The sequence below is a fragment of the Kordiimonas lipolytica genome, assembly GCF_001550065.1.
On the sequence record NZ_LRUB01000012.1, the window covers coordinates 1 to 115,343 of the forward strand.

The 115,343-nt window shown below is 57.1% G+C and carries 100 protein-coding genes, 2 pseudogenes and 1 other annotated feature (1 of these 103 running past the window's edge); of the genes and pseudogenes, 36 read left to right on the forward strand and 66 right to left on the reverse strand.

Annotation, left to right across the window (positions count from 1 at the left end; translation table 11 throughout):
• From KORM41_RS06130 to KORM41_RS06145, 4 genes and pseudogenes are all read left to right on the forward strand, one after another.
• Positions 1-1,028 (forward strand): annotated as a pseudogene (locus tag KORM41_RS06130) (IS3 family transposase); the annotation flags it as partial.
• Positions 81-197, forward strand: a sequence feature (AL1L pseudoknot). Its footprint overlaps the pseudogene before it by 117 nt.
• Positions 1,029-1,326: 298 nt before the next feature.
• Complete coding sequence (locus KORM41_RS22170) at positions 1,327-1,473, forward strand: hypothetical protein (protein ID WP_231727169.1); 147 nt, start codon at positions 1,327-1,329, stop codon at positions 1,471-1,473.
• A complete protein-coding gene (locus KORM41_RS06140) occupies positions 1,463-2,632 on the forward strand; it encodes a UvrD-helicase domain-containing protein (protein ID WP_197420993.1) in 1,170 nt (389 codons plus the stop codon). The genes KORM41_RS22170 and KORM41_RS06140 overlap by 11 nt, the downstream gene beginning before the upstream one ends.
• A complete protein-coding gene (locus tag KORM41_RS06145; RefSeq protein ID WP_231727170.1) occupies positions 2,629-2,880 on the forward strand; it encodes a hypothetical protein in 252 nt (83 codons plus the stop codon). The genes KORM41_RS06140 and KORM41_RS06145 overlap by 4 nt, the downstream gene beginning before the upstream one ends.
• Positions 2,881-3,065: 185 nt before the next feature.
• On the opposite strand, the gene KORM41_RS06150 is transcribed toward KORM41_RS06145, so the two are convergent.
• From KORM41_RS06150 to KORM41_RS06160, 4 genes and pseudogenes are all read right to left on the reverse strand, one after another.
• Positions 3,066-3,356, reverse strand: a complete 291-nt coding sequence (locus tag KORM41_RS06150; RefSeq protein WP_068146155.1) for a DUF2312 domain-containing protein — start codon at positions 3,354-3,356, stop codon at positions 3,066-3,068.
• 181 nt (positions 3,357-3,537) lie between these two features.
• Positions 3,538-3,672 (reverse strand): annotated as a pseudogene (locus KORM41_RS21530) (GapR family DNA-binding domain-containing protein); the annotation flags it as partial.
• A 113-nt stretch (positions 3,673-3,785) separates the two neighbouring features.
• Positions 3,786-4,103, reverse strand: coding sequence for a DUF1244 domain-containing protein (locus tag KORM41_RS06155; RefSeq protein WP_068146159.1), 318 nt, complete (start codon positions 4,101-4,103; stop codon positions 3,786-3,788).
• A gap of 11 nt (positions 4,104-4,114) precedes the next feature.
• Entirely contained in the window at positions 4,115-4,885 is a 771-nt protein-coding gene (locus tag KORM41_RS06160) for an N-formylglutamate amidohydrolase (protein WP_197420996.1), read from the reverse strand.
• Between the two features lie 184 nt (positions 4,886-5,069).
• Between KORM41_RS06160 and pyk the strand changes: the two genes are divergently transcribed.
• On the forward strand, positions 5,070-6,521 hold the full coding sequence (pyk, locus tag KORM41_RS06165; protein ID WP_068146162.1) for a pyruvate kinase: 1,452 nt from the start codon (positions 5,070-5,072) through the stop codon (positions 6,519-6,521).
• Positions 6,522-6,657: 136 nt separating this feature from the next.
• On the opposite strand, the gene KORM41_RS06170 is transcribed toward pyk, so the two are convergent.
• Positions 6,658-7,263 (reverse strand): HAD family hydrolase, encoded by a 606-nt coding sequence (locus KORM41_RS06170; RefSeq protein WP_068146165.1) that lies wholly within the window; start codon positions 7,261-7,263, stop codon positions 6,658-6,660.
• A gap of 96 nt (positions 7,264-7,359) precedes the next feature.
• Positions 7,360-7,485, reverse strand: coding sequence for a type B 50S ribosomal protein L36 (gene ykgO / locus KORM41_RS06175; RefSeq protein WP_020401326.1), 126 nt, complete (start codon positions 7,483-7,485; stop codon positions 7,360-7,362).
• A gap of 450 nt (positions 7,486-7,935) precedes the next feature.
• Here ykgO and KORM41_RS06180 point away from each other — a divergent pair, with 450 nt between their 5' ends.
• Both KORM41_RS06180 and KORM41_RS06185 read left to right on the forward strand, forming a co-directional pair.
• Complete coding sequence (locus tag KORM41_RS06180) at positions 7,936-9,060, forward strand: M14 family metallopeptidase (protein ID WP_068146170.1); 1,125 nt, start codon at positions 7,936-7,938, stop codon at positions 9,058-9,060.
• A 71-nt stretch (positions 9,061-9,131) separates the two neighbouring features.
• On the forward strand, positions 9,132-9,626 hold the full coding sequence (locus KORM41_RS06185; RefSeq protein ID WP_068146173.1) for a cupin domain-containing protein: 495 nt from the start codon (positions 9,132-9,134) through the stop codon (positions 9,624-9,626).
• A 63-nt stretch (positions 9,627-9,689) separates the two neighbouring features.
• Here KORM41_RS06185 and KORM41_RS06190 read toward each other — a convergent pair whose 3' ends face one another.
• The 4 genes from KORM41_RS06190 to KORM41_RS06205 all read right to left on the reverse strand — a co-directional run bounded on the left by KORM41_RS06190 (position 9,690) and on the right by KORM41_RS06205 (position 13,276).
• Positions 9,690-11,285, reverse strand: coding sequence for an Ig-like domain-containing protein (locus KORM41_RS06190; protein WP_068146176.1), 1,596 nt, complete (start codon positions 11,283-11,285; stop codon positions 9,690-9,692).
• A 271-nt stretch (positions 11,286-11,556) separates the two neighbouring features.
• Positions 11,557-12,087: an adenine phosphoribosyltransferase gene (locus KORM41_RS06195; RefSeq protein ID WP_068146178.1), complete on the reverse strand. Its 531-nt coding sequence runs from the start codon at positions 12,085-12,087 to the stop codon at positions 11,557-11,559.
• Between the two features lie 22 nt (positions 12,088-12,109).
• The gene (locus KORM41_RS06200; RefSeq protein WP_068146181.1) at positions 12,110-12,775 is read right to left on the reverse strand and encodes an aquaporin; all 666 of its coding nucleotides are present in this window, start codon (positions 12,773-12,775) and stop codon (positions 12,110-12,112) included.
• A 12-nt stretch (positions 12,776-12,787) separates the two neighbouring features.
• Entirely contained in the window at positions 12,788-13,276 is a 489-nt protein-coding gene (locus tag KORM41_RS06205) for an arsenate reductase ArsC (protein ID WP_068146183.1), read from the reverse strand.
• A 194-nt stretch (positions 13,277-13,470) separates the two neighbouring features.
• Here KORM41_RS06205 and KORM41_RS06210 point away from each other — a divergent pair, with 194 nt between their 5' ends.
• Genes KORM41_RS06210 through KORM41_RS06220 form a run of 3 tightly spaced genes read left to right on the forward strand, consistent with a single transcriptional unit; the run spans position 13,471 to position 15,677 of the window.
• Complete coding sequence (locus KORM41_RS06210) at positions 13,471-14,094, forward strand: DedA family protein (protein WP_068146184.1); 624 nt, start codon at positions 13,471-13,473, stop codon at positions 14,092-14,094.
• The gene (locus KORM41_RS06215) at positions 14,084-15,214 is read left to right on the forward strand and encodes an ATP-grasp domain-containing protein (RefSeq protein ID WP_068146187.1); all 1,131 of its coding nucleotides are present in this window, start codon (positions 14,084-14,086) and stop codon (positions 15,212-15,214) included. The genes KORM41_RS06210 and KORM41_RS06215 overlap by 11 nt, the downstream gene beginning before the upstream one ends.
• A 19-nt stretch (positions 15,215-15,233) precedes the next feature.
• Complete coding sequence (locus KORM41_RS06220; protein ID WP_068146189.1) at positions 15,234-15,677, forward strand: DoxX family protein; 444 nt, start codon at positions 15,234-15,236, stop codon at positions 15,675-15,677.
• A gap of 79 nt (positions 15,678-15,756) precedes the next feature.
• On the opposite strand, the gene KORM41_RS06225 is transcribed toward KORM41_RS06220, so the two are convergent.
• From KORM41_RS06225 to KORM41_RS06260, 8 genes are all read right to left on the reverse strand, one after another.
• Positions 15,757-16,743 carry a DUF2336 domain-containing protein gene (locus tag KORM41_RS06225; RefSeq protein WP_068146192.1) on the reverse strand — a complete coding sequence of 329 codons (987 nt, stop codon included), beginning with the start codon at positions 16,741-16,743 and terminating at the stop codon, positions 15,757-15,759.
• 186 nt (positions 16,744-16,929) lie between these two features.
• Positions 16,930-17,946, reverse strand: a complete 1,017-nt coding sequence (locus KORM41_RS06230) for a DUF2336 domain-containing protein (protein WP_068146194.1) — start codon at positions 17,944-17,946, stop codon at positions 16,930-16,932.
• Between the two features lie 687 nt (positions 17,947-18,633).
• The gene (locus KORM41_RS06235) at positions 18,634-21,144 is read right to left on the reverse strand and encodes an ABC transporter permease (protein ID WP_068146197.1); all 2,511 of its coding nucleotides are present in this window, start codon (positions 21,142-21,144) and stop codon (positions 18,634-18,636) included.
• A gap of 57 nt (positions 21,145-21,201) precedes the next feature.
• Positions 21,202-23,634, reverse strand: a complete 2,433-nt coding sequence (locus KORM41_RS06240) for an ABC transporter permease (RefSeq protein WP_068146199.1) — start codon at positions 23,632-23,634, stop codon at positions 21,202-21,204.
• Between the two features lie 56 nt (positions 23,635-23,690).
• Complete coding sequence (locus tag KORM41_RS06245; RefSeq protein WP_068146202.1) at positions 23,691-26,114, reverse strand: FtsX-like permease family protein; 2,424 nt, start codon at positions 26,112-26,114, stop codon at positions 23,691-23,693.
• A 106-nt stretch (positions 26,115-26,220) separates the two neighbouring features.
• Positions 26,221-28,710: an ABC transporter permease gene (locus tag KORM41_RS06250; RefSeq protein WP_068146205.1), complete on the reverse strand. Its 2,490-nt coding sequence runs from the start codon at positions 28,708-28,710 to the stop codon at positions 26,221-26,223.
• Positions 28,711-28,757: 47 nt separating this feature from the next.
• Positions 28,758-29,441, reverse strand: coding sequence for an ABC transporter ATP-binding protein (locus tag KORM41_RS06255; protein WP_068146209.1), 684 nt, complete (start codon positions 29,439-29,441; stop codon positions 28,758-28,760).
• A 116-nt stretch (positions 29,442-29,557) separates the two neighbouring features.
• On the reverse strand, positions 29,558-30,931 hold the full coding sequence (locus tag KORM41_RS06260) for an efflux RND transporter periplasmic adaptor subunit (RefSeq protein WP_231727171.1): 1,374 nt from the start codon (positions 30,929-30,931) through the stop codon (positions 29,558-29,560).
• A 234-nt stretch (positions 30,932-31,165) separates the two neighbouring features.
• Between KORM41_RS06260 and KORM41_RS06270 the strand changes: the two genes are divergently transcribed.
• Positions 31,166-32,587, forward strand: coding sequence for a sigma-54-dependent transcriptional regulator (locus KORM41_RS06270; protein ID WP_197420998.1), 1,422 nt, complete (start codon positions 31,166-31,168; stop codon positions 32,585-32,587).
• Positions 32,577-33,929 carry a sensor histidine kinase gene (locus tag KORM41_RS06275; RefSeq protein WP_068146218.1) on the forward strand — a complete coding sequence of 451 codons (1,353 nt, stop codon included), beginning with the start codon at positions 32,577-32,579 and terminating at the stop codon, positions 33,927-33,929. Before KORM41_RS06270 ends, KORM41_RS06275 begins: the two co-directional genes overlap by 11 nt.
• Positions 33,930-33,948: 19 nt before the next feature.
• On the opposite strand, the gene KORM41_RS06280 is transcribed toward KORM41_RS06275, so the two are convergent.
• Both KORM41_RS06280 and KORM41_RS06285 read right to left on the reverse strand, forming a co-directional pair.
• Positions 33,949-34,872: an MBL fold metallo-hydrolase gene (locus KORM41_RS06280; RefSeq protein ID WP_068146221.1), complete on the reverse strand. Its 924-nt coding sequence runs from the start codon at positions 34,870-34,872 to the stop codon at positions 33,949-33,951.
• A 113-nt stretch (positions 34,873-34,985) separates the two neighbouring features.
• Positions 34,986-35,411: an Lrp/AsnC family transcriptional regulator gene (locus KORM41_RS06285; protein ID WP_068146225.1), complete on the reverse strand. Its 426-nt coding sequence runs from the start codon at positions 35,409-35,411 to the stop codon at positions 34,986-34,988.
• A gap of 175 nt (positions 35,412-35,586) precedes the next feature.
• Between KORM41_RS06285 and KORM41_RS06290 the strand changes: the two genes are divergently transcribed.
• The 6 genes from KORM41_RS06290 (at position 35,587) to KORM41_RS06315 (ending at position 42,909) form a co-directional block, all read left to right on the forward strand.
• On the forward strand, positions 35,587-36,672 hold the full coding sequence (locus KORM41_RS06290; protein WP_231727174.1) for a saccharopine dehydrogenase: 1,086 nt from the start codon (positions 35,587-35,589) through the stop codon (positions 36,670-36,672).
• A gap of 1 nt (position 36,673) precedes the next feature.
• A complete protein-coding gene (locus tag KORM41_RS06295) occupies positions 36,674-37,840 on the forward strand; it encodes a saccharopine dehydrogenase family protein (RefSeq protein WP_082719798.1) in 1,167 nt (388 codons plus the stop codon).
• Between the two features lie 2 nt (positions 37,841-37,842).
• Entirely contained in the window at positions 37,843-39,513 is a 1,671-nt protein-coding gene (locus KORM41_RS06300) for a thiamine pyrophosphate-binding protein (protein ID WP_068146231.1), read from the forward strand.
• Positions 39,514-39,536: 23 nt separating this feature from the next.
• On the forward strand, positions 39,537-41,048 hold the full coding sequence (gene amaB / locus KORM41_RS06305) for an L-piperidine-6-carboxylate dehydrogenase (protein ID WP_068146234.1): 1,512 nt from the start codon (positions 39,537-39,539) through the stop codon (positions 41,046-41,048).
• A 222-nt stretch (positions 41,049-41,270) separates the two neighbouring features.
• A complete protein-coding gene (locus KORM41_RS06310) occupies positions 41,271-41,555 on the forward strand; it encodes a hypothetical protein (RefSeq protein ID WP_068146238.1) in 285 nt (94 codons plus the stop codon).
• A gap of 88 nt (positions 41,556-41,643) precedes the next feature.
• The gene (locus tag KORM41_RS06315; protein ID WP_082719799.1) at positions 41,644-42,909 is read left to right on the forward strand and encodes a cation:proton antiporter; all 1,266 of its coding nucleotides are present in this window, start codon (positions 41,644-41,646) and stop codon (positions 42,907-42,909) included.
• Between the two features lie 51 nt (positions 42,910-42,960).
• Here the strand turns inward: KORM41_RS06315 and rpsU are convergent, their stop codons facing one another.
• Positions 42,961-43,179 carry a 30S ribosomal protein S21 gene (rpsU, locus tag KORM41_RS06320; RefSeq protein ID WP_068146241.1) on the reverse strand — a complete coding sequence of 73 codons (219 nt, stop codon included), beginning with the start codon at positions 43,177-43,179 and terminating at the stop codon, positions 42,961-42,963.
• Between the two features lie 283 nt (positions 43,180-43,462).
• Between rpsU and KORM41_RS06325 the strand changes: the two genes are divergently transcribed.
• The 6 genes from KORM41_RS06325 (at position 43,463) to KORM41_RS06350 (ending at position 47,093) form a co-directional block, all read left to right on the forward strand.
• Positions 43,463-44,128, forward strand: a complete 666-nt coding sequence (locus tag KORM41_RS06325; RefSeq protein ID WP_068146245.1) for a COQ9 family protein — start codon at positions 43,463-43,465, stop codon at positions 44,126-44,128.
• Entirely contained in the window at positions 44,128-45,072 is a 945-nt protein-coding gene (locus KORM41_RS06330) for a tyrosine recombinase XerC (protein WP_068146247.1), read from the forward strand. Before KORM41_RS06325 ends, KORM41_RS06330 begins: the two co-directional genes overlap by 1 nt.
• A gap of 36 nt (positions 45,073-45,108) precedes the next feature.
• Entirely contained in the window at positions 45,109-45,414 is a 306-nt protein-coding gene (locus KORM41_RS06335; RefSeq protein ID WP_068146252.1) for a hypothetical protein, read from the forward strand.
• A 65-nt stretch (positions 45,415-45,479) separates the two neighbouring features.
• On the forward strand, positions 45,480-46,061 hold the full coding sequence (locus KORM41_RS06340) for a bifunctional transcriptional activator/DNA repair enzyme AdaA (protein ID WP_068146255.1): 582 nt from the start codon (positions 45,480-45,482) through the stop codon (positions 46,059-46,061).
• Positions 46,036-46,533 carry a methylated-DNA--[protein]-cysteine S-methyltransferase gene (locus KORM41_RS06345; protein ID WP_068146260.1) on the forward strand — a complete coding sequence of 166 codons (498 nt, stop codon included), beginning with the start codon at positions 46,036-46,038 and terminating at the stop codon, positions 46,531-46,533. Before KORM41_RS06340 ends, KORM41_RS06345 begins: the two co-directional genes overlap by 26 nt.
• Positions 46,534-46,619: 86 nt before the next feature.
• Complete coding sequence (locus KORM41_RS06350) at positions 46,620-47,093, forward strand: DUF1203 domain-containing protein (protein ID WP_068146262.1); 474 nt, start codon at positions 46,620-46,622, stop codon at positions 47,091-47,093.
• Here the strand turns inward: KORM41_RS06350 and KORM41_RS06355 are convergent.
• The 8 genes from KORM41_RS06355 to mdh all read right to left on the reverse strand — a co-directional run bounded on the left by KORM41_RS06355 (position 47,090) and on the right by mdh (position 57,367).
• Positions 47,090-47,647 (reverse strand): response regulator, encoded by a 558-nt coding sequence (locus tag KORM41_RS06355; protein ID WP_068146265.1) that lies wholly within the window; start codon positions 47,645-47,647, stop codon positions 47,090-47,092. The two genes, KORM41_RS06350 and KORM41_RS06355, sit on opposite strands and share 4 nt — an antisense overlap.
• Before the next feature lie 227 nt (positions 47,648-47,874).
• Positions 47,875-48,387, reverse strand: a complete 513-nt coding sequence (locus KORM41_RS06360) for a response regulator (RefSeq protein WP_068146268.1) — start codon at positions 48,385-48,387, stop codon at positions 47,875-47,877.
• 212 nt (positions 48,388-48,599) lie between these two features.
• A complete protein-coding gene (gene lpdA, locus KORM41_RS06365) occupies positions 48,600-50,006 on the reverse strand; it encodes a dihydrolipoyl dehydrogenase (protein WP_068146272.1) in 1,407 nt (468 codons plus the stop codon).
• A gap of 74 nt (positions 50,007-50,080) precedes the next feature.
• Positions 50,081-51,343: a 2-oxoglutarate dehydrogenase complex dihydrolipoyllysine-residue succinyltransferase gene (gene odhB / locus KORM41_RS06370; protein ID WP_068146275.1), complete on the reverse strand. Its 1,263-nt coding sequence runs from the start codon at positions 51,341-51,343 to the stop codon at positions 50,081-50,083.
• 21 nt (positions 51,344-51,364) lie between these two features.
• Positions 51,365-54,271: a 2-oxoglutarate dehydrogenase E1 component gene (locus tag KORM41_RS06375; protein ID WP_068146279.1), complete on the reverse strand. Its 2,907-nt coding sequence runs from the start codon at positions 54,269-54,271 to the stop codon at positions 51,365-51,367.
• Positions 54,272-54,318: 47 nt separating this feature from the next.
• Positions 54,319-55,194, reverse strand: a complete 876-nt coding sequence (sucD, locus tag KORM41_RS06380) for a succinate--CoA ligase subunit alpha (RefSeq protein ID WP_068146282.1) — start codon at positions 55,192-55,194, stop codon at positions 54,319-54,321.
• On the reverse strand, positions 55,194-56,363 hold the full coding sequence (gene sucC, locus KORM41_RS06385) for an ADP-forming succinate--CoA ligase subunit beta (protein WP_068146286.1): 1,170 nt from the start codon (positions 56,361-56,363) through the stop codon (positions 55,194-55,196). Before sucC ends, sucD begins: the two co-directional genes overlap by 1 nt.
• Before the next feature lie 38 nt (positions 56,364-56,401).
• Positions 56,402-57,367 carry a malate dehydrogenase gene (gene mdh / locus KORM41_RS06390; protein WP_068146288.1) on the reverse strand — a complete coding sequence of 322 codons (966 nt, stop codon included), beginning with the start codon at positions 57,365-57,367 and terminating at the stop codon, positions 56,402-56,404.
• Positions 57,368-57,737: 370 nt separating this feature from the next.
• On the opposite strand from mdh, the gene KORM41_RS06395 reads away from it, so the two are divergent.
• Positions 57,738-58,451 carry a 2OG-Fe(II) oxygenase gene (locus KORM41_RS06395; protein ID WP_068146291.1) on the forward strand — a complete coding sequence of 238 codons (714 nt, stop codon included), beginning with the start codon at positions 57,738-57,740 and terminating at the stop codon, positions 58,449-58,451.
• 18 nt (positions 58,452-58,469) lie between these two features.
• Here the strand turns inward: KORM41_RS06395 and zapE are convergent, their stop codons facing one another.
• Together zapE and KORM41_RS06405 are read right to left on the reverse strand one after the other, a co-directional pair.
• Entirely contained in the window at positions 58,470-59,666 is a 1,197-nt protein-coding gene (gene zapE, locus KORM41_RS06400) for a cell division protein ZapE (RefSeq protein WP_197421000.1), read from the reverse strand.
• Positions 59,667-59,812: 146 nt separating this feature from the next.
• On the reverse strand, positions 59,813-61,351 hold the full coding sequence (locus KORM41_RS06405) for a hypothetical protein (RefSeq protein ID WP_156431922.1): 1,539 nt from the start codon (positions 61,349-61,351) through the stop codon (positions 59,813-59,815).
• A gap of 360 nt (positions 61,352-61,711) precedes the next feature.
• On the opposite strand from KORM41_RS06405, the gene KORM41_RS06410 reads away from it, so the two are divergent.
• Positions 61,712-62,509: a tyrosine-protein phosphatase gene (locus KORM41_RS06410; RefSeq protein ID WP_068146295.1), complete on the forward strand. Its 798-nt coding sequence runs from the start codon at positions 61,712-61,714 to the stop codon at positions 62,507-62,509.
• Here KORM41_RS06410 and KORM41_RS06415 read toward each other — a convergent pair.
• The 5 genes from KORM41_RS06415 to KORM41_RS06435 form a co-directional block, all read right to left on the reverse strand.
• On the reverse strand, positions 62,492-63,886 hold the full coding sequence (locus KORM41_RS06415; protein ID WP_156431923.1) for a substrate-binding periplasmic protein: 1,395 nt from the start codon (positions 63,884-63,886) through the stop codon (positions 62,492-62,494). The genes KORM41_RS06410 and KORM41_RS06415 overlap by 18 nt on opposite strands.
• A 55-nt stretch (positions 63,887-63,941) precedes the next feature.
• A complete protein-coding gene (locus KORM41_RS06420) occupies positions 63,942-64,664 on the reverse strand; it encodes a type 2 periplasmic-binding domain-containing protein (RefSeq protein WP_068146302.1) in 723 nt (240 codons plus the stop codon).
• Positions 64,661-65,368, reverse strand: a complete 708-nt coding sequence (locus KORM41_RS06425; protein ID WP_068146305.1) for a substrate-binding periplasmic protein — start codon at positions 65,366-65,368, stop codon at positions 64,661-64,663. The genes KORM41_RS06420 and KORM41_RS06425 overlap by 4 nt, the downstream gene beginning before the upstream one ends.
• A 157-nt stretch (positions 65,369-65,525) precedes the next feature.
• Positions 65,526-66,101: a hypothetical protein gene (locus KORM41_RS06430; protein WP_068146307.1), complete on the reverse strand. Its 576-nt coding sequence runs from the start codon at positions 66,099-66,101 to the stop codon at positions 65,526-65,528.
• 169 nt (positions 66,102-66,270) lie between these two features.
• On the reverse strand, positions 66,271-67,749 hold the full coding sequence (locus tag KORM41_RS06435; RefSeq protein WP_068146311.1) for a hypothetical protein: 1,479 nt from the start codon (positions 67,747-67,749) through the stop codon (positions 66,271-66,273).
• Positions 67,750-67,871: 122 nt separating this feature from the next.
• Here KORM41_RS06435 and KORM41_RS06440 point away from each other — a divergent pair, with 122 nt between their 5' ends.
• A complete protein-coding gene (locus tag KORM41_RS06440; protein ID WP_068146315.1) occupies positions 67,872-68,924 on the forward strand; it encodes a hypothetical protein in 1,053 nt (350 codons plus the stop codon).
• Positions 68,925-68,969: 45 nt separating this feature from the next.
• Here KORM41_RS06440 and KORM41_RS06445 read toward each other — a convergent pair whose 3' ends face one another.
• From KORM41_RS06445 to sdhC, 5 genes are all read right to left on the reverse strand, one after another.
• Positions 68,970-69,395 carry a GFA family protein gene (locus KORM41_RS06445; RefSeq protein WP_068146317.1) on the reverse strand — a complete coding sequence of 142 codons (426 nt, stop codon included), beginning with the start codon at positions 69,393-69,395 and terminating at the stop codon, positions 68,970-68,972.
• A gap of 89 nt (positions 69,396-69,484) precedes the next feature.
• Entirely contained in the window at positions 69,485-70,261 is a 777-nt protein-coding gene (locus KORM41_RS06450) for a succinate dehydrogenase iron-sulfur subunit (RefSeq protein WP_068146319.1), read from the reverse strand.
• A gap of 17 nt (positions 70,262-70,278) precedes the next feature.
• The gene (gene sdhA, locus KORM41_RS06455) at positions 70,279-72,066 is read right to left on the reverse strand and encodes a succinate dehydrogenase flavoprotein subunit (protein ID WP_068146325.1); all 1,788 of its coding nucleotides are present in this window, start codon (positions 72,064-72,066) and stop codon (positions 70,279-70,281) included.
• 3 nt (positions 72,067-72,069) lie between these two features.
• The gene (gene sdhD, locus KORM41_RS06460; protein WP_068146328.1) at positions 72,070-72,453 is read right to left on the reverse strand and encodes a succinate dehydrogenase, hydrophobic membrane anchor protein; all 384 of its coding nucleotides are present in this window, start codon (positions 72,451-72,453) and stop codon (positions 72,070-72,072) included.
• A 3-nt stretch (positions 72,454-72,456) separates the two neighbouring features.
• Complete coding sequence (sdhC, locus tag KORM41_RS06465) at positions 72,457-72,852, reverse strand: succinate dehydrogenase, cytochrome b556 subunit (RefSeq protein ID WP_068146331.1); 396 nt, start codon at positions 72,850-72,852, stop codon at positions 72,457-72,459.
• 352 nt (positions 72,853-73,204) lie between these two features.
• Here sdhC and KORM41_RS06470 point away from each other — a divergent pair, with 352 nt between their 5' ends.
• Together KORM41_RS06470 and KORM41_RS06475 are read left to right on the forward strand one after the other, a co-directional pair.
• Positions 73,205-75,157 (forward strand): S9 family peptidase, encoded by a 1,953-nt coding sequence (locus KORM41_RS06470; RefSeq protein WP_068146335.1) that lies wholly within the window; start codon positions 73,205-73,207, stop codon positions 75,155-75,157.
• A 98-nt stretch (positions 75,158-75,255) separates the two neighbouring features.
• The gene (locus KORM41_RS06475; RefSeq protein ID WP_068146338.1) at positions 75,256-77,157 is read left to right on the forward strand and encodes an alpha/beta hydrolase family protein; all 1,902 of its coding nucleotides are present in this window, start codon (positions 75,256-75,258) and stop codon (positions 77,155-77,157) included.
• Between the two features lie 127 nt (positions 77,158-77,284).
• Here KORM41_RS06475 and KORM41_RS06480 read toward each other — a convergent pair whose 3' ends face one another.
• Entirely contained in the window at positions 77,285-78,148 is an 864-nt protein-coding gene (locus tag KORM41_RS06480) for an HpcH/HpaI aldolase/citrate lyase family protein (RefSeq protein ID WP_068146341.1), read from the reverse strand.
• Positions 78,149-78,210: 62 nt separating this feature from the next.
• Positions 78,211-80,037 carry a M2 family metallopeptidase gene (locus tag KORM41_RS06485; protein ID WP_068146689.1) on the reverse strand — a complete coding sequence of 609 codons (1,827 nt, stop codon included), beginning with the start codon at positions 80,035-80,037 and terminating at the stop codon, positions 78,211-78,213.
• Between the two features lie 216 nt (positions 80,038-80,253).
• Here KORM41_RS06485 and KORM41_RS06490 point away from each other — a divergent pair, with 216 nt between their 5' ends.
• Complete coding sequence (locus KORM41_RS06490; RefSeq protein WP_068146343.1) at positions 80,254-81,495, forward strand: sensor histidine kinase; 1,242 nt, start codon at positions 80,254-80,256, stop codon at positions 81,493-81,495.
• Between the two features lie 68 nt (positions 81,496-81,563).
• Here the strand turns inward: KORM41_RS06490 and KORM41_RS06495 are convergent, their stop codons facing one another.
• The 14 genes from KORM41_RS06495 to KORM41_RS06560 form a co-directional block, all read right to left on the reverse strand.
• On the reverse strand, positions 81,564-82,583 hold the full coding sequence (locus KORM41_RS06495) for an aspartate-semialdehyde dehydrogenase (protein ID WP_068146348.1): 1,020 nt from the start codon (positions 82,581-82,583) through the stop codon (positions 81,564-81,566).
• 114 nt (positions 82,584-82,697) lie between these two features.
• Positions 82,698-83,783, reverse strand: coding sequence for a 3-isopropylmalate dehydrogenase (gene leuB / locus KORM41_RS06500; protein WP_068146351.1), 1,086 nt, complete (start codon positions 83,781-83,783; stop codon positions 82,698-82,700).
• A 20-nt stretch (positions 83,784-83,803) separates the two neighbouring features.
• Entirely contained in the window at positions 83,804-84,409 is a 606-nt protein-coding gene (gene leuD / locus KORM41_RS06505; RefSeq protein ID WP_068146354.1) for a 3-isopropylmalate dehydratase small subunit, read from the reverse strand.
• Between the two features lie 15 nt (positions 84,410-84,424).
• The gene (leuC, locus tag KORM41_RS06510) at positions 84,425-85,837 is read right to left on the reverse strand and encodes a 3-isopropylmalate dehydratase large subunit (protein WP_068146356.1); all 1,413 of its coding nucleotides are present in this window, start codon (positions 85,835-85,837) and stop codon (positions 84,425-84,427) included.
• A 191-nt stretch (positions 85,838-86,028) separates the two neighbouring features.
• Entirely contained in the window at positions 86,029-86,412 is a 384-nt protein-coding gene (rplS, locus tag KORM41_RS06515) for a 50S ribosomal protein L19 (RefSeq protein WP_068146362.1), read from the reverse strand.
• A 6-nt stretch (positions 86,413-86,418) separates the two neighbouring features.
• The gene (gene trmD / locus KORM41_RS06520; RefSeq protein WP_068146365.1) at positions 86,419-87,138 is read right to left on the reverse strand and encodes a tRNA (guanosine(37)-N1)-methyltransferase TrmD; all 720 of its coding nucleotides are present in this window, start codon (positions 87,136-87,138) and stop codon (positions 86,419-86,421) included.
• Positions 87,138-87,740, reverse strand: a complete 603-nt coding sequence (gene rimM / locus KORM41_RS06525) for a ribosome maturation factor RimM (protein WP_068146367.1) — start codon at positions 87,738-87,740, stop codon at positions 87,138-87,140. Before rimM ends, trmD begins: the two co-directional genes overlap by 1 nt.
• Positions 87,741-87,829: 89 nt before the next feature.
• Positions 87,830-89,251, reverse strand: coding sequence for a serine hydrolase (locus KORM41_RS06530; protein ID WP_068146369.1), 1,422 nt, complete (start codon positions 89,249-89,251; stop codon positions 87,830-87,832).
• Positions 89,252-89,403: 152 nt separating this feature from the next.
• On the reverse strand, positions 89,404-89,853 hold the full coding sequence (gene rpsP, locus KORM41_RS22475) for a 30S ribosomal protein S16 (protein ID WP_068146371.1): 450 nt from the start codon (positions 89,851-89,853) through the stop codon (positions 89,404-89,406).
• 69 nt (positions 89,854-89,922) lie between these two features.
• Positions 89,923-91,311, reverse strand: a complete 1,389-nt coding sequence (gene ffh, locus KORM41_RS06540) for a signal recognition particle protein (RefSeq protein WP_068146693.1) — start codon at positions 91,309-91,311, stop codon at positions 89,923-89,925.
• 205 nt (positions 91,312-91,516) lie between these two features.
• A complete protein-coding gene (locus KORM41_RS06545) occupies positions 91,517-93,277 on the reverse strand; it encodes an ATP-binding protein (RefSeq protein WP_068146373.1) in 1,761 nt (586 codons plus the stop codon).
• Positions 93,278-93,343: 66 nt separating this feature from the next.
• Positions 93,344-95,131 (reverse strand): ATP-binding protein, encoded by a 1,788-nt coding sequence (locus KORM41_RS06550; protein ID WP_068146377.1) that lies wholly within the window; start codon positions 95,129-95,131, stop codon positions 93,344-93,346.
• Positions 95,128-96,951: an ATP-binding protein gene (locus tag KORM41_RS06555; protein ID WP_068146380.1), complete on the reverse strand. Its 1,824-nt coding sequence runs from the start codon at positions 96,949-96,951 to the stop codon at positions 95,128-95,130. Before KORM41_RS06555 ends, KORM41_RS06550 begins: the two co-directional genes overlap by 4 nt.
• A 159-nt stretch (positions 96,952-97,110) precedes the next feature.
• A complete protein-coding gene (locus tag KORM41_RS06560; protein ID WP_068146383.1) occupies positions 97,111-98,922 on the reverse strand; it encodes a DUF885 domain-containing protein in 1,812 nt (603 codons plus the stop codon).
• Positions 98,923-99,081: 159 nt separating this feature from the next.
• Here KORM41_RS06560 and KORM41_RS06565 point away from each other — a divergent pair, with 159 nt between their 5' ends.
• The gene (locus tag KORM41_RS06565) at positions 99,082-100,581 is read left to right on the forward strand and encodes an SLC13 family permease (RefSeq protein ID WP_068146388.1); all 1,500 of its coding nucleotides are present in this window, start codon (positions 99,082-99,084) and stop codon (positions 100,579-100,581) included.
• Here the strand turns inward: KORM41_RS06565 and KORM41_RS06570 are convergent.
• Complete coding sequence (locus tag KORM41_RS06570) at positions 100,578-101,405, reverse strand: hypothetical protein (RefSeq protein WP_068146392.1); 828 nt, start codon at positions 101,403-101,405, stop codon at positions 100,578-100,580. The two genes, KORM41_RS06565 and KORM41_RS06570, sit on opposite strands and share 4 nt — an antisense overlap.
• A 122-nt stretch (positions 101,406-101,527) precedes the next feature.
• On the opposite strand from KORM41_RS06570, the gene dapF reads away from it, so the two are divergent.
• The 4 genes from dapF to KORM41_RS06590 all read left to right on the forward strand — a co-directional run bounded on the left by dapF (position 101,528) and on the right by KORM41_RS06590 (position 105,405).
• Positions 101,528-102,313, forward strand: coding sequence for a diaminopimelate epimerase (dapF, locus tag KORM41_RS06575; protein ID WP_082719822.1), 786 nt, complete (start codon positions 101,528-101,530; stop codon positions 102,311-102,313).
• Positions 102,310-103,611 (forward strand): tRNA (N(6)-L-threonylcarbamoyladenosine(37)-C(2))-methylthiotransferase MtaB, encoded by a 1,302-nt coding sequence (mtaB, locus tag KORM41_RS06580; RefSeq protein WP_082719801.1) that lies wholly within the window; start codon positions 102,310-102,312, stop codon positions 103,609-103,611. The genes dapF and mtaB overlap by 4 nt, the downstream gene beginning before the upstream one ends.
• 93 nt (positions 103,612-103,704) lie before the next feature.
• Positions 103,705-104,862: a signal recognition particle-docking protein FtsY gene (gene ftsY / locus KORM41_RS06585; protein ID WP_082719802.1), complete on the forward strand. Its 1,158-nt coding sequence runs from the start codon at positions 103,705-103,707 to the stop codon at positions 104,860-104,862.
• Between the two features lie 9 nt (positions 104,863-104,871).
• A complete protein-coding gene (locus tag KORM41_RS06590; RefSeq protein WP_068146398.1) occupies positions 104,872-105,405 on the forward strand; it encodes a hypothetical protein in 534 nt (177 codons plus the stop codon).
• Here the strand turns inward: KORM41_RS06590 and KORM41_RS06595 are convergent.
• Entirely contained in the window at positions 105,402-105,953 is a 552-nt protein-coding gene (locus KORM41_RS06595; RefSeq protein WP_068146401.1) for a cytochrome b, read from the reverse strand. The genes KORM41_RS06590 and KORM41_RS06595 overlap by 4 nt on opposite strands.
• Positions 105,954-105,971: 18 nt before the next feature.
• The gene (locus KORM41_RS06600; RefSeq protein ID WP_068146405.1) at positions 105,972-108,047 is read right to left on the reverse strand and encodes a TonB-dependent receptor domain-containing protein; all 2,076 of its coding nucleotides are present in this window, start codon (positions 108,045-108,047) and stop codon (positions 105,972-105,974) included.
• Positions 108,048-108,356: 309 nt separating this feature from the next.
• Here KORM41_RS06600 and KORM41_RS06605 point away from each other — a divergent pair, with 309 nt between their 5' ends.
• On the forward strand, positions 108,357-109,442 hold the full coding sequence (locus tag KORM41_RS06605) for a DUF6607 family protein (RefSeq protein WP_068146704.1): 1,086 nt from the start codon (positions 108,357-108,359) through the stop codon (positions 109,440-109,442).
• A 67-nt stretch (positions 109,443-109,509) separates the two neighbouring features.
• On the opposite strand, the gene KORM41_RS06610 is transcribed toward KORM41_RS06605, so the two are convergent.
• From KORM41_RS06610 to KORM41_RS06635, 6 genes are all read right to left on the reverse strand, one after another.
• Positions 109,510-110,244 (reverse strand): substrate-binding periplasmic protein, encoded by a 735-nt coding sequence (locus KORM41_RS06610; protein WP_197421001.1) that lies wholly within the window; start codon positions 110,242-110,244, stop codon positions 109,510-109,512.
• A 53-nt stretch (positions 110,245-110,297) separates the two neighbouring features.
• Positions 110,298-111,710, reverse strand: coding sequence for a pyridoxal phosphate-dependent decarboxylase family protein (locus KORM41_RS06615; RefSeq protein WP_068146411.1), 1,413 nt, complete (start codon positions 111,708-111,710; stop codon positions 110,298-110,300).
• Positions 111,711-111,838: 128 nt separating this feature from the next.
• A complete protein-coding gene (locus tag KORM41_RS06620; protein WP_068146414.1) occupies positions 111,839-112,213 on the reverse strand; it encodes an STAS/SEC14 domain-containing protein in 375 nt (124 codons plus the stop codon).
• A 62-nt stretch (positions 112,214-112,275) separates the two neighbouring features.
• Entirely contained in the window at positions 112,276-113,643 is a 1,368-nt protein-coding gene (locus KORM41_RS06625) for a S41 family peptidase (RefSeq protein WP_068146417.1), read from the reverse strand.
• A gap of 98 nt (positions 113,644-113,741) precedes the next feature.
• Positions 113,742-114,422, reverse strand: a complete 681-nt coding sequence (locus KORM41_RS06630; RefSeq protein WP_156431925.1) for a hypothetical protein — start codon at positions 114,420-114,422, stop codon at positions 113,742-113,744.
• Between the two features lie 117 nt (positions 114,423-114,539).
• Positions 114,540-115,343 carry the 3' portion of an alpha/beta fold hydrolase gene (locus KORM41_RS06635; RefSeq protein ID WP_068146421.1) on the reverse strand. The gene runs 201 nt beyond the window's last position, so the window shows 804 of its 1,005 coding nt (coding positions 202-1,005); the start codon falls outside the window, past its right edge; its stop codon occupies positions 114,540-114,542.

Below are 115,343 nucleotides of genomic sequence, written 5' to 3' on the forward strand. Positions count from 1 at the left end.
GAGGTTGCCGACAAGCTGAAGGCCCTTGAACGGGAGAACCGGGAACTGAGGCAAGCCAACGAGATCTTGCGCAAGGCATCGGCTTATTTTGCCCAGGCGGAGCTCGACCGCCCACTGAGACGTTGATCAGTTTTATCGACGAGCACCGGGACCTGTATGGGGTCGAGCCGATCTGTCGTTTGCTGCAGATCGCCCCATCCACATACCACCACCATCTGGCCTGTCGCCGTGACCCGTCACTTCTGTCTGCACGGGCACAGCGCGATATGGCACTGAAGCCGGAGATTGCCCGTGTCTTTGAGGAGAACTTTCTGGTCTACGGTGTCCGCAAAATATGGCGTCAACTCGGCCGTGAAGGCTTTCATGTGGCCCGCTGCACAGTCGAGCGTCTGATGCGCGAGATGGGGCTACAAGGCGCCATTCGAGGCAAGCCTGTTCGCACCACCTTTAGCGACAAGTCAGCCCCTTGTCCACTTGACCAAGTGAACCGCGAGTTCCATGCCCCGGCACCCAACATGTTGTGGGTGTCTGACTTCACTTATGTCGCCACATGGCAGGGCTTTGTTTATGTAGCTTTTGTCATTGATGTGTTTGCCAGGCGCATCGTTGGCTGGCGGGTCAGCAGGACGGCACATACGGGCTTTGTGCTGGACGCACTTGAACAGGCTCTGCATGACCGCAGGCCAGCAAGAAAAGGCGGGCTTATCCATCACAGTGACCGGGGCAGCCAGTATGTCTCGATCCGATACACCGAACGCTTGGCAGAAGATGGTATCGAACCATCGGTTGGCAGCGTCGGGGACAGTTACGACAACGCACTCGCCGAGACGATCAACGGGCTCTACAAGGCCGAAGTCATCCATCGGCGAGGGCCGTGGCGGTCATTTGAGATGGTTGAATTTGCGACGCTTGAATGGGTCGACTGGTTCAATCATCGACGCCTGCTGGAGCCAATCGGCAACATTCCACCTGCCGAGGCTGAGAGAAATTACTACGCCATGCTGGACGAACGCCCCATGGCCGCTTAACTTAAACCAACCTGCCTCCGACAATCCCGGGGCGGTTCACAACATTGCAAAGATCATTGGAACCCAAACGATCGTAATTAGAGACAATGATGGCGACTATCAAGCGAACGTAATAAACTGGTTCTCTGCCTATGAAGATGCAGCTCATCTGCAAGTTTCATCAGCTCAAGACGACACTTGGAATTCGCTTGAACCAGCTTTGATAGAAACAAATGGAGAGACCATACAAACTCTCGAACGTTTCGCTCAGGTGGCACTATCCGCACAAAAAAAAGCTGAATACGACGACCTAGATGATTTGGAGGGCAAAAAAGTCTTCCTGAAGGACCTTTTCAAGGACGACGGCGGCAAGAAAGTAGACTCTGCGATTAGGGTCTTCGATAGCGACCAAAACAGTATTACTTATCCCGACTATATTCGAAAGGCTCTCGAACTTGCCGAGTAGATTTGTTATAGCGAGCGCTGGCGCGGGCAAAACTACCACTCTGGTAGGGGATGCTTTGGAGGCTGCTGAAGCGAATAGAACTGTTTTGATCCTGACATACACTCGCAACAACCAAGTTGAAGTAATCAAGAAAATACGTGAAGTCAAAGGCCACATCCCCGATAAAATCCGAGTGAAAGGCTGGTTCTCTTTCCTTCTAGAGGAAATCATTCGTCCCTATCAGCGCTGCTTTTTTGATCAGCGAATTTCAAATGTGCAGTTTGATGTAAGCGATCCCCACAAACGAGATCGCTATTCCATACCAGGGCGAGCTGAGATCATCGGAGGGCGTGTTAATTCGCGCCACTATTTAGTTAATGGAAAAGCCCACACAACATACATATCCAAACTTGCTGTTAAAATCTGCCAGAAACGCAAACAAGGGCGAGGAAGAGCTGCTACATATGATCCAATCCAGAGATTATCAGCAATCTATGACCTAATTATTATTGATGAGGTCCAAGACTTGGTCGGGTGGGACTTCAGCCTAATTGAACTTATCTTATCCTCGTGTCCTGTAGAATTGCTCTGCGTGGGAGACTTCAGGCAAACCATCTACCAAACCTCGCATGCAACAAAAAACCCACGGGCCAGCTTGCAGAAAAAGCAGTGGTTCCTTGACAAAAACTTCGAGTGTATTGATGAAAATCACAGCTATCGCTGTATCCAAATGATATGCAATTTGGCCGATTTAGTTCATGCAAATGAAGCCTATAAGCCAACGGTATCTAGAGCAGCGCCCGTGCCGGACGGACTAGATGATCATGTTGGCGCTTTCTCTGTAAGAGAAGAAGATTTTCCGGCATACATGGATCGTTACAACCCAATTATTTTACGTTGGGACGTAAGGGCCCGGCCAGACTTATGCTCTGGTCACGTGTGCCAAAATTTTGGAGAATCAAAAGGCTCGACGTACGATCGTGTACTCATTTTGCCTACAACTTCCATTCGACAATTTCTACTCGGTAACTTTGGTCCAATCAGGAGTTCCGAAAAAGCACTCAATAAGCTCTATGTTGCAATTACTAGAGCTCGATATAGTGTTGCTTTTCTTACAAACGACGCCTCTAGGCTAGATAACCTCCCAATCTGGCATCCTGCTGAAAATGGAGATTTATGATGCAAGCGAGAATCGTCCTGGTAAACAGGCAGCGCGGTATGTATGCAGCAGAAATGACCGGCACTGAATACGTCATCTTTGAACTGATGGACAGTGAAGCACCGGAACTTGGCGATATAGTATCTCACCCTGATTTCTACTCCATGGGGAGTGAGACCTTTCACAACATCAGCCAAGGCTATCGCTTTGATGTGTACGTGCAAAATGTTTGCGGAGCGTCCCAAGTGAAACAGCAGTGCTTTTTATAGCTTGTCGGAATGTCCGCTTTGGGTCGAAAACAGAATTTCTTGTAGAAATCTCAATCCGACCCTATCTCGCCAAAACCTAACAGAGAAAAGCCCAGCCGTCATAAGCCAAAAAATAAGGACCGCCAACCGCGGCCCCGTTGAAAACTCACTACATGTCGTAACACATTTCCGCACGCTTTCTAGTTTCAAGCGTCTTCTTCAGCCATAACCTCTGCTGTAGACCTGACCTGCTCGCCACCTTCAATCGCATGGAGATAGACATCAAGTAGGGCTTCTTGTTCCTGCCGGTCCGCCTGATCCATCTTTCGAACTCGGATCACCTGCCTAAGAATCTTTACATCGAAGCCAACGGATTTTGCTGACGCATAAATTTCTTTGATATCTTCAGCAATGCCCTTCTTCTCTTCCTCCAACCGCTCAATACGCTCGACAAAAGAACGAAGCTGCTCACCTGCTACACCACCTGCTTGAACCATTATTACACACCTTCATATCGATTATTTTGTTGAACAGCATCAGCTGCTTTTACCTCCTCAACTTCACTCATTAAAATAAGTGAAGTTTCGCAGGCCACATTTTTTGACACAATGACTGACACAGTTGTGTCACCTTAAGTAATTGAAAAACCTCAAATGATACAATTTTAACTGTATATTAGAACCCAACGGCCTTTGCGCCCGCGTAGACTTCCTTGATGTCTTCCGCGATGCCTTTTTTCTCTTCTTCAAGGCGCTCAATACGCTCAATGAATGACCGCAGCTGTTCGCCTGCTACTCCGCCAGCCTGTACCATGTGGCTCAACTCCCTGATCTTTAATTTCGGCCCCCATGCGGACCTTGGATTCGGCGCGCACTTTAGCCTTGAGCGCTCTGCCGTTCAATCGTGATTCTGCCTGCGCGCGTGAATTATTCCTTGGCTTGCGCCAGCTTGTTCTTGGCGACGCTGATATCCATGCGGCGCATTTGCTCGTCTGTCGCCGGGGTCTGGAACTGTTCTTTATAGTCCGCGTACGGCATGCCGTAGATGCGCTCCTGCGCGTCTTCCATGGAAACCTCGACGCCCAGCTCGCCAGCTTCTTCCACGTACCATTTGTAAAAACAATTGCGGCAGAAGCCGCCATAGCCCATCAGGTCGATATTCTGCACATCCGTGCGGGCCTGAAGGTGCTTCAAGAGGCGGCGAAATACGGCTGCTTCAATCTCGGTTGTCTTCTCATCTGTCATGTCTTTTCTCCTTACGGATAATATTTTCGTTGTGTCAGGTCTTCACGGTCCATGCATTCATCGAGCAAATCCGCCATCAAGGCCGCCCATTCGTCCACCATCGACGCTTTGCCCAACAGGTCCTGCCGGATCTCAATGGTGGTCTGCGGCAGGCCGTGATCAGCGCCGTGGCGCTGCATGGTATAGTAAAGGTGGCGGCCCGTGTAGGGCTGGTTGTCGCCCACCACCAGGTCGGTCTCGCGCTCCATCAGGCCGATCAGGGCCTGCGCCAGCCGTGGGTCCTTGTTCCACAGGAAGCCCGCGTGCCAGGGGCGCTTTTCCCCGCCCATCTCCGGCGTAAAGCTGTGCATGCCCACCACCAGGGGCACGATGCCCTCATCAAGATGCGCTTCCACAAGATCAGAACAGGCCTCATGAAACGGCGTGTAATAATCCCGCTTGCGGGCTTCAATCGCGCTTGCTGGCAGGTCCTGGTTCGCGGGCACCATGATGCCGTCGCTCACGCGCGGCACCAGGGTGTCGCTGTCCGGCTCGCGGTTGCAGTCGATCAGAAGACGCGACACTGGCGCCAGAACGGCGGCCCCACCCATCAGCTCACACATCTTGCGCGTCACGGCTTCGGCCCCCAGATCATAGGCCACATGCTGGGTAAAGATATCATCCGAAAGACCAAGGTTATCAAAGCCTTCGGGCACAAAATTGCTGGCGTGATCGCACAGGATAATCAGCCCCGTCCGGGCCTCCGGGTTCAGGATTTCTGGCTGGACAGGGGAAGTCGTCATGAGATACACCAACTTTCGCATATGAATTTTCGGGGACAGCCCGACAAAAGGCTGGACCTTGACCTTGCGATCAAGCAGCATGTGCGCCGAAAAGTAACGATCTGAACATACAAGTCAACAAACACCGAGCATGGGCAAGCACCGCCCCAAGCTTCACGCCCGATGCTCACGCCCGGGAGGCAAAATGAGTTCCGAACAGATTTCCATCCGCCGACGACGCAAAACCCGCATTGTCGCCACCTTGGGGCCCGCCAGCAGCAGCCATGAACGCATCAAGCAATTGTTCCTGGCAGGCGTTGACGTATTCCGCCTGAACATGAGCCACGGCGAACACAAAGACAAGGAAGCGCTGGTACACACCATTCGCGCCGTTGAGCGTGAACTGAACCACCCCATCGCTATCCTCGCTGACCTGCAAGGCCCAAAGCTGCGCATCGGTATGTTCGAAGACGGCAAGATCACACTGAAGGAAGGCCAGCCCTTCAAGTTGGACCTGTTGGATCAGCCCGGCACCAGCGAGCGGGTTTACCTGCCGCACAAAGAAATTTTCGCAGCCCTCAAGGTTGGCACCAATATCCTGCTGGACGACGGCAAGATCCGCCTTGAAGTGGAAGCCGTGGAAGAAAACCGCGCCCGCACCCGCGTGATCGTGGGTGGCGTGCTGTCTGACCGCAAGGGTGTGAACGTGCCAAACGCTGTGCTGCCGCTGGCGGCACTGACGGAAAAAGACCGCCGCGACCTCACCTTCGCACTGCAGTGCGGCGTGGACTGGGTCGCGCTTTCCTTCGTGCAGCGCGCCGCAGATGTGGCCGAAGCCAAAAAGCTTGTAGGCCGGAAAGCGGCCGTGATGGCCAAGATCGAAAAACCCGCCGCCGTTGAAGCACTGGATGAGATTATCGAGCTGGCGGACGGCGTGATGGTGGCACGCGGCGATCTGGGCGTTGAGGAACCGGTGGAAAATGTGCCGGGCATCCAGAAGCAGATCGTGCGTAAAGCGCGCCAGGCGGGCAAGCCCGTTGTGGTGGCAACACAGATGCTGGAAAGCATGATCAAGTCACCCGTGCCGACGCGCGCGGAAGTGTCCGACGTGGCGACCGCTGTACTGGACGGCGCAGACGCCGTGATGCTGTCCGCCGAATCCGCCGTGGGCGATTTCCCCATTGAAGCTGTGCAGGTGATGGACCGCGTGGCGTCGCGGGTGGAGCACGAACCAGCCTACAGCATGCACGGCGCGGATGAGCGCTCCGGCGCGAACGCCACCACGGAAGACGCCATCACGGCGGCCGCCCGGCAGGTAGCGCGCACGGTAAACGCTAAAGCCATCGTGACCTTCACATCATCAGGCGCCACGGCGCTTCGGGCCGCACGGGAACGCCCGGACGCACCGATCCTGACCCTCACGCCAAAGCTGGCGGTTGCCCGCCGCCTCGCCATCGTGTGGGGCCTGCATACGGTAAAAACCAAGGATGTGGGCGCGTTCGAGGAAATGGTCGGCAAGGCCAAGCGCATGGCTTTGCGCGCAGGGCTTGTGACACCGGGCGACCGCATCGTGGTGACCGCAGGCGTGCCCTTTGGCACACCGGGGGCCACCAACGTGCTGCATATCGCCTGGATCAGCGGCAACGAGCTGGGCTAAGTAAAAATCGTCACTCGCCGACTGGATCGGCGAGTCTAGCCTTCACTTCATGATTGGATTCGCCGTTCAAGCCGGCGAATGACGACCAATGAGCACAAAAGACAAGAAGCCGGGGCATGTTCCCGGCTTTTTTTATTTAGAGGTAGCCTCTCGCCTTCAGGTCGGCCTCAAGCACATCCGGCGCGGTGAAATGGTGGCCCAGCATGCCCAAGTCTTCGGCGGCGCGGACATTGTCTATCCGGTCATCGATATAGACCGTGGCATCGGGCTTTAGGCCATAGCGGCTGATCGCCACCTCAAAAATGCGCGGGTCAGGCTTCACCAGGTTCTCTTCTCCTGACACCACCACCCCCTTGAACAGCTTCGTGAAGTCATTCTGCGCACAGAATGGCGGCCATTTCTCGTGCGAGAAGTTCGTCAGGCCATAGCAAGCTATGCCAGCAGCCGCCAGCCGCTCCAGGATATCAACAGTGCCATGGATCAGGTCACCGATCGTCTCATCCCAGCGCTCGTCGAACGCGCGGATCAGGTCTGCATGCTCGGGGTGTTTTTCGCTAAGGATTCGCACACCTTCCGCGAATGGACGGCCGCGATCATGCTCTGTGTGCCACTCCAGCGTCACCACATCCCGCAAAAACGCATCAAGCGCATCCGATTCGGGGATCAGCTTCTGGTACAAGAGACGCGGGTCCCAGTGGACAAACACATTGCCAATATCAAACAGAACGGCTTTAGAAGACACGGATATAACCCCCAAATGAGAAAGCCGCGCGACTCAGGGAGCGCACGGCTAAATCAATCGAACTGGATCAAACCAGACCGGGCTTAAGCGAGACGCTTAGCCCTGGCGTGCTTTAAAGCGACGCTGGGTCTTGTTGATCACGTAGATACGGCCTTTGCGGCGAATCACGCGGCAATCGCGGTGACGGCTTTTCAAAGACTTCAAGCTATTACGAATTTTCATCGTTCGTCTCACTACAAACCGGCTAAAACCCTTTTCCCTGCCCGGCCAGCCGGCGCTTGGCACACAGGGCGGGAACGACGAATCCGTCATTCCGCTGATCCATTGGCGGCGGAACATAATGATGAGCCCCCCACCTGTCAATAGCTTAGACTCGGGAAATGCAGGCTTTTTGCGCATTCCGCCAGATAAACCGGCACAAAAAATAGAGGCGCCCCCCATGCCCGGTGGGACGCCTCCAAATTTTCCCTAATAGATATCAGGGATAGTCCGCTCACGCCTGTGCGTCAGTAAAGGGATAATACCAAAACGGGATCATCTTGTCATTGAAATTAAAAGGCAGCAGCCCTGCCCTTCCTGCCACACCGCAGGAATCGCCATTGACCGCCCCCCATTCACCCTGTAGGCAATCCACTGAAGGGCATTCCAAAGAAGAATAAGGGAGCATCCCCCATGTTGATTTCCAGCCAGTTTGATAGCGGCAATATCGAGGTCGTCAAAGCCGATGATGCCTCGGACATCCGCCTCAACATCCGCAAGGACAACCAGTCTGATTTTTACCAGTGGTTCCACTTCCGCGTATCCGGCGTGGAAGATACACCCTGCAAATTCACCATCGAGAACGCTGGCGGCGCGGCTTATGTCGATGGCTGGAAGGACTATAAAGTCTGTGCATCCTATGACCGCGAAAGCTGGTTCCGCATCGATACCATGTTTGATGGCGAAACGCTGACGTGGGCCTTCACGCCAGACCAGGACTTCGTCTATTTCGCCTATTTCGCGCCCTACTCCATGGAGCGCCACGCAGACCTGATCTCGGAAGCCGCCCAGTCACCGCTGGTGCGCACCAGCGTGCTCGGCCACACGCTTGACGGCCAGGACATGGACCTGATCGAGCTTGGCTACGGCCCAGAAGGCCGCAAGAAGATTTGGCTGCAGGCCCGCCAGCACCCGGGCGAAAGCATGGCCGAATGGTGGATGGAAGGTGCGCTTGATTATTTGCTGGATATGGACAACCCGGTTGCCCGGAAGCTGCTGGACAAGGCGCATTTCTATATCGTGCCGAACATGAACCCGGATGGGTCTGTACGTGGGCACCTGCGCACCAATGCCGCCGGCGCCAACCTGAACCGCGAATGGAACATCGCCACAATGGACAGGAGCCCCGAAGTTTACCTGGTGCGCGAGAAGATGGCTGAGGTCGGCTGTGACTTCCATATGGACGTGCACGGTGACGAAGGCCTGCCTTACAATTTCATCGCCGGATTTGAAGGCATTCCAAGCCTGAAGAAAAAGCAAACGGAACTGATTGAGAAATATCAGAATATCCTTGAGAAGCTGTCGCCGGACTTCCAGCAGGAACACGGCTATGACGAGGATGAGCCAGGCAAGGCCGACCTGTCCATGTGCACCAACTATGTGGCGGAAACCCATGGCTGCCTGGCCATGACGCTTGAGATGCCGTTCAAGGACAATGCAGATATGCCAGACCCTGACTATGGCTGGTCGCCGGAGCGCTGCCGCCACCTGGCGCGCGCCTGCATGGACACGCTGCACCGCATGATCGACGATTTGTAATCGCAGCTCAGTTACCTACATTATGAAGGGCGGGGATCATCCCGCCCTTTTTCTTTCCGGGGGACGAGATCATGACCAAGAAAATTGATGTAGCCAAGCTGCCGGAACTGATTGGTACGCTCTATCCGCCGCCATATGACGGACCTGTGCGGGCACGGGCAAAGAAGAAGCTGGGCGACGCCGCAGGTCTGACGCAATTTGGCGTGAACTTGATGCGACTTGCGCCTGGCGTCTGGTCAGCCCAGCGCCACTGGCACAGCCGCGAAGATGAGTTCATCTATGTACTTGAAGGCGAAGTGACGCTGATTACAGATGCGGGTGAGGAGCTTTTATGCGCTGGCGACGCCGCTGGTTTCAAGGCGGGTGACCGCGACGGCCACCATCTGGTGAACAAGTCAGATAGCGATGCGCTGGTCCTTGAAGTGGGCACACGCACGAACGATGATATCTGCCACTATCCAGAAGCGGACCTTGTGGCCATCAGCAAGGGCGAAAGCTTCAGCTACACCCGCAAGGACGGCACGGAATATACGAACATCCGTCGCCGCACACCTGAGGACGATTAAACCACATACCGATAAAAAAAGGCCCCACCGTGCGGCAGGGCCTTTCCCGGGAAAGCCGACTGTTTATTCGAACAGGTCGGTTGAATATTGGTAAGTCTCGTCCGCCTTGGCACCCAGGATCGCCAGTGTCAGGCCGTCCGGTACGTCGCCGCCCTGGGCGTAGTCGATATCCTCATCGCCATCGAGCAGGAACAGCTGGCCCTCGCCCGGCCCGAGGTCGCGGTTATGGTTGTTACCGGCCTTGATGGACACGGCCAGAAGCTCATAGTCGTCATAGCCGTAGTTTTCCATGAAGCTTCCAAGGTCGACATTGTCGAGATCGGTTTCACCCGACCAGCCGTCGATCTTCACTTTGAGGACGTCGCCGGTGCCATCATCCAGATAGAGCACCACGTTGGAGATATCATGGTCAGCCGTGCCTTTCTTGTTAGAGAAGGTTCCGAAGTGATCAGCGTCATCTTCCGGGCCTGTGTCACCACCACCGATGCCTTCGATGGTCAGCGTAACGGTTGCCGTATCAAACCCGCCATGGCCGTCAGACACCTGATAGGTGAAGCTGTCGGACGCGGTTTCGCCGTCATTCAGGCTATCGAACGCGCCGTTCGGGTCGTAGCTGTAGGTACCGTCCGCATTCAGCGTCAGGAGCGCGCCGGAGTCCAAGAGGACTTGCTGGCCCACCGCTGCGCTGTCGCCGTTCACCGCAGACACTGTAAGCACGTCTGAGAGGTCAGGGTCGCTGTCGTTCGCGAGCACATTGCCGCTGGTGACGGTGGCTTCGTCGGTCGCGCCCGCATCATCCAGCGCATCAGGGGTGTCGTTCACGCCCGTGACGGTCACGGTCAGCGTTGCACTGTCTGACCCACCATTGCCGTCACTCACGCCATAGGTCACATCAGCCGTGAAGGTCTCACCTTCGGCCATCCAGTCGGCATCAGTGGCGTCTACGCTATAGCTGCCGTCCGCGTTTACGGTCACGGTTACGCCCGGCGCAAGCTCAATCGGCGTGCCCACGGTGCCAGCGTCGCCGTTCACGTCAGTAACCGTCAGGCCATCAGGAATGCCGTTGCCGTCAGCGTCGCCCGCGTCCTTGTCCACGTCGTTGGCGAACACATTGCCGGAAGCGGTTTCGTCCTCAAGCACGTCAGCCGCGTCATCGATGGCGTCAACCGGATACGGCGCGTCGCCATAGAGCTTGTCAGAGTCCTCGCGGCCACCGTCAGCGGAAGAAACAGACGTCTGGCGCACGGCCATATGCTCAAGCGCGATGTCGTCTATGGTCAACGGCCGGTCTGCCGACAGCACGAAGCTCACGGTCTGATAATCGTCTGTGCTCATGCCCGGCGTGCCGAACTCCACACCCACTTCATAGGGGCTGTCCGGAACGCCGCTTGTGGTCACACCGCCGCCCAGGTTCGACACACTGCCGTTCTGAACGATCTGCGTGATCTCGCTTCCTGCGAAATTGAGGCTGCCAAGCAAGCTGTCGTCAGCCACATCGAAAAACAGACCTCGGATGTCGGCAATCTGGCCGTCTGTGTCCTGATCGTTCGACAAGGTGAACAGCAGTGTGCCATCGCCCTGCTCGACAATTGTGATGGTGATCGGCGCCATGCCGTCATCACCGGTTTGGGTATCAAGAATAAAAGTCAGTGTACGCATTGTGCATCTCCAAATGATCCTGCGTGCCATCCAGAGGTGCCTGTTTCTGCAGTCGTTGTTGGTGCCTGGTCACGATGCGGGAAAAGTTCCGATGGCTTTCACACCACCATCCGCATCAAGCGTGCCAATAGATAAAATTTTATCTATCTGACTGATTCCGTAACGGAAAGGGCCCAGCACATGGCCGGGCCTGAAATGGGTTCAAACCAAATTCATCTTTTTTTGCGACAAACAAATCGCAAATTGCGCCACCATGTTGTTGCTTTTTGCGTCACTCGCCTTCGAAGGACACCAGGCTGACGACCTTGTCACACCGGGATCTGAGCTTTTCAGCACCGCCCAGGGCCGGCAGGTCAACCACAAACCCGGCACCCACCACATCGCCACCCAGATGGTCGATCAGGTTCATGGCGGCATCTGCTGTGCCGCCTGTGGCGATCAGGTCATCTATCAGCAACACCCTGTCACCCGCGCCGAAAGCGTCCAGGTGCATCTCAAGCGTGGCTTCGCCATACTCAAGCTGATAGCTTTCCTCAATCGTCTGGTGCGGTAGCTTGCCGGCCTTGCGGATCGGCACGAAGCCGGCACCCAGCCTGCATGCAAGCGCACCACCAAGCACGAAACCGCGTGCTTCAACACCCGCCACAACCTGCACCCGGTCATTCCTGAAATGGCCGAACAATAGGTCAATTGTGTGCTTGAGCGCTGCTGGATTACCAAAGAGTGTGGTGATATCCCGAAACATGATCCCTTCGGATGGGAAATCCGGAATGGTCCGGATATAGGACTTCAAGTCCTTCATAGGAGCCTCGTATCAAAGTGGATTAGGCGCCCACTTTATTCGGTTCCAGCACCTTGAACAAGAAAAGAGCGATGAAGGCACCAACAATCTGCGCCGCGATGAAACCGAGCACGTCTGTGGGCGCTATGCCGGAAAACGTGTTGGTGAAAGACCGTGCGATTGTCACGGCCGGGTTCGCAAAACTGGTGGATGCAGTAAACCAGTAGCCAGCGGTGATATAAAGGCCAACGGCATAAGGCACGATTTCAGGCCGGTAGCGCACCGTGCCCAGGATAGCCGCCAGAAGGCCAAAGGTTGCCACGCCTTCGCTGATCCACTGCCCGGCGCCAGTGCGTGTGTTAAGCGACGTCTGCACAAGCGCCTGGTCGAACATGGCATGTGCCAGCATCACGCCAGCCACCCCGGCCACCATCTGCGTTGCGATATAGGCGGCGGCCTCTGCCCGCCCCAATTGCCCCTTGGCGAAGAAAACCAGCGTGACAGCAGGGTTGAAGTGCGCGCCGGAAAACGGCCCGAAGACCATGATCAGAACCACGAGCATGGCGCCTGTGGCCGCCGTGTTGCCCCAAAGCGCAACAGCCGTATTGCCCGCCGCCAGCGTCTCGCCCATGATGCCTGAGCCGACAACAGTTGCGAGCAGCATCACCGTGCCGACAAATTCGGCCACCAGTTTCTGTGTCATGGTCATAAATGAAGTTCCCTAGGCTGCACGCTCGGCAATCGCCCGCAGCGCAGCTTTCAGAGCGCCCGCGTCCATATTTTCGACATCCAGGGCCACCAGCTGTTCGATAAAGGGATCGATCATGTCATAGACGTCTGAGAAGGCCTGAAGCTTTTCATCGTCCGTGCCTTCCACATAGGCGGGATCAGGGAATCCCCAATGCACCTGCACGGGCGCGCCCGGCCAGATGGGGCAGGTTTCCCCCGCCGCGCTGTCGCACACAGTGATCACGATATCCATCTTGGGCGCGTCCGTGCCCGCGAATTCGTCCCAGCTTTTGGAGCGGAAACCACTGGTGTCATACCCTTTGGCCGACAACAGCTTGATGGCAAACGGGTTTACCTTGCCTGTTGGCTTGCTGCCTGCGCTGAAAGCCTGGAAACGCCCCTTCCCGCGCCTGCCTATGATTGCTTCACTCAGCACAGACCGCGCGGAATTGCCGGTACACAGAACCAGAACATTCACCATCACCAAACCCTCAAGCCATTTAACGATTGCGTCATGGGCGCGTGTAAGGGCTTCCCGCCCGCACGCAACGCGCCTATTTTCGGCTGATACACTATGCTGGATGGCATTTTGATGACAATGATGAAATACGCGCCATCGCAATCCGGCTTGACAGCCTGCACCCATCGACTGACTAATCCAAGTAAGGGGAAACCATGACAATCACGCCTGACACACTTTTGGCCTTGGCGGAGGAGCTGGCAAACCAGCCCCTGTTGCTCGCCTGTGTGCTGGCGCTCGCCACCCTTGTCACCGAAGACGGCACGTTGATTGCCGGCAGCCTGATGGTTGGCGCAGGCATGGCCACCGCCCCGTTTGTCATTGCCGCTGTTGCCTTCGGCATTGCTGCAGGCGACGTGGGGCTATACGGCATCGGTGCTGCGGCACAAAAAAGCCGGTGGCTCAGGAAACGGCTGCCGCTCAGGAAAGCGCGAGAATTCAGACGATGGCTGGAGGGCCGGAGCACGCCCGTGCTGTTCGCCTCCCGCTTCCTGCCAGGCACCCGGCTGCCCACATACCTGACCTTCGGCTTCCTGCGCATGCCGCTTTTGCATTTCACGCTGGTGATGTCTGTCGCCGCCATGGTTTGGGTGACACTGATGGTCTTCTTTGTCAGCGAGGTTCAAAAAGCAGTCGCTCATCTGGGTGGCTGGGCAGGCATTACTGCCGGCATCCTGGTGGCTGTGGGTCTGATCATGCTGTCCCACCGCCTGGTACGAAAGAGCCGCTATGGCGACCGCCTGGAAGGGCCACAATCCGGAGCAGAGAATGCAAACTGAACACAGAGCCCCGCAAATCGGCAAACCACACGCAGGCATGCCGCCGCTAGACCCCAGCGCAGCCCGGACAAGCTGGTTCGAATTTGCGCCCGCGCACTTGTTTTATACCCCCATCGCGCTTTATTGCGGGTGGCTGTCGCTGAGGCACATGGGGCTGACCCTGCCAACCGGCAGCAACCCGGCGCTGCCCTATTCGGGCCTGGTTGGCGAAAGCAAGTTTGAGGTTCTGAACCACGCGTGGGACACCGCGCAGGACTGGATATCACCTTATGTGCGCGTCCTTCGGTGGGGCGGCGAAAATGCCGTTGCCCGCACGCTGGAAGAGGCTGAAGCGGCTTTAAGTGACGCGAGCATCACCTACCCTTTCGTCGCCAAACCGGATATCGGCATGCGCGGCGCAGGCGTGCAGCTGGTGCATTCGCCCCATGAGCTAAAGGCCTACATTGAATGTTTCCCCGCGGGCGCCAACCTGTTGTTACAGGCGCTGGTGGATATGGAAGGCGAAGCAGGCGTCTTTTATGTGCGCCATCCGGACGAGGACAAGGGCCGGATCATCAGCCTGACACTGAAGTATTTCCCACGGGTAACAGGGGACGGACAGTCAACCCTTAGGCAGCTTATCCTGGCGGACGCGCGGGCCGGCAAACTGGCGCACCTTTATCTGGATCGTCACCGCAGCCGCCTGAATGACGTCATCCCGGAAGGCGAAAGCATCCGCCTGGCATTTGCCGGCAACCACTGCCGCGGCACCATCTTCCGGAACGGTAATGACGAGATTACAAAAGCCATGACTGACCGATTCGATGCCATCGCCCGCTCCATGGATGGATTCTTTGTCGGGCGGTTTGACGTCCGCTTCGCAGACTTTGAGGCTTTTCAGGCAGGCGAAGGGTTTCGCATCATCGAGATCAACGGCGCGGGTGGGGAGGCCACCCATATCTGGGATTCGCGCACCACGCTTCGGCAAGCCTACGCCACGCTGATGCAGCAGTTCGGGCACCTTTATGCCATTGGCGCCAAAAACCGGCGCAACGGCCACAAGCCCACGCGCCTCAAGGATATCATCCGTGCCTGGTGGCGCGAGAAGCGCCTGACAAAACACTATCCCATCACGCATTAGGGACAATTGGGAGGGACCAATGGACTTTATCAAGAAGCATATTGAATGGATTCCGGTGATCGCCATCGTCGTGATCCTGGGGGGCAGCCTGCCGTTCAAGTTCGGGGGATCGGCTGAAACGGCCCATATCTTCGATGTGGTCGGTCAGTTCCTGGGGCTGGAGTTCTTTAGAACCACGGGCGGCTATATCATTGGCGCAGTCGAGCTCGTTGCCTGCATCCTCTTGCTGCTGCCCAAGGCGCGCGCCTTTGGTGCGCTGCTGACCGCCGGCACAATGGCTGGTGCCATTATCTTCCACCTTTTCAGCCCACTGGGCGTGACTGTTAAATGGATGGAAAATGGCGAGATGCAGGAAGATGGCAGCCTCTTTTATATGGCATGCGTTGCCTTCATCTGTTCGCTTATCATCATGTGGCGGCGGAAAGATCAGCTTCTGGCGCTTATTGGCCAGAAGAACACCTAAGCGCACAAAAACAAGGGAGGCAGGACACACCCATGTCCATACCTCCCTCGCGCCGCACCACGGCTTTAACCGGGTTAGATTAGTGAATGGCCGCCCTGGCTTCGCCACTACGGACGAACTTCAGGTCGTTCCGCTTCAGGTATCTGAAGATGCGCTGTGCCGCTTCCTGGCTGAACCCAGCAGCATGCACCAACTCAAGCATGCGCCTCAGGTCACCAGATTCAAACGTGCGGCGCACGTCGCCCAGGGTCACACCGGCTTCAACGGCAAGGGCACTGCCCAGAAACTGGAAACTGCCCAGCTCCGCCATCTTCATTACCAGCGCCTCATCCAGCCGCCCTTCAGCGCGCAGGTCAATAACATACCCATGCACTTGGGCGGGGCCCGCCTTGGAAATCTTTTTCCACAGCACCTGCTCCTGGCTTTGCTGCGTTAAGGCTGCGGCTTCCATGGCGGAAACCGCGTAATTATTCATCAACAGCTTGCGGCATTCGTCGGACACCATATCGACAATGCGCTCAACAACCGAAAGCGGCAGATCGCTCCTGCGGCCAAGCGCGTCGATGACATTCTGGTAATCGGAAAACCGATCAACCGTCTTGTTGCAGCTGCGCTCCGAAAAGCGGATGGCCACATTCTTGACCGCAACTGTGGCAGGGCGCACAGGCGCAGAACTGACGAGCGCGAAAGTCGCATGCTCACCCAGGTCCTCGCGCTTGGCGATGCGCATCAGGGCGTGTTCTTCAAGATGCGGGATCAGGCTGGCCCACTGGGCATCCGTGAATGCTGTGGTTACCTCAACAAACGGGCCTGAAACGCTTTCGACATCTGTGGCAATTCGGGCCGCCAGATCATACGGCAGGCGACTGCAGTACCGGAGCTCGAAAGCCAGCGTCTCGCGCACTTCCAGGCAGATATCCTGCGCAAGCGCACGAGCAACATTTTCAACCGTCGCCAACTCGTCGTCAGGGCGGTTGTCGGAATTAAGGAATCGGGACGCGCGCTTGGCGAGAACCACCTTTGCGCCAGGGTCGGCTTTTGCCAGATTTTCAGGGTCCAAACTCATGAATTGGCTCCATCTGGGAATCGCTGCTTCTCAGCCATTCCAGTTCGGCACCCGGAAATATTCTGCCTGATGCCTGTAAACAATATATTAACGTCGGCCATATTTAGCTCGACGCACTCTCAACTAACAGTCCCCTGACGTTGGCCCGACTACCTGTGGTGGGGCCGCCCTGCAGGGGGTTCAGGGTTATGCCGCCGCACCGCCGGCCTTTTCAGCCAGTGGAACGACATTATCTTCTTCTTGTATTGTCTCGGCCACCTGGCTGTTAAAGCGCTTCGCCAATTTCAGGAAGCGCGGCGCCATGGTTTTGCTGACATTCGCCATTTGCATCAACCGCACGAATGCGGCCGGATCCTCAAGCGTCAGGATTTCACGGATACGCCCAACCGGCAGCCCGGCTTCAAGCGCCAGCGCGCTTTCCATGAAGGCCGACGAACCGCGATCAGCGATTTCCACCACCAGAAGGTGGGTAAGCCTGCGATCATTCCTGAGATCTGTAACAAAAGCATGGATCTGCGGGGCGCTTGCGTTCTTGAGCTGCTCCCACAGGGCATCGATCTTGTTGTCTTCCGCAATCTGGCCGGCCACATCAGAATCGATGGCATACTGGGACACCAGCGTGTCGCGGCAGTGCGTGGACACCTTGTTGACAATGCGCTCCACAACGCTGAGCGGCAGATCGTGGCGGGCGCTCAGGTGGTCCATCATGCGAACATTCTCGCCAAAACGGTCCACAACCTTGTCCGTCGCCTTTTCCGGCAGTTCGGTGCGGTCGTTGCGCACCAGCGTGGTCACGCTGCGTTCTTTGCCGTAGGTTGCCACAGCCGTGGATACCGTCTCTGGCAGGTCTGACCGGCGAGCAAGCGTAATCAGCGCATGTTCTTCAAGCGCCGGGATCAGCCGCATCCATTCCTTGTCAGTAAATACGTTGGTTTCGCCCAAAAACGGGCCGGATACCATTTCCACATCGCGGGCAATCTTGTCCGCCAGATCGTGTGCCAAGACCTTGCACTTCCTGAGCTCGAACGCCAACACTTCCCGAACCTGCGGGGAAACGTCCTGCGCCAGCACGCGCGCTACATTTTCAACAGTCGCGCGCTCTTCCTCCGCCTGCTCCTTGACCAGAAACTGGCCAACGCGCTTGGCGAGAACGATTTTCTCGAGCTGCACTGCATCTACTAATGTCACGGCATTAAAGTCCATTTCTTGGCTCCAATCCTGCCTGATCCTTAAACCGGGCCTGATTAAAACCGGTATCAACACACGCCTGATGCCTGTGACAATGACACTAGGGCGTGAGAATTTCGTCAACGATTGGGGAAATGTTAGCTAAAATTGTATTTGTTTTTCAGGGCCTTGGTTCAGGCGCCATAGACTGGCGCACTCCTTCTGTCGCCTGCCTTCTTCTGCCCGCCAGATGAGGGCGAGCAATCTGGCAGGGATGCGGACGGCCCACTGTTTCAGTGGCTGCAACAGCCATTGAGATACGCCAATCAAATACTTACAAGCTATTGAAATAAATCAATTATTCTGAGCACAGCCAAGCTGCGCAACCATGAAAAATCCTGCCCTTCAATGCCGCCATAGCGCTTTGCAAGCCTTGCTGCCTGGCCGTATAGATAGCTTGATCCCGGCAGACACTACCATGGCGGGCAGCACCTGTTTTGTAATGGAACAGCGCCTTCTCCAGCCCAGTTCGGGTTTTCCGCGAACCTGCCTGAACCCTCTTGAGCACTGCCTCCCGGCAACTATTGCCGCAATAGTTGTCGGCCTCGCGAATATGCGATTCGCACGCAAAAAAGAGGGGGAGCCGAATAGGACTCCCCCAAGTATTGCGAACGAAAGCCCGGGACCATAGTGCCTTGGGCATTCGTGACGCGAGAGATTGGTTTATTCGTACCGAAGGGCGTGGATGGGGTTGGCCTGCGCCACATGGGCCGCACGGCCCGCTACCGTAATCCAGGCGATCAGGAGCGCCACCGCCCCGGCCACAAGCGCCATGACAATGATGAAGCCACTATCCAATCGGTACTGGAACCCTTCCAGCCAGCCTGACATCAGATACCAGCCAACTGGCCAGGCAATGACGTTTGCAATCAGCACAGGCCGCGAGAACTGCCACACCAGAAGCCTGACAATATCCATCACGCGGGCGCCCAGCACCTTGCGGATGCCGATTTCCTTGGTGCGCTGTTCGGCTGAGAAAGCCGCAAGACCATAAAGCCCAAGGCAGGCGACAATGATGGCAAGGCCCGAGAAAGCGGCAAACAGCTTCGCTTGCGCGTCTTCGCTGGCATACTGGGCGTCCAGCATGTCTGAAACAAAGGAATGAGCGATAGGTGACAGAGGCATATGCTGGCGCCAGACACCTTCGACATTTTGAACAACATCAGCGACATTGGCGCCCTCAAAACTCACCGTCGCCACCCGGAAGGCATTTGGCATCACCCAGTAAACCGAAGGACGTACGCCAAACTTGAGCGACCGGAAATAGACGTCCGGCACCACGCCGACAATTGTCAGGTCATATTGCCCGGCCCGGAACACATCGGCCCGCAATGTCTTTCCGATAGCAGCCTGCGGCGACGCGATCCCCATTGCGCGAACGGCCGATTCATTAAGAACGACACTTGCATTTCCGATGCGGCCTTCCTCTTCAGGGATCGGCGTGATGACGTCACTGCCAAAGGATTGGTCGAATGTGCGGCCAGCGATCGGCTCAATGCCGTAAGCTTCAAGAAAGCCGAAGCCGAAGGAATGATAGTTCAGCACCACGCTGTCTTCGCTGGTGGACCCCTCTGTCCGGTCCAACAGCGTGAAGCCGGTGTTGTTTTCATTGTCCTGGCTGGGCACCTCGGATGACAGGACAACACTGGTCACGTTCGGCAAGCCCGCAAGCGCCTGCCGGATTGCCTCAGCCTGCCCGCTGTTTGATGCAGTGCCAAAGCTTGTCACAGCCAGCTTCCCGTCGGCCTGGTACCCGACATCCATTGATTTCGCGTACATGGTCTGCCCGTATATGACAGCCGTGCACATCACCAGACCGATTGATATAGCGAACTGGAACACAACCAGCGCCGACCGGAAAGTGGATGCCCCACCGACGTCAGACGACTTGTTCGCCTTCAGGATACGGGCGGGCAGGAAACGCGACAGGAAGGCTGCCGGATAACTGCCGGACAAAAGCCCCACAATAACGGCAACCCCCGCCAGCGACACCAGAAGCGGCAGATCCTCCAGAACGTCAAATGTCAGGCTCTTGTCGATCGCTTCATTATAAAGCGGCAGCGCCAGTTCAACGCCAACGAACGCGAACAACAGCCCCAGGGCCGCAATTGCCACAGCTTCACCAAGGAACTGCAGCGCGACCTGACGCCTTGTGGCCCCCATGACTTTCCTGAGCGCCACTTCACGCGCCCGCTTGGACGCCTTGGCCGTAGACAGGTTCATGAAGTTGATTGAAGCAATCAGCAAGATCAGAAGCGCCACGCCCGAGAAGGTATAGACCATATTGATATCGCCCATGGGCGACAGGTCCCCCATATTGCCGGCGTCCTTCCGGGCATGCAGGTGCAGGTCCAGAAGCGGCATCACATTGGGCTTGATAAAGTCACTGGGCTTGCCGGGAATACCCGTTTGTTCAGTGAAGGGACTCTCGGTATCGATCCAGGTTATATAGCGTTCCTTCAGGTCCGCCGCCGTCTTGCCGTCCCGCAATTTGAAATAGGTGTATGTGTTTACACTGGTCCAGGTGTTCAGAATATTTGGCGCGAAATCGAACATGGCTGGGTCCATGTGCAAGAGCAGATCAATATTCATGTGAGAGCTTTGGGGCAGGTTCTTGATAACGCCACTTACCTTGAGCTCAAGCTGGTTGTTCTGCAGGCAGCAGGCCACCAGGGTTTCGCCAACCACATCGGTTCGGCCAAAATATTTGATCGCCATGTCTTCTGAGATCACCAGGCTCATCGGATTGGCAAAGCTTGTCTGCGCGTCGCCGTGCGCGAACGGCAGATCGAACACCTTGAAAAAGGAACCATCCGCAAAGGTCACAACTTCATTGAACGCGGTATCATCCTTGATGATCGCCGTGCCGTTCACCAGAACGCGAACGCCTTCCTCAACCTCCGCACTGGCGTAGGTCTTGAGCATCTCCATCATGCGGCCTGCTGAACGCACCGTCAGGAACGGTGGCCGATCCGGCGCATAATAAGCCGAATGGATGCGTACCACCTTGTCGGCTTCCGGCACCCACTTGTCGAAGGTCAGCTCATCCCGCACGTAAAGAAGAATGAGGATACAGCTCATCATACCGATGGCGAGACCAAACACGTTGATGGCCGAAAACAGCCGGTTCTTCATGATATGCCGCCAGGCAGTCAGCAGATAATTCCTGAACATGATCGTATCCTCGCTTTCTTATGGTCCTGCCCAGGCGTCCGGGCAGAACTGTCTATTTTATTCGTGCCTAAGGGCCGAAATCGGGTTACGCCGGGCCACTGCCAGCGCGTGACTGGCCACTGTCAGCCATCCGATCATCAGCGCGCCCACCCCCATCACTGCAAACGGCAGGAAGCCCAGCTCCACCCGGTAGGCGAAACCATTAAGCCAGTCGCTCAGGAAATAGAAGGCCACGGGCCAGGCAATCAGGTTGGCCACCAGGATGGGTTTGGAAAACTGCCACAGCATCAGGGCGACAATGTCCCTGAGGCGCGCGCCCAGCACCTTGCGGATACCGATCTCCTTTGTGCGGCGCTCTGCAGTGAAAGACGCCAGGCCATATAGACCCATGCAGGAAATCGCCACAGCCAGCAGTGTGAAGGCCGTCAGGATGTCGCCCAACTGGTCATCGGTCTGATACTGGTTTTCCACCAGCTCGCTCATGGTGCGGTAAAGCAGCATGTCGTCGGGGTAAGTGGCGCGCCAGGCGTCCTCGATGGCGGCGATAGCTGCGTCCCGGTTGCGGGCGTCAATCCGTACGCTCATGTCCGAGTTACGGACAAAATCGATATAGTAGATGCCTGGACGGATCACATCGCGCGCGCTGTCGAAATGGAAGTCGGCCACAACACCGACAATGGTGGCATCCACCCTGAGCGTGCTCGAGAGGTCAGCAGGCATCTGCTGGCCGATTGCTGCCTCTGGCGTTTCAAAACCCAGAAGCTTCGCACCCATTTCGTTGATCACGATATTGGCAGCAGGCGCATATTCAGGGTTTTCGCCCCGGTCGCGCAGGACGTCTGCGCCTGTATCGGTCAGGTACCGACCGGCAACCAGCGGAATTTCATAGGCCTTGAAGAAATCAGGCCCAGTGGGCAGGCCGTCCAGCATAACAGGCTCGCCACCATCAACTGGGCGGATATGCAGGCGATCTTCGCTGCCTTCGGTCGGCACATCGGATGACCGGCCGACGGCCTTGATGAACGGGCTTTCAAGCAGGCGCTGCTTGATCTCGTTCGACCGGCTGTTGTTGGTGCCCGAAAGGACGATCAGGTCGTCTGCCTTGAACCCAAGGTCCAGCTGGCGGGCATAGTCTGTCTGCTTGTTGACAAAGAAGGCAATGATCATCAACGCCACCGAAATCGCGAACTGAGCCACCACAAGGCCCTGCCGCAGCCGTGACGTGCCATTGTCCGAGGCCGTGTTGCTATAAAGCACATCATGCGGCTTCAGCATGGCGAAATAGGTTGCCTGGAAACTGCCAGCACTTACCCCGACGCCAATACCCAACAGAAGGAGAGCGCCCAAAAGCGCCGGTTCGCCGAAAAGGTCCATCTCAATGATCGAAGACAGGAACTCGTTATAGTACGGCAGGGCAAATTCCACCATCGTCAGCGCCAGCAGAAGGGATATGAAGGCCAGCAGCACAGATTCCCCAAGGAACTGCTGGATCACTTGGGCACGGCTGGCACCAAGCACCTTGCGCACAGCCACTTCCCGCGCCCGGTGGGCCGTGCGCGCCATCGACAGATTAAGGAAGTTCACAAGCGCAATCATCAGGATCAGGAGCGCGACACCGACAAAGCCGTAAAGCACGTCAGGATCTGCGTTTGCGTCATTGCCATAAAGGTGAATGTCGCCCATGGGTACCAGGCTCAGTTTCATCGACCAGTTGCGTCCATTTTCCTGGCCCTGCTGACCCTTCGGCAGGTGGCGGTCAACAATGGCGGGAAGCTCTGCCCGGATCAGGTCGATGTTCGTGTCGGGCGCGAACCGCACATAGGTTTCACGAAGGGCGAAGCGCCAGTCTTCAGTGAACCAGCGGGCGCCGACAAAATATTCGCGATTGAACGGCACGACGAAATCATGCTGGATCACGGAGCGCCCTTCAGGGTTTGCGACCACGGCACTAACGATGAAATCGTGATACTCGTCCCCAAGGCGGACCGAAATCGCCTTGCCGAGAGCTGGCGCGAGGCCGAAATATTTCTCTGCCGTACGCTGGCTGATCACCACGTTCGACAGCGTGCCGAACACGGTGTCGGCGCTGCCCTCAATGAACGTCACGTCGAAAAAGTCGAAAAAGTTGGCATCAGCGAAATACACCTGCTGGGCCATCAGTTGGTCGCCCATGCGAACGGTCAGCCCGGCATCCATGAAGCGGGTGATATCTTCCACCTCGCGGAAGGTATCGAAAAAAATATCCTTCAGCGGATCAACGGCATTGGGGCTTGGCCTGTCAGGCTGGCCCTCACGGAGGTAGGTATTTTCAAGGCGGTAGACATCGTCAGCCCGGCTCCAGTGGCCATCCCAGCTGAATTCGTCCCGAACGAACAGGATGATCAATATGAACGCGGCAAGGCCGATAGCCAGGCCAACGATATTGATGCTTGAGAACAGCTTGTGCCGCATCAGGCTTCTGGACGCTGTCTTGAGATAGTTGAAAAACATGAAAGTCTCCGCTGTCGTTCAGTGTCGGGCGTCTTTGTGCGCCCATTAAGCTTTCTCTATTCGTACCGCAGGGCCTTGATCGGGCTGCCGCGCGCCACTCGAAGCGTATGGCCGATGATGGTTGCCCAGGCCACGCCCAGGACCAACAGGCCCGCTGCCAGGAATGGCCACGGTGTCAGGCCGATGCGATCGATGAAACTTTCAAGCCAGCGGCTGAGCCCCCACCAGGCCAGCGGCCAGGCAATCACATTGGCCAGGAGCACCGGCAGGGAGAACTGCCACAACAGAAGCTTCACGATGTTACGGCTTTTCGCCCCCAGCACCTTGCGGATGCCAATTTCCTTGGCGCGGCGTTCCGTTGCCAACCCGGCCAGGCCATAAAGGCCCATCACGGCAATCACAGTCATGACGCTTGCGCTGAACAGAAGCAGCCAGCCCTGGCGGCGCTCTGTGTCATAATATTTGGCGAAGGCATCGTCCACGAACTGGCGGCGGACCGGCAGGTCTGGAAAAAACTCGCGCCAGGCCTGATCAACCTTGTCCAGCGTGCTTGCCATATCCGCACGGCTGACGCGCAGCACAATGTGACGATATTCATGCGGACCAATCCAATAGTATGTCGGGCTTGCTTCCGCCTTGGCCGAGCGGGTGCGCAGGTTTGGCACCACACCAATGATTTCAGAGCGGAAGTCGCCCCAGGTGGTCACTTCCTGGCCAATCGCTTCCTCAGCCGTTGCGAATTCAAGTTCCTTGAGCGCCAGATCATTGATAATGATGGCGCCGGAAGCGCCCCTGTCGGGCGCCGTAATCGCATCCGCCGGACGGTTCTTGTCAAACAGGCGACCGGCGATCGGCTCAACGCCCAGCATCGGCAGCAAGTCCTCCGACACCGCGAAACGGCGCACCACGACCATCTTCCCGTCGCTGCGGGTCAGGCCGTTCTGGTTATTATAGTCATGCCCCGGCATGCCGTGGGACGCAGCCACAGCCTCGACACCGGGAATGCGGGCGAGTGCGTCACGGAAAGCCTGCTGGCGCTCCAGCACCACAGGGCGTTCGATGCCGCTGATTTCCACAAGCTGGGCACTATCGAACCCGGAATCCCGGTGCGCGGCATATCTGGCCTGCAGGAACACAACAAGGCAGGTTGCCAAAAGCGCAATGGTGGCCGCGAACTGGAGAACGATAAGGATATTGCGGAACCGGTTACCAAGCTGCGGCTTGATGCCGTTCAGATAGTCAACTGGCCGGAAGCGCATGGCCACCAGCGCTGGGTAAAGACCACTCAGCACGCCCACAAACAAGGCCCCCAGAACCAGCGCCGCCATGATGCCCGGGCTATAGATCAGGCTGCTGTTCAGTGGCCTGTTCATCAGCTCGCTGAATGTGGGCAGCAGGACTTCCGCAAAAACCACCCCGATCAGCATGGAAAGCAGGGTCAGCGAGATGGATTCCACCAGCACCTGGAGCATCAGATGATGCCCTTCGGCACCAAGCGCTTTCCTGACGGCCACTTCGCGCACACGCTTGAGCGCCAGCATGGCCCCGAGGTTGGACACATTGATCGCCGCAATCACCAGGATCAGGAAGGCCACTACACCCGCTGAAATCAGCGTTGCCATGCTGCCGCGACCCGGGTCAAAATCTGCCCCCTTAAGGTGTGCTTCCACCGCAGGCTCAGCATAGAAGACATACGTTGGCGTCAGCCCCTTGTCGATCTGCTCCTGAAAACGGCGGGATGGCCCGATTCGGCGCGCCAGCGCGTTCATCGACGCCGCCAGCTGGTCAAGCGTGACACCTTCCTTCAGCCGCGCGTATGTTGGCCCCCAAAAGGACCCCCATTCGGTTTGCAGCCAGGGCATATGGGAAAGCATGGGGCTGCCCATAGGCGCAAGGGCCTTGACCTGGATGTCAGAGGCGGCTGGCCAATCCGGCATCACGCCGGTGATTTTCATATTGTGCTGGCCGTCCACCTTGACCACGCGGCCCAAAATATCGGTGGTACCGAAAATTCTTTCCGCATCACTCTTGCTGAGGATAAGGGATTCCGGGTCACTGAGCGCCGTCGCCGGATCACCCGCCAAAAGCTTGATGCCCATCAGCTCAAACACGCCCGGATCGCTGGCTGTAATCTGTTGCTCGAACGCTCGGCCATCCACGGCAATCGCGACATCATTATGGAGAAAGCGGGTAAACAGTTCGATTTCATCCAGCTGTTCACCGAACAGCGGCGCTGTAACCGGCGGCACCACTTCTGACTGGCCGTTTGGTTCGCCCGCGTCGTTAAAGAAGTTGGTCCCCAGCCGAACGACCCTGTCGTTTTCAGGAATCCAGCGGTCGTAGGACAGCTCGAAATTCACATAAAGAAGGATCAGCATGCAGGCCGCAAGGCCGACGGCGAGACCGAAGATATTGATCAGCGTGTACTGCTTGTGTCTAAGCAGATTCCTGATCGCAGTTGTCATGTAATTCTTGAACATGTTTTCCTCGAAGCTGTCGTTAAAGCCGTCTCTCGCGGTCTTTATTCTTTTTTTGGAGTGGCGGGCCCACCCACGCAGGCCCGCAACCGTCTTTTGGCCAGGCGCCTTATTCGTACCGCAGCGCCTTGATCGGGTTCGACCTTGCAACTTTGGCGGCGTTACCGCCCACTGTGACCCAGGCGATCATCAGAGCCACGAAGCCCGCGAACAGGCAAAGCGGTGCCAACACCCAGGTATCAAGCCGGTATGGGAAATTCTCCAGCCACGACATCATGCCCCAGGCGGCCAGAGGCCAGGCAATCAGATTGGCGATGAGAACAGGCTTGGAGAACTGCCAGATCAGCAGGCGAATGATGTCCATCACGCTGGCACCCAAAACCTTACGGATGCCGATTTCCTTCGTGCGGCGCTCAGCCGTAAAGGACGCCAGGCCGTAAAGACCAAGGCACGCAACAATCACGGCCAGGGCAGAAAAGATCCCGAGCAGGATTGACTGGTTGGTCTCCTCGGTGAACTCACGGGCCATGCGCTCGTCCACATACTGATAGTCAAACGGCACAGTCGTCACCATCGACTTCCAGACACCTTCGATCCGGTTTGCCAGATCCGCACCATTGCCTTCGAAACGGATCGTCAGGCTGCGGTAGTTGTCTGGCTCCAGGAAATACATTTCCGGGCGCATCACGCTTCTGAGCGACTGGAAGTGCGTATCTGGAATAACACCAACAATCTCAAGATGGGCCAGGGCCCCATCGCCGATACCAACCTGAATAACCTGGCCAACAGATTGCTCTGCATCACCAAAACCGAACCGGCGCAACGCGCCTTCATTGACAACAATGGCACCGTTCTGGATTTCGCCTTCTGTGGCATTCTCCGAACTTGGCATAACGTCTGTCGCAAAATCACGGCTGTAGTTCCGGCCCGCAACAAGCGGAATCTGGTAAGTTTCCAGGAATTCATAATCGATGCTTTGGGTACCAATCAGGATGGAACCAGCATCGCTGCCCGGAATTTCAACAGACCGGTTGCTTTCGTTCCCGCTGGCTGGCGCGTCTGAGGAATAGGCCGCAGAGACAACACCCGGCAGGCGCAACACTTCTTCCTTGAAGGCCTGTTGCTTGTCGGAAAAGCCCGCACGTCCAACATTGTTGATCACCATCAGGTTATCTTTGTTGAATCCCGGGTCCATGTTGGTGGCATAGAATTTCTGGCCATAAACAACACTGGTCGCCACGATCAGCGCGATGGAGATGGTGAACTGCAGCACCACCAGCACATTGCGGAGCGTCGCCGAACCACTGGTTTCCGCTGACTTGTTCGCCTTCAACACGCGGGACGGAAGGAAGCCGGAGAGGATCAGTGCCGGATAGACACCGCCCAACACGCCAACCGTCATCACCAGGCCAATCAGGATCGCAAGCGTTACGCCGTCAGTGTAATCAAACACCAGTTCCTTGTTCAGGAATTCGCCAAAGGACGGCAGGAACAGTTCAACCAGAACAATGCCCAGCGTCAGGCCAATAAGCGCCAGAAGCACAGATTCGCCCAGGAACTGCATAATCAGTTGCCCACGGCGTGCGCCCATCACCTTACGGATCGCTACTTCGCGAGCCCGCTGTGTGGACTTGGCCGTCGCCAGGTTCATGAAGTTGATGCACGCAATCAGCAGGATCAGCCCCGCGATTGCCGAGAATGTAAGAACATTCGCCATGCTGCCGGTTGGCTTCATCTCGCCGCCATTAGGGCTGCGTGGATCAAGTTGAATTTCCGGCATTGCCTGCGTTGAATAGGTGATAAAATCAGACGCGTCGACATCCCTGCCACCAGTGAACTGGCCAGGAATGCTGATATTGGCATTGGTGAAATCCGCCAACCGATCGTTGATGACATCGATTGAAGCGCCATCCTTCAGCTGGAAATAGACATAGTTGTTCACACTGAACCAGTCTGCGAATTCCCATCCCTGATTGACGAAATCCTTCTCGTCGATCATGGCCATCGCCTGGAAGTCCAGAACCGTGTTGTGCGGCAGGTCTTCAAAGACGGCTGCAACACGGTAGTCCCGTTCAACCTGGTAGTTATTGATGGTAACCACCTTGCCAATCGGGTCTGCATCACCGAAATGCTTCTTTGCGAAGCTTTGGTTGACCGCAAGGCTGGCATTATCATTCATGGCTGCCCGCAGGTCACCTGAGACCACCTTGAAATCGAACATGTCGACCGTTTCAGGGTCTGTCCACATGATGCCTTCCGAGAACACTGCATCGCCGTAACGCAAAACCGGCCACATGTTATTGAACCGCGTAACGCGCTCGATTTCCTCAGGGAAGAAATTCTTGAGCGCATGCTTGGTTGGCCCCTGCGCCACTACGGTAATAAAAGGCTCGCGGCCCGGAATGCTGAATGTCGTGTGGAGGCGATACAGTTCATCTGCATTCGCCCATTGCTTGTCATAGGAAAGTTCGTCACGCACGAAAAGCATGATCAACACACAGGCTGCCAGGCCAACCGCAAGGCCGACAATATTGATGGCGCTATAAAGCTTGTGCTTGATCAGGTTCCTGAGCGCGACACTTATATAATTCTGGAACATTTTCGTTCTCCCGCTGTCGTGTCTTTATTCTTTTTGTTTTTGGGCTGTTATTCAGCCGCGCGCAGATTTTCGGTTACCACATGGCCGTCAAACAGGTTGATGGTGCGGCGGGCATAGTCGGCATGGGCCGGGCTGTGCGTCACCATCACGATCGTGGTGCCTTCTTCATTGAGCTGCTGCAGCATTTCCATGACTTCCTGGCCGTGGGCACTGTCGAGGTTACCGGTCGGCTCATCCGCGAGGATCATGGCCTGGTCGCCCACAACCGCACGGGCCACTGCCACACGCTGTTGCTGACCACCGGAAAGCTGGCTTGGCATATGCTTGGCGCGGTGTGCGATGCCCACCTTGTCCATCACATGTGCCACGCGCTCGCGGCGTTCAGATGCCGGAATGTTATGATAGGGCAGCGCCAGCTCGATATTCTCTTCAACCGTCAGTTCGTCGATCAGGTTGAACGACTGGAAGATGAAGCCGATGTTCTGCTTGCGGATGTTCGAAAGCTTGGCTTCGTTATAGCCGGCCACATTTTCTTCCATGAAAATATAGTCGCCCGAAGATGGGCTATCGAGCATGCCGATAATGTTCAAAAGTGTGGATTTACCGCAACCGGACGGGCCCATGATGGCCACGAACTCGCCTGCTGCGATCTCCACATTGACGCTATTGAGCGCCACGGTTTCTACCTCGTCTGTACGGTAAACCTTTGAAAGATTATGAAGCTTGAGCATTCTTGATCCTTTCCTCATTTGCTTCTGCCCTGCCTGTTTTCAGGCTTATGGGTGGGCGTTTCCTCAACTGTCGTAACTCGGACCTGGTTTTCGTTTTGGCTTATTCGCCTTCTGGCTTATTCGCCAGACAGCTTCAGGCGGTCCATGTCCACAAAGCTGGTATAGGGTGAAGTGACAACCCGCTCGCCAACCTCAAGGCCTTCAAGCACCTCGATAAAGCGGCTGTTGCGGCGACCAAGGCGCACGGTGCGCTTGATGGCCTGGCTGCCGTCCGGGCTTACAACAAACACCCAGTTGCCGCCCGTGTCCTGGAAGAAGGCACCGTTCGGGATCAGCACTGCGTCTGTCGCGTCGCCAAGGGTCAGTTTGGTCTGAAGCGTCTGGCCGCGGCGGATGCCGTCAGGCTGGCCGTCGCCTTCAAACACGAAATCCACCTCGAACTGGCCGTTCTGGACCTGTGGATAGATTTTCGCGATCTGCATTTTATAGGCTTCACTGCCGCGCTCATAAGTCGCTTCCTGGCCCAGGTCCACGCGGCCCAGGTAAAATTCGTCGATGTTTGCAGTCAGCTTGTAGCGGTCCGGGTCATCAATCTGACCCAGGCGGCCACCGCGGTTGATGCTCTGGCCGATCTCCACATTAAACCCGGAAAGCTTGCCGTCCACCGGCGCACGTACGTTCAGCGCATCCAGGTTCTTGCGCGCAAGCTTCAGGTTCTTCTCAAGCTGCTCGCCGCTCTCTTTCAGGAAAGCCAGCTGGGTTTCCTGCATTTCTGCGTCTGTCTTCTGGCTTTCCAGCGTGATCTCAAGACGGTTCCGATAGTATTCCAGCTCGTCTTCCGTCTGGTCCAACTGCGCCTGGGAAATGGCGTTTGTCTTGATCAGTTCGCGCTCGCGCACCACCTGGCGCTCCAGGCGTTTGATCTGATAGTTCATTTCCACGATGTTACGCTTATGATCCAGCCGGTTCTGCTCCAGCTGCAGCTCAATGGTGCGCATGTTATTCAGCTGCTCGGTCACCAGCGCTTCGTTCCGGGTCACATCCAGCTGCAGGCCGGTGTTCGAAAGTTCAACGATCATGTCGCCGGCCTTGAGCATGGCGCCGTCTTCCACCAGAACGCGCTCAACCCGGCCGCCTTCGATAGCGTCCAGGAACACGGTCTTCAGCGGCGTCACGCGGCCGCGCACAGGAATGAAATCCTCGAACGTGCCGGTGGAAACGGTCGAAACCACAATCCGGTCCTCGTTCACCCGGAAGCTGCGGCCGCCGGATGCATCCATCACGATCGTGGCCAGAAAACCGATCACCACCACCGCGGCCGCGGCGATGCCAACCTTTTTCCAGGGTGTTTTCTTCTTTTCTACGCGGCGATCCATACCGGAACCGGATACGGCGCCTGATGCGCCCCTTGATCCAGCTGCTGTTCTCGGTCCGGATGTTGTCCCCCCTTGCATGGAGATGGTCTTAGCGGCTTCTTTTTTTTGTTCCATGTCTGTCACTGTACCCATTTTCTTATTCCATCTACCGTCGGCTGTCGTGCCCGGTTCGAAGGCCTCGCGCCTTTCTGGCATGACTTATGCGCAAGCATTGTGCCAGACGCGGAAAGCCGCAGGTTTCCGCCAAGGCAGATTGAAGATGTTCGAAATCGAACACTTTTGCCTGTACGAAATCGAACACTCTGTGTACGGTTTCGAACAAAGCCAGAGAATATGGGGCGAGGTTATATGAGCGAAAAACAAGGTAAAATCCTGATTGTCGATGACGACGAGGATATATTGGTTGCGGGCAAGCTTCTGCTGAAACGCCACTATGGAACGGTGGAAACCTGCAACAACCCGGAACGCATCCCAGGCCTGCTGGCGAACGACAGTTTCGATGCCATCCTTTTGGATATGAATTTCGGCCCCGGTGAATCCTCGGGCGCGCAGGGCTTTGTCTGGCTCAAGAAAATCCTTGAGATCGATCCCCAGGCTGTGGTGGTGATGATCACGGCTCACGGCGGTGTTGGCGTGGCCGTGGAAGCCATGAAACAGGGCGCCACCGATTTCATCGCCAAACCGTGGCAGAATGAAAAGATGGTCGCGACCTTGTCTGCCAGCGTGAAGCTCAGGCAAAGCCGGTCGGAGGCTGACGCACTCAAGAAAACCAACCGCACGCTTGCGAAGGCCGCAAGTGAGCCCAAGCAACCGATCCTTGGCGACAGCAAGCCCATGCGCGATGTGCTTTCCATGATCGAACGCGCAGCGCCAACGGATGCCAATGTGTTGATTTTGGGCGAAAACGGCACGGGCAAGGAACTGGTCGCGCGCGAGCTGCACAGGCAATCAAACCGCGCGGATCAGGTATTCATGTCCGTTGACCTGGGGGCCGTTACAGAAACGCTTTTTGAAAGCGAGCTGTTCGGCCACAAGAAAGGCGCCTTCACTGATGCCCGCGAGGACCGCATTGGGCGGTTGCAGGCGGCAGACGGCGGCACCCTGTTTCTGGATGAAATCGGCAACCTGCCTCTGCACCTGCAGGCCAAGCTGCTGACCGTTCTCGAACAGCGTCATGTCACGCCTGTGGGCTCAGACAAGCGCATCCCCATCAATGTCCGGGTAATAGCCGCAACCAACGTGGCGCCCGCAAGACTGCGCGATGAAGATGTGTTCCGGCAGGACCTTCTGTTCCGCCTGAACACAGTGGAAATCCACCTGCCTGCCCTTCGCGAACGGCCTGAGGACATCCCCGAAATCGCACAGCATTATGCCGCCCTTTACTGCCGCAAATATGGCCGGCCGGAAAAAGCCTTTTCCGACGACGCCATGGCTGCCATCACGGCCTATGGATGGCCCGGCAATGTGCGGGCGCTAAGGCACGCGATCGAACGTGCTGTGATCCTGAGCGAAACAGACACCTTCACCGGCAGCGATTTTCAGTTCGAAGCCCAGCCCAACCAGCCCGGTGCGGTCGCCGAACGCAGTACTGCACCAGCGCCCGAAACCACTGAAACGGGCGCGACGGACGACCTGAATCTAGAGCGGTTGGAACGCGGCGCTATCGAGCAGGCACTGAAGAAACATCGCTACAACATCAGCCACGCAGCCAAGGACCTGGGCCTGACTCGCGCGGCACTATACAGAAGGATGGAAAAGCATGGGCTTTAAGAAATTCAGCCTGCTGCTGGCGGGCCGCCTGATCCTGATCATGTTGATGCTGATCCTGCTGACCTACCTGATCACCACGCCCGGCTTTCATGCAGCCACCCTGCTGGCGGCGCTGGTCATCAGCTTCCTGACATATGAAGTGCTTCGTTTCGTCTCCAAAACAAACGCAGAAATCAGCCGCTTTCTGGAAGCAGCACGCTATGCTGACTTTAGCCAGCGTTTCAATTTGCATGGCCTCGGCGCGGGCTTTGGCGAACTGGGCGACACCTTCACTGACATTTTAGGCCGCTTCCAGGCGGTTCGCGCCGGCCAGGAAGAGGAGCTCAGACACCTGAAGGCGCTGGTGGAGCATGTGCCGGTGCCGTTGCTGTCGCTCCACGGCGATGGGCTGGTGACCATCTGGAACAATGCCGCAAGGCGCCTCTTCGGCAGCACCCACGTCAATAAATTGGCTGATCTCAGGCAATTCGGCGTTGAATTTGAAAAAGAGATCGTGGAATTGGCCGCCGGTCAGCGACGGCTGACCGCCTTCCGCGTGGACGGCACCGAGCAGAAGCTCGCCGTCGCCGCCACCCAGATCATTATCGGCGGGCGCGCCGAAAAACTTGTCAGCCTGCAGGATATCCAGAGCGAACTTGATCTGGCCCAGTTGCAGGCCTGGCAGGACCTGGTGCGCGTGTTGACGCATGAAATCATGAATTCCATCACCCCGGTTGCGAGTCTCGCGAAAACAGCCGTGGACCTTGTGGAAGACGCGGCAGGCAAGGTGACCGATAACCCGGATGTGGTGGATGAACTCGGCGATGTGCGCGACGCGGTCAATACGGTCGCCCGCCGGTCAGACGCATTGATGCAGTTTGTCTCCTCCTACCGGCGGCTCACGCGCCTGCCGCCACCAGAGAAAACGCTGATCCGTATTGATGCGCTCTTTAAGGATGTCTGCAGCCTTTCAACCCAATCATGGGAAGAAAAGGGCATCACGGTTGTGACCGAAATTGAACCGTCGCAGCTGGACGTCACGGCGGACCGCGACATGATCGAACAGATACTCATAAACATGCTGCAGAATGCTGAGCAGGCATTGGCCGGCGTGGAGGGCGCGACGGTCTGGATGGCTGCAAGGCTGAACCGGCGGGGGCATGTGGTGATTGAGCTAAGCGATAATGGCCCAGGCGTGCCCGCGGAGATCGCCAAGAAGATCTTCGTGCCCTTCTTTACCACAAAGCGGGAAGGCAGCGGCGTGGGGCTTGCACTGACGCGGCAGGTGATGATCGCACACGGTGGGTCCGTAAGCCTGGACGAACGCGAAGGCGGCGGTGCCCGTTTCACGCTGACGTTCTGATGATGGTAGGGGCGTTTGGTCAGACGGTGTGAACAACCTGTTCCTGCATGCCTTCACGCGCTTCGGACAGCAGCTTTTCTCCGTCCGCCTCCATCAACTCAAGGTGCGCGCGCACGCAACCTTCGGCCGCCTCAAGAAGACGCGGGGTGAGGCCTTCATAAATCTCTTCCACAATTGCGGCAGGTGACCGGATGCCCCGGCTCAGGCACGCTGCAATCTGCCTATGGCGTTCCTGCCGGTGTTCGCGGATTTCGCGGATGCGTGCGACTGCACCCTCTACCACGGGGCCGTGGCTGGGCAGCATAAGCCGCGCGCCACCGGCCTCCAGCTTGTCCAGGCTTTCCATATATTCCGAGAGGTTCCCAAGGGGCGGCACCACAACAGTTGTGGACCAGCCCATCACATGATCGCCCGAAAACAGCATGCCCTTGTGCGGCAGCGCATAGCACAGATGATTGGGGAAATGCCCGGGCGTATGGATGGCCATGATCTGCCAGTCGTCGTCCCCCACCACACCGCCGCACGCGAGCGCCACGTCGGGTTTGAAATCCGCATCCACATCTTCATCGGTGAAAGCCAGAACGTCACTCGAAAGCGCGCCAAAACCATAGGTCTTGGCGCCAGTGATGCGCGCCAGATGATGCGCCGCCGGGCTGTGGTCCTGATGGGTGTGGGTGACAAAAATTCCGCCAACCTCACGCTCGCCGATCACTTTCAGCACCGCGCGGACATGGGCCACGTCATCAGGGCCGGGGTCAATGATCCAGACTCGCTCCTCGCCCACGATATAGGTGTTTGTGCCGGGCCCTGTATAGTCCTTCGGGTTGTCCGCCAGCACCATCTGAACGCCCGGTGCCACAGGGTGCGGTGTGCCATATGCCGCCTGTTCACGAAGCTTGAGCGCCACTTGCGGGCTTGGCGTGAAGGTGCTTTTTCCTGTCATGGGTACCAGCGTATTCCGTTAGTGATTCCTGTGTCTACCTGTTTCCCTAACACTGCAGCGGAGCCTTCGCCATTCACTGCTCTTCACGCTTGGGTGAGGCGCCTGTGTAATGATCAGCTTTCCTTTTTTGCCGACAGGACAAGGGATGTGTTGGTCTTGTTCACACCGTTGATCGCCAGGATGAAATCCAGCGTCTGGTCAATCTCTTCCATCGTCGGGGCCTTGACGATGGCGATCAGGTCATAAGCGCCAGAGACCACATAGAGCGTTTTGATCTGCGGCCGTGTTTTCATCAGCCCAATGGCCTGCTGGGCGTACTTTTGGTCGATCGATAGGAGCACGTGGGCGGAGATCAGCTTACCTTCATAATCCGGGTGGGTCTTCACCGTGAAGCCAGCAATGATCTTGCGGTCGATCAGCTTGTTGATGCGGTCCTGCACCGTCGAGCGCGACAGCCCCAGCTTACGCGCCAGCGACGAGGTTCCCTCCCGGCTGTTAGCTGTCAGAAGCTTCAAGAGTTTCTCGTCTGTCGCATCCATGTTCACTGTATCCTTTCAGCCAAATCTACCTCGCAGCGCAGAAATCAGCCCATAATCATTTTAACGGAAAAAATTGATATTTTCCGTTAATTTGACGGAATGTATATACCATATCGCTATTTCAGGCCATCACTTTCACGCATAAACTTGCCAAAAGGGACACCATAATCAGTAAATGAGTGGCGGAATGGGAAAACAGATTTTGTGGCTTCGCGAAGAAGCCCGCACCACCGAGCGGCGCACGCCGCTACTCCCGAAGGGAGCAAAGGAGCTGATCGAGGCAGGCTTTGAGGTTGTCGTCGAGAAATCCGAAAAACGCATCATCAGTAACGCTGCATATGAAGCTGCGGGCTGCACGATGGCAGAGCCCGGCGCGTGGGAAAACGCCCCGAAGGACGCCGTGATCCTGGGCCTCAAGGAGCTGCCGAAGGCGCCTGAGATGCTCAAGCATACGCATATTTATTTCGCCCATGCCTACAAGGAGCAAAACGGCTGGCAGGCACTGCTGACGCGTTTCCTGAATGGCCACGGGTCTCTTCTTGATATCGAATATATGACCAAAAACGACGGCAAGCGCGTTGTCGCGTTTGGCTATTGGGCCGGCTATATGGGGGCCGCTCTCGCGCTTCTGGAATGGCATGACAAGCAGGCCGGGCGGGCATCCTATATTGCCAAGGGCCTTTCCCCGTTTGAAAGCGCCGAAGCCCTTGACGCCCTGATCCGCCAAAGCGCGTCTGGCGGTAAGACACCAACGGCGCTTGTGATCGGCGCGGGCGGCCGCAGCGGCAGGGGCGCGGCTGAAATTCTGGAGCGCCACGGCGTGAAGGTTACCAAATGGGGCCGCAAGGAGACGGCGAACCTCGACCGCCAGGCGATACTGGATCATGACATCCTGATCAACTGCGCCTTTGTTGCGCACCAGATTCCGCCGTTCCTGACCAAGGAACACTTGAAGGGTGATCACCGCCTGAGCGTGATCTCCGACGTGTCCTGCGACCCGTTCAGCGATTTCAACCCGCTGCCGCTTTATGGCGAGCCCACCAGCTGGGCCGCGCCTGCCGTAAAGGTTGATGGGCTGGATCTGATCGCCATTGACAACCTGCCGTCCCTCTTGCCAACAGAGGCAAGCATGGAGTTCGCGGGGCTTTTGCTGCCCTACCTGAAGGCGCTGCCCGAGCGGACCACAAACGACATATGGCGGAACTGCGACGCGGCCTTCCAGAGCGCCTGCGACGCAATGGTTAAGAAGAAAGCTTCATAACGTGACAACACAGAAACATATTCACTGGATCGGCGCAGGCCTCGCATCCGGGCCTGGCCTTATTGCCCTCGCCTCTGAAACCCAAGACATCACCCTTTGGGACATGTCGGACGACCGCGCGAAAATGCTGCAGGCCCAGATGCCGGAAGGCAAAAGCCTGAAGTTCAGCGCACTTAACCTGGGTGACCGCGGGTCGGTTGAAAACTTCAAGAACCATGTGAACGAAGGCGACGTGATCGTTTCCATGCTGCCGGCCACACTGCATATCGCCATGGCGGATATCGCGCTGGAGTGCGGCGCCCATGTGGTGACCTCAAGCTATGTTGACGAAGCCATGCGCGCGCTGGATGGTGCAGCGAAAGAACACGGCCTGTCGTTCGTGAATGAGGTGGGCCTGGACCCGGGCATCGACCATCTGTTCGCCCATATTTTGGTAACCGCCGCGCGCGACGCTGGCGTATTGGGCAAGGGCCACAAGGTGGATTTCGTGTCCCACTGCGGCGGCATCCCGGCAGCCAAGACCGATTTCACTTACAAATTTTCCTGGACGCCCTTTGGTGTGCTGAAGGCGCTGACAAACCCGGCGCGCTGCATTGAAAACGGTGAGGAAAAGCTGGTGGAAAAGGTATGGCACGATGTGTCAGACCTTGAAATCCACGGTGAGACGTTCGAGGTATACCCCAACCGGAACAGCCTGCCCTATGTTGAGGAATACGGCCTTGAGGGTGAAGAAAAGCTGAACACCTTCGTGCGCGGCACTTTGCGCCAGGGTGGTTGGAAAAAAGCGTGGAAAGACATTTTCACCAAGGTGGAGACGCTGGACGCTGACGGTCTCAAGGTGCTGTCGGAAGAACTGTGGCGCGACCACAGCTACGATGAAGGCGAAGAAGACCGCGTGGTGATGTATGTGGCGCTAACCGTGCGGGGCGATAACGATGAGGTGATCTGGCACGCGTCGCTTGCCCTTGACGAAGTGGGCAGCGGCTGGCAGACCGCCATGGCACGCACCGTGTCGCTGACCGTGGCTCAGGCCATCAAAGCGGTTCGCCGGGGCGTCTTTACGCCTGGTGTGCACGCGGCATTGACGGATGCTGAAGAAGCCAGGGTATGGCTGCGTGGACTTATGGACCAGGGTGTGACCCTGCGGGCAGAGAATATCGAGATCTAGGAATGACGGCTATGCCAAACAAACAGATCACTGGTGGCCAGGCGCTGATCGACGCATTGATCGCAAACGGCGCGGATACCGCCTTTGGCGTGCCGGGCGAAAGCTATCTGGCGGCGCTTGACGCCTTCCACGGCACTGAAGACAAGCTGAAGTTCATCACCTGCCGCCATGAAGCTGGGGCTGCCAACATGGCGGAAGCTTACGGCAAGATGACAGGCAAGCCAGGCATTTGCTTTGTGACCCGCGGCCCCGGGGCGACCCACGCCACCATCGGCCTGCATACCGCTTTCCAGGACAGCACCCCGATGATCATGTTCATCGGCCAGGTAGCGGCCGACCAGGTAGAGCGCGAAGCCTTCCAGGAAATCGACTATCGCCGCTTCCTTAGCGAAGTCACCAAATGGACGGCAGAAATCAACGACGCGTCACGCATGGCCGAATATGTGGGCCGCGCTTTCCGTGTCGCCACATCCGGTCGCCCAGGCCCTGTGGCGCTGGCGCTTCCCGAAGACATGCTGCGTGAACTGTGTGACGCACAGGAATGCCTGCCCTACAAGCCCGCGCTGGCGCACCCTGGGGGCGCCGACATGGCTGAGCTTAAGCGCCTTCTGGAAGGGGCTGAGCGCCCATTTGTCATGCTGGGCGGCAGCGGCTGGGACAACCAGTCCGTAGCAGACATCCAGACCTTTGCGGAAAAGAACAATCTGGGTATCAGCGTGTCTTTCCGTTGTCAGGACCGCTTCAACAACAACCACCCGAACTATATCGGCGACATGGGCATCGGCGCGAACCCGAAGCTGGTGGGGCGCATGCAGGACGCAGATGTGATCCTGGTGCTGGGCCCACGGCTTGGCGAGATGACGACCGGCGGCTATGAGCGCCTGAGCGTGCCAGTACCAAGCCAGACCCTGATCCATATGCATCAGGGGGCCGAGGAACTGGGCCGCGTGTACCAGCCGGATCTGGCAATCAACGCCACACCGCAGACCATCGCGCCACTACTCAAGGACATGGTGCTGGAAGGCCGCGACAAGTGGGCGAGCCAGACGGCAGAAGCCCGCGCGGACTTTGAGGCCTGGACCACCCCGAATGAGAATCCGGGCAACGTGCAGGTCGCGAAGCTTTACGAGCATATGCGCGAGGTGCTGCCTGAGGATTCCATCTTCTGTAACGGCGCCGGCAACTATGCCGCCTGGCTGCACAGGTTTTACCGTTACCGTGCGTTCCCGACCCAGCTTGCGCCCACATCAGGCGCGATGGGATACGGTGTGCCGGCCGCAATCGCCGCCAAGATCGTTCACCCTGAAAAGACCGTCATCGCCTGCGCGGGCGACGGTTGCTTCATGATGAGCGCCATGGAACTGGCGACTGCCGCGCGCTACGGCGCCAATGTTATCTTCCTCGTGTTCAACAACAGCATGTTCGGCACCATCCGCATGCATCAGGAACGCGATTATCCATACCGGGTTTCAGGCACCGAGCTGACAAACCCGGACTTTGTGGCGATGGCCGAAAGCTTCGGCCTTCATGCGTCCCGCGTGGACAGCACAGACGCCTTCGCCCCAGCGCTGGAAGCCGCCCGCAAATCGGGCAAACCGGCGCTGATTGAAATCACCATTGACCAGGAAGCCATCGGCCCAACGGCCACGCTTTCGGGTCTTCGACGCAAATAGTTCTATACCCAAGGAGAGTATCGATGCAGGCACGTGTTGCTGACATCCTGAAGGATCTGGATATCAATCCAGCAGAGTTTGAAAACGGCGATCTCGACGTTTTCTCCCCAATCGACGGTGGCCTGATGGGCCGCGTCACCATGGACACCAAAGATACGGTTGATGCCAAAATCGCAGCGGCAACCGAAGCTTTTAAGAAGTGGCGCGCCGTTCCGGCCCCGCGCCGCGGTGAGCTGGTTCGCCTGCTGGGCGAAGAGCTGCGCAAATATAAAGACGCCCTTGGCGCGCTTGTATCTGCTGAATGCGGCAAGATCTTCGAGGAAGGCAAAGGCGAAGTTCAGGAAATGATCGACATCTGCGATTTCGCGGTTGGCATTTCCCGCCAGGTGCACGGCCTGACTATCGCATCTGAGCGCCCAGGCCACCACATGCGTGAATACTGGCAGCCACTTGGCCCTGTTGGAATCATTTCCGCCTTCAACTTCCCGGTTGCTGTTTGGTCCTGGAACACAGCCCTTGCCATCGCATGCGGCGACCCATGCATCTGGAAGCCATCCGAAAAGACCCCGATGACCGCGCTGGCGTGCCAGAAAATCTTCGAACGCGCTGTTGAGAAATTCGGCGACGACGCGCCAGAAGGCCTGTCTTCCGTGATCGTTGGCATGAAAGACATTGGCGAGCAGCTTGTGGACGACACCCGCGTGCCGCTGATTTCCGCAACAGGTTCCACCCGTATGGGGCGCGAAGTTGGCCCACGGGTTGCCGAGCGCTTCGGCAAGACTATCCTGGAACTGGGCGGCAACAACGCCATCATCGTTACGCCTTCTGCTGATCTGGACATGGCGATCCCGGGCATCGTTTTCGGCTCTGTCGGCACTGCCGGCCAGCGCTGCACCTCCACGCGCCGCCTGATCGTGCACGAAGACGTGTATGACAACCTGGTGCCACGCCTGAAGAAAGCCTATGAAGGCATCCGCATCGGTGACCCACTGAAGCCAGGCACGCTGGTTGGTCCGCTGATCGACAAGGCCTCTTTCGACGCCATGGAACGCGCCCTTGAAGCGGCCCGCGGTGAAGGCGGCCAGGTATTCGGTGGCGGCCGTGCGCTCGCAGACGAATATGGTGACGCATACTATGTGAACCCAGCCATCGTTGAAATGCCTGAGCAATCCGCAAGCATGTGCGAAGAAACCTTCGCGCCGATCCTTTACATCGTGAAGTACAAGAACTTCGACGACGCCATGGCCATGCACAACGGCGTGCCACAAGGCCTGTCCGGCGCCATCTTCACCACCGACGTGCGTGAAGCGGAAACTTTCATCTCGCACAGCGGTTCCGACACCGGCATCGCTAACGTCAACATCGGCACCTCTGGCGCTGAAATCGGCGGCGCGTTCGGCGGTGAAAAAGAAACCGGTGGCGGACGTGAGAGCGGCTCAGACGCATGGCGCGCTTACATGCGCCGCCAGACGTCCACAGTGAACTACAGCCGCGAGCTGCCATTGGCACAAGGCATTAAGTTCGACCTGGACTAAAGAATAACCAACGATAAAACGCACAGAGACTTTTTAGGGCGGCCCCGGTTCTGGTGGGGTCGCCCTTCTTTTATGCGCGCCAAAGGCGTGGGCAATTTTAAATAAATGCGGCGCAGTTCGTAACCGGGCATCAAGGTCTGGCAGCTATAGTGAGCGGTATCAGGCTTGTTCTGAGTACCATCAGGCACCTGCAACCAACATCCCAGTTATGAGAGGCCTGGCGTGGCGAGTGAATATGACGTTGATGCCGTCGGGAAACGCGACGGTGCAAATCCTTACGAAGCAATAACGCACCTTTATGTGCGCAGCTACGGCGATACCCTGTTGCCCATCCCGATCGCGGATGCCATTGACGGCATTCAGTGCGGGCGGTTTGTCTATTATGTCAAAAGTGGCGACAAACGGGAAAAGCTTCGCATTGCCCGCAGCCCATATAACAAATTCTATCTGACAACCCAGCGCGACATCCACGAACCACGGACACTGCTGAATTTGCCCGCACCCTGACGCGCCAGTTTGCCTTTGGTCAATATCCTGCGCCCCCTATTCTGCTAGAGTGCCCATATAAGCGATCACTCCAGGGAGGGGCGCACTTATGGATCCACTCGTTTATCTTGCGATCATGTGGGGCGGCGTATTCTTTGCGGTTTATGCGGCCAGAAAAACCAAGCTCACGCCTGTCCTGTTTTTCCTGTTCGTTGGTGCGCTGCTGGTTAACACCGGCTTTCTGCCCAAGGAAATCCCGCCCTTCATTCGCGGCTTCGCCGAGATGGGCATCATTGTCATCATGTTTGCCATCGGCTTTGAGGAAAAGACCGATAACTTCCTTGGCAGCATGAAGCGCAGTTGGGGTATCGCCCTGTTTGGGGCAATCGGGCCCTTTATTGTTGCCTACGCAGTCGCCGACTATTTCTGGCAGGACTATCACATATCGCTGATGTGCGGCCTGGCCATGACCGCAACCGCTGTGTCGCTGACGATGGTATCGCTCAAGAGCGAAGGCCTTCACACATCCCGCGCCGCGACCGGCATCATGACGTCAGCCGTGCTGGATGACATCGCCTCGCTTGCGCTTGTTGCCATCATGGTGCCTGTCGCCACGGGTGATGCCCCCGCGAACCTTCATGAAATTGCGATCGTGCTGGGGAAAGCGGTGCTGTTTTTTGTCGGGGTGCTTATCCTGGGGGCGTGGATATTCCCCCATCCGCTTTCGGGCCTTGCTGGGCGCATGCCGCTTCTGAGGCACTTTGGCCTCAGGCACCTCCTGGTGGTCCTCAGGGAACATCTGACGCTCGTGATGCTTACGCTGGCGCTGGTTGTCGGGATCATTGCCCATGAACTGGGCTTTCATCCCGCTGTTGGCGCCTATATGGCAGGCCTTGTCCTGAGGGAGGAATATTTCCTGCTGGACCCAGACGGCGGCAACCGGTTTGACCGCACCAAGGAAACGGTGGACGATATCGCCTTTTCCTGGATCGGCCCAATCTTTTTCGTCAGCCTTGGAACCCAGATCATTTTCGATTTTGACATGGTCTTTTCGCTGATCCCTGAAATCCTGGCCATGACCATTGGGCTTTTTGTTATCCAGATCGCCTCAGCCGGGCTTGCCGCGCGCTATACCGGCAGCTTCAGCTGGGTGGAAAGCGTGATGATCGGCTTTGGCATGCTGGGGCGCGCCGAACTGGCGTTTGTGGTGATGGACATCGCCTATATCCAGCACAGCATCCTGACAACAGAAGCCTTCTTCACCCTGATGGCGACCGCCTTCCTGCTGAACATCACCGTGCCGGTATCGATTGCGCTCTGGAAGCCTTATTTCACCGGCGAAAAGGTTTGGGGAGGCAAAAGAAAAACCTCTTAAAGCATGGCTCTAAGAGGTTTGATCTTTGTGGGTCTGAAAACCCCGCTAAGCTTAGCGGTGCTTCATTACCAGACCGTCACGCTCAAGGCGCTTGCGCTCAAGTTTACGAGCACGGCGAACGGCAGCAGCCTGTTCACGAGCCTTCTTCTCAGATGGCTTTTCGTAGAACCGACGCATTTTCATTTCGCGGTAGACACCTTCGCGCTGAAGTTTTTTCTTCAGAGCACGCAGAGCCTGGTCCACATTATTATCCCGAACGGTAACCTCCATGGGTTACACCTTCCTTTCTATAGCCATAATTTACGGTGTGGGACATCGGGGTCACACCGCAGGGCGCGCGTGATATAGCAAAACCCTGGGTTCCACACAAGTTATTTCCACAACAGAAGCCTTTGCGGGCGCTGGCTTAGAGCCCGTCAAAAGGTCAGTACATGACCGGACTATAGCAAACTTGGGCGCCAAAGGCAAAATTGCGGCACTATGTCCCTCGCCTGCCCGGGCTTTCCATGTTAGAAAACCCCAGGCACAAATGAAGTGATGCACGAGACAGACCATGGCTGAGAAACCAAAAGATGACCGTACCCCTGAGGAGCTTCGCCTTCCCCTGATGGAAGCGATGACGGACCATGTAGCGTTTGATGGCTGGACCGAAAAGGCACTCGCCAACGCTGCTGAGGATGTGGGCGTAAGCCGGGAAATGGCGGAGCTTGCCTTCCCGCGCGGCGCCATTGAGGCGCTTGAACTGCATCTTGAAGACGCTGACCGTGTTCTGGCCGCTGCCCTGGCCGAGCGTGACCTGGCCTCCATGAAAATCCGTGACCGCATCACTGTTGCCGTCCGCACCCGGCTGGAGCTCAATATGAGCGAGCGGGAAGTTATCAAACGCGGGCTCGCGACCCTCGCGCTGCCGCAGCATATGGCACTGGCCTCCAAGGCGCTGTGGCGCACCTGCGACGTGATGTGGCGTGCGGCGGGCGACACCAGCACAGACCACAACTGGTACACCAAGCGCGCAACGCTCGCGGCGGTCTATAGTTCCGTGCTGCTTTACTGGCTCAATGACGAATCGGAAGACTGCGCAGACACCTGGGCTTTTCTTGATCGTCGCATTGAGAATGTCATGGCCATTGAAAAAGCCAAATTCCAGATGCGCAAAGCGTGTGAAAACGCACCAACCCTCAGCAGCTTTCTGGGGCGCCTGCGCTATCCGGGGGCCTGATGGCGGGCTCAAGTACAGCGGAGCTATCTGGCCTGACGGACGAGGCCGCCGTGCTGGTGAACCGCTGGCTTGAATATCTCACTTCTGAAAAACGCGTCTCAAAACATACGCTGACGGCCTACGGCAGCGACTTTGGCGACTTCATCAGCTTCCTGGTGGATTATAAAGGCGGCACTGTCGGCCTGCGCACGCTGGCAGGCCTTGAAGTACGGGACTTCCGCGCCTTCCTGGCGTCGCTCAGGGGTGATAACCTTTCTGCCCGGTCGGTTGCACGCTCACTATCCTCCGTTCGCAACTTCTACCGGTTTCTTGCCCGAACGGAAGGCATTGAAAATGACGCCATCAAGGCGGTACAGGGCCCTAAACTGCCGCACAGGGTACCGCGCCCACTGACGGAAGAAGCAGCAAAATCGGTGATGGAAACAGTGGGCGAGTTCGAGGACGAACCCTGGATCGCGGCCCGCAACATGGCTGTGGTCACCCTTCTGTATGGCTGTGGCCTCAGGATCACGGAAGCGCTTTCACTGAACGGCGCGGATATCCCCACGGGCGACACCATGCGGGTGATGGGCAAACGCAACAAGGAACGCATTGTGCCCGTTTTGCCCGCCGTGCGCGAAGCCATTCGCGCCTATAAGGCAGAATGCCCCTTCCCGATCACAAACGACGGGCCGCTTTTTGTAGGCAAGCGCGGCAAGCGGCTGAACCCGCGCACCATCCAGGCCGCGATGCAGAAGGTGCGGATTGCGCTGGGCCTGCCTGAAAGCGCCACGCCACATGCGCTTCGGCACAGCTTCGCCACCCATCTTCTGTCGCGCGGCGGTGACCTGCGCACAATCCAGGAACTACTGGGCCACGCAGACCTGAAGGCAACGCAAGTTTACACGGAAGTGGATAGCGCGCGCCTCAAGGATGTGTATGATAAGGCCTTCCGCCGCCGCTAATGCGGCCAGTTGCTTCAAGAATGACCCTGAGGACTTATGCAGGATAAAGATATCGATCGTTTTCGCGGCTGGGCACTGATGGCCCTATATGTCTCCATGTCGGTTCTGGGTGTCATGCTTGTCGTTGTTGCCTTGCGCTTCTGGCCTGCGCTTGAAGACAAGGAAAACCTTGTCTTTGTCCTTTCCGCCTGCGGCGCAGCCACTGCCGTCCTGAGCGCCCGTACAGCACTGCAGTTCTTCCGCACCTTGCGCCAGGGCGGGCGCCCGAAGATGGCATTATTGCCATTCATCCTTATGGGCCTGACCCTCTTTGCCACCAGCAACCTGATGGCAGAGTTTTAAACCCACTTTATCTCCAGGTCCGAAAATGGCGAGCCATAGGTGCCGGCTTCCGCTAGACTGTCCCCATGACAGAACAGGACCGACATATTCTTTACGATGTGCTCTTGAACCGGGATGCCCGGTTTGATGGCAAGCTGTTTTTCGGCGTCACATCAACCGGCATCTATTGCAGGCCCATCTGCCCTGCACCAAAACCGAAGCCGGAAAATGTCCTGTATTTTACCGACAGCGAAACTGCCGCCATGGCCGGCTTCCGCCCTTGCAAGCGCTGCCGCCCGGAGGCCCGCCCCGGCAGCCCGGCGTGGCAGGGCACCAAAGCCACCATCAGCCGCGCGCTGAGGCTGCTGGCGCAGGGCGAAGGCCCCGATAGCCTGGCGGATTTGGCAGACCGGCTTGGTGTTACCGACCGCCACCTGAGGCGGCTGTTCAATCAGCATCTGGGCAAAAGCCCGATGGAAGTGAAACAGGAAAACCGGCTGGGCCTTGCGGTCACCCTGCTGAAGGAACCCGAAGCCAGCATCCCGGATGTGGCCTATGCGTCAGGCTTTGGCAGCCTGAGGCGCTTCAATGATGCCTTCAAAGGTACATACGGCGTAACTCCCACAGAATGGAGAGATAAGAATGCTAACGACAGCAACCCTGAATAGCCCCCTTGGTGCCATCACGCTGGTGCTGAAGGGCGACACCATCATGATCTGCGAATTTGCCGACCGCGAAGCCCGCGTGACGCGACAACTGGAAACGTACTTTCCTGGCGAGACACCTGTGGAAGCGAAAGTGCCAAACGCCATCACACAGGCCTTTGACGCCTATTTCGGCGGCGACCGCGATGCGCTCAACCGCCTCAAGAGTAAACCGCTTGGCACACCCTATGAGCAGCGCGTGTGGGAGGCCCTCAGGGATATTCCGGCGGGTAACACCACAAGTTACGGCGCCATGGCGAAAGAGCTTGGCTCCAGCCCCCGTGCAGTCGGCCGGGCCAACGGGCGTAACCCAGTGGCGCTCATCCATCCCTGCCACAGGGTGATTGGCGCGGACGGCTCGCTCACCGGCTATGCGGGCGGGCTTGAGCGCAAGGAATGGCTCCTCAAGCACGAAGGGGCGCTACTGGCCCTCTGACGACATCCTGAAGACTTGCCAAGCGGAACAATGCACCTGCGGGGTGCAAACCCTTGTGCTCACCCAAATCAAAGTGGAGAAATAAAATGACAATGCTGAAAATCATCGCCATGCCAACCGTTGATGCCCGAGCCTATCAGCGCGGAGCGCTAGACGCCAACGGACGTATGCCTGAGAGAGACATCTCCACCGGCCCTGGCAACCCATGCCGCCACTGCCTTGAGACAATTGAAGCGGGTGCCGAAAAGCTGGTGCTGGCCTACCGCCCGTTCGAAGAGCTTCAGCCCTATGCCGAGCTGGGTCCCATCTTCCTGCATGGTCGCGACTGCGGTCGCTATGATGAATACGCTGGCTTCCCCAAAATGTTCCAGCGCTGGAACACGGTGCTGGTGCGCGGCTACGGGTCGAACAACCGCATTCAGTATCAGGCTGCGCGCCATATCCCTGTGGATGAACTTGAAGCACAGTGCGCGGAGATGCTGACGGACCCAAACGTGGCCTATCTGCACGTACGGACGTCACAATATAATTGCTACCAGTGCCGCGTTGAACGCGCCTAGGCTACCTTATGCGCGTAGGCTCGCTGGCCTTGACCTTTAGGCAGCTGGTGGGCCTTGTGCATGGTCTTGCGGCGTTCCTTGCCATGATAGACCTGCATCGCCTCGCGGCGGCGACACGGACCAATATAGGTAGTGGCCCGCACGAACGGTTTGGGATGTGCCCCAAGATGCTGCAGCCTGGCGTCCATCTGCTTGGCCGTCAGTGGCAACCCCAGAATTTCATTCACGCCCGCGTCCCGTGCGGCAAAGACCTTGTCTTTGCTGGGCGACGGCATGATCATCACAATCGGCGCCTCTGATACCTGTCCGTCACACATGCGGATGAATTTGGCGAAATCCGACCCGCCGTGATCACCAAAATCGAAATCCAGGAAAAAGTGCGTAAACTGGAAAGCCTGCATCCGGTGCAAAGCCTCTTTCAGGCTGTCCACAAGCTGCACCTGACCAACCCCACTATCCTTAAGATAGTGCCTGATCGTCTCACCCAATTGTTTGTTAGACAGGGCCACGAGCACCTTCATGGCCCGGTAATCAATACCGGAAACACCCCTCAAGACAGTTTCTCCCCAACATGCGCCCCCCGGCGCGTACCTAAAGGGCCTGCCTCCCCATGGCAAAGCCCTACCCCAACTAAAGTCATAGGAAAATATTTTAAAACAGTCAAAAAAATGAAACAAAATATTGGCCTAGAAAACGCATAGGTTTTCTTTCCGTTATTTTGAATAGAAAATTAACTTTTATTCTGGCGATTACTCAACATTCGTAGAATATTTGGCCAACATTAGACGTGTTCGGCCCTACCCCGACTCTGTCGCCGTTCCGCCCCATGATAAATCTGGACCACCTCACGCCTGCGGCATGGGCCGATATAGGTTTGGGCCCGAATGAAAGGCTTTGGATTCCCGATCATATGATTGAGGCGCGTCGTCAGCAATTTGGCGGTGAGCGGCAGGCCCAGGATCTCATGGCAGCCGCCATCACGCGCAGCCATCACCTTTTCCTTGTCCGGTGACGGGATAACCATCACAGCGAAGGCTTCAGCAAGCTGGCCGTCACACAGGCGCAGGAATTTCACGAAATCGACACCGCCAAAATCCGGCAGATCGTAATCGACAAAGAAAAGATTGAAGCGATTGTTCTGCATGCGGGCGACAGCATCTCTTGCCGACGTCACCATCATGCAGGAGCCAATACCCTCTTCTCGCAGGAAGTGCCACACCGTGCGCCCAAGCTGGCTGTTGGACATGGCGATAAGCGCGTTAAGCTTGCTGTAATCAATCTTTTTAGTCTGCATGACCTGGACCCCCAAGTTCAGTTGATCATGCCTGAAGTCAAAACGCCTGATGACTTTAATTTTACTTAAATTGTTTGAAGTGAATCAAATAGCGCGCAAAAGGCTACCTCGTCAAATTTTGGTTAAAATTTTAATAATTATAATAATCATGTAGTAACAACAAAAAAGCCCGGCAAAAGCCGGGCTCTTCCATCGCTTGAAAGCGATATATCTTACATATGGATCGGGCGCCCATGAACCGCCAGCGCGGCTTCTTTCATGGCTTCCGTCTCCGTTGGGTGCGCGTGGCACGTCAGCGCGATATCCTCAGCTGATGCCCCAAATTCCATCGCGGTTGCCGCTTGTGCGATCATATTGCCTGCGTCAGCGCCAATGATATGCACGCCCAGCACCCGGTCCGTTTCCTTGTCAGCCAGGATTTTCACAAAGCCTTCCGTTTGCAGGTTGGCTTTCGCGCGGCTGTTTGCCGTGAAGGGGAACTTGCCGGCATTGTAGGCCACGCCCGCTTCCTTCAGCTCTTCCTCGGTTTTGCCCACTGCGGCAACTTCAGGGAAGGTATAGACCACGCCCGGAATCACATCATGGTTCACATAGCCGTTCAGGCCCGCGATGTTTTCAGCAACGGCAACGCCTTCGTCTTCCGCCTTGTGCGCCAGCATCGGGCCTTCGATCACATCGCCGATCGCCCAGATGCCCGGTACGTTGGTGGAGAAATCATGGCCTGTTTTGATGCGCGAGCGATCATCCATCTCAACGCCGATGGCCTCAAGGCCCAGGCCGCTGGTGTATGGCCGGCGGCCAACGGAAACCAGCACCACATCGGCTTCGATCGTTTTGGCATCACCACCCTTGACGGGCTCGAAGGTTACCGTAACGCCCTTCTTGGTTTTCTCAACCGAAGTCACCTTGGACGACAGGTTCAGGGTCATGCCCTGCTTCTTCAAGCTGCGGCCGAAGGTCTTGCGAACTTCCATATCCATGCCCGGCAGCACCTGATCCATGAACTCGACAACCGTTACGTCAGAGCCGAAGCGTTTCCACACAGAGCCAAGCTCAAGCCCAATCACACCGCCGCCGATCACCACCAGATGCTTCGGCACTTTCGGCAGGCTGAGCGCACCCGTGGAGGACACAATCTTGTCTTCGTCGATTTCAATACCCGGCAGGCTGGCAACATCAGAACCCGTCGCGATGACGAAATTCTTTGCCTTAACTTCGCGCTTGCCGCCGTCATTAAGGTCAACCGTCAGCGTATCCTTGGATTTGAAGTGGCCAGTACCCTTGATCCATTCAACCTTGTTCTTCTTGAACAGGAACTCAATGCCGCCCGTAAGGCCTTCAACGATTTTGTCCTTGGACTCCATCACCTTCTTGATGTCGAAATCCAGGCCCTTCACGGAAAGACCAAAGGCTTCAAAGTCGTGGCCTGCTTCATGATACAGGTGCGAGCTATGGAGCAGCGCCTTGGAAGGCATGCAGCCCACATTCAGGCAGGTGCCGCCCAGCGTTTCGCGCTTTTCCACGCAAGCTGTCTTGAGCCCAAGCTGTGCCGCACGGATCGCGGCAACATAACCGCCGGGGCCAGCACCAATGATTACAACGTCAAATGCGTCAGACATTTTATGTCCCTCTTGTCAAAAAGATGGGTGGGACCATCACCCCACCCATGTAACTCGTCACAAACCCGTCAGGCCTACATGTCCAGCAGGAGGCGGGTTGGATCTTCAAGCGCTTCCTTCACACGCACCAGGAAGGTTACAGCCTCGCGACCGTCAATGATGCGGTGGTCATAGGACAGCGCCAGATACATCATCGGGCGGATCACCACTTGGCCGTTCTCAACAACCGGGCGCTCTTGAATCTTGTGCATGCCCAGAATACCGGACTGCGGCGCGTTCAGGATCGGGCTGGACATCAGCGAGCCAAAGATACCACCGTTGGAAATAGTGAAGGTACCGCCCTGCATGTCGTCGATCGTGAGCTTGCCGTCGCGCGCCTTCTTGCCGAAGTTTGCGATCGCCAGCTCGGTGTCCGCAAAGGACATGTCCTGCGCGTCCTTCAGAACCGGCACAACAAGACCGTTCGGCGAGCTTACAGCCACGCCCACATTGGCAAAATTATGATAGACGATTTCATCGCCGTCGATCTGTGCGTTCACAGCCGGAATTTCCTTGAGCGCAAGGCAGCAGGCCTTGGTAAAGAAGCTCATGAAACCAAGCTTGATATTGTGCTTGCGGGCGAACAGGTCTTTGTATTTGTTGCGTGCCGCCATCACTGCAGACATGTCCACTTCGTTATAAGTGGTCAGCATCGCAGCGGTATTCTGGGCGTCCTTGAGACGCTCGGCGATCTTCTTCCGAAGACGCGTCATCTTCACGCGTTCTTCCCGGGGACCAGCAGGCGCCGCAGCCGCAGAAGCAGGCTGAACGTCAAGCGTGCGAGCCGTACCGGCTTCGATCGCGCTCATCACATCGCCCTTCGTCAGGCGGCCGTCCTTGCCCGTGCCCTCGATCGAGGATGGGTCCAGGTTATAGTCCTGCACGATGCGGCGCACAGCTGGCGACATCGGCATCAGATCCTTCGCCGGGGCGCTGGATGCTGGCGCTGCGGCCGGGGCAGGTGCCGGAGCAGCTTCCGCCTTCTTCTCAGCCGGGGCCGGAGCGGCTTCAGCTTTCGCGGCAGGCTTGCTCTCTGCCGAACCGCCTGTTGCCTTGCCTTCCGTGTCCACTTTCGCGATCAGGGCGCCGATTTCCACGTCCTGGCCTTCTTCGGCCACGATTTCAACCAGCACGCCAGCCACAGGGCTAGGCACTTCCATCGCCACCTTGTCGGTTTCAACTTCCACAATTGGCTCATCCGCCGCGACAGCGTCGCCGACTTTCTTCAGCCAGGTACCGATCGTGCCTTCCGCGACCGATTCACCCATTTGTGGGATAACAATATCTTCGATTGCCATGTTTCGGGGCTCCTACCCTGATTAAACCGTGAGTGCCTGATCGATGAGCGCTTCCTGCTCGGCCGCATGCTTGGATGCAAGGCCAGTTGCGGTTGCAGCGCTCGCCGTGCGACCGGCATAAACCGGGCGCGTCACGGGCAGTTTGATTTCAGTGAACAATTCCTCGAGAAGCTCGTGGATATAGGACCAGCTACCCATATTGCGGGGCTCTTCCTGACACCAGACGATGCTTTCGACATTCTTGAAGCGTTTCATTTCCTTGGCGATTGCCTTGGCCGGGAATGGATACAGCTGCTCGACGCGCATCAGGTAGGTGTCGTCCTGCTCGCGCTTGTCACGCTCGTCCAGCAGGTCATAGTAAACCTTGCCCGAACACAGCACGACCCGCTTGATCTTGTCGTCCGACTTCAGCTTGATTGAACCGCTGTTCGCATCTTGCGCATCATCCCACAGAACACGGTGGAACTGTGACCCTGGGCCAAAGTCTTCCAACTTTGACACACAGCGTTTGTGCCGCAGAAGCGACTTCGGCGTCATCATCACCAAAGGCTTGCGGAACGGACGGTGCATCTGACGGCGCAGAATGTGGAAGTAGTTCGCCGGCGTCGTACAGTTGGCAACTTGCCAGTTGTCTTCAGCAGACAGCTGCAGATAACGCTCCAGCCGTGCGGAAGAGTGCTCAGGCCCCTGGCCTTCATAGCCGTGCGGCAGCAGAAGCACGAGGCCGGACATCCGAAGCCACTTGGCTTCCGCCGAACAGATAAACTGGTCGATAATGATCTGGGCGCCGTTCGCAAAGTCACCGAACTGGCCTTCCCAAAGGGTCAGGCTGTTTGGCTCTGCCATCGAATATCCATATTCGAAGCCCATCACGCCGAACTCGGACAGGTGACTGTCCAGCACGGTGAAGTTGGCGTCCGGGTTGATATCCTGAAGCGGGATGTAACGGTCTTCGGTTTTCTGGTCCACGAACACAGCATGACGCTGGCTGAAGGTGCCGCGACCGCAGTCCTGGCCGGAAAGGCGCACACCGTAGCCTTCGCGCAGGAGCGTGCCGAACGCCAGCGCCTCTGCCGTCGCCCAGTCAAAGCCCTGACCGTCTTCAAACATCTTGTGCTTGGCATCAAGCACTCGCTTGAGGGTGCGGTGAATGTTGAACTTCTCAGGATAGCTGGTGATCTGCTCGCCCACTTCGCGCAGCATGATCTCAGACACACCGGTTTCAGCACGGCGTTTCTCATGGTCCTTGTCGGCAAGGCCAAGGCCTTCCCATTTACCTTCGAACCAGTCGGCCTTGTTAACGCGGTATTCCTTGGCAGCTTCGAATTCATCCTCAAGATAGCTGATGAATTCATTTTCCATCTGCTCGAATTTCTCAGCCGTGATCACGCCCTCAGCAACAAGACGGTCAGCATAAATCTTCACCACACTTGGGTGGTTTTTGATCGCCGCATACATCAGAGGCTGCGTAAAGGCCGGTTCATCCGATTCGTTGTGACCAAAGCGGCGGTAGCAGATCATGTCGATCACCACGTCGCGCTTGAAAGTCTGGCGGAATTCGGTTGCGATCTTGGCGGCGTAGGTTACCGCTTCGGGGTCGTCACCATTCACGTGGAAGATCGGGGCCTGCACCATCTTGGCCACGTCCGATGGATATGGGCTCGAGCGCGCAAACTGCGGGCTGGTGGTAAAACCGATCTGGTTGTTCACAATGAAGTGGACTGTGCCGCCCGTGTTGTAGCCGCGAAGGCCGGACATGCCGAAGCATTCCGCCACGATACCTTGGCCTGCAAAGGCCGCGTCACCATGCAGCAGCAGCGACAGCGTGGTCTCACGCTTGGTATCTTTCTTCTGCTCCTGCTTGGCACGGGTTTTACCAATCACAACAGGGTTCACAGCTTCAAGGTGCGATGGGTTCGCGTTCAGCGACAGGTGAACCTTGTTGCCGTCGAATTCACGGTCGGCGCTGGTGCCCAGGTGATATTTCACGTCACCGGAACCCTGCACGTCATCAGGCTTGAAGGACCCGCCATGGAATTCGTTGAAAATGGCGCGGTAAGGCTTCGCCATCACGTTCGCAAGCACGTTCAGGCGGCCGCGGTGCGGCATGCCGATCACGATTTCATCAAGACCAAACTGGCCACCGGTTTTCATCACGGCTTCAAGGGCGGGCACCATGGCCTCACCACCATCAAGGCCGAAGCGCTTGGTACCGGTATATTTCTTGCCCAGGAAGCGTTCGAACTGAACCGCTTCGATAAGCTTGTTCAGGATCGCGATCTTGCCGCGGTCGGTGAACTGGATTTCCTTGTCACGACCCTCAATCTGGCGCTGGATCCAGGCCTTCTCTTCTGGGTCGTTGATATGCATGAACTCGACACCCAGGTTCGAACAGTAAGTCCGCTTCAGGATTTCAAGGATTTCACGCACCGTTGCAGTGTTCAGCCCCAGAACGCCGTCCATGAAGATCGGCCGGTCCATGTCGGAAGGGCCGAAACCATAGGTTTCCGGCTGCAGTTCAGGGTGAACTTTCCGCTCTTCGAGCCCGAGCGGGTCCAGATTGGCCATCAGATGGCCGCGCACCCGGTAGGTGCGCACCATCATCAGCGCGCGGATACTGTCAATCGTCGCGGCCCGGATGTCTTCCTGGCTAAGCTTGGCACCTGCAGGCGCCGGCTTGCTGGCGTCCTCGATGAACATGTCGGAGCCATCAAGGCCTGTCGTCAGGTCGTCGTCAGGGCGAAGCGGCCAGTCGGCCCGCGCCCAGCTTGGGCCGGATTTGCCGACACCGGCTTCCAATGCGTCGAAATATTGTTGCCAGCCTTCGTCAACGGAAGATGGGTCAGCCGTATATTGCTCGTAGAGAGATTCCACGAACTGTGGGCTGACACCTTCCAAGGCGGCGATGCGATCCATATCTGCACCCATGGGCAATTTGGCGCGGCACTTTGAGGCCGCGCCCCCTTCTTTAACGGTTAACCGTTGATTGCTTTCAGAAGCGTTGTACCAAGCGCAGCCGGGCTGTCGGAAACAACGATACCAGCCGACTTCATGGCTTCGATCTTGTCTTCAGCACCGCCCTGACCACCGGAAACGATAGCGCCAGCGTGGCCCATCGTGCGACCCGGAGGCGCCGTACGGCCAGCGATAAAGCCTGCAACAGGCTTCTTCACCTTGCTTTGCTTCAGGAACTCAGCCGCTTCTTCTTCAGCCGACCCACCGATTTCACCGATCATGATGATCGAGTGCGTGTCTTCGTCACCCAGGAACATGTCCAGGCAATCGATGAAGTTGGTGCCGTTAACCGGGTCACCACCAATACCGATACAGGTGGACTGGCCAAGGCCTGCAGCCGTTGTTTGCGCAACCGCTTCATACGTCAGCGTACCAGAGCGGGATACGATGCCCACGTTACCTGGCTTGTGAATGTGACCAGGCATAATGCCGATCTTGCACTGGCCCGGCGTGATCACGCCTGGGCAGTTCGGGCCAACGAGGCGGGTTTTGGAATTACGGAGCGCGCGCTTGACGCGAACCATATCCAGAACCGGAATACCCTCAGTGATACAGATAACCAGTTCGATTTCAGCGTCGATGGCTTCAAGGATCGAATCGGCCGCGAATGGAGGCGGCACGTAAATTACAGAAGCGTTGGCATCTGTTGCTTCACGTGCATCACCAACTGTGTTGAACACTGGCAGGTCCAGGTGCTTCATGCCACCTTTGCCCGGCGTTACACCGCCAACCATGTTGGTGCCGTATGCAATAGCCTGCTCGGAGTGGAACGTGCCCTGGGCACCAGTGAAGCCCTGACAGATTACTTTAGTGTCTTTACCTACGAGTACAGACATTACGCGGCCTCCTTCACAGCTTTTACAATCTTCTCGGCTGCGTCATTCAAATCGTCGGCAGAAATAATCGGCAGGCCACTATCAGCCATGATCTGCTTGCCAAGTTCTACGTTGGTGCCTTCCAGACGGACCACAAGCGGAACGCTGAGCGCCACTTCGCGGGCTGCCGCCACAACACCTTCCGCGATCACATCACAGCGCATGATGCCGCCGAAGATGTTGACCAAGATGCCTTCCACATTGTCGTCAGACAGGATGATCTTGAAGGCTTCGGTTACACGCTCTTTGGTCGCGCCACCACCAACGTCCAGGAAGTTGGCAGGCTCGCCGCCCTTCAGCTTGATGATGTCCATGGTGGCCATTGCAAGGCCAGCACCGTTCACCATGCAGCCGATGGAACCATCGAGGCTGATGTAGTTGAGGTCGTATTTGGAGGCTTCGATCTCTTTTGGATCTTCTTCCGATTCGTCCCGAAGTTCGCGCACGTCCGCGTGGCGGAACAGGGCGTTACCGTCGAAGGACATCTTGGCGTCGAGGACGATCATCTTGTCGTCTTCGGTCAGAACCAGTGGGTTCACCTCGAGAAGCGATGCGTCGAGGTCGGTATAGGCAGCGTAAAGCGAGCTTACAACCTTCATGCATTCTTTCGCAGCTGCGCCTTCAAGGTTCAGGCCAAAGGCCACCTTGCGGCAGTGGAAAGGCTGCAGGCCGGTTGCCGGATCAATCGTGATGGTCACGATCTTCTCTGGCGTGCTTTCGGCCACTTCCTCAATATCCATGCCGCCTTCGGTCGATGCCATGATGGCAAGCTTGCCGGAAGCCCGGTCAAGGAGCATGGACAGGTAGAATTCGCTTTTGATGGCGCAACCGTCTTCAACATAAACGCGCTTCACCTCTTTGCCCTCTGGGCCGGTCTGGTGCGTCACGAGCGTTTTGCCGATCAGGTCTTTTGCAACGGCTTCAACATCGTCGAGCGATTTGACAACCTTCACGCCGCCCGCTTTACCGCGGCCACCAGCGTGAATTTGCGCTTTCACAACCCAAACCGGGCCGCCAAGCTTCTTCGCTGCGTCGACAGCTTCCGCCGCCGTATAGGCTACACCGCCTTCAAGGACGGGAGCGCCGTATTTTTTCAGCAGGCCTTTCGCCTGATATTCATGGATATTCATCTGTCCAAGAGCTCCTTGGGGGCTTCTAGAGTTTCAGCTTATGAGCCGAGCGATGGGTCGATATTGATGCAAGCTTCCATCAGACCCTTCACTGCATCTACGGAATGATCGAAGCCGGACTTCTCTTCGCCCTGCAGTTCGATCTCCACTACTTTTTCCACGCCATTCTCGCCGATCAGCACCGGTACGCCAACATACATGCCGTCAAGACCATATTCGCCAGACAGGTATGCAGCAACCGGCAGCAGGCGGCGCTTGTCTTTTAGGTAGCTTTCCGCCATCTCGATCGCGCTTGTCGCAGGCGCGTAGAAAGCAGAACCGGTTTTCAGAAGACCAACGATCTCCGCGCCGCCGTCACGGGTGCGCTGAACGATCTGGTCGATTTTCTCCTGAGTGGACCAACCCATTTTGATCAGGTCCGGAACCGGAATACCGGCAACTGCGGAATAACGCGTCAGCGGCACCATGGTGTCACCGTGGCCGCCCAGCACAAACGCTGTTACGTCTTGTACGGAAACATTGAATTCTTCCGCCAGGAAGGTGCGGAAACGGCTGCTGTCAAGCACGCCAGCCATGCCGCAAACCATGTTGGTTGGCAGACCAGAGAATTTCTGCAGCGCCCAAACCATGGCGTCCAGCGGGTTGGTGATACAAATAACAAAGGCATCTGGCGCATATTTGCCGATGCCTTCACCAACTGATTTCATAACCTTGAGGTTGATGCCGAGAAGGTCATCTCGGCTCATGCCAGGCTTACGCGGGACGCCGGCTGTCACAATAACGACATCTGCGCCTGCGATATCTGCATAATCGTTCGCGCCCTTAAGGGAGGCATTATAACCTTCAACCGGTGCGCTTTGGGCGAGGTCGAGGGCTTTACCCTGCGGCAGGCCTTCTGCGATATCGAAAAGAACCACATCGCCCATTTCCTTGAGCGCTGCGAGGTGTGCAAGGGTACCACCGATCTGGCCGCTGCCGATCAATGCAATTTTTTTACGTGCCATGAGAATGCTCCAGCCAATTTTTTTGGGGGCCACTTAAAGAGTAACCGCTTACTGAAAAACAAAGAATATTCTGGGAGGTAACTAGCGCGTTTACCCTGCTCAGACAAGCCATTTACGGTATACCTTCCACACTATATCTTTATGAATCGTTACATTATTGGGTTTTTGGTCCTGTTGGTGTTCCTTTTTCATAGAGCAGCCATGCGTTCTGGTCATAGCTACTACCCTATTTTTACACATCTTTAATATTCTTGCGCATATCCGCCGCCCGAGTCTCTGTTTGTGACGAATGAGCGCACCATATTGCCAATAGAAATTTCTCCCGCTATGGGAGGGGTGGGGATGAATTCAAAACTGGAACATAAAGACCATGGTTGATGTGAGAATCGACGCGCGCCACGACCCGGCAGCTCTCGGTGAAATCCTTCAAAAGGAAGGCCGCCTGCAGGTGCCCAACTTCTTCCCAGCCGACGTGGCGGAAAAGCTCTATGGCCTGCTGCGCGCGAACCCCACCTGGTTTACCGCCTATAATGAAGGCGAAAACTTTTATGAAGTGCCGCAGGCCGAGGTCGCCGGCCTGAGCCCGGCACAACAGCAACAATTCTGGCGCGTGATACAGAAAGGCGCACGCGAGGGGTTCCAGTATTTCTTTCAGCAATATTATATTTCGGAAGCGGTGCAACAGGGCCGCGAAACTGGCCATCCCCTGCATTTCATGCATGACTTTGTCAATTCTGAGCCAGTTCTTGAGTTCATGCGCACGCTGACGGGCGAGCCCAAAGTGCGTTATATCGACAGCTTCGCCAGCCAGTATGTGGCGGGCAACTTCCTGACCCGTCATGACGACACCCACGCCACTGACGACAGGGTCGCGGCCTATGTGATTTCCATGACCAAGGATTGGAAGGCCGACTGGGGCGGCAACCTGGTGTTCTATGACGAGGACGAAAACATCACTGGCGGCTTCAAACCCACCTTCAACAGCCTGAATATCTTCCTGGTGCCACAGCCCCATGCGGTAACAGTCGTATCGCCGTTTGCGGGCGACCGCCGCACCAGCTTCCTCGGGTGGGTGAAGCGGTAGAAGGCGCAGACTTTATTACTATTCCACTTTTCCGTGGCCGCGATGCAAATAGTCTTCTGACTGCATTTCCATCAGGCGCGAGACCGTGCGCTCGAATTCAAAGTGCCCGTCCCCGGCTTCATAAAGGTCCGCGGGCGGCACGGCGGCGGAGCACAGGAATTTCACGCCGTGCTCGTAAAGTGCGTCGATGAAGGTGACGAACCGCTTGGCTTCGTTGCGGTTTTCAGGGCCCATCTGCGGGATCGCCACCATAATCACCGTATGGTAGGCGCGCGCGATCGCCAGATAGTCCGCTGAACCAAGCGGGTTGGCGCACAGCCGCTTGAAGGAAAACACCGCCACGCCGCGCGCGGCTTTGGGCACGAAAAGCTTGCGGCCCTGAACGGTCAGCTCATCCGACGGTACCTTGTCACGGTTCTCGACATCACGGTCGGTCAGGCGGAAAAAGGCTTCCGACAGCAGGTCCGTCGTCTCGTCATTGATCGGCGTATAATAGGTAGCCACCCCCTTCAGCCGGTCATAGCGGTAGTCGGTCGGGCCATCCAGCGGCACCACATCGAACTGGTTTTTGATCATCTCAATGAACGGCAGGAACAGCTGCCTGTTGAGGCCGCCCTTATAAAGGTCATCCGGCACGCGGTTGGATGTGGCCACAATCACCACGCCGCGCTCCAAAAGCTCCTTATAAAGCCGCCCCAGCACCATGGCGTCAGCAATGTCCGTGACCTGCATTTCGTCAAAACACAGAAGCGTGGCTTCCATGGCGATCTGCCGGGCCACCGGCGGGATCGGGTCATCGGCGGTTGCGCGGCCACCGCGTGCCGCGCGTTCCTTCGCCGACAGACCGCGCCATTCCTTCAGCCGCGCGTGGATATCCAGCATGAATTCATGGAAGTGCACGCGTTTCTTGGCCTTCACCGGCGCCAGCTCGTAAAACAGGTCCATCAGCATGGACTTGCCGCGCCCCACGCCGCCATAGACATATAGCCCCTTCGGCACGCCCTTTTCATTGTTGCCCCATTTGAACAGGGTTGAAAGTCGCCAGCTTTTGATCGACAGGCTGCGGGCCTTCCCCGCCACTTCCGGATAGTCCAGAAGGTCATGATACAGCCGCTCGAAATGCTTCAGCACCCTGAGCTGGTCATCGTCTGCGCGCACCTCGCCCTCGCGCTCCAGGCGGCGATAGGCTTCCAGCGGTGTCTCGGTTGTGGCCACAAGTGTCTCCAGCCAATGGATGGTGTTTCTTCTTCCCTAGCACGGCAGGGAAAATCCTCAAGCCAAAATCCCACCATGGCCCACCGCCAAGAAAAAAGGCCCATCGACGGATCGGCAGGCCCCTTTTCAGTCTTTTGGTCGCGGCCTTAGAAGGCGGCGTTCACACCAATGATGATACCAGTGCTGTTGGCATCGATATCACTATGGGTCGTACCCGGTGCCTGGTTGCCACCGCTGATGAAGTTAAGCGGCGCATAACCGTTGGTGCGCACCAGTTCGGCAAAGCCCTTGATGCTTGGGCTCAGGAAATGTGCCAGACCAAGAACCCACTGGTCCTGACGCCTCCATGGTGAACCCTCCGGGCCAGAGATAAAGCTGCTGAACTCCAGCGACAGATCGGTCGGCTTGTCGTTCATGGCAAAGGAATATTTGCCGCCGATGCCGAAGCTCGTGACCTTGCTTGCTGCAAAGACGTCCAGTGGCGGGGTTGGGTTGAAGGTGCCCGGCCATTCCTTCGTGGTTTTGGCAAATTCACCCATCACAAGGAACGGACCTGACTTGAACTGGCCATAGGCAGCCCAGGCTGGATTGACCTCGTTACAGGCGGTGAAATGCACCACAGGGAATGGCTGGCAGTAAGCCGTGCCGCGCTGGTAGGAGCCACCAACCATGGCGAAACCGTCCGTGCCGAATTCATGCGTATAGTTGGCATCAATCACATAGTTGTTCAGCTTGCTTGGGACAGTTGTGCCATTGTTATGCACATTCGCACTGCGGAACTGCGCGCCACCCTGAACTGCTTCGAACGACATGTTCAGGCCATTGTCAGCGTAAGTAACCTTGGCACCATAGGCGAGACCGCCGAACGCGTGCCACACAGTTGAAGCCGTGAATGGGTTCACCGTGTCTGTCAGGCCAAATGGTGTCGCCATTTTACCGAGCGTCAGATAAACAGGTGACTTCTCAAGGTTACCGACAATCACATACCCCTTGCGGAGCTGAACCTGGTTGCGGCCAAGGGCAGTGATGGTACCGGCACCGAAGCTTTGCTCTGGGTCATAGAGCATTTCGGCGTAGGTGGTGATCCAGTCACCGAGTGTGGCGGTCACGCTCAGCTGGGCGCTGTGAATCACAGCTTCGCTCACGTCTTTTTGCTGCTGGTTGTTTGGTGTTGGATGGCGCATCAGATAACCGAATTTGTTCTCGGTGTTGCTGTGCCAATAATCAGCAATAGCCGTTACCGCGCCGCCAAGCGTAACCGTGTTGTCAGCCAGCTCACCAGAGCGGCGGGCTTCCAGAAGCAGCTCCTGCTTGCGGTTGATGTTGGTTGTTGGGTCCAGCATCTTGTAGGACAGATTGCTGTTGATGCTGACCACATCAACGTCAAGGATGTCGCCGGCGTCTTTGGACGCAGACTTTCTTTCACTTGCGTCGGCCACCACGACTTCCTGCGTGCCAGCAGCGTCACCGCCCTGTTTCAGCGCATTCACTTCACGCTTCAGCGCTGCGTTTTCCTGCTCCAGGCGCTCAAGGCGCGCCAGGATCTGGCCCAACTTGTCATCATCGGTTGCTTGAACCGATACCGTCGCCGTCATGGCGGTTGTTGCCATCAGGCCAGCCGCGAACATGCGACGGGCTATACCGGCAGAGGAGCTTAGGGGCTTCCTATCATTCGTAAATTTCATCAATTCTTGCCTTTTAGGATGCGCCATCAGACCAAGTCTTGAAAGCGCATTTATTTTCGCTTTTTTTGGGGAATACTCGAACTCGTGCCTAGTAAAGGCAAGTTGTACCTATTCCATCGCCCCTGTAAATTAAACCCTTATTTTTTATAATAAATTTAGGCGAATTGTATTTTGTCACCTATCCGAAAAAACGCGAATGCGACGCAACTTTATCAGGCTCTTTAGTGGGCAATAAAATTGGCCTTTTGCTTGACCGGGCGCCACTTCGCCTTATTCAACAAAGGGAAGGCCCAGCCGCTGAATACACTCTCTGCAGAATTGACAAAAGCTGGGCCGCACGACCAGTAAAGGACCGACCCGATGCCAGCAGCCTCCCGTATCATCCCCATGCCCGGCGTGAAGAATTTCCGCGACATGGGCGGCTACATAGGGGCGGACGGACGGACCATGCGCTGGGGCAAGCTGTACCGGTCAGGGCACTGGGCTGAATTCACCGGCAACAGGGAAACTGCTGCACCGGCTTATGGCATCACCACCGTTGTGGATTTCCGGTCTGACGCCGAAAAGAAACGCCACCCGGTGGGCTGGCCAGACGGCTGGGCGCCCACCTACCACGCCACGCCCATTGGCGGAAACGCTGCCGCCTGGGTTCAGGAACTGTATGAACGCCTGTCCACCAGCCCCTTCCCAGCGAAGGAGCTTCGGGACCAGTTCATTCTGGCGTTTGAAACCATCCCGGTCGCGAACGCGGACGGGCTGAAGCGCTTCTTCGACATCCTGGTTGAGGGAGAGACGAATGACAGCGTGCTGTTTCACTGCACAGCAGGCAAAGACCGCACAGGCATCGCAGGCGCCCTTCTGATGCGGGTACTGGGAGTAGCAGAAGCGGACATCACAGCAGACTTCCTGATGACCAACGACGCGGTTGATCTGCCTGCAGCAAGCGCCGTGATTGCACAGCGCCTTTCGGAAAAAGCGGGCCGCACCATCAATCCGGCTGACGTTCACCCACTTGTGGGGGTCGAGCCTGCGTTTCTGGACGCGGCACACAAAAGCATCGACAAGGCTTTCGGGTCGGTAGACGCCTATCTGGTAGATCGCCTGGGCCTGACGCCTGACCGCCAGGGCCGGCTGCGAGACCTATTTCTTGAAGGGTGAGCGGCTCTCGGCAGCCACTTCCTGGACAATCTCCTCAATCCGCCCCTCTGCCTTCAGGCGCGCAATCGCCTCATTGATTCGTGGTAACAGATGGGCTGCATTCCGATGCGCCCGAACACTCAAGCCCACTTCCACCCGCACGGGGCCACGCTCAAAAACGTCAGAGTCTTTCCCGATACGCACCTCATAATCGAGCGAGCCAAGAATGGCCGCATCTGCCCGTCCAGCCGCCAAGAGACGCAGCGTATCGTCAATATCCTGCCCTGGCACCCGAATCCCGAAGCTTTCCTGGTCATGAAAATCAAATCCCTGCACGGCGGCCACCCGCAACCGTGACCGGTCCTCGGGTGTCGCCACAGGCACGGCTTCGCCTTTCCTGAACACCCAAACCTCGCGCGACATATAGAAAACATCGCTCCAGCTTTGCACTGCCACTTCCTCGTCGCGCATTCGCCAGATTGGGGCGGCGCAACAGTCCAACAGGACACGGCCGCTTGCGAACATGCGGCGCTTTCGCGCCTGGGGTGCGTTCACGAACACGGCCTTGATACCAGCTTCGGCCAGAATTTCCCGCCACATGCGCTGAGTGCCAATCGTATCGCTGCGGCCCACCATCAGGACACCCGCGTATTCGCCTTTGCCCGCCTTTTCCACATCCGTTTCTTTCAGGATGTCTTCAATTCGGCCAGCATCTTTCAGTGCAGCAATGGCGCGGTTGATGCGCGGCAGAAGATCTGCCCGGGACCGGTGAACGCGCACCCGCAGGTCAGCAACAGTATGCACAGGTCCCAGCACAAGCGGCCGAGGTTTAAGGCGCATCCGGCGCTCAAAATCCTGCCGGTTGACGATAGCAACATCGGCTTCACCCGACGCAACATGGTCCAGGACTTCTTCAATGTCATGGACCTCAATAGCCGTGCCAAATGGTGCCTCAAGATCATAAACGAAGCCCTTCACCCGAACGAACCTGAGCTTCAACGCATTCTCAACCGGTGCGACCGCATGACCGCGCCTGAATACATAATGTTCGGTTGATCGGAAAAAGGCATCTGAGAACAATTGGCTGGCCTTCTCCTCCGGGCGCTGGCGCCAAGCCGGTATTGAACAGCAATCGAGCACAATGTCACCGCGAACAAACATCCCCCGCTTGCGCTCATGCGGGGCGCTGACGATTTCAGCGTCCAACCCAGCTTCATCCAGAATTGCGGACCAGACCCTGTCAAACTCAATGGAATCGCTTTGGCCTGCCCTGACAAGATCACTCGCCAGCGCGGGCGCTGCAAGCAGAGCCATCACAGCCAGCGCTGCTATGAACCGCCGGGCGAGACTTTCACCGAGCCCCGATTTCAGGCCTGACATCCTTGAAAGCTTTGACACTGCTGTCCCCTTCCCTAATTTCTCACCCCCAGTTTTTCCGCCTCAATTTCTGGACTTAATTTACAGACCGCAACCGGGCGCCCGTTAGCGCGGCAATCCGCCCCGAAGCCTGAAGGCGTTCGATCGCAGCATCTATCTTCACCAATAGATCCGGGCGGCTGTTGTGCACGCGCGCCCGAAGGATAAGTTCATAGTGCTCCGGCCCCAACACCAGCGGCCTGCGTTTCATTTTCTGAAGGCGCCTGAATTCCTGGCTGTTTACGATCGTTACATCGGCCTGCCCGGCTGCCACCGCATCCAGCACCTGGCTAATTGTCTCATACTCGACCCTGGGCCCGAACAGTTCTTCGCGCTGGTAACTGAACCCCCTCACTACTGCGACACGGTATGCCTTCAGGTTCATGGGGTCCGGCAAGTCATAAGTCCTGCCGCCCTGCAGTACCAGATGATCGATGGTATAGAAGATCGGCCGGCTCCAGAGCTGAACCGATATCTCTTCTTGCCTGTCGCGCCACGCTTTTATCGAACAGCAGTCCAGCAGCAGCTGGCCGGATGCGAAACTGCGTCGGCGATCTTCATGGTTGGCAACTTCGACAAGCTGCACGTCAATGCCCGAATCCTCAAGAATGGCGTGCCAGACATCCCGGAACACGCTGGCCTCCAGCCTGCTGGCCAGCACAGCATCGTCCGCTGCGCAGGCAACACCAGGCACAAAGGCGCCCAGCCAAAATGCCAGCGAAAGACGAACAAGGCTTTGATCGGAAAACCAGCGCCTCATTCGTTTTGCCCCTTGAGTAGGAGCAACATGTTCAATCTTTCATCCGCCTTCATGGCCGCGATAGCCGCATTGATGCGCGGCAACAGGTCAGGCCGCGACACATGAACACTGGCATGCAGATAGCCCTCCGCGCTGATGCCGCCAAGCTCAAGCGGCAGCGGATTGGTTGCCTGCTCAATTCGGTACTGGAGGCCGGTGATAATACCGATATCCGCGCGGTTCTTGGTCACCAGGTTAAGCACATCCCGGTGATCCCTGCCGTCCAGCCGTACACCGAAATGATCCTGCCAGCGGTAATCGAACCCCCGAATACCGGCAACCCTGTATGGCTCAAGATCTGCCGGTTTGTTGATAGGTACCACTTCACCCTTGCGGAACACATAATGTGCACGCGCGTAATAGATGGGATCGGAAAACAAATGGGTGGCGCGCTCTTCTGGAGTATCGCGATAGATTTTCGGATGGCAGCAATCAAGCACAAGATAACCGTCAACAAAGGACCGGCGCTTGCGCTTGGGCGGCAGCGAAGCGTAGCTCACATCAATCCCCGCCTCCGCTACAATGGCCTCCCAGACTGGCCCCAGCCCGCTGGTATAGGTGCGCCCTGCGCGCACCGGCTCATCAGCCCCGGATGCCGCACCAACTGAGGTGCCGGCAACAGCCACCAGCAAGAGACCGACAATGATTGCGATGGCGTCTTTCAAAGAATGCCCCTGGTTACCTGTTCCTCAGGACCATATTGTGCACCATAAGACCTTGCCCAAAAGTGAATATTTCCCGTTCCCGCAAAAAACGGTCGGTTTTCACCCTGTTCTCGGCCGTAAATATCACCCTCAAGTGGCCACCCGGTCTTTGCCTCGGTCAGGATGCCTGGATCGCCAAATGCAGGAAGCGCTTGACCCGTACGGCAAGGCGGGACGGACGCGAAGAAGGGGCAGGCCCCGCTCTTTTTACGGTCGGTGAAATCTCCAGCGGCGGCAGGCTTTCAAGCCGCCTGTCCCAGTCTTCATCACCGGCTTTTTTGAGCGCGCCTTCAAGGCCAATCAAGTCATCGGCAATTTCCAGCATCCGCCGCTGCGGCACGATACGAGGGCAAGCCTTCAGCATCGCGGCAAAATGTTCTGCCGGGCTTTTGTCCGGCTCCAGCGCGCAGGCTGCGATAATCGCCGCCGCCGCAGACCGGGTCATGCCCGATGCGCAGTGAATGAAAAGCCGGGCCTCTGCCGGTAACGCATAGACAAAATCAAGCAGCATCGAGATGTGCCTGGGATCAACGCGCTTACTGCTTTCGATATCCAGAAGCAGAATGTTTTCTGCCGGAAGGCGCCAAAATTTGAGCGCCCCTGTTGTTGTTGGCCCAATGCGAACAGCATGTGTCGCCCCAAACCCAGCCGCCATACGGGCAGCACCGATCTTGGATCCAATTCTGATTAGCATGTGTCTCTCTTGCTAGCTGAAGTCCCCACATTTCTGCGTAGCAGAACCCAAGAAATAGCAGTATATGCCGCCGCAACATAGCAAAAACGGCCCAAAACCACTCCCACAATGGAAAACGGGCCCCAAATTTGAGGCCCGCCCACCTTTGGCAATGAATTGCCTGACTGTATCAGTTCGCGCCGCGCAGAACCGGATAGGTCTTCTTCTCGTTTGGCGTATCGTCTTCGCCCGGCTTGTTGCCTGCGTTGTCGCTACTGTACCAATATTCGTAGGCAAACAGCCCGTCTTCCCTGTTGGTCAGCGCCGTCATATAGTTGTTGATGCCCTGCGACAGCTGAAGACTGTAATCAAGCGAAACGGCTTCACCCGGATTGAACGGCGTGGTGCACTGCACGTTGCGGAACCACAGCATCCAGTCATCCGGCGCTTCGGTGCCCACCGCAGGGATGGATACAGGCGGTTCATTCAGGAACGGCATGATCGCCGACACAGTCGGATACTGCGACGTGGAATGGCACGACATGCAGCTTGAATTGGGGTTATCCACCGGACCGTTCAGGCGCCCGCCCCAACCAAGATGGCTTGGCGGCAGCTCTGGTTTGCCGTCCACCATACGCTGGTTGATCACGGTTTCCTTCAGTTCCGGATTGATGATGGTTTTGGTTGGCGTCGCATTGTTGGAGCTCATGCGGTAGTCCGGGTCATTGCCCCACATCATGCCAACCGGGATCATATTATCCCACTTATTGTCGTTGCCGAGCGTGCCGTTATAGACAAACGTACCGAACACCCAGCCGCCGGTATCGTCCGCCCGCGGGTCGCGCACCATAATATCCATCTGGATCAGGTTAACAGTGGTAACGGATTGGCATTCAGGCTGGTTCTGGTTGCACTGTTTGCCCGTATTGCCTGGGATATCGCCATTATAAATATAGGCATTCCAGCTGACGGGATCTTCAAGATAAGGCACTTCGTCTGCGCCCAGCGTTGTAAACAGCACCTTCCCCACGACAGTGCCAATGGGGAAGCCGTTCCCCGCCTTCATGTAGGAAAGGTCGGGATAAGCGGGTGTCGGCCACACCTGCCCAATGGTGTAACCACCGGGCTCGTTATAGAAACCCACGGCATAGGCATAGCTTGGCGTTACCTGTTCAGGCGCCAGCATCTGCTTCAGGATCGGGCCCTCTTTTGTCAGGCCATGGAAGCCTTCGCGGCCGTTCGGGCCATAATGCTGCCAGGGAATGTGATACCAGTTCCGGACCTTGTTATCTTCGAGATTGAAGCTGTTTTCGATATCGTTCGCGTGGGCATTGCCTTCAAATACATAATCGCGCACCGCCATGGCATAGGCATACCAGTCTTCCTTGAAGTCGATCTTCAAAATCTTCTGGATCGCCTTGTCTTTCTTCATGTTCGGCTTTTTGCGCGGATAGTCCTGGCTCAGCCTGAAAACACGGCCATCATACACGCCGGGCGACGGCATCCGACCAAAATCCGGGAACTGCTGCCCCAGCCGGTCCGGGACATTCAGCCCCTCATAGCGTTTCGCGGTTTTACCGTGGTCATCTGCCACGCTGGCACCAAGGGACGCCCCCAAAAGCGCCAGTGCGCCCATGCCCAGCCCCAAGCTTTTCCTGAAATTTTGCATCATGCTCCCCTTCTTCGCAAAATCGATACAACCTTTATAAATGACTAACACAATTTCTGATATTGATTTTTCGCCAATTAGTATCTCAAATGGTTGTAAATGCCATTTATGGGAGACGCCTTATGGACACCAACCGCCATTCGAAAACCGGTTCAGAACCAACCCTGAACTTGCCAGACCTGCCCGCTGTGCCCTGGTCCAAATTTGGCGGTGAAGCGCCCAAATTGCTCGCAAGCGAAGCCGGCACGCTGCCGTCCGCCGATGTGGTGGTCATCACCTGGGCGGAAGCCGAATGGGCCGCCATGCAGCAGGTGTTTGTGGAAAGCGGCACAGCCATGCCCTATAGCGCCAGGAATACCAGCAAGTGGGACGACTGGTACCGGTACGACTGGGACATGCCGTCGGGCACCTGGCCGCAATATTGGGATTATTGGGGCGAATACCGCCTGGTGGAGGTGCGCGGCAAAAAGGTGCTGCTGTTCAAGTCGAACACCCACCTGGACTGGCCGGGCCAGAGTTATCTGGAGCAGATGACCAGCCAGCTTCTCTCCGCCACGGGCGCATCGCTTCTGCTGTCCATCGGCACGGCGGGCGGCGCGGAACTTGAAGATCATGAAGGCACGGTGCGCGTGGTCACAAGCGGACAGATTTATGACCCGAAATACCCTACCGACCCATCGAAGTGGGCCACCTATTACTGTGACTGGAGCGCAAACGACAGCTTCATCGGCAAGGCCGATTTTACAGACAGTCTGTTCCCGATCCCGACAACGAAAAGCGACCTTGAAAGCCTGGCAGGCGCGTTCGAAGGCGGTAAATACAGCCTGGGCGAGCTGGACGCAAACGGCCTGTGTTTCGGTGATGACAAGGTGAAGGTGTATGACATGACACCGGACAAACAGTCCCTTGTCACCACAGCCACATTCGTCGTGGCCACAAACGCCACGGATTCGCCCTTCAAGGACAAGGCCTGCGTGGAAATGGACGATGCCATCCTTGGCAAGGTCTGCTTTGAGAAGGGCGCCAAATTCGGCTTCGTGAGAAACGTGTCCGATCCGGTCCAGAATGCGGCCCTGCCGGTGAGCGTGCAAGGTGACTGGGGCGGCGTGATCTACCGCACCTACGGCCTATACACCAGCTACAACGGCGCGCTGGTGGCCTGGGCCGCGATCTAAACCTCTTGTGCTAAATAAGCCGGAGCCTATGCCCCGGCTAGACCATTAGGGTTTCGCCGTGAACAGGTCGAACATCTGCTGGCAGGTCAGTTCTCGGGTCTGTTCCGCAAAGCTATAATAGTCGGGTTTGTCGTCGATGCAGACCTGCGCGATCATGGTGAAACCTGTCATGTCATCCACCAGTCCGGCGGCAATCCCGGTACTGCCGCTTTCCTTGATCCGGTAAAACAGGTTCGAGCCGCATTTGGCGCAGAAGCCACGTTCGCCCCATTCCGAAGAGCTGAAAACAGAGATATTTTCTTCGCCCTTGAACTGGACGCTGGTGCCGCATTCAATTTCCATAAAAGGGCCACTACCCCACTTGCGGCACATGCCGAAGTGGCACACACCACAATGCCGGGATGCCGTTTGTGCCGTGAAGCTTACAGCACCGCACAAGCATTTGCCGGATATATCAACTGCTTCTGTCATGATGCTCCCCCACCAGAATTCATACGCACACCATACAATAAAAAAGGCCGGGGAAAACCCGACCTTTTCAGAGATTATTTTCGCGGCTTTTAACCCTTGCGCTCGACCATCATTTTCTTGATCTCTGCAATCGCTTTCGCAGGGTTCAAGCCCTTCGGACATGCGTTCGCACAGTTCATGATGGTATGACAGCGATAAAGCCGGAACGGGTCCTCGAGGTGATCGAGGCGGTCGCCCGTTGCTTCGTCCCGGCTGTCGATCAGCCAGCGGTAAGCCTGCAGCAGAATAGCAGGGCCCAGATACTTGTCGCCGTTCCACCAATAGCTTGGGCAGGAGGTGGAGCAACAAGCACACAGGATACATTCATAAAGGCCATCGAGCTTCGCACGGTCTTCGTGAGACTGAAGGCGCTCTTTCTCAGGCGTTGTAGACTGTGTCTGCATCCATGGTTTGATCGAGGCGTATTGCGCATAGAAGTTGGAAAGGTCTGGTACTAGATCTTTCACCACTTCCTGGTGCGGCAGCGGCGTGATCGCCACATCGCCCTTGGCGTCTTCAATCGCGGTCGTGCACGCCAGACCGTTCTTGCCGTTGATGTTCATGGCGCAGGAGCCACAAACGCCCTCACGGCAGGACCGGCGGAACGTAACCGTGCTGTCCATCTCGTTCTTGATCTTGATCAGAGCGTCGAGAACCATCGGGCCGCAGTTGTCCATGTCCACTTCGAATGTGTCCATGCGCGGGTTTTCGCCATCATCCGGGTTCCAGCGGTACACGTGGAAAGCCCTAGTGTTGGTTGCCCCTTCCGCCTTGACGGTCTTACCCTTGCCAACGCGGGAGTTTTTGGGAAGTGAAAATTCAGCCATTTGTCGTCTCCCTTCCCTTAATAAACCCGAGCCTTAGGCTTGATATATTCGACTTCCTTGGTCAGCGTGTACTCATGTACAGGGCGTTCGCCCAGCTTGACCTTCTGGCCGTCGAACCAGCCTACGGTGTGTTTCATCCAGTTTTTGTCGTCACGGTCCGGATAGTCCTCATGCATGTGGGCACCACGGCTTTCTTTCCGTGCTGCGGCACCGTGCATGGTCAGGACAGCCTGGCCGATCAGGTTCTGCAGTTCCAGCGTCTCGATAAGATCACTGTTCCAGACGAGCGAACGGTCGTTCGTCTTCAGGTCATCAAAGCCGGACGCTACTTCGTCGATCAGCTTCACGCCTTCGTCCAATACTTCCTCTGTCCGGAACACTGCACAGTTGTTCTGCATCACGCGCTGCATCTTCAGGCGCATGTCAGCGGTTGGCGTGGAGCCGTTCGCGTAGCGCGCCCCGTCAAGGCGGCCAAGGGCCATTTCCTCATAACCCTTCGGCAGCGGTGCCTGGGTCGCACCCGGTTTGGAGATCTCAGCGATCCGGTGCGCGGTTGCGCGGCCGAACACGACAAGGTCGATAAGCGAGTTGGAACCAAGGCGGTTCGCACCGTGAACGGATACGCACGCAGCCTCACCCACTGCAAACAGGCCTGGCACAACAGCATCAGGATCGCTCTTGCTCGGGTTGATCACTTCACCATGATAGTTGGTTGGAATACCGCCCATGTTATAGTGCACGGTTGGGATGATCGGAATTGGTTCCTTCGTCACGTCCACGCCCGCAAATACCTTCGCGGATTCGGAAATACCTGGCAGGCGCTCTGCCAAGAGCGCTGGATCAAGGTGATCCAGGTGCAGGAACATATGGTCCTTGTTCGCGCCAACGCCGCGGCCTTCGCGGATCTCGTTCGAGATGGAGCGCGATACCACGTCACGGGATGCCAGGTCCTTGGCAGATGGCGCGTAACGCTCCATGAAGCGCTCGCCCTCACTGTTGATCAGGATACCGCCTTCACCCCTAGCACCTTCGGTGATCAGAACGCCCGCACCGTAAATACCGGTTGGGTGGAACTGAACGAACTCAAGGTCCTGCAACCCAATGCCCGCCCGAAGCGCCATGCCGCCACCGTCACCCGTGCAGGTGTGGGCGGATGTGCAGGAGAAGTAAGCCCGGCCGTAACCACCCGTTGCCAGCACCACAGACTGGCTGCGGAATGCGTGGATGGAGCCGTCTTCCATATTCATCGCGATCACGCCGCGACACTCACCATTTTCCATGATCAGGTCGATGGCGAAATATTCGATGTAGAAGTCGCTATCATACTTCAGCGACTGCTGGTAAAGGCCGTGCAGCATGGCGTGGCCTGTCCGGTCAGCGGCTGCGCAGGTGCGCTGTGCTGGCGGGCCTTCGCCGAATTCGGTGGTCATGCCGCCGAACGCGCGCTGGTAGATCTTGCCTTCTTCCGTCCGGCTGAACGGCACACCATAGTGCTCCAGCTCATAAACGGCAGCAGGTGCTTCGCGCACCATATATTCGATCGCGTCCTGGTCACCGAGCCAGTCGGAACCCTTCACGGTGTCATACATATGCCAGGTCCAGTGGTCTGGGCCCATGTTGCCGAGACTTGCCGCAATACCGCCCTGCGCCGCAACGGTGTGCGAGCGGGTCGGGAATACCTTGGTGATGCACGCCGTCTTCAGGCCCGCTTCCGCGAGGCCCATGGTCGCGCGGAGGCCGGAGCCACCAGCGCCGACAACAACGGCATCATAAGTGTGTGTTGTAATGGGATATGCGCCCGTCATGTTTTATCCCCCAAACGCTATACGAAGAACGGAGAAGATGCTGAGCGCCGCAATGAGCACACAGGCGAAGGTGATCAGGACCATGGTCGCAACCTTGGTGCCCTTGTCGTGCACATAGTCTTCAACAATCACCTGCAGCCCTAGGCGCATATGATATACGAAGTTTGCAACGAACAGGATCACCAGAACGGAGACCAGCGGCTGCTTCAGCCAGGCCACCCATTCGGCGTGCCCCTTGCCGGCATTGCCGACGAATGAGACAACCATGAAGATCACCAGCGGGATGTTGGCAAGCGCGGTCAGGCGCTGAACCCACCAGTGGTGCGTGCCGTCCTTGGCAGAACCAAGGCCATGCACTTTGGCAAGTGGTGTTTTCATATCAGTCATGGCTTACATCACCCCCATTACTTTGTAGGCGGCAACCCAGATCACGATTGTCATGATGATCGAGAACACAAAGGTCAGCCGGGCCGATGAGGTATTGGCCTTCAGCTCATAGAGCTTGCCAGCGTCCATGAACAGGTGGCGGATGCCGCCTGCCAGATGCTGCATCAGAGCGAAGGTGATGCCAAACAGGACGATACGCCCGATGATAGAGCCTGCATAGCCCTGTACTTGATCGAAATAGTCGTGCCCTGTCGCCATAGCCACCAGCCACCAGGTAAGGAGGATAGAGCCAAAAGCAAGCGCCACACCGGTTGCCCGGTTGATAATCGACGCTGCCATGTGCCATCCCCAGCGGTATACCTGCAGGTGGGGAGAGAGCGGGCGTTTCACTTGCGCCATGTATAAATCCCCTGACAAATTATTCTTCCGGAAAATAGGCCCGGCAGAATGAACTTCGTTGGCCTCGCACGTGCCGGATGCTGCAGTGCGAAAGAATCAGGCATTGTTTTTAACGCCCCAGCCCCCGGTTTCGCAAGGAAGGAATTGGAGGAAAAGGGACATTTTTCCTGTTTCACGGCAATAAATAGGGTAACCCGCGCCCACGTCCAGCGCTGTCATCACCATCAGTGCGGAAGTTGAATGTAAAAAATGCCAAACCAGTTTTCTCCCACAAAGGCTTGTAGAAGACATCGCCCCTTGCTAACGTATAGGTGTAAAAAATACACCTATATCACTTTTATTGGGGGAAAACGTGATTTCATCTTCAAGTCTGATCAGGGCATGGTCCGCCATAGCCATCGCCTGCCTCGCCGCTACCGGCATGTGCATGGCCTCGCCAGCACACGCCAAGACATCGATAGAAACATTCGCTGCACTCCCGGACTTCTCTGGCGCCAAATTATCGCCTGGTGGCGGGTCTGTTGCCTACAGCATCCAATATGAAGGCCGCAAGGCCGTGATCTATCAGAATCTAGATGGCTCGGATCGTGGCCTTATTCCTGCACCCAAAGATTCCGAGATATCAAGTTTCTATTGGGCGAACGACCAGGTGTTGCTGGTAAAGGTAGGTGGCCTGGTGCGTCGGAGCGAGTTTCGCGACCAAACTTTCAACACCCGAATCTTTTCCTTTGATCGGGAGACCCAAAAATTCCTCTGGCTTGGCAAGCCGAAACGAAGCCTGATGGCCACCAAGTCTGGAAACGATCATGTATCCGTGCATGAGCGACTTGTCGATTTCCTATGGGAAGACCCGGACAATATCCTGATGGCGATGGATTTCGACCTCAACGGCGAAAGCGAAGTCTACAGGGTTAACGTAAGATCGGGCAGCCGAAGGCCCGTCAGGCGCGAACGCAATAATATACACAGCTGGTATGCTGACCATAATTCGGAAATCAGGCTTGGCATCGGTTTCCGGTCTGATGAATGGTTTACCATCTACAAGACCGAGAAGGATGGCTGGATCAACCTGGACAAGACAGACTGGGGCAAGAAATATGATTTCGAGGGCTTCTCACCAGACCCCCAGATCATTTATGTCAGTGGCCAGACAGACAGCGGCACCAAAGGCCTGTTTTCCATTGATGTGAAAACCGGCGAAATTGTCGAAAAGCTCTTCTCGCACCCGGAATATGATATTTCCGGTGTCACCGAGCACCCCATTACTGGCCATGTATCCGGCGTGGCCTATGTCGACGACCACTACAGGATCAACTATTTCGACAAGGATCTTGCGCTGATCAAACGCAGCATTGACAAAGTCCTGCCAGACACCATCAACTATATTGCCGGTCAGGCCAAAGAGAAGCGCCTGTATCTTATCTACAGCGCCTCTGACACCGTTCCCGGTGCTTATTATCTGTTTGACCGCGACCAGGGGCAATTGCACTTTATCACCAGCGCTTACCCCAATATCGACGTCGCCAAATCTGCGACAACGCGTCGGGTCGATATTCCTGTCCGGGATGGCAGCACCATTCCCGCTTATCTGACCATCCCACACGACACCGATACGCCAAGGAATATGCCAACAGTGGTGCTTCCACATGGCGGCCCGCACGCCCGTGACACGGCAGACTGGGACTATTGGGCCCAGTTCCTCGCAGACCGGGGCTATCTGGTCGTCAAGCCGAACTTCCGTGGTTCAACTGGCTTTGGGCAAGCTTTCCAGGAAGCCGGCGAAAACCAATGGGGAGGCCTGATGCAGGATGACGTCACAGATGCCACGCACTGGATCGTGGCAAAAGGATATGCTGATCCGAACCGCATCTGCATTGTGGGGGCATCCTACGGCGGCTATGCGTCACTCATGGGCGCAATCAAGGAGCCGGACCTGTATCAATGCGCAATATCCGTGAACGGCGTAACGGACATCCCAGCCATGAAAGCAAATGACCGCAACTTTATCGGCGGCAAGACCTGGGGCAAAAAATGGGGCCTCGAAGGCAGGAGAGACGAAGACATTTCACCCTATGATCGCGCCGAAGAAATCAACACACCTGTCCTGATCATGGCATCTCGGGATGACCGCCGGGTTCCCTATGACCAGTCGGCAAAAATGCATGACCGACTGGAAACACTGGGAAAGGAAACGCGGTATGTGAAAATCGAAAGCGGGGATCACTACATGTTGACTGCAGCATCAAGGGGAACCCTGCTGTCGGAGACCGAAAAATTCCTGAAAGCGCATATCGGCGGCGATTAAGTGTCTGACGGACATAAATATTACTTCAATCCGTTGCCGACAGCAAAAAAGGCCGCTATAGCTAACCTTTGGTTTATCAATGGTCTTTGGGGGACTTCATGAAAATCTTTTCGCGCCGCCTGTTAGGTGGCTTCGCGGCAATGGTGCTGTGCTGCTTTGTCGGCACCGCACAAGCGCAGCAGTCTTCTGTCGCGGAAACAGCTGAAAAATTTGCCAAACTGCCTGTTTACGATCAGCTGCAAATGTCGCCAAACGGTGCCTTTATCGCCTACCTTACGCCTTACCAGGGTCGCAAGGTTCTGATGATCCAGCACCGGCTTGGCGGCAGCAAAGTTGCCATTCCCTTTTACAAGAAGGCTGACATTTCCTGGTTTCGCTGGGCCAGCGACAGCTTTCTGATCATGGGCTATGCCCAGACGCAGATCGACCGCCGCTACGTTCGGTCAAAAAAGGAAAAATACATGCTGGCCGCAGTCCGTCGCGACGGCGAGAATTTTCATGTTCTGAAAGAAAGCGGTTTTGGCTTCTATGATCTTCTGCCGGATGATCCAAATCATATCCTGGCACCGTTTGATGGTGATGTCGTAAAGTTTGACCTTGCAACAGGCGACTATCGGGTGGTCCAGCATTCCCTCATGGACATCTATGCCTGGCAAGTGGACCAGCAGGCCGAACCCAGATACGGCATCGCTGAGAAGGACGGGGACATCATCCCCTATTACCGAATGCCGGACGGGGAATGGACTAACGTCTCAGGCCATGACTGGACAAACAAAGGCTTTGGCATCCTGGGCTTTTATGAAGACCCACAATTTGCCTTTGGGCGCGGACCCAGCCAACATGGCACACTCGGGCTTTTCAAGATCGATATGGTTTCGGGGCAGGTTCTGGAAGAAATCTTCTCTCATCCGAAAGTGGATATCGATGACCTGGTTTACGCACCCCATTCTCAGGCCCCTGTGGGCGTGTCCTATACGCTTGACCGTCGGGAAGTTCATTACTGGGACGATTACTTCCGCAAGTTCCATGCCTTCATCAACCGCATGATCCCCGACCGAACCAATGTCATTCTGGACAAAGCGGAAAATAAGAAAGCCTATCTGATCCTGTCAAAGAGCGACCAGGAGCCCGGCGTCTATTACTATTTTGACCTGGAAGCCAAGAAGTTAAGCCAGATCGCGGCAAAACGTCCAGGCATGGACCCTACAGCCCTTGCCGCAGTGAAACCTGTCACTTTCAAAGCGCAGGACGGCCTGGAAATCCCAGGTTATCTCACGTTACCGCCAGGCGCGGAGCCCAAAAACCTTCCCATGGTCATCCTGCCTCATGGCGGGCCAAGCTCCCGCAGTGACGCTGACTATCACTATATTGTACAGGCGATTGCTGCACGCGGGTTCGCGGTCTATCAACCGAACTTCCGGGGATCAACCGGCTATGGTCCGGCTTTCCGCCGTAAAGGCGACAACCAGTGGGGCGGCGATATGCAGCGCGATGTGACCGATGCCACCCATTGGCTGATTGACGAGGGCATCGCTGATCCGAACCGTATCTGTATCCTCGGGCTTTCCTATGGTGGCTATGCTGCCCTGATGGGAGCCGCGCAAAACCCTGATCTCTACAAGTGTGCTGTCAGCGGCAACGGCGTGGCCGACCTGCCCTTCTTCGCCGGCGACAAGAAATACGGTTACACTAATGGCGACGAATGGGCCGAGGACATGGAACCGAAAGAGGGTGACATTGAGGATGTCTCGCCGAAGCATCTGGCTGAAAAATTCAAGGCAGCGGTTCTGCTGGTGCACGCCAAGGATGATGCACGGGTCAACATCAACCAATCCTCGCGCATGTACGATGCTTTAAGAAGCGAGAAAAAAGATGTTGAATTCGTGAAAATTGACCAGGGAACCCATTGGTTGGTGACAGAGGAAAGCCGCCTGGAATTCCTGCAGGCATCCTTGTCTTTCCTGGAAAAGCACCTGAATACACGCGTGGCCGCCAACTAGGCGCGGCCCACCTATCCCGTGATGGCTTCGGCCACAGAGACTATCCGGCGATGGCTTCGGCCACAGAGACTATCCAGCGATGGCTTCGGCCACAGAGACTATCCAGCGATGGCTTCGGCCACAGAGACTATCCAGCGATGGCTTCGGCCATCGCCACCATGCGCCGCGCCTCTTCAAGGTGCAGCTCTTCAACCATCCGGCCATCAAGCACTGCAACCCCCTTGCCTTCTGCCTTGGCTTCCTCAAACGCTGCCAGCATACGCCGCGCGAGCGTGAGCTCCTCTTCGCTCGGGGCGAAAATCCTGTTCGCCACATCAACCTGCGCGGGGTGGATGAGCGTTTTGCCGTCGAAGCCCATTTCCTTGGCCTGACCGCATTCGAACGCAAAGCCTTCCTCATCGCTGAAATTACCGTAGACACTGTCCAAAATCGTCAGGCCGTTCGCCCGCGCATGCAAAAGCGCAAGGCCAAGTGCTGTGATCACCGGCAGGCGGTCACGTGTGTGCTTGGCGCGCAGGTCCTTCACCAGGTCGTTTGCGCCCACAATCCACGTGGTTAGCCGGTCACTGGCGCCAGCTATCTCGCCAGCGTTCAGGAAGCCTTTTGGCGTCTCGATCATGGCCCAGATTTCCATGTCCGGGTTGGCAGCGTGCCAGGTGATTTCTTCCTCTACCCGGTGGATGGCATCCGGGCTTTCCACCTTCGGGATCAGGATGGCGAATGGATGGTTTGGCACCACGGCCTTCAGGTCGTCGCGCCACCAGTCGGTATCCAGCCCATTGATCCGCACCACAAGATCACGCCCACCATAGTCACCGGACGCCACAGCGGCTGCGGCCTGCATGCGCGCCTCCGCCTTTGCTGTCGGCGCCACTGCGTCCTCCAGATCAAAGATCAAGCCGTCAGCGGGCAGGCTTTTGGCTTTCTCCAGTGCGCGGGCGTTCGAGGCCGGCATGAAAAGTATGCTTCTGCGGGGGCGGGCATTTGCCATGTCATGGTCTCCAGATACAAAAGGCCCGGCATGATACCACACCGGGCCCGTTGGTCAGCTTGTTACCAACCGCAGGTGCGGTTCGCGTTCTGCTCGTCCAGCCAAGCCTTCAGCGGCTCGAAGTAGGCGATGATAGCCTCGCCGCTCATCTCGCGGCTGCCGGTGAAGGCTTCAAGCGCCTCCGGCCAAGGCTTGGATGCACCCATTTCCATCATGGCGTTGAACTTCTTGCCCACTTCCTTGTTGCCATAGATCGAGCATTCGTGCAGCGGCCCTGTCCAGCCTGCCTGGTCGCAGGCGGCCTTGTAGAACTGGAACTGCAGGATGCGGGCAAGGAAATAACGCATGTAAGGCGTGTTGCCCGGAATATGGTATTTCGCACCTGGGTCAAACGCGTCTGCCGGGCGATCGTTCGGGGCCTTGAGGCCCTGGTATTCCTCGCGCAGCTTCCACCAGACGTCGTTATACTGGTCTGGACCGACCTCGCCGGAGAAGACCTGCCAGCGCCATTTGTCCACCATCAGGCCGAACGGTAGGAAAGCAACCTTGTCAAGCGCCTGGCGCATCAGGGCCGGCACAGGATCGCTGCTTTCAGGCACTTCATCAATCAGGCCGATCTGCTTCAGGTAATCCGGCGTCATAGAGAGGGCAACCATATCGCCAATGGCTTCATGGAAGCCGTCGTTGGCGCCGTTCATATGCAGCGGGTCCTGCTTGTTGTAGGCGCGCTGGTAGAAATTATGGCCGAGCTCATGGTGTACGGTCACGAAGTCTTCCGCATTCACCTTGGTGCACATCTTGATGCGCACGTCTTCCTTGCCGTCAACATTCCAGGCAGAGGCGTGGCACTGCACCTCGCGGTCAGCGGGTTTCACGAACAGCGACCGGTCCCAGAAAGTGTCCGGCAGCGGGTCGAAACCAAGCGACGTGAAGAAGCCTTCAGCCTTTTCAACCATCTTGATGGCGTCATAGCCATTGTCTTTCAGAAGGCTGGTCACATCGATGCTGGCGTCAGAACCCGCGCCCTGCTGAACCACATCATTGATGTTGCCCCATTCCTGTGCCCACATGTTGCCCAGAAGATGCGCCGGGATCGGCCCCGTGTCAGAGACAACCCGGTCGCCATAAAAGTCAGACAGCTTCGACCGCACATGGCAGTGCAGCGCGTCATAAAGCGGCTTCACCTCACCCCACAGGCCGTCAACCATGGTGGCGAACTCATCCGGGTCCATATCGTAGCCAGACCGCCACATGGCGCCCACGTCCTTGTAGCCAAGCTCGCGTGCGCCCTCATTGGCGATATCCACCATACGGGCATAGTCGTCTTTCATCGGCTTCGAAATCTTGTGCCAGCCGTCCCACGCGGCAAGAAGGCGCTCGGGCGTGCGGTCAGACGCGATAATGTCGGAAACCGCACCAAGCGACAGCGTTTCGCCTTCCATCTCGACCTTGCCGGTCGCATAAGTGGCATCAAGGTTCGCCTTGATCTTGGCAAGCTCAGCCGTCTTCGCCGCATCATCCGGCGCGGGCAAAGTGAGTGCGCCCTTCAGGATATTCATCTTGCGGCGCAGTTCAGCGGGCAGCTCCAGGTCCTGGAAACGCTTGGTCTCGTTCGCAAGCTTAACACCCAGAAGCGTAAACTCTTCGTCTGCTTCAGCCACGATGGCGCTTGTGTCTACGGTAACAAAGTTGGCCTGCACCCAAGCCTTGCGTTCAAGGCTCGTGCCTGCCTCAAAAAGCTGCTTTTCCGCGTCCGCCATGAAGGCAGCCGCTTCTTCCACCGTTGGCGCTTTCGTCTCCTCGACAGATGTGTCGTTGCAAGCTGCCAACCCGAACGCCATCGCCGTTACCATCGCGACGGTCGAAATTCCTGATTTAAACTGTGACATGATATCCCCTTTCATGGCCCTGTCGGCGTCCCCACGCCAATAGGCCTTATCGGTCTGGCAAATCGCCAGTTGGAAGTCAACACGATTGGATCCAATCACTGACGATTCATTAACCATCTTGCCGCTATGATCAAAGCGCTACAGGTGCCTGCTTTAAGGAGGGTTGTTTTCGCATAAAGTGCCTAGCCACCTGGATGGGGGTCTGTTGGACATGACATGACCAAAAAGGCAGAAAAATCAATGCAGCCCGCAGGGGCAACCCTACTGGACAAGATCGCCATTCTGTCCGGCAAGGCCTATTTTGCGGCCCTCACCAAGCTCCTGTGCGAAGACCTTGGCGCAGACATCGCCTATGTCGGCCTCCTGTCCGACGACCGCAAAAGCATGCAAACCATCTCCCTCTATTGGGACGGCGGCCATATGGATGACCAGAACTGGCCGGTAGACGACACCCCCTGCTTTGAAGCCGTCAATCAGGATTTCTGCCTTCACAGGTCCGCAGTGCGGGACCGCTACCCCGCTGACAGTTTCCTGAAGAATGAGCAGATTGAAGCCTTTGTCGGGGTGCCGCTTCTGGACGAACAGAGCAAACCGATTGGCGCACTGGTGGCAATGAGCCGGATGGCACTGGAAGACGAGCGACTGGCCGAAGGTTTGCGCGCCGCGCAAAGCCGTACGCAGGTAGAGCTCAGGCACCATAAAACTATGGACACAATGCGTGAGACACTGAGCCAGGCGCTGCTTCTCAATTATTCCAAATCCATGTTCATGGCCAACATCACCCATGAGCTCAGGACACCGCTGGGGGCCATCCTTGGATACGCTTCGCTGATCCGTGACCGCCAGGTTGAAGGCCCGCAGATCGAAGAATATGCCGCTGAAATCTGCGCCTCCGGTGAAGGATTGCTGGCACTCATAGGCGACATCATGTCGCTCGCCATGCTCGAAATCTCTGACGAGACGGCAAAATCGGAAAAGTTTGACCTGACCGACCTTTCGCGCACTGGCAAGCGGATGATCCAGCATCAGGCGGCGCAGAAGCACTTGAAAGTGGTGGCTACCACGCGCACCGACCCGCTTTATGTCAAAGGCGATGCCGGCCACACCAAGAAAGCCCTGATGAACATGCTTACGAACGCTGTGAAATACACCAGCATCGGGCACGTAGCGATGGAAGTGGCCCAGCGCGAAGACGGCAGCGCGGTTTTGAGCGTGATCGATACCGGCATCGGCATGTCTGACGATGTGCTGACAAAAGCCTGCGAGCCGCTGACCAACTTCAAGAACGCCTATGACATGCATCAGGAAGGCTCAGGCCTTGGCCTGCCCACTACCATGGTATTGATGGACCGGCAGGGCGCGCGCCTGGAGATTGAAAGCGAGCTCGGCAAAGGCACCAAGGCCCATCTGGTATTCCCGCCCGAGCTGGTGGTTGAGGACAACGAAGGCTATATCTAAGCCCAGAAAACAAAAATGCCGGAGCGGATGCCCCGGCATTCGAACTTCTCGGTTCCCCGAAGGACCGCTTAGTCAGCCTTCAGAATGCCCTGATTGAGAAGCGATTCCGCGATCTGGACTGCGTTCAAAGCCGCGCCCTTCCGAAGGTTATCGGAAACCACCCAGATATTCAGGCCGTGCTTCACCGTCTTGTCTTCGCGGATACGGCTGATAAATGTGGCGAAATCACCCACGCATTCAACCGGCGTGATGTAACCGCCATCTTCCTGCTTGTCGATCACCAGGCAACCGGGTGCTTCGCGCAGAATAGCGCGCGCCTGCTTTTCCGTGATCTCTTTCTTGAATTCGATGTTGATCGATTCCGCGTGGCCCACAAACACCGGCACGCGCACGGCCGTTGCCGTCAGCTTGATGTCCGGATCCAGCATCTTGTGGGTTTCGGCCACCATCTTCCATTCTTCTTTCGTGTAACCGTCATCCATGAAGACATCGATGTGCGGGATCACGTTGAAGGCGATCTGCTTGGTGAAATTCTCCGGCTTGATCGGGTCATTCACGAAAATCGCACGGGTCTGGCTGAAGAGCTCATCCATCGCGGCGTTACCGGCACCCGATACGGACTGGTAGGTGGAAACCACCACGCGTTTGATCACCGCCGCGTCATGCAGCGGCTTCAGGGCCACAAGCATCTGCGCGGTCGAACAGTTCGGGTTGGCGATGATATTCTTCTTGATCTTCTTCAGGTGATGCGGGTTCACCTCCGGCACCACCAGCGGCACGTCCGGGTCCATGCGGTAGAAGCTTGAGTTGTCGATGACCATCGCACCCGCGTCGGCAGCCTTCGGGCCATATTCCTTCGATACACCGGAACCGGCAGCGAACAGCGCGATATCAACGCCCTTGAAATCGAATGTATCAAGCGCCTGGATCGTCAGTTCCTTATCGCCATAGTCCACCTTCTGGCCCATGGATTTTCGGGACGCGATGGCAATAATTTCTGTGGCAGGAAACTCCCGCTCATTCAGAATATTCAGCATCTCACGACCGACGTTACCGGTCGCACCAACTACAGCGACACGAAAACCCATGTTCTTACTCCTTGTGGGTCAAAAATTCGGGGATGGTTTCACACGTTCCCCGGTCAAAAAGCAAACGCTATTCGTTTGCGCAAATGGTTAGTATTTCTAGCGTTTCAAGATGAATCAGCCAAGCGCTGCCAATATGGCGTCGCCCATGCCAGTGGTGCCCACGCGCTCAAAACCTTCAGCCCAGATATCGCCCGTGCGCGCGCTATCGAGCGCCTTGGACACCGCAGCCTCTACCGCGTCAGCCGCGTCACCCATATCAAGCGAATAGCGAAGCGCCATGGCTAAACTGAGGATCGCCGCGATCGGGTTGGCAATGCCCTGCCCCGCGATATCGGGGGCGGAGCCGTGCACCGGCTCATAGAGGCCCGGCCCGCCGGAACCAAGGCTGGCGGAAGGCAGCATGCCCAGCGACCCCGTCAGCATCGCTGCCGCGTCACTGAGCAGGTCACCGAACAGATTGTCTGTCAGGATCACGTCGAACTGCTTCGGGTTTTTCACCAACTGCATGGCGCAGTTATCCGCCAGGATATGCTCAAGCTGGACATCAGAATATTCCGCCGCGTGAAGCTTGGTCACTTCCTCGCGCCACAACAGGCCCGATTCCATCACATTGGCTTTTTCAGCCGAATGCACCTTGTTGCCGCGCTTGCGGGCCATTTCAAACGCAACGCGCGCGATGCGGATGATCTCAGCGTCCGTATAGCGCTGGGTATTGATGCCCACGCGCCCGCCGCCCGGCAAGTCTTCAATGCCGCGTGGTTCACCGAAATAGACACCGCCCGCCAACTCGCGCACGAACAGGATATCAAGCCCGGCGACATATTCGCGCTTCAGGCTTGAAGCATCCGCCAGCGCATCAAAGCACATGGCTGGCCTGAGGTTTGCGAACAGGTCGAGTTCCTTACGTATCCGTAACAAGCCAGCTTCCGGGCGCTTGTCATAGTCTGTCTTGCCGTCCCACTGCGGCCCGCCCACGCAGCCCATCACGATAGCATCAGACGCTTTCGCTCGCGCCAGGGTCTCATCCGTTAGTGGATGGCCAAACTCTTCATAAGAGCAACCACCGATCAGGCCTTCGCTCACGTCAAAGGACACACCATAGGCACCCTCAATCCAGGTCATCACGCGTTTCACTTCCGCCATGATTTCAGGGCCAATACCGTCACCGGGCAGGAGCATTACTTTATGCGTCGTGGTCATAGTCGAACTCTCAATTTGTCTCAGCCGCGGAACAGCCACGGGGTCATGATTTTTTGCTTGTCTTCATAAGACTTGATCGTGCCTTGGGCTTGCAGCGTCTGGCCAATCTCATCAAGCCCGTTAAGCAGCATTTCCTTATGCGCCGGATTGAAATCAAACTCATACTTGGCGTTCTGGCATGTCACCGTCTGGTCATTCAGGTTCACATGAATCTCATGCCCGGCCTCAGCCGCCAGCACCAGTGCGTCCACCTCTTCCTGCTTCAGGGCGACCGTGAGGATGCCGTTCTTCACGCAGTTGCCCGCGAAAATGTCTGCAAACGATGGCGCGATGATACAGCGGTAACCCAGCTCGGCGATTGCCCAGGGGGCATGCTCACGGCTTGACCCGCAGCCGAAGTTGTCGCCCGCGATCAGGATCTTCGCGCCCTTGTAGCGCTCCCCGTCGAACACATTGTCCGGGATCAGCTTGCCGTCCACGTCATAGCGCACGGTCTCGAACGCATGCTCGCCAAAGCCAGTGCGTTTGATCGACTTCAGGTGCTTCGCCGGAATGATGATATCGGTGTCCACATTCACGCGCGGGAAGGGCGTGGCGATGGAGGTGACGCTGATGAATTTTTCCATGGGTCTTCTTCTCGCTTAAAAGTCACGCACGTCGACAAAGTGGCCGGCGATGGCCGCTGCTGCCGCCATGGCGGGGCTCACCAGATGCGTGCGCGCACCGGGGCCCTGGCGGCCCACGAAGTTGCGGTTCGATGTGGACGCCACATGCTCGCCCGGGCCTGCCTTGTCCGGGTTCATGGCAAGGCACATGCTGCAGCCCGGGTCGCGCCACTCGAAGCCCGCGTCGGTGAATATCTTGTCGAGGCCCTCTTCTTCCGCCTGCAGTTTCACAAGACCTGAGCCCGGCACGATCATCGCCTCAATGATATTGTCCGCCACCTTGCGGCCCTTGATGACGCTGGCGGCCTCGCGCATATCCTCGATCCGGCTGTTGGTGCAGCTGCCGATAAACACGCGGTCAATTTTGAAGCCTGTCATCGGCGTGCCGGCCGCGTATCCCATATAATCCAGCGCCTTCTCGACCGCCTCGCGTTTGGCCGGGTCCTTGAAGTCATCCGGGCTTGGGACATTCGCGGTTACCGGCACCACGTCCTCAGGGCTGGTGCCCCAGGTCACAAGTGGCACGATGGCGCTGCCGTCGATTACGATCTCTTTGTCGAAATGGGCGCCCTCATCGGACTTCAGCGACTTCCAATAATTCACCGCCGCGTCCCACTGCCCGCCTTTTGGCGCATAGGGGCGGCCCTTCAGATAGTTGAAGGTCTTCTCATCCGGCGCCACAAGCCCTGCGCGCGCGCCCGCCTCGATGGACATGTTACAGAGCGTCATTCGCCCTTCCATCGAAAGCGCCTCGATCACCGGGCCCGCATACTCGATCACATGCGCTGTACCGCCGCCGGTGCCGATGGCGCCGATGATGGCCATGGTCACATCCTTGGCGGAACAGCCCTTCGGCAGCTCGCCCGTCACTGTCACGCGCATGTTCTTGGATTTCTTCAGCTCAAGCGTCTGGGTTGCCAGCACATGTTCAACCTCCGACGTCCCGATCCCGAACGCGAGCGCGCCAAAAGCCCCGTGGGTGGAGGTGTGGCTGTCGCCGCACACCAGCGTCACGCCTGGCTGGGTAAAGCCCTGCTCGGGGCCCACCACATGCACGATGCCCTGCCGGTCATCCGTCATATCGATATAATCAAGGCCGAATTCCTTGGCGTTCTGTTCAAGCGCCGTCAGTTGCGCTGCGGACATCGGGTCAGGGTTCGGCTGGTCGCGGTCTTTTGTCGGCACGTTATGGTCCGGCACCGCGATGATGCTGTCCACACGGTGGACCGGGCGCCCGGCCGCACGAAGGCCATCGAACGCCTGCGGGCTGGTCACTTCATGCACAAGATGCCGGTCGATATATAGAAGGGCCACACCATTGCCGCGGTCTTCCACAACATGATGGTCCCAAATCTTGTCGTACATCGTACGTGGCATCGTTTTTGGCATCGTCAACTCCAGTCAGCATCCGCCGGTGAAAGAACCCTTCGCGCGCAAAGCCTTTTCAGCCATCGGCGCCAGTAAGTTCAGACCGGCCAAAATGAAAAACGGGGGCAAGACCCGCGTCCCGCCCCCGTTCTTTATATCCACCCTCAGCGCTTCGCAACAAATAATAAGCGAAGCGCCGAAAGTTTGAAATATTATTTCGCGTTCTTGCCGCGATTGAAGTCTTTCTTCTCGGCGATACGAGCAGACTTACCAGTACGGCCACGCAGGTAGTAGAGCTTCGCACGACGTACTTTACCGCGACGAACAACAGTGATGCTGTCAACAACTGGGCCATAGAGCGGGAATACACGCTCAACGCCTTCGCCGTAAGAAATCTTACGTACGGTGAAGTTGGAGTTCACACCTTTGTTGGAACGGGCGATACACACGCCTTCATAAGCCTGGATACGCTCACGCTCGCCTTCGCGAACCTTCACGTTAACACGCAGGGTGTCACCAGCACCGAATGCAGGGATTTCTTTGCCTTCGGTCAGCTTTTCAATCTGCTCTTGCTCGAGCTTCTGAATAATGTTCATCGGTCTTCAACCTTTTTTCTTGTTTGCCTGCTCATAGGTCGACCAGAGATCCGGCCGGCGTAAACGGGTCAACTCTTCTGCTTTTTCACGGCGCCACTGGGCGACGCGTTTGTGGTGCCCACTTGTGAGCACCTCGGGAATTTCCCGACCTTCCCAGACCGCTGGCCTGGTGTATTGCGGATACTCAAGTAACCCGCTTTCGAAGCTCTCTTCGTCGAGCGTCTCGGTCTTGCCCATGATACCCGGCAGCAAACGAACCACCGCATCCAGCATCACAAGCGCCGCGGGCTCACCACCCGAGAGGATAAAATCCCCAACGCTCACTTCTTCCACGCCCCGGGCTTCAAGAACGCGTTCATCAACGCCTTCGAAGCGACCACACAGTAGCGTGACACCCCCTGCTTCCTGCCAGCGCTTCGCTTCGGATTGATCGAAGCGTTTGCCGCGTGGGCTCATGTAAACCAGGGGCCATTCAGGCTTGGCATCCGCGCGTGCAGCATCGATTGCCTTGCCCAAAATATCGGCGCGCATCACCATCCCCGGGCCACCGCCCGCGGGGGTATCGTCCACCGAGCGGTGCTTATCGCTCGAAAAATCGCGGATGTCCAGCGTTTTTAGCGCCCACCGGCCCTCATCAAGGCCTTTTCCTGCGAGCGACTGCCCAAGGCACCCCGGGAACATGTCCGGGAAGATGGTCAGTATCTGTGCGGTGAAAAGCGGGTCCATTATTTGCCCCCCTTTTCAGCGTCATCCGAATCGCGTTCGCTGACCTGGGTTTTGACCCAGTCATCAAACAGGATTTCCACATAGCCCGCCTTCACATCCACCACCGGCACAAAGGCCTTGCGGAACGGGATGAAGGCGTGGCGGCCAAGACCCTTGAGCGGGGTCACAAGCACCAGTTCCAGCAGGTCTTCCGCGCCAAAGTTTTCAACCGCGCGCACAAGCCCAACCACATCGCCCGACGGATCACGCGCCTCAAGGCCAATGAGGTCTGCCAGATAGAACTCGTCTTCATCCTCGGCCTGCAGCGCATCGCGGGGGACATATATCTTGGTGCCTTTCAGCGCCTGCGCATCCTCGCGGTTCATAACGCCCTCAACCCGCACAATGAAGCCGTCTTTTGCTTCGCGCAGCAGCTTGAGCTTGAGGGCAGGGCCGCCCGCGCCTTTATGAAGGGCGGGATATGAAAACAGGGCTTGAGGCACATCGGTGAAAGACTTCAGGCGCACGTCGCCCCTTACCCCGTGTGAGCCCGCAAAGGCACCAACAGAGATCCAGCCGTCTTCCACGCCGCGCTGGCGGCGTTCTTCCGATGCGTTTGTCATGTCTATCGTCCTGACAACAAAAGTCAGCCGCGTGTCTATGTGGCATGGGGACGCGAGTCAAGAAATAGAAGCCTTGCCCACGCCTCCGGCTACTGCTCCGTGCCGTAGCCGTCGGCGCTATAGTCGCTCCTGAAATCAGGCTTGATGGCAAGCGCCTTGAGGAACTGCGCCTGCGCTTCTTCAAGCTGCCCCATGCGGCTGTAGGCGAAAGCGAGGCTGTCATAGACCTGCGGCGCACTTGGGAATGTGGCTTCAAGCGCCCGGAAAACATCAAGCGCCTGATCCCATTCCTTGTCAGCCAACAGCGACATACCAAGCTCATTCAGCGTGCGGCCGATGAACTGGCCATAGCCCGCTTCATCATAAATATCCCTGAAGCGTTCGCTGAAGGCCTGCGGCCCGAGCTTCTGATACTGGCGATAGGCAAAGACATGCGGCGGCAGCGTGACGGGCGCATGGCTGCCTTCGCGGATAACAGAAAGCACCCGGCCAGAGATCAGCTCTGCTACCAGGTTATCTGTGTTGGCCAGCACCACAATCTGATAGTCGCTCCCAAAGTCCAGCTCGACAGCTGTGCTGAGGCCCGCGCCACCACCGAAAGAGGCCCAATGGTCCCGCGCGCCACCGAAATAGCTTTTGAAGGCATCGCCTTTGCGCGACAGCAACTTGTCCGAATAAAACAGCCCCCGAAAGAAGGTGAGCACGTCACCCGCCGTCGCTTCAATGCCGCCATCCGGGCCGTGATGTTCCGTCACACCAACAAAGGCCTGTTCGCCCGCATAATTGAAGCTGTAGCGCAGGGACTGGCCAGGGTGGCCAGGTGCGTAAGGATAGACCGAATTTTTCAAGGAGAGCGGCTTAAAGATATTGTCGTGCAAAAGCACTTCAAAGCGCTTGCCTGTCACCTTCTGAAGCACGGCCCCAAGAACGGTATAGCCATAATTGGAATAACGGCTATCGCTGCCTGGATCGAACAGGAGCGGCGCGGTGCGCAGAAGCTCAAGCCGTTTCTCGATCGTGTCGAAAGCCAGCTGATTTTCCCTATATGCAGCGGTGAAGATATCCGGAAAGCCAGACCGGTGGTGCAGTAACTGGCTGATGGTGATACCCGCGGCCCGTGGGTCCGCAAATCCAAGGTCAAACTGGTCGAGTGTATCATCCAGGCTAAGCCTGCCCTTTTCCACCTGCTGCAGCACCAGCACAGCAGTGAAGTGCTTCATGATGGAGCCAAGGTTGAAGCGGGTCTGCAGGCTGTTGGGCACGTTCGCTTCCCGGTTTGCAAGGCCATAGGCGCGTTCAAACACAGGCGTGCCCGAGTGTGCCAGCACCACTACACCGTTGAACCAGCCAAGATCGGCATAGGCATCGGCGATTTCATCAACCTTGCTGGCAAGCTGCACTTGCGTGATTTCCGCGCTGCCTTCGGCAGCTTCAGCCGCAGCGAAGACACCCGCCACCGCCATGGACACTAGCATCGCTGCCGTCATCACCATCAGACCAAGTCTTTTCATACACCACCTTCGCAATTAGCCGTTTAAATTAGGGTATAGTCATAAAAAACAGCGCGCGAAACTTTTCGAAAATCGAAGTGACTAAAGCTCAATAAAAAACGGCGTGCAGGTTGCCCGGCACGCCGTCTTCTATTCGCAAGTAGCAGTTAAGCTTACTCAGCAGCAGCTTCTTCTGCGGCAGCTTCTTCAGCTGGAGCTTCTTCTGCAGGTGCTTCAGCAGCAGCCTTTGCAGCTTCTTCAGCTTCCTTCGCAGCTTCAGCAGCAGCTTCAGCTTTGGCTTTTTTCTCTTCGATCAGGTCGAGAGCTTTCTGGCCAGGCTTCGCTTTGTTCGGGTTGTTGCGAACTTTCTTTTCAAGAACGCCAGCAGCTTCCAGGAAGCGAGCAACACGGTCAGAAGGCTTCGCGCCTTTGCCCATCCACTCTTTAACGCGGTCCATGTCGATGTTCACACGGTTCTCGTCGTCTTTTGCGAGCATTGGGTTGTAGGTGCCAACTTTTTCGATGAATTTACCATCGCGAGCGGAGCGGCTGTCAGCCACAACGATGCGGTAGTAAGGACGTTTCTTCGCGCCACCACGGGCCAGACGAATTGCAAGTGCCATTTTATTTTCCTTTCAGATTCCCCGCCAACTGTGGCCGGGGAGTATTCTCAAGTTTCAGTGCGTTCTTGTTTAAGAGAACAGTTTGTCAAATCCTGGTGGAAGGCCACCGGGCATACCGCCGCCCATTCCACCTGGCATCATTGGCATCCGGCCCTTTTTGCCCATAGCGGACATCTTCTTCATCATTTTGGCCATCTGCATATGCATTTTCAGGAGCTTGTTAACCTCTGGCACGCTGGTGCCTGACCCCGCCGCGATCCGCTTCTTGCGGCTGGCGTTGATCATTTTTGGTTGTTTGCGCTCCTTCTGCGTCATGGAAGAAATGATCGCTTCCTGACGCTTGAATACCTTGTCGTCCATGCCTGCATTCATGGCGCCCTTCAGCTTGCCCATACCGGGCAGCATGCCAAGCACACCTTTCATGCCGCCCATCTTCGCCATTTGCTGAAGCTGGGTGCGCAGGTCATCAAGGTCGAATTCGCCTTTGGCCATTTTCTTGGCCATTTTTTCAGCGTCTTCTTTTTCAATGGTTTCGGCGGCCTTTTCCACGAGGCTGACAACGTCGCCCATGCCGAGGATCCGGCTTGCCACACGCTCGGGATGGAAATCCTCCAGCGCGTCCATCTTTTCACCGGTACCCGCAAGCTTGATCGGCTTGCCGGTAACAGCCCGCATGGAAAGCGCCGCACCGCCACGCCCGTCACCATCCATACGCGTGAGCGCCACGCCGGTAATCCCGACCTGCGCATCAAATTCTTTCGCCACATTGACGGCGTCCTGGCCCGTCAGGCTGTCTGCCACCAGAAGCGTTTCAAGCGGCATCGCTGTGTTGCGAACGGCGACAACCTCAGCCATCAGGCTCTGGTCGATATGCAGGCGGCCCGCAGTATCGAGCATGACAACGTCATAGCCCTGCAGCTTGGCGGCATCCATGGCGCGGCGGGTGATATCCACCGGCATCTGGCCCTCAATGATCGGCAGCGTCTTGACGCCGATCTGCTCGCCCAAAATCTTCAGCTGCTCTTGCGCGGCCGGGCGGCGTACGTCGAGGGACGCCATGAGAACCTTCTTGTTCTCTTTTTCCGTCAGGCGCTTCGCGATCTTCGCGGTCGTCGTGGTTTTACCGGAACCCTGCAGGCCCACCATCAGGATCGCCACCGGCGGCACACCCGCCGTGTTGATCGCGCTAGTCTCACTGCCGAGCATGGCGACCAGTTCGTCATTGACGATCTTGACAACCTGCTGGCCTGGCGTGACCGACTTCAGCACCTGCTGGCCAATAGCCTTTTCTTTCACGCGGGAGACGAAATCCTTGACGACCGGCAGCGCAACATCGGCCTCCAGAAGTGCCACACGCACTTCCCGGAGCGCCTCAGAGACGTCCGATTCCTTCAGCGCACCACGGCGCTTCAGGCCATCAAAAATACCACTCAGCCGGTCAGACAGGCTATCAAACATATGCAAAACCACCTTTGCAACGGTTCATAATTCACTTTTCCCAACAAAGACTTAGCCAAATGACTATCGCACCAGTGGGCGAAACTCGCTGACTGGTGGGCACCCCAAAGCTCGGGTCTTCGTAGGCGCATCTGGTTTGTCTCTTCCTGTGGGAAGCGCGCCTTTCTTATGAAGAACGGTGCTTTAAGTCAAGTAAAACAGGCATCTAATGGCTGCCGTTCGCGCCATCTGGTTTCAACACCGCCTGAATGGTTTCCAGCAGTTCATCGATTATGATGGGCTTGCCCACGCAGGCATCCATCCCGGCCTTGAGATAGCTTTCCACGTCCGCCTTCATCGTGTTGGCTGTCAGGGCAACCACCGGTGGCGGCGCTTTCATCTTTTCCTTGATGAGCCTGGTGGCCGTTGGCCCGTCCATGACCGGCATGCGTACATCCATCAGCACCAGATCAAAAACACCCCCTGTCTCTGTCGCTGCAGCCACCGCATCTTCGCCATTTTCCACCACCGTTATGTCCCAGCCACGCTGCTCCAGAAGTTTGCAGACCAGAAGCTGGTTGATCAGATTGTCCTCTGCCACCAAAACCTTCAGCGGCCCCAACGCGGCCAGACCATCGCCGGCAGACTGGACAGAGGCTTCCCGCAGCACCTTCTTCGCCCGTGGTAGGGTTACGGTCACACGGAACTCAGACCCCGCACCAAGCTCGCTTTTCACGTCGATATCGCCATCCATCAGCTCGATCAGCTCCTTGATGATGGCAAGCCCCAGCCCGGTTCCCGTCTGGCGGCGGGTATTGTCGTCCCCCAGTTGTTCAAAACGTTCAAACAGATTTGAAATGCGTTCCTTGGGAATGCCCGACCCGGTATCGCACACACGCCAGGTCAGGCGCGCGGCTTCGGCTTCCTGCTTGATCTCGAGATAAATATCGGCGCCACCCTTGTCGGTAAATTTGATGGCATTCCCCAGCAAATTGAACAGAACCTGGCCAAGCCGCACGCTGTCGGCTTCCACCCACAGCTCCTTCTGCTCGGGCACATGCACCGTAACCGATATGCCTTTTGCCTCGGCCTGCCCGCGCAGCATTCCCGCAATATCGCGGGTCATGGCGACGGCATCCATCGGGCCGACAACAAGTTCGAACTTGCCGGATTCAAGCTTTGAGTAATCAAGAATATCGCTAATGATGGCCAGCAGATATCCGGCGCTTGTTTTCGCCGTTTTCAATAGCTGCTTCTGCTCTTTCGTCAGCCTTGTGTCGCGCAACAGGTCCATCATGCCCAGCACGCCAGTCAGGGGCGTTCTAAGCTCATGGGTCATATTGGCCAGAAAGCGGTCCTTCGCCTTGATTGCATCTTCAAGTGACTGGGCCTTGTCTTCCAGTTGGAGCTGCAGCTCCACCCTATGCCGGATGGCCGGCGCCCGGGAAAGAAAGGCGCCAACCGATATTATGGTACAGGCACCCAGAACGGCAAAGGCATCCACGCCCACATCTGGCAGATAAAACAGAGAAATAACAAAGCAGGTAACACAAACGCCTACGAGCACAATCCAAACACGCAACTGAGCGGTGATCAGACCGAATACAATGATTGCCAGCCCAGCGCTGAGAAGTTGGTTCTTGTTTCCGGTAAAATACATATTGAAAAATATGTTGAACACCAACAGGAGACCGACCGAGATTGTCATCGACTCCACATACAGGGGCTTTAAATGCTCTCGACGGCACAACAGGAAGAAAACAGTGCAGACAGCCACAGCGCCCAGTGCGCCCGAGACAAGATAAGGAGCTGTTTCCGGCGGGAGCTTTACCAAGTAAGCCACACTGCGCAGCAGGTAATAAAGCGCAACGCCAATGGAGGCCACTTTCAGATAATTCTGGGCAACACCATTCATCTCCGCCTGAACACGTTCAGCCGTATAGCGTTGGTCCACCCCAATACCACCTGGCGGAATATTGTTGCTCACGGAAACCCAACCCCAATGTTGCGATGCAAGCATTTACCCACAGTCAGAGCAAATAGGCAAGCCGGGTCAGGCACTTTCTCCGCTTGCCTTTTTGTCGCGTGTCGTCAACACTCTAGCGATGGCACTTGTTAGGTCAGCCATATTGATCGGCTTGCCCACGTGGGCGTCCATTCCGGCTTCCAGATACCGCTCGACATCCTCTTTCATGGTGTTTGCCGTCAGAGCAATCACCGGCGGTGGGTTGACCATCTTGTCCTTGATGATACGGGTGGCGCTGAGGCCATCCATCACCGGCATCTGGACATCCATGAGCACCAGATCATAGGGCTGGTCTGTCTTGGTTACCGCTGCAACCGCCGCTTCGCCATTTTCCACGATCTGCACTTGCCACCCCTGTTTGGTCAACAGGCGTTGGATCAGCGTTTGGTTCACCATATTGTCTTCGGCCACAAGGATCCTGAGCGGCAACGACAACACGGCTTCCGGCTCTGACACAGTCGGTGCAGTTGCCAGCTGATCCGCATTCACTCGCTCAAGCGGCACTGTAAAACTGAATTCAGTACCCTTACCCACCTCGCTTGCAACTTCCACAAATCCGCCCATCAGCGCCAGAAGTTCACGAATGATGGCAAGACCAAGCCCCGTACCGTGCTGTTGCTGACGTGTTGCGGAAGCGTCCATCTGCTCGAATCGGTCGAACAGCTTCTCAATCCGGTCCTGCGGGATACCGGCGCCGGTATCAGCAACAATCCATTCAACGGACAGCCCGCTCGCATGATCATGCAGCTTCAAACTTACGGTCACACCGCCCTTTTCGGTAAATTTAATGGCATTGCCCACAAGATTGAAAAGCACTTGCCCGATGCGAAGGCCATCGCCTTTTACGGCGACCGGTTCTTCCTCAGGCAAATCAAGTGTCAGGGAAATATTCTTCACCTGCGCCTGCGCCCTGAGCATCTCAATAACATCACGGGTGAGGGCCACAGCGTCCATCGGGGCAGGCTTCAGCTCAAACTTGCCGGACTCAAGCTTCGAAAAATCCAGGATGTCATTGATGATGGACAAGAGATACCCAGCGCTTGTTTTCGCGGTATCCAGAAGGCGGGTCTGCTCTTTTGTCAGCCTGGTATCCCGCAGCAGGTCCATCATGCCCAATACGCCGGTCATCGGTGTGCGAAGATCGTGCGTCATATTGGCCATGAAGCGGTCCTTGGCCTTGTGCGCGGCTTCAAGCTTCTGGGCTTTGTCGATCAACTCGACCTCCAATTCCATCCGGTCCTGAATGACCGACAGCCGGGCCTTGAACGCCAGCAGGGAAAGCGCTGATCCAGTGAGTAGATAAAAGAAAAAGGGCTTGCCATCAGGCGGCCCAATCGTCGCCAGCACAGCAACGTAGGCCAGAACCACCAAAGTCCCTTGTGCGAGCCAGTTCCATAGCGAGATGGTTCCAAGGCCAACCGCCATCAACACGAACGACATGTTTGGCGTGATTTCACTGTTGAAGCCCTGGATATAGGCCCACCCGGTATTGAAGATCAGAATCAGGCAGATAATGAAGAAGTGTACCTCTACCACCGGTCGCGACAACACCAGCTTCTTGGCCTGCCGGGAAACCACCAAGCCATAGAGTGCTGCAGCAAAGGCGGGAACAGCAAGGGCCACCGGATCCACCTCTTTGGAGGTGACGAGGAAAGCAGCGCCCCTGATGCTATAGAAAACAGCAAGTATCATGGCCATGGCGCTCAGGTAGCGCTGAGAAATCTTGTTCAACTCAACAGCCAATAAGTCAGGCACCGCCGTGCGGCCATCTTCAGGGGGCCCGACATCATGCTTATCTGTGGCCAACTCGGTCACGCGCCCACCTGCTCCCTGTTCTGCCGCTCAGAAAGCACAGCCTGCACAGCCTGCCTGAGTTGATCTATCTGGATCGGTTTCCCAACCACTGCATCCATCCCAGCCTCATGATAGGCCGCAATATCTTCTGCCATCGTGTTGGCTGTTAGCGCAATGATCGGCACCTGAGAGCGCTGCCCGCCTGATTTCCGGATGGCCTTCGTTGCCTCGACCCCGTCCATGCCCGGCATGCGGACATCCATCAGGATCAGATCGAAATCACTCCCAAGCGCCGCTTCCAGCGCCTGGTTGCCGTCCTCCGCAAACGACAAATTCCAGTTCAATCGTCCCAGGAGTTTCTCAATCAACATCCGGTTGATGTTGTTGTCTTCCGCCACCAGCACAGACAGCCCTTCCGGTACTACATTAACCGCCAAGTCTGCGCCAGCATCAAAGGCATCTTGCCCTGCGCCCTCGAACGCCAGCGGCATCTGCACCTCAAAGACAAAGCGCGCACCTTTTCCTTCCGCCGCTTCGGCATACAGACGCCCGCCCATCAGAGCGGCGAGCTCGCGGCAAATAGCCAGTCCAAGCCCCGCACCGCCCTGCTTCTTTATCGCCGACCCATCGGCTTGCTCAAACCGCGAGAAAAGCCTCTCCAGTTCCTCATTCGAAAATCCGATGCCGGTGTCCTGCACCTCAAATATCATATGTCGCCGCCCAGCCCCCTCTGGGCCCAGACGCACACTGACATCCACCTTACCCTTGTCTGTAAACTTGATGGCATTACCAACCAGGTTGAACAGTATCTGCCCAACACGGACACTGTCCCCCAGCGTTTCCGGGAAAGGCTCAGCGCCTTCATGGAACTTCAGCTCCAGCCCTTTTTCAGTCGCAGTGGGCGTCAGCAGATCAACAATCTGCCGGGCGACCTCATCTGCCCTGAAGGCTTCCCCCATGAGGTCCAGCTTGCCCTCTTCCATGCGGGCCAGGTCCAAAATATCGTTGATCAACGTCAACAGTGTGTTCGCGCTGAATTGCGCAGCCTTAAGGAATTCCTGTTGCTCGTCCGTCAGCCGGGTATCCCCCAGAAGGCGCATCATGCCAAGCACACCCGTCAACGGGGTTCTCAGTTCATGACTGGTATTGGCAAGGAAAACACCCTTTGCTTCATTGGCACGCTGTGCCTCCAGTGCTGCTTTTTCCGCTTCCTTCAAAAGGTCACGTGCCTCGCGTGCCCGGGCGGCCAACGCCTGGGATTTGGACCGGTTGGATATCAACAGTCGCTCAACGTTGCTGAGCGTGCGGTAGCGCTGAAAGAAACACAGCCCACTCAGGACGATACTGGCGACCCCCATGAAGGCAATATGCATCGTCAAAGGCCCACCGATTCCTATGAGGCAACTGACGAACGTGACGGAACATAAAGCGACCAAGCCGATGTAAAGGATCGGCAGAAGGGTGATGAAACCAAATGCGAGCAGGACAAGCATGAAGTTCGTCAACTGCAGCAGATCGCCTGTCATCTCCACATGCACGAAGACCAGTATAATGACCGAAAAGGCAGACGGCAGGAAGGCAACATGACTGAGGCGCGCCGGTATCTTCTTAAGCTTCAGCAGCCACCATGTGGCCATACCAATGGCCGACGCCGAAAATGAAAGAAGTGCAAGCACATAGCGGATTTCGGCAGGCAGAACGATAAGATGGGAAATGCCGGTAAAAACATAATAGCAGGACATCACCAGCAGGATGGTAGGCAGTTGGCCCAGATAAAGACCGTCCAGCGCCTGGCGCACTTTAAGTGCACGGCTGGATTTTCGGCTGATATTTTCGCTCACCAATGATGCCACCTGCGGCGCATCCTCTTCCCTTCAGCAGAACCTGTCTCTCCCAAAACAGGCCATCCCCCAGATCGCGACTGAAGCCTGCACTATATCTCCGAAAAAATAAAGGGCAGGTAAACCTGCCCTTTAAAATCTGCTTTTGTTGCCGAAGCCTTAGGAATTGGCTTCGATAAAGGCGTCCACCTGTTCTTCCAGGATCGTCAGCGGCACAGCCCCGCCCTTCAGCACCAGATCATGGAATGCCTTGATGTCAAACTTGTCGCCAAGGGCGTCACGCGCCTTGTCGCGAAGCCGCAGCATGGTCAACTGGCCAATCTTGTAGCCCGTCGCCTGACCTGGCCATACAATGTAGCGCTCAATCTCGGTGACCACATCGCTCATGGCCATGCCGGTATTGGAGGCCATATAATCAATCGCCTGCTCGCGGGTCCATTTCTTGGCATGAATGCCGGTGTCAACCACCAAACGCACAGCCCGGAACAGTTCAGACTGAAGCGCGCCGATCTTGTCGTCGTTGGTTTTCATGAAGCCAAGCTCCCAGCCCACACGCTCTGCATAAAGCGCCCAGCCTTCCACATAGGCACCATAGTGACTGAACTGACGGAACATCGGCAGGTCTTCCTGCTCCATCTGCAGGGCGATCTGATAATGGTGGCCCGGCACAGCTTCATGGTAGGTCAGCGCGCGCATGCCATACTTCGGCGTGCCTTTAATGTCATAAAGATTGGCATAGAACTGGCCAGGACGGCTGCCGTCCATGGCAGGCTGGTTATAGTAACCACCGGGTGCGCCCTGCTCCATGAATTCAGGCACCCGCACAACCTCAACAGGCGCCTTTGGCTTCATGTTGAACTGGTCCGCGATACCTGCGTCAATTTCCTCGATCATGGCTGTATAGTCCGCCAGAATTTGTTCGCGTCCCTCAGCTGTGTCAGGATAATAGTGACGTGGTTCGTCTGCGTAGGCTTCAATCAGCTCAGCGAATGGGATCGATGTGTCATAGCCCATCTCAGCAAATATCCCGAGCATCTGGCCCTGCAGGCGCGCCACTTCGCTGAGGCCAAGCTGGTGAATTTCTTCGGCCGTCATATCCGTAGTGGTGAAATGCTCAAGACGCGTTTTGTAGAAACGCTCGCCGTCCGGGAATTTCCAGGCACCGGCATCGTTGTTTGACTTGGCTTTCAGCGTCGCCACATACTGCTGCAACTCACCCCAGATCGGGTTGATGACATCAGTAATCGCCGCTTCGATCTCACCCAGAATGCGGGCTTTATCAGCGTCGGATGCGTCTTCAAGGCCTTCGATCTTGTCTTTCACGCCCGCATAGAAGGCGTTTTCTTTCGGATCGTCTTTGACGAACGGTTTCAGCTGCGCTTCGACTTTTTCAAGAATGAAGGTTGGCGGAATAATGCCGATTTCCTCGCGCTTCTTCAGTTGCTCCATAAACTGGTCGAACTGGGTGCGGGCAGCATGCAGGCGCGCCACATAATATTCAGCCTCATCCAGATCCTGAATCGAGTGCGTCCCGGTCATGAAAGCGGGGAAATTATTGTGCCAGCCATAGAGCTGGGTCAGCGGATAATTGTAATAATCATATTCCGGATGCTCGAGGTCTTCCTTCAGGCTATAGGCCATCAGCTTCTTGTTGAAGCGTTGCTCGGCGTCCAGGCCCTCGTCCTCATAAGACATCAGGATTTCATAGTTTTCCTGGGTCCGAGCGCGCTGCACTTCATCGTGCGCCAGCGACAGATCATCCAGTTCGGCATTGTGGCCGGTGATGCCCCATGGCTCCAGCATACGAAGCGAGCTCATGGTCTGAGGGCTGTCGAGCCCTTCCTTGACAATCACGCGGGTCTGGAAATCGTCGAAACTGAACGGTTTGAACCAGACAAGTTTGGAGACGTAAACACTCCCGGCAAGCACGGCAACTACGGCTATGCCGCCTAATAGTTTTTTGACAGACATCCTATCCTCCCTGTTGTTTTGTGTCGGCAGAATAGCCCAATCCTGAAAAGTCTCAAGCCGGTTCTTTCTCTGCCCGCCAGCATTGAAAAGACATTAAGGCCTTCACAGCAATCGCGGTTGCCGATATGGAGATAGGCAAGGGACAAGGGAGGAAACGGCATGGCCAACCAGCAGGGCGAGATTCACACCAACACAGAGACAAGGGCGACCTATCAGACCATCGGTCTGTTCCTTGGGCCGTTGCTGTTCTTTGCGGTGCTCTTCAGCGCCCCCCCTTCGGCCCTTTCGCAGGATGCCTGGTCTGTCGTTGCGCTTGCCATGCTGATGGCCACATGGTGGGCCACCGAAGCCATTCCGGTGCCAGCCACCAGCCTGTTACCACTTGTCATGCTGCCGCTACTGGGCGCCGCAAGCTCCAGCGAAGCGTCGCTGCCATACGCCAGGCCTGTTATTTTCCTGCTTCTGGGTGGCTTCCTGGCCGCCATGGGCATGCAGAAATGGGACCTGCACAGGCGTATCGCGCTGAATATCCTCGCCCGCGTGGGTGACCATCCGGCGGCCCTGATTGCGGGCTTCATGGCGGCTTCGGCGCTCCTCTCCATGTGGATATCCAACACAGCCACCACGCTGATGATCGTGCCCATCGCGCTGACGGTGGCGCAAACCATCCTGAAGGAAAAAGCCACCGGTCACCGCTTCACCATCGCGCTTCTTATCGGCTGCGCCTGGTCGGCTTCCATCGGCGGGCTTGGCACCTATATCGGCACGCCGCCAAACCTGTTTGTGAAAGACTTCATCCAGCTCACCACCGGCCGCGAAATCCTGTTCATTGAATGGATGATGTTCGCCGTACCGGTGGTGCTTGTGATGGTGCCCCTGGCGTGGCTGGTGCTGACCAAAATCTGCTTTCCGTTCGAAGCCCATCTGGCGCGTGGCGGCAGCGAAGTGGTGCAAAGCGAACTTGAAGCTATGGGCAAAATCACCACGCCTGAAAAGCGCGTGGCTGTTGTAATGACCTGCATGGCGCTGCTGTGGAGCTTCCGCCAGGTCCTGGTGGACCTGGAATGGCTGACGAGCCTTCTGCCATTCGTCGCCCGCCTCTCAGACATGCATATCGCCGTGGCGGCAGGCCTTGCCATGTTCGTGATCCCCGCAGGCGGCGGCGCGGTCAACAAACACAAGGCGCTCCTCAGCTGGGAAAGCGCTGTTGAACTTCCGTGGGGCGTGATCCTGCTGTTCGGCGGCGGCCTTAGCCTCGCTGCTGCCATTCAGGCTACCGGTCTTGCCGTGTGGCTTGGCAACCATATGGCTGGCCTGTCGGGCGCCCATCTGTTTGTCATCATGCTGGTGATTGTAGGTATGGTGATTTTCCTGACGGAACTGACCAGCAACACAGCCACCACGGCGGCGCTTGTGCCGGTTCTTGGCGCCCTCGCGACCAGCGCGGATATCGACCCCATCATGCTTGCCGCCCCAACAGCCATGGCCGCCAGCTGCGCTTTCATGCTGCCGGTTGCCACCGGCCCGAATGCGGTTGTCTTTTCAACCGGGCAATTGCATGTGCCGGACATGATGCGCGCCGGACTTTGGCTGAATGTGATCGGAACTTTTGTTGTGGCGGCGCTGTGCTACAGCCTGCTGCCCATGATCTTTGGCTAGTGGTTCCAAACGTCTGCTGGCGCGTCCACCATCGGGTGTGCCAGAAAGGCGGTGTTATCCGCGGCATGCTGCGCCAGGAAAGCCGCGCGCTCTTCATCCGTGAAGCCTACCTGCTTTTGTGGGCCCAGCATCTCCAGCAGTTCCGTCTCTGACCGGCGGCGGTTACCGCTCAGCCTGACCTCTTCGCCTATTGCCACATCACCCAGCCCCAGGAAGTCCATGGCCCACCGGCCGCGCGCCGCTGCAGGCGCGCTTTCAAGCACCCCAAAACGGCAGCAGCCTTGCAGGCCAGCTTCTTCCACCTGCTGCAAAAGCCCCAGCCACGAAACATTTTCAAGCCCGATAGAGGCGACATAGTCTGGAAAGGATGCGCGCAAGCCGCGCGGCACGCGAAAGGCATAGGCGGATTCAAGGAAGCGGTCCTGCCGCCGGGCGATGAACCTGAGCTCAACATCAAAGGATTTGGCGAGCGCTTTCACGGCCGTCAGGAAATTGCCAAAGTGGGGGTAAAAGCCGGCGTCACGCACGCCGGGCATCAGGCCCAGCAACAGCTCTTCGCTGATCACCACCCGGTCGGCTGGGATGCGCGCCAGCATGCGCACAGCTAACTTCAACCGAAATGCGGACACCAGCGACCCGCGCTCGTACCGGTACAGAAGTCTGAGCTGGCGGCCCGAAAGCCAGCCTTCCAGGTCTTCGCGCAGCAACACAGTGGTTCCCAAAGCCTCTATGGGCGCCCGGTAATCCCGCAACATGTCCTGCACGGCGGTCGACGCACAGCGGTGAAACCCCGCATGGATGATGATTTTCTTGTGTCCTGGCACGAAAGCAGCCCCAAGCCCCCAGATTCTATGTGTAGCGCGCAGAAATCCATAGACTCTGCGCCCCCAGACCCCATATAAGCTGCCTCATGGAAAAAGGCCAGCATATGCGCCCGTTCCTGAAGATGCATGGACTGGGCAATGATTTCATCATTTTCGACGCCCGCGAAGACGACTTCGCGCTGGCGGACGATGAGGTGCGCGCGCTTTCCAACCGCAGGCGCGGCATCGGTTGTGACCAGCTGATCATCCTGCGCACATCAGGCAAAGCAGACATCTTCATGGAAATCCGGAATGCCGATGGCGGCCGCGTGGGCGCCTGTGGCAACGCGACCCGCTGCGTGGGCCAACTGGTGCTGGACGAGACCGGCAAAGATAAAATCTCGATTGAGACCGATGCCGGGCTTTTGTCGGCCGAGCGCGCAGACGCTGGCATCAGCGTCAACATGGGCCCAGCCCGCCTTCTTTGGAACGAAATTCCCCTCGCCCGCGAAACCGATACCATGAAGGTGGATTTCGCCATGGGCCCGCTTTTTTCGCCCACCTGTGTGAATATGGGCAACCCGCATGCTGTCTTCTTTGTGGAAGACGCTGATGCAGTTGATCTGGCCTATTGGGGCCCGCAGGTGGAAAAGAACGCCCTGTTCCCGGAACGTGTGAATGCCTCCGTTGGCACGGTAAAAGGCGACACCATCCGCCTGCGCGTGTGGGAACGCGGCGCGGGCATCACTGACGCCTGCGGCACTGCTGCCTGTGCATCCCTGGTGGCCGCCAGCCGCCTTGGCCTTGTGGACCGCAAGGCCACTGTGATGCTGGACGGTGGCCCGCTTGAAATTGAATGGCTTCAGGATGGCACAGTGCAGATGACTGGTGCGGCGACGCTTGCCTTCAAAGGTGAGGTCGCGCTGTGAGCAGTGACGTGAAAAAAGAGCCGGAAATCGTTACCTTCGGCTGCCGCCTCAATGCCTATGAGAGCGAAGTGATGCGCCGCCACGCGGAAGACGCGGGCCTTGAGGATGTGATCATCGTCAACACCTGCGCTGTGACCGCCGAGGCCACGCGCCAGGCACGCCAATCCATTCGCCGCATGAAGCGCGAGCGCCCTGATACGCCAATCATTGTCACCGGCTGCGCGGCCCAGATCGACCCGACACAATTTTCCAAAATGGATGAGGTCGCCACCGTTCTTGGCAACCAGGAAAAGCTGGAGGCCAAAAGCTTCGTCGGGCTTGGCCGTGCGGGACTGGACCTGTCGAACGCGCCGCGCGTGCAGGTGAATGATATCTTTTCCGTCAAGGAAACCGCGGGCCACCTGATCGACGGTTTCGGCGAACGCGCCCGCGCGTTTGTTCAAATCCAGAACGGCTGCAACCACCGCTGCACTTTCTGCATCATCCCATACGGCCGCGGCAACAGCCGATCAACCGGTGTGGGCGAGGTGGTGGACCAGATCAAGCGCCTGGTGGACAGCGGCTTCAAGGAAGTGGTACTGACCGGCGTGGATATCACCAGCTTTGGTGAAGACCTGCCGGGCGCGCCGACGCTTGGCACGCTGGTGCAAAAGATCATCAAGCTGGTGCCGGACCTGCCGCGCCTTCGGATTTCATCCATCGACAGTATCGAGGTGGACGAACCGCTTTATGACGCCATCATCCATGAGCCGCGCGTGATGCCGCACCTGCACCTGAGCTTGCAGGCAGGCGACGACATGATTTTGAAGCGCATGAAGCGCCGCCACCTGCGCGGCGACGCCATTGAGTTCACAAACCGCGTACGGGCCGAGCGCCCAGACATGGTCTTCGGCGCTGACATCATCGCCGGTTTCCCGACGGAGTCTGAGGAGATGTTCCAGAACAGCCTCAAACTCGTCGAGGAATGTGACCTGACGTGGCTGCATGTGTTCCCATACTCAGAACGCGAAGGCACACCCGCCGCAAAAATTCCGAACCGCGTGCCGAAGCAGGTGCGCAAGGAACGCGCCGCCCGCCTGCGCGCCGCTGGGGATGCGCGGGTCGCAGACCTGTTCAAGCGCGCTGAGGGCACAGCCGCCAATGTGCTGGTGGAACGCATCGACCCGGACGGAAACGCCATCGGCCACAGCGAACAATTCATCCCGGTGATCGTTGAGGGCGCCGCGGAACCCGGCGATATTGTACCTGTACGCTTGACGGCGAGCTCCGAGCACGCCATGTCTGGCATCAAGATATAGCCAACGAACAAATAGCAGCCTTGAGTGCGCTTCATGTGAGAATGGGCGAAGCCCATCGGAGCGGAAGCAAGATAAAAAAAGGAGCCCCTGGGCGTGAGCGAGAAAAGAAGCTGGTTCCAGCGCCTGACTGGTAAGAAATCCGAAACGGAAGCGCAGCCGGAAGCCAAGCCGGAAGCCAAGGTTGAAGAGCAGGTCGCAGAAGCCGCAGAAGTGGTGCCCACGCCAGTTGTTGCTGAGCCTTTAGCAGAACTTGAGTCTACGCCTGAGCCCGCGCCGGAACCTGAGCCCGAGCCTGTCGCTGAACCGGTCGCTGAAGAAAAACCCGCTGAAAAGAAAAGCTGGTTCCAGCGCCTGAAAGACGGCCTCAGGAAATCCACCAGCGCCATCTCTGGCGGCATTGCGGATATCTTCACCAAGGGCAAGCTGGATGATGACACATTAGAGGAACTTGAAGACCTTCTGATCACGTCCGACCTTGGTGTCTCTGTTGCATCCAAGCTCACCGGCACGCTGGCGAAAGACCGGTTCGACAAGGAAATCACCGGCGACGAGGTGAAGGACGTTCTGGCCGCAGAGGTTGAGAAAATCCTCACCCCCGTCGCCAAGCCGCTTGATGTGAACAAAGGCCACAAACCGCACATTATCCTGATGGCGGGTGTGAACGGCGCGGGCAAAACCACCACCATCGGCAAGCTCGCGAAGAAATTCCGTGAGGAAGGCAAGAGCGTGATGCTGGCGGCGGGGGATACGTTCCGCGCCGCAGCGGTCGAACAGCTTCAGGTGTGGGGCGACAGGAACGGTGTGCCCGTTGTCACGAAAGAGATTGGCGCGGACGCCGCTGCGCTGGCGTTCGAAGCCGTTGAGCGCGCGCAAAATGAAGGCACTGACGTGCTGCTGATCGACACCGCTGGCCGCCTGCAGAACCGTGAGGAACTGATGGCGGAACTGGCGAAAGTCGTACGCGTGATCGGCAAGAAGGTTGAGGGCGCGCCGCATGACACGGTGATCGTGCTGGATGCCACCACCGGCCAGAACGCGGTTCATCAGGTGGAAGTGTTTCAGAAGCTTGCGAACATCACCGGCATCATCATGACCAAGCTGGACGGGTCCGCCCGCGGCGGGGTGCTGGTGGCCTGCGCCGAAAAGTTCGGCCTGCCCGTGCATGCCATTGGTGTTGGTGAAGCGATCGAGGACCTGCAGCCTTTCGACGCGCGCGAGTTCGCCCGCGCCCTTGTCGGCATTGAAGACTAGGGTACCGCTTTGGGTGAGCTGATCTATTACGTCGCTTTTGGAGCCATAGCCTTTGCGCTTGGCTATCTGGTTTTCTGGCTGTGGGACCGCAAGCAATCTGCGCCGATCATCGCCGCGATCCAGAATGGCCGATGGCTGACCCCGGTTGAGGAAGAAGGCGATGCGCCCGAGCCCCTAAGCCCGCAGGCCAGTTTTGACTATGCCGCCAGCTACGCCTCAGCCCTGAGGGGTGCTTTCGCATCCGCAACGCCCGCAAAGCTTGAGCGCCTGAACGCGCTGCTCGCGTCCCACCACAATCTGGAAAACCAATTGTGGCGCGACATGCCGATGCGGCTTCGGGAAGTCTTCAAAAGCTACGGCAAGGAATATTTCGCGCTTCTTGAAGCAGTGGCCGATCATTCAGCCAACCCGGTGCAACTGTATGCGGCCTTTCGCCTGGCCACCTGCCTGCCGGAAGCCCCGCAACATGTGCGGGAGCTTGGATTTGAAATTGGTAGCAACCCGGCCATCAAAGGGCTGCCCCGAAAGAAGACAGCTGGTTAGTCAGCCGCCGTCTTTTCGCGCCCCATGCGGCTGAACGTGCCGTCCTTCAGAACAAAGGCGTGATAAAGCGCGCCGACAAGATGCAGCCCTGCAAACCCCGCCAGCGCCCACCAGCCATAGATGTGGATTTCCTCGAACAGATGGTGCAGGTCCATATCCCGCTCGAACGGTGTCGGCACCGCGAACAAGCTGAAGAAGGGCACATCCCAGCCAACGGTCATCAGCGTCAGCATGCCAGCGGCGATAACCAGGAACACGCCAAGATACAGCGCCAGGTGCACACTGTGCGCCAGCGCATTCATACGTTTGGCATCCGGTTGAAGCGGCGCCGGGCGCGCACTTCTAAGGCGCACACCCAGCCGAACCACCATGACCGCAAGCAGCAAAAGCCCGAAGGAGGCATGAAGGATGAGAAGCTCTGTTTTCTCATCCCCGCGCGGCATATCCGCGAAGATGAAACCCAAAACCGACAGCCCGACCATCAGCAAAGCCACTAACCAGTGCAGCCCTTTGGCAAGCCAGCCATATCCTTCAGCGCTATTCCACATGTCTCTAGCCCTCATGCCTTAAAATTTTCCGGTCCAGCCAACACGGACCTTCGCATTCCGGCCCGCGTCCACGACACCTGCGAACACGCGCTCGGCTGCTGTATCAAAGAGATTATCAACCCCAAGGTCGATACGCAGGCCGTCAAGGCCACCCTGCGGCTGCCACACCAGGAACACATCCACCGTTTCGTAAGCCGGGCGTTCTTCAGCCACGTCATCCACCTTGTCAAACCGGCCCGCGAGCGTGACCCGCGTGCCCAGCTTGGCGTCAATTTCCGGCAGCTTCAGTTCGGCAGACGTGAACAGGCGGTTTGGCGAAAGGATACCGACATAGTCGCCCGTATCCTTGTCCCGGCCATTTACGCTGGAATAGGACGCCGCCAAGCGCACGCGTGGGCTCGAATAAACCGCTTCAAGCTCAAACCCGTCCATGGTGGCGCGGCCCGTGTTGACATTGCGGCTGGTGCCCGCGTTGCAGGTGCCGGGAAACCCGGGCACGAAGCAGGCCATGGAAAATTCGAAATTCACTTCAAGGTCGATCAGGTCCGTGACATCAGACGTGAAGTAGGACCCCTTCATGGTGAGGCGGTCCCCACCTGTGAAGAGATCAGCGAAGTCCACACCCGCGCCAAACTCCCATGTCTTTGACCGCTCAGGCCTCAGGTCCGTGTTGGGTATGAAGAAGTTGGGTGCCTGAAGCGTGGGGCCAAGCGGGATGGTGAAATGCACATCGTCCGCGAAGATCTCATTGAAGGATGGGGCGCGGAACGCCTCGCCGTAGCTGGCGAACAGCATCAGGTTTTCTATCGGCTCCCACGTGGCGGCAAACTTGGGCGACGTGGCGCTTTCATCTGTCTCCAGCGTCTCACCCAAGGCCTTGTTCTTGAAGCTGTCATAGCGCACGCCGGGCACCACATAGAATGCCCCCACCGGCGTATCGAGCGACAGTTCGACTTGCGAAAACAGGCCGGTGGTGTTGGCCACCGCGTCCGGCACGCCGCCCCGGGTGCCGTCAGCTGTCATGTTGTCGCTGCCCACCTGTTCGTCGCGGTAATATTCCGCGCCGTAGGTGAAGGTGACATTCGCTTTTCGCCCAAGCGCGAAGCGGCTGCGGTTATCAAGGGTAAAACCCTTGGTTTCCACATCACGGCCGATGATGCGGTCCGTATCCAGGTCATCTTCATCCACCCGCGCCTTGTTGATATAGGCCACAGCCTGCAGGTCTATAAGCTGGCTTTCGGGGTTGAAGTGCGTGCCCAGACGGAAAGTGTCGCTGACAACACGCTTGGCCATCAAGTCACCTTCATTATTGCCCTGGCCATTGTTGGGTTCGATGGCGTCATTACGGTATCCCATCCAACTGGCGCTCAGGCGCAAGGCATCCGTTGCCTGGTAGCTGGCTTTCACAAGGCCTGAGCCGATCTCATCGTCGGCAGAGAGCGTGGTGCCGTCGCCAAGCCCAATGTCTCCGGACTGGCGGAAGGTCAGGCTGGCGATCCCGTCAAGGCGGCCATCCGCAGACTGGCCAAATACCGTGGCGCCGGTCATCCACTCATTGCTCGCGACCTGAAAGCCAGCTTTGAGCCGGTAGCCAGCCCGCTCGCCGTCCGAAAGAAGATCGGCAGCATCAAGCGTGCGCATGCTGATCACGCCGCCCACGGCACCGGAGCCATAAAGCGATGACCCACCGCCGCGCACGACCTCCGCCGCTCCCAGAAGGTCGGGTTCGATAAAGAAACGCCCATCGTGGCCAGAGAGGAAGCTTTGTCGCACGCCATCAAACAGCACAACGACACCTTCACCCGCGACGCCGCGGATCGTGGGCGTTTCGCCTGTGCGCCGGGGCCCGCCATCAAAGCTGAGGCCGGGGACGGAAACGAACAGGTCAGACACACTGGCGGCCAGAAGATCATCCATTTCCTCGCGCGTGACCACGCTGACTGACGCAGGCACGCTGAAGGCTTCCACCTCATTCTTGGTGGCACTTACCGAAATTTCGGTAATGTCGGCCACTGTCTCTGCCACTGCAGGCAGCGTGGCGAACATGGAAACGCCGGCGCAAAGCCCGGCCTTCACTTTCACAAACTGGTACATAGTCTTGCTTCCCTTGATCAAATATGCCCGCCAGCGCCGCCGCGACTGCCATCTCACCTGCGAAGCCCCCCTCAATTCGCTTGAACTCTCCTGAGTTCCTGCGAGCTCTTCTGATTGCTCAGAAGAACTCTCTGAAGATTTCTCTCGAGAGCTTTCTGCAGAGTTCTGTGGGGACCCGAGCGGTTTTGCCTGAGGCATGTAAATAGTTATTGCAAATGATTCTTAATTTCATTAATAGCCTCATAGGTGAAGCTTTTTAATAATGCAAGTCAGAATTATTATTATTTTATCAAGCAAGAGGAACAAGAGATGACCAACAAAGCGATCCAGAGCTGGCGGCCGGTCAGGCAAGCCATGCTGGCAGCCGGGCTGATGCTGCTGTCGGCCTGCGCGGCAAACACCCAACCAGCCATTACCGCAAAGGCCCCAGTAAAAACGCCCGCGGCGGTAGAGACTGACTTCAAAGCTGACCGGGCCGCCATTCTTGCGATGGCTGGCGACTATAAGGTGACGTTCGATTTCCAGGAGACTGTGTCCTTCAAGGAGGGTTACACCCCGAAGGAACGCTACAAGACCGGCGGCTATGAAATGGTGCGCGTGATCGAAGACCGTGGCGACTTCATCAGCCTGCAGCATATTCTGGTGGTGGGTGACGGCGAAAAGGTCCCCTTCATGCCCATCAAACACTGGCGCCAGGACTGGCAGTATGAGCCCGCCACCATCATGGCCTTCAAGGGCGCCAACACCTGGCAAAAGCAAGTCCTGACAAAAGCGGAGCGCGCTGGCAAATGGTCGCAAACCGTCTATCAGGTGGATGATGCGCCGCGCTATGCTGCCGTGGCTGCATGGGGCCATTCAGGCGGCACCTCCGCCTGGACATCGCCCCCAAGCTGGCGCCCCCTGCCGCGCCGGGATGCCACCAAGCGCGACGACTATCATGTGATCGAGGCCGTCAACCGCCATGCACTCACGCCGCACGGCTGGGTCCATGAACAGGATAATTCCAAATTGGTGCTCACCGGCGATGCACCGAGGCTACTGGTGCGTGAAATCGGCGTAAACACCTATGATCATTTTGCTGACTTCAAGACGGAAGTGGGGACGGAATACTGGCAGGCCACCCAGGATTTCTGGGCTGAAATCCGCGGCGAATGGGACACGCTTTTCACTGAGAATGATGTGGTGGCTCTGACGCTTCTGGGGGAACCGTCAGAGCTTTATATGCAGATTTTGGGCATCGCGTCTGACGTGGCAGACGGCAAGAGAGGCGCGAAAGATGCGGCAGAGGAAGCGCTGGCGGTCCTGCATGATTATGTCGACACCAACCCCGCAGCACCCCTCACGCGCCTGCGTGCCGAGGCGACGGAGCAATCAGAAGGCGGCTACAGCCGATAAAATCAAAGGGGTAGGCGACCTTGTTGCCTGCCCTTCCTTATGCCTGTTTAGGCAGCAGGGCTGGCGGTTAATGCTGGGGGTGGACCGACAAAAGATCACCGCTGGTCTTCAGGCTTTCGTATGCCTGGCGCACCGCTTCCACCAGCCCGGGCTGAACCTGCTTGCCCGCAGCCAGGTAGAAGCGCTGGGTATCCGGCAGCTGTTCCAGCTTCATGAAATCCGGGTCCATCACCAGCTTGCCGTCCTCCAGATGGTGAAGTTCCTGCGCGATAAAAACGTCCGCACGGCCAGAAGCCACCACCTTCATTTCGCCCCGATGGGAATCGGCGACTTCGAAGATTTTGTCTTTCGGCATGCCAAGGTCCCGCAGGATCAGGCAGGAGGCATCGCCCAGCATGCAGGCTGCCGTATAGCGCCCCTGCTTGAGGGCTTCGATGGTGATCGGACGGTCTTCACCCTGTCGGCCATACAGATAGAGCGGGGTCTCAAAGACAGGAAAAAGCCAGTGGAAATTCGGCTCTCGCTCGGACTGGCGCAAGAGCGCATAGATAAGCGCATTATCCAGCTTGGTCGCGAGTGTATAAGCCCGGTTCCAGGGCACCAGCTTGATGTCATAATCCAGCCCGGTTTCACCCATCACCTGGCGGATCAGGTCTGCCGCAGGGCCGACCACCTGGCCACTATCATCAACTGAATTAAAATCACCGTAATTTTCGGTATAGACTACGACATCCGCAGCCATGACTGGGCGCGCTACCCAAAGCACCCCAAGAACGACCATAGCTGCATAATATTTTATCAAACCATTCTCCATTACCACCTGGGCAGCATAGCAATCTAAATCCTAAGATTAGATTACAGATCTTCCTCCAATTCCGCCACACGGCGCCATGCGGCCATAACGTCATCTTTCGTGGTCTGCACCTGCCCCACCTGGAAACGGATCACTGGTCGACCGTTCACAAGCGTCCGCGTGAGATAGGTAAAGCCGTCATCATTCACCTTCGCCAGCAGCTTTTCTGTCAGGGCGTCCTGTTCTTCCTTGTCCATGCCTTGGCGGAGCACACGAAAGGTCAGCAGCGACAGGTTCGGCCCAGTGACCAGCTCAAACCCATCCGTTTCGCGGATTTTGGCCGCCAGGTCCAGCGTCCAGGCCACATGGTTTCGGAACATGGCGCGAAGGCCTTCAAGCCCGCGCAGGCGAATGACGAACCAAAGCTTCAGCGCCCGCATGCGGCGGCCCAGCTGCACGCCCCAGTCACGGTAATCCTTCACCCGGGTGCCTTCGCGGGTTTCAAGGTAGGCGGGCAGGATGGTAAGCGTGCGCACAAGCGTGTCGCGGTCGCGCACGAAGTGGGCCGTACAGTCGAACTGCACACCCATCCATTTATGCGGGTTGAAGACGAAACTGTCGGCGCTTTCTACACCGTCCAGCAGGTACCGGAATTCCGGGCACATCATGGCGCTGCCGGCCCAGGCGGCATCCACATGGAAATAGGCCTTGTTCGCCCGCGCAATCACACCAATGGCCTTAAGGGGATCAGCCGCCCCCACGCTGGTGGAGCCCACAGTGGCCATCACCATTGCCGGAATGATGCCGGCCTTGCGGTCTTCTTCCATCATGGCTGAAAGCGCCGTCGGCTGGATGGCGTGGTCTTTATCAGTCGGCACAAGGCGGATCGACACGCGGCCAAGCCCTGCCATCTTCACGGCTTTCTCAAGCGAACTGTGTGCTTCGGCAGACGTATAGAAAGCCATCATGGGCGCATGCTGAAGGCCGGTTTCATTCACCTTCCAGCCGGTCGCGCGTTCGCGGGCGGCGAGAACAGCACAGAAGGTGGCAGATGACGCCGTATCCTGGATGACCCCGTCCCAGGCGCGCGGCAGGTCCAGCATATCCTTCAGCCAGTCCATCATGGCTTCTTCAAGCTCCGTCGCCGCGGGACTGGTTTCCCACAGCATGGCGTTGATGCCCATGGCGCTGATCAGCATTTCGGCAAGCTGGCTCTCGGGCGTCACATTGGCAGGGAAATAGGCGAAGAAACGCGGGTGCTGCCAGTGGGTGACGCCGGGCAGGATGGTGTCTTTGAAATCCGCCATCAGCTGGTCAAAGCTTTCTGCCTCCTCGGGCGGGGTATCCGGCAACTTGGCGCGCACCTCGCCCGGCGCCACTTGCGAACGCACGGGATAGTCGCGCACGCCGTCCATATAGTCGGCGATCCAGTCGATAATATCGTGGGCGTTTTTGCGAAACTCTTTACTATCCATCTCGACTATCCATCTTGGGCGGTCTCCTGATCATGATCCCTTATGGGCAGACAGCACTATACATGGGGGAAATTCAAATGAAACAGCGTCAACGGGAAATTGCGACTTAGGCGACTAACAGGCTAATGTCACTCACGAAGCCAGGCGCGGGCGGCCTCCAGGTCCCTGAACACTTTGGATATCATCGCGCCGGGCTTCAGGCTTTCATAGTGGGCTGAGTAGGCCTCAACGATCTTTGCCATCTTCCTGTTGTCTGTGACCACAGCAAGCCGCATTCTGGGCCCTCCCTGATAGGCCATGATGTCCATCTCCGCGATGGTGCTCAGCAGATAGCTATCGGCATAGAAATGGTCGGCATCCAGCGCGTCAATAAGCATGCGGCTGATTTTCCGGTGACGCGGATCGCCTGTGATGGCCTTGTTGATAGCCACCATCTGGTTCGGGAAATCCCCGTCCACATGCACTTCAACGCTGTCTTCCGTCCATGTCAGCTTGATGGTCACAAACGCCCTCGTTTTCCAAGGATCATAGCCCTCACAGCTACCCGTGAAAAGACAAACTGTGGCTACCGCGCCTTTGTCGTCAGCATCTTGAGCGCGGCATCCAGCGCGCTGTCCCGCCCGGCGGCAAGGTCTTCATCCGTGAACACTGGCACACGAATGTGTGGCGGAATGCCCGACCGGTCATAGCTCACGCCGCCTGCGTCCAGATACCGCTCATTCGGCAGGGCAAACAGCCAGCCGTTCGGCAAAATGCGCGGCAGCATGTCCGCAAAGGCGCCGCGGGTGTTGTCGCCAATGCGGGTCGCTTCAGGCGTCCGGGCCATCAGTGCCATCAGGAAGGTTTCGGCGGCACTGATGCTGTCTGGGCCCGTCAGCACCACAACCGGCCCCCAGAAGCTCTCGCGGTCGCTGGGCTGTACCCAGGTGGCCGCCTCGTCCGTCCAGCCGGTGTCGCCCTCGACACCCAAGTAGGCCTGCTTGGTGTAGGCGACATACTCCTCTTCAACCAAGCGCTTCGCCAGCGCAATGGCCAGCGCGTCAGACCCGCCTACGTTGTCGCGCAGGTCGATCACCAGCCCGGCCAGGCCGTGGATGGGGTCAAAAAAGTCGTCCAGCGCACGCTCGAAGGCGGCCAAGTTGGCATCCGGTGTGCCCGCTGCGCTGAAATCGGAAAAACCGTGTATGCGAAGGTATCCGATGCCCCGCGCCAGCTCCGCATAGCCCAGCATGCCCCTGCCGTATGGTGCAAGCGGACTCCTCAGGTACCGGTTGTCGACAATCTCAAACCCGCGGGCGCGGTCTTCCTCCGGCACAGACCGGGATGCCCCTTCCGCGCCGAAATACATGGCATCAAGCGAAGGGGCCACAAGCGCGGTATGGGCATCCTCAAGGGGCGCCATCAGCCCTGTGAGATAGTCGAAAAGCTGCTGGTCGGTTGCGATATCGCCTGTATCCGGCACCTGCCAGCCACTTTGCCCTTCAGAAAAGAAGGGATAGTGCGCTTTGAAGGTCTCCATGAACACCGCCACGGTGTCTCCCGGCGCGGCAGGCGCATCAGCCGTGCACAGCTCTGGCAATTTAGTCAGCCTTGTGGCGGTCATAAAGGTGTTGGTGTCGGTCCGATGGAACCGTTTGCTCGCATCCGGTCCGGGCCAGACTTCCATGTCGGCGTCGATAAAGCCGGGAAGGGAAACCGGAAAACGGGCCTCGACCTCATCATCGTTCAACACCTCAAGAGCGCCTGGCACCAGGCCACTTCGCAGGCAGCTAATGGGCGTTGTTTCATAAATGGTGACGTCAGCGCCGTTCACATCAAACAGATAGCCATAGCCTTCCGTTTGCCATACGCCGTCTAGATCAGCCGCTGTTGCAGCTGCTGAGCACAAGATCACCATCATCAGAAACGGAATAAGAAACGCGGAACGCGACATAACAACTCCCAAAAAAATCGGAGCCATCTTAGCCAAATAAGCGTGGTTTCAAAGTGCTGTTTGAAAGAAAAAGTGCAAACTTGGAGGATGCTTGATCCTCAGGAAACCGGCACATTCCGGCGTCGGCGTGCAATCAACCGCAACCCGCCCCAGACAATGAACAGGCAATTGATCAACATAAGTGGCACCGCCACAAGTGCGCCAACCGCCACGCCCTGCCACAGACTGTCGATCTGCCGCCTATGCTCTAGCAAGTTGGCTTGAAATGTTGGCAGCAACCGCCCGCGGATGGCTTCAAAAGCCTCAACCGCCGGACCATCATCCACCTTCACCAGCTCATCAAGTTCATGGGCAGACAAGCCACGCCAACCCACTTCCTTTGCTCGCTCGAAATTCTTGCGATAAGCATCAACTGTCTGCTCGATCACCAGAACATCCTCGCGGTCCTCGGCCGACATGGAAAACTCCAGCATGGCCTCAATCGCCTGGTCAAGCTTCGCCAGGGACGCAGCCGTACGCTGTTCATAGACATCCGTACGCCGAAGCACATAGTTTTTGAAATTATGGATAAATTCGCCATAGCCGATGGTGCGCTCAATTTGCGCCAAATGGGCCGCACGTTCGATGGTTGCCTGCGATGACCGGGTCCAGGCGATATTCAACATCCCCATGTCACGGTACAGCGTCCAGTACCAATGGACCATTGCACCGTTCGCCACCAGAAGCAGTATCACGACTATCGCCGTACGGAGCCGGCTCGTCTCTGCAGAATTGGTCAAGTCTTTCTCCGCTGGCAATAAGGCCATCCCACCTGAAGGCGTTAAATATCTATATGAGACATATATTTAACGCCACCCTAAAAAGTAGATAAAACCTGATTTTAGTCTTGGCAGCTGCTATGGCGCAGCATTGACCTGCTTTTCAGCCAGTTCGCTTCTGATTGCCAGCACGGCAGAAATAATCTTTCCTGGCCTCTCCAGCGTGAAATTGTGGCTGGCGCCCTCGAGTGTTTCAATCCGGCCGTTGGTGGATATCCGGGCCAGTTCCTGCTGCATTTCGGCCCAGACAGCTTCTTGCCTCAAGTCGAGCGGCAAGCCGTCTGTGACATTGGTATCGCGTGACAATACAACAAGCGGCATGTCACCCAAGGTACCCGCGGAGACCGGGCTAAAGTCCCGCTCCAACACGTCCCTGAGCTCCGCGTTCACAGCCAGATGATACTCGGTGTGGACATAGAGCTCCATCAACTGATCGAATTCCTGGTCTGAGAGATAGTCGACGCCTTCTTTTGTTATCCAGAAGTCCGCAAGGAAGCGATAATATCCAACTGCTGCCCCAAAGCCCGCGATCAAATCAGGCTTGCCCGTGGGGAAGCTGTCGTCCTTTGGGAAGCGGCTGTAGCTCTGCTCATGGCTACTATCCAAAAGCACTAACCCAGCAACATGTTCCGGCGACTTGAGAGCATATTGGCGCACCAGCAGGCCGCCATAGGAATGCCCGACCAGGATAACCGGCTTGCCACCACCCGCCGCATCCACAATGCGCGCCAAGTCCGCAACGGCTATATCAAGGTCCAGCTCTCCGTCAAATGGGTCGCTCCAGCCGTATCCGGCACGGTCATAAAGGCAGGTTCTGGTTTCCTTCGAAAGGGGAACGGCAATATCGGGCCAGGCATAATAGGATATCGCCGACAGCCCAGA

Bases quoted from the DNA above. Each gene is read 5' to 3' on its own strand.
- KORM41_RS06145 (WP_231727170.1), top strand. From the start codon at position 2,629: ATGATGCAAGCGAGAATCGTCCTGGTAAACAGGCAGCGCGGTATGTAT.
- KORM41_RS06150 (WP_068146155.1), bottom strand. From the start codon at position 3,356: ATGGTTCAAGCAGGTGGTGTAGCAGGTGAGCAGCTTCGTTCTTTTGTC.
- KORM41_RS06155 (WP_068146159.1), bottom strand. From the start codon at position 4,103: ATGACAGATGAGAAGACAACCGAGATTGAAGCAGCCGTATTTCGCCGC.
- KORM41_RS06160 (WP_197420996.1), bottom strand. From the start codon at position 4,885: ATGACGACTTCCCCTGTCCAGCCAGAAATCCTGAACCCGGAGGCCCGG.
- pyk (WP_068146162.1), top strand. From the start codon at position 5,070: ATGAGTTCCGAACAGATTTCCATCCGCCGACGACGCAAAACCCGCATT.
- ykgO (WP_020401326.1), bottom strand. From the start codon at position 7,485: ATGAAAATTCGTAATAGCTTGAAGTCTTTGAAAAGCCGTCACCGCGAT.
- KORM41_RS06180 (WP_068146170.1), top strand. From the start codon at position 7,936: ATGTTGATTTCCAGCCAGTTTGATAGCGGCAATATCGAGGTCGTCAAA.
- KORM41_RS06185 (WP_068146173.1), top strand. From the start codon at position 9,132: ATGACCAAGAAAATTGATGTAGCCAAGCTGCCGGAACTGATTGGTACG.
- KORM41_RS06190 (WP_068146176.1), bottom strand. From the start codon at position 11,285: ATGCGTACACTGACTTTTATTCTTGATACCCAAACCGGTGATGACGGC.
- KORM41_RS06195 (WP_068146178.1), bottom strand. From the start codon at position 12,087: ATGAAGGACTTGAAGTCCTATATCCGGACCATTCCGGATTTCCCATCC.
- KORM41_RS06200 (WP_068146181.1), bottom strand. From the start codon at position 12,775: ATGACCATGACACAGAAACTGGTGGCCGAATTTGTCGGCACGGTGATG.
- KORM41_RS06205 (WP_068146183.1), bottom strand. From the start codon at position 13,276: ATGGTGAATGTTCTGGTTCTGTGTACCGGCAATTCCGCGCGGTCTGTG.
- KORM41_RS06210 (WP_068146184.1), top strand. From the start codon at position 13,471: ATGACAATCACGCCTGACACACTTTTGGCCTTGGCGGAGGAGCTGGCA.
- KORM41_RS06215 (WP_068146187.1), top strand. From the start codon at position 14,084: ATGCAAACTGAACACAGAGCCCCGCAAATCGGCAAACCACACGCAGGC.
- KORM41_RS06220 (WP_068146189.1), top strand. From the start codon at position 15,234: ATGGACTTTATCAAGAAGCATATTGAATGGATTCCGGTGATCGCCATC.
- KORM41_RS06225 (WP_068146192.1), bottom strand. From the start codon at position 16,743: ATGAGTTTGGACCCTGAAAATCTGGCAAAAGCCGACCCTGGCGCAAAG.
- KORM41_RS06230 (WP_068146194.1), bottom strand. From the start codon at position 17,946: ATGGACTTTAATGCCGTGACATTAGTAGATGCAGTGCAGCTCGAGAAA.
- KORM41_RS06235 (WP_068146197.1), bottom strand. From the start codon at position 21,144: ATGTTCAGGAATTATCTGCTGACTGCCTGGCGGCATATCATGAAGAAC.
- KORM41_RS06240 (WP_068146199.1), bottom strand. From the start codon at position 23,634: ATGTTTTTCAACTATCTCAAGACAGCGTCCAGAAGCCTGATGCGGCAC.
- KORM41_RS06245 (WP_068146202.1), bottom strand. From the start codon at position 26,114: ATGTTCAAGAATTACATGACAACTGCGATCAGGAATCTGCTTAGACAC.
- KORM41_RS06250 (WP_068146205.1), bottom strand. From the start codon at position 28,710: ATGTTCCAGAATTATATAAGTGTCGCGCTCAGGAACCTGATCAAGCAC.
- KORM41_RS06255 (WP_068146209.1), bottom strand. From the start codon at position 29,441: ATGCTCAAGCTTCATAATCTTTCAAAGGTTTACCGTACAGACGAGGTA.
- KORM41_RS06260 (WP_231727171.1), bottom strand. From the start codon at position 30,931: ATGGAACAAAAAAAAGAAGCCGCTAAGACCATCTCCATGCAAGGGGGG.
- KORM41_RS06270 (WP_197420998.1), top strand. From the start codon at position 31,166: ATGAGCGAAAAACAAGGTAAAATCCTGATTGTCGATGACGACGAGGAT.
- KORM41_RS06275 (WP_068146218.1), top strand. From the start codon at position 32,577: ATGGGCTTTAAGAAATTCAGCCTGCTGCTGGCGGGCCGCCTGATCCTG.
- KORM41_RS06280 (WP_068146221.1), bottom strand. From the start codon at position 34,872: ATGACAGGAAAAAGCACCTTCACGCCAAGCCCGCAAGTGGCGCTCAAG.
- KORM41_RS06285 (WP_068146225.1), bottom strand. From the start codon at position 35,411: ATGGATGCGACAGACGAGAAACTCTTGAAGCTTCTGACAGCTAACAGC.
- KORM41_RS06290 (WP_231727174.1), top strand. From the start codon at position 35,587: ATGAGTGGCGGAATGGGAAAACAGATTTTGTGGCTTCGCGAAGAAGCC.
- KORM41_RS06300 (WP_068146231.1), top strand. From the start codon at position 37,843: ATGACGGCTATGCCAAACAAACAGATCACTGGTGGCCAGGCGCTGATC.
- amaB (WP_068146234.1), top strand. From the start codon at position 39,537: ATGCAGGCACGTGTTGCTGACATCCTGAAGGATCTGGATATCAATCCA.
- KORM41_RS06315 (WP_082719799.1), top strand. From the start codon at position 41,644: ATGGATCCACTCGTTTATCTTGCGATCATGTGGGGCGGCGTATTCTTT.
- rpsU (WP_068146241.1), bottom strand. From the start codon at position 43,179: ATGGAGGTTACCGTTCGGGATAATAATGTGGACCAGGCTCTGCGTGCT.
- KORM41_RS06325 (WP_068146245.1), top strand. From the start codon at position 43,463: ATGGCTGAGAAACCAAAAGATGACCGTACCCCTGAGGAGCTTCGCCTT.
- KORM41_RS06330 (WP_068146247.1), top strand. From the start codon at position 44,128: ATGGCGGGCTCAAGTACAGCGGAGCTATCTGGCCTGACGGACGAGGCC.
- KORM41_RS06335 (WP_068146252.1), top strand. From the start codon at position 45,109: ATGCAGGATAAAGATATCGATCGTTTTCGCGGCTGGGCACTGATGGCC.
- KORM41_RS06340 (WP_068146255.1), top strand. From the start codon at position 45,480: ATGACAGAACAGGACCGACATATTCTTTACGATGTGCTCTTGAACCGG.
- KORM41_RS06345 (WP_068146260.1), top strand. From the start codon at position 46,036: ATGCTAACGACAGCAACCCTGAATAGCCCCCTTGGTGCCATCACGCTG.
- KORM41_RS06350 (WP_068146262.1), top strand. From the start codon at position 46,620: ATGACAATGCTGAAAATCATCGCCATGCCAACCGTTGATGCCCGAGCC.
- KORM41_RS06360 (WP_068146268.1), bottom strand. From the start codon at position 48,387: ATGCAGACTAAAAAGATTGATTACAGCAAGCTTAACGCGCTTATCGCC.
- lpdA (WP_068146272.1), bottom strand. From the start codon at position 50,006: ATGTCTGACGCATTTGACGTTGTAATCATTGGTGCTGGCCCCGGCGGT.
- odhB (WP_068146275.1), bottom strand. From the start codon at position 51,343: ATGGCAATCGAAGATATTGTTATCCCACAAATGGGTGAATCGGTCGCG.
- KORM41_RS06375 (WP_068146279.1), bottom strand. From the start codon at position 54,271: ATGGGTGCAGATATGGATCGCATCGCCGCCTTGGAAGGTGTCAGCCCA.
- sucD (WP_068146282.1), bottom strand. From the start codon at position 55,194: ATGTCTGTACTCGTAGGTAAAGACACTAAAGTAATCTGTCAGGGCTTC.
- sucC (WP_068146286.1), bottom strand. From the start codon at position 56,363: ATGAATATCCATGAATATCAGGCGAAAGGCCTGCTGAAAAAATACGGC.
- mdh (WP_068146288.1), bottom strand. From the start codon at position 57,367: ATGGCACGTAAAAAAATTGCATTGATCGGCAGCGGCCAGATCGGTGGT.
- KORM41_RS06395 (WP_068146291.1), top strand. From the start codon at position 57,738: ATGGTTGATGTGAGAATCGACGCGCGCCACGACCCGGCAGCTCTCGGT.
- KORM41_RS06405 (WP_156431922.1), bottom strand. From the start codon at position 61,351: ATGAAATTTACGAATGATAGGAAGCCCCTAAGCTCCTCTGCCGGTATA.
- KORM41_RS06410 (WP_068146295.1), top strand. From the start codon at position 61,712: ATGCCAGCAGCCTCCCGTATCATCCCCATGCCCGGCGTGAAGAATTTC.
- KORM41_RS06420 (WP_068146302.1), bottom strand. From the start codon at position 64,664: ATGAGGCGCTGGTTTTCCGATCAAAGCCTTGTTCGTCTTTCGCTGGCA.
- KORM41_RS06430 (WP_068146307.1), bottom strand. From the start codon at position 66,101: ATGCTAATCAGAATTGGATCCAAGATCGGTGCTGCCCGTATGGCGGCT.
- KORM41_RS06435 (WP_068146311.1), bottom strand. From the start codon at position 67,749: ATGCAAAATTTCAGGAAAAGCTTGGGGCTGGGCATGGGCGCACTGGCG.
- KORM41_RS06440 (WP_068146315.1), top strand. From the start codon at position 67,872: ATGGACACCAACCGCCATTCGAAAACCGGTTCAGAACCAACCCTGAAC.
- KORM41_RS06445 (WP_068146317.1), bottom strand. From the start codon at position 69,395: ATGACAGAAGCAGTTGATATATCCGGCAAATGCTTGTGCGGTGCTGTA.
- KORM41_RS06450 (WP_068146319.1), bottom strand. From the start codon at position 70,261: ATGGCTGAATTTTCACTTCCCAAAAACTCCCGCGTTGGCAAGGGTAAG.
- sdhA (WP_068146325.1), bottom strand. From the start codon at position 72,066: ATGACGGGCGCATATCCCATTACAACACACACTTATGATGCCGTTGTT.
- sdhD (WP_068146328.1), bottom strand. From the start codon at position 72,453: ATGACTGATATGAAAACACCACTTGCCAAAGTGCATGGCCTTGGTTCT.
- sdhC (WP_068146331.1), bottom strand. From the start codon at position 72,852: ATGGCGCAAGTGAAACGCCCGCTCTCTCCCCACCTGCAGGTATACCGC.
- KORM41_RS06475 (WP_068146338.1), top strand. From the start codon at position 75,256: ATGAAAATCTTTTCGCGCCGCCTGTTAGGTGGCTTCGCGGCAATGGTG.
- KORM41_RS06480 (WP_068146341.1), bottom strand. From the start codon at position 78,148: ATGGCAAATGCCCGCCCCCGCAGAAGCATACTTTTCATGCCGGCCTCG.
- KORM41_RS06485 (WP_068146689.1), bottom strand. From the start codon at position 80,037: ATGTCACAGTTTAAATCAGGAATTTCGACCGTCGCGATGGTAACGGCG.
- KORM41_RS06490 (WP_068146343.1), top strand. From the start codon at position 80,254: ATGACCAAAAAGGCAGAAAAATCAATGCAGCCCGCAGGGGCAACCCTA.
- KORM41_RS06495 (WP_068146348.1), bottom strand. From the start codon at position 82,583: ATGGGTTTTCGTGTCGCTGTAGTTGGTGCGACCGGTAACGTCGGTCGT.
- leuB (WP_068146351.1), bottom strand. From the start codon at position 83,783: ATGACCACGACGCATAAAGTAATGCTCCTGCCCGGTGACGGTATTGGC.
- leuD (WP_068146354.1), bottom strand. From the start codon at position 84,409: ATGGAAAAATTCATCAGCGTCACCTCCATCGCCACGCCCTTCCCGCGC.
- leuC (WP_068146356.1), bottom strand. From the start codon at position 85,837: ATGCCAAAAACGATGCCACGTACGATGTACGACAAGATTTGGGACCAT.
- rplS (WP_068146362.1), bottom strand. From the start codon at position 86,412: ATGAACATTATTCAGAAGCTCGAGCAAGAGCAGATTGAAAAGCTGACC.
- trmD (WP_068146365.1), bottom strand. From the start codon at position 87,138: ATGGACCCGCTTTTCACCGCACAGATACTGACCATCTTCCCGGACATG.
- rimM (WP_068146367.1), bottom strand. From the start codon at position 87,740: ATGACAAACGCATCGGAAGAACGCCGCCAGCGCGGCGTGGAAGACGGC.
- KORM41_RS06530 (WP_068146369.1), bottom strand. From the start codon at position 89,251: ATGAAAAGACTTGGTCTGATGGTGATGACGGCAGCGATGCTAGTGTCC.
- rpsP (WP_068146371.1), bottom strand. From the start codon at position 89,853: ATGGCACTTGCAATTCGTCTGGCCCGTGGTGGCGCGAAGAAACGTCCT.
- ffh (WP_068146693.1), bottom strand. From the start codon at position 91,311: ATGTTTGATAGCCTGTCTGACCGGCTGAGTGGTATTTTTGATGGCCTG.
- KORM41_RS06560 (WP_068146383.1), bottom strand. From the start codon at position 98,922: ATGTCTGTCAAAAAACTATTAGGCGGCATAGCCGTAGTTGCCGTGCTT.
- KORM41_RS06565 (WP_068146388.1), top strand. From the start codon at position 99,082: ATGGCCAACCAGCAGGGCGAGATTCACACCAACACAGAGACAAGGGCG.
- dapF (WP_082719822.1), top strand. From the start codon at position 101,528: ATGCATGGACTGGGCAATGATTTCATCATTTTCGACGCCCGCGAAGAC.
- KORM41_RS06595 (WP_068146401.1), bottom strand. From the start codon at position 105,953: ATGTGGAATAGCGCTGAAGGATATGGCTGGCTTGCCAAAGGGCTGCAC.
- KORM41_RS06600 (WP_068146405.1), bottom strand. From the start codon at position 108,047: ATGTACCAGTTTGTGAAAGTGAAGGCCGGGCTTTGCGCCGGCGTTTCC.
- KORM41_RS06605 (WP_068146704.1), top strand. From the start codon at position 108,357: ATGACCAACAAAGCGATCCAGAGCTGGCGGCCGGTCAGGCAAGCCATG.
- KORM41_RS06615 (WP_068146411.1), bottom strand. From the start codon at position 111,710: ATGGATAGTAAAGAGTTTCGCAAAAACGCCCACGATATTATCGACTGG.
- KORM41_RS06625 (WP_068146417.1), bottom strand. From the start codon at position 113,643: ATGTCGCGTTCCGCGTTTCTTATTCCGTTTCTGATGATGGTGATCTTG.